The organism is Mesorhizobium sp. M0894, from assembly GCF_040319725.1.
Lineage (GTDB): Bacteria > Pseudomonadota > Alphaproteobacteria > Rhizobiales > Rhizobiaceae > Mesorhizobium.
Genome location: NZ_JAMYOG010000005.1, coordinates 111,892 through 227,234, shown reverse-complemented (window position 1 = coordinate 227,234; position 115,343 = coordinate 111,892). Strand labels below are relative to the sequence as shown.

Below are 115,343 nucleotides of genomic sequence, written 5' to 3'. Positions count from 1 at the left end.
CCAGGCCTTCAACAGATCGAGCGCTTCCGCGCCGCGTACCTCGCCGATCGGAATGCGATCGGGCCGAAGTCGCAACGACGACTTCACCAGATCGGAAAGCGAGGCGACACCATCCTTGGTGCGCAGCGCCACAAGATTGGGCGCAGCACACTGCAACTCGCGCGTATCCTCGATCAGCACGACGCGGTCGGCGGATTTGGCCAGCTCCGCCAAAAGCGCGTTGACCAGCGTGGTCTTGCCCGTCGATGTGCCGCCGGCCACCAGCACGTTCTTCCGTGTCTCCACGGCAAGCTGCAGGACGTCAGCCTGGCCTTCGGTCATGATGCCGGCGGCGACATAGTCTTGAAGCGTGAACACCGCGACTGCCGGCTTGCGGATGGCGAATGTTGGTGCCGCGACAACAGGCGGCAACAGACCCTCGAACCGGTCGCCGGTTCCAGGCAGTTCAGCCGAAACGCGCGGCGAGCCCGAATGCACCTCCGCACCGACATGGTGCGCCACCAGCCTGACGATCCGTTCGCCGTCGGCCGCGATCAGGATTTCATTGCTTGCAACGAGTCCTTCGCTGAGACGATCAACCCACAGGCGACCGTCGGGATTCAGCATCACCTCGACAATGGCTGGATCGTCAAGGAAGGCTGCTATGGCCGGGCCGAGAGCGGTGCGGAGCATGCGCGCGCCGCGCGACACCACTCTCTTGCTGGCATGATGGTTGGTCGCCATGCGGGGTCCCCGTTTCTCGCCACGAACTGTTTCGTGCCGCGGTCGGGGATCATTAGAAAAGGCAGGAGCGTCGGCCTTGCAACAAGCAAAGCCGGCGATCGTGCGATGACGTGCAGAGACTTGCGAAATGCGGTGCCGCGACCGCGATAGCTCAGCAACCCGGTGCCCGACTGGCCATCGCCGCTCAAAAAGAACAGGCGGCTATATCTACGAGAAGGCATATCTGCTGCTGGCATCGACCAACAAGGATCGCTTTCGCCGATCGAGACCCACCGACCAGTGTCATCGACCGCCCGACACTTCAAGGGGTGATGTCTTCCATCAGCAGCGCCACCATCTCGTCGGCGTCCCTGCCGCGAAGTTCGGCGCCGCCGCGAGCAGCCGGTTGGCGCGACGAGCCACGTCCACACAGAGGTCGGCCCCCGGCGCGGCGCGGCTGTAGGCGAGGCTAGCAGGTATGTTGAAGAGCCTAGAGAACTATGGTAGAAATTGTCAGAAAGGTAGATTTTTGGAGTTTCTCGTGTCCCTGAACATCAAAAATCCGGCCACCGTTGCTCTCGCCGATGAACTCGCACGCCGCCAGGGTATCACTAAGACAGCAGCCATTCACCAGGCCCTTAGCGAGCGCTTGCATCGCTTGGGCTTTGGAGAGACCGCTCAGGAGCGTCTGGTGGCAGAATTGCGCGCCATCCGAGAAAGAGTGGCACGATTGCCTGAACTGGATAATCGCAGCGACGAGGAGATCATCGGGTATGACGAGCATGGAATTCCTAACTGATGGTGATCGATACCTCAGCTGTTGTAGCGATCCTTCGGAGCGAGCCTGAGGCAGCAAGGCTGGAACGAGCGCTGGTCTCCGACCCAATCCGTCTGGTCCCGGCAACCTGCGTGCTCGAGGCACGCATGGTGCTGGTCAGCAGGCGCGGCGAACACGCGTTGGCCGAGATCGATCTTTGGCTGCGCAAAATCGAGGCCGACATCATTCCTGTCGACTCCGAATTGGTTGATCTGGCGACCCAGGGTTGGCTGACCTACGGCAAGGGCCACCACCCGGCGGCACTGAATTTTGCCGATTGCCTCTCCTATGCTTTGGCAAAGCGTGCAGACGAACCGCTGCTTTTCATCGGCAAAGACTTCTCCCAAACGGATATCGAACCGGCATGAGCACGAGACTCTAAGATCATCGGCTGTCTCCAGCTTGAACCCTGTAATAGCGCCCAATCAGTTTCGATTCTGTCGGCTGGGCCTGCATCAAGGGGCGTCATGCCAATTGGTCCCAAAGCAGAGCAAGCTGGCGTCTTTCGTCCCTTCGATCTGGCGCTGCTGGGCCGCGTCTTCGATCGGTTGGAAGTTGAGGGCCAATCCAGCCGGCCAACATGTAGCTCAGACATTCACGGCCGCGACGCTGGTCGCGCGAATAAATGATGGGCTTCGTCGAAAACGGCCCTTGGTAGGACCCGAAGCTCGCTTGCTTTGTAGGGGAGATGCTCGAGATATTGCGTCGTCAGCCAGGCAACCACTTGCGCTTGGGCCAGGTCGCGACGGCGCTTGATTGGCTCGCGATCAGCTCGTTTTGAGACCCAGAATTTGTGAGCGGCAAAAATACGCGGATCGGGAACCACGAGCCGCAACGGTCCGCCTTTTTCATCGATGGCGATTGCTTCGAAAGCAGGGGCATTTTCCAACCATGCCAGGCCGGCGATCTCGGCGGGCACCAATTCGTCGTCGGCCTTCCCGACAGTTTCCCGGCTCGGCTTCCACGCCGGGTTTGCAAGCGGTTTGATCAGATCCACGAGGTATCCGTCGCGGTTCACCGCGCGGAACGTGGCGGATGAACGCTCGAAAGACCGATCGACCTTGCGCAAAAGGTTGATGAGCGCTCCATGTTCGACGTTGGCGCCAGACATGATCCGGAGGGACTGGCGCGAGTCCATGAGGAGATCGATATCTTGGGTCGATGTGATTCCGGGATCCACGAACACTCCGGCCGCCGCCTCATAGGCGTAGATCGCATTCGTGCCGGCAATACGAATGCCTTCCCCGAGAAGACCGGCGTTATCTATTGCCCTGATAATTCTTGCGGCGATCAGGGGAACACGTCCAAGTCGGAGCGCGCGATTGACAGCAGATTGGCGCTCCATCTGCTCCTGTCGCGCAGAGAGCGTTTCTTGGGCGGACGCGCGAGCTGTTTCCCAATCCGCCTTGACAGCTTCGCTCGCCGGCGAGCGCCGACCCTCTGCCTTTTGGTGTCGTACGCCAGCGGCGTCGTAGTAGCTTCGCATCAAGTGGTCAATGCCGTTCACGGTGTGCCAGACGAGGGATCCCCGAAAGCTCTTCGCCTTCCTTTGGGCCTCCTTGAGCGCAATGAAGCGTTGGTCGGAATTGACTTTTTCCCGACGCTGATCGTTATTTAATTCAACAAAATCAGCCAATTCAACAGTTACCCTGCATTTAGCTCCGAGCTGTTGCAATACACAATAGGCGGCGGAGCGGCCAGTTGCAACAGCTCTCACGTGATTCCATTGCGACTGTTGAAGTAGCTGTATTAATTAAAAAATATGACGACAGAGCAGCTTTTCTACGGCAACGCAGTCGAAGCAAAAGCGCCGCTCGGACACGGCCTTCGCTGGTTCCATTCGATCCGCAGACCGGGCCGGTGCAAACGGTGTGAGAAAGGCTACCAAAGTGGCGGAACAAATCATGATCATTTCTCATTGTGGTGATCATCAAGGGAGATTGATCATGGCCGACCGGCACAACCCAAAAATCGAGACATCGGCAAATGTCGAAAAGGACCCGGAAGATTGGGTCAGCGGAGATGACCCAATGACTCCCGCACAAGCCTCCTATTTGAAAACTCTGGCCGAACAGGCCGACGACCCTGACGCCTATGCTGGCGGCCTCAGCAAGGCGGAAGCTTCTAAACGCATTGATGTACTCCGGGAGAAGTTGGGCCTGTAGCGTCCGCTCGTGGGCTTTCGTATCCAGCGAAGGACAGCTCGAGCGGGTCGAATTTGGACAGTTTTGCTGCAGGTTGTGACCCGTGCTATTTAATTTTTCTGATTCAGCGCATTGCCGCTCGACTCGCGATCGAGACGACAGACGGCGGATGGGAGCGGCTTTTAGGGTGCAGCAGCCCGGCATCCGCCCTAAGCTCACCAAGACCTCGCGCCCGCTGGTCCAATCCTGCTGTCGAAACAGATCAGGACGTCCCGATGATGGCGATGGTCTGCAGAGACACAAAAAGGACAAGGGCGATTGCAGCGCCCCAGAAGAGAACTTTTTCGGTGCCGCGTTGCTCTTCCTCGCGAGATATGTCTTTCGCCATTGCATGCATCCTTTGCGAAGGTCAACGACTTAGCAACGTGCCGCGCGAAGACTGAGTTCCTGCAACTATCTTGCCCCTTCGGCACTGAGAGAAAGCTCTCGGAATCAAGCCTCGTGTTGTCCAACCGTCGGTTGGTGGACGCATTGCAGCTGATGCATCTAAAGTCCCTGTGATCCACGCGCACAGGGCATGCCGACCCCGAGCCCCCGCCCGGTGCAACAGCGCTTGATCGCCCCCGCCGCACCAACCTGTGCGGCGGGCTTTTTTACTCACGCGATGGAACACCGGCGCGCAGGGAAAGTTCTGCCCACGCAGCAACTCTTTCCCTCATATTTTTGCTGCCAGATCGGATATCACCGATCGGCCCGCGTCGTTCTTATCCTCCGGCGACGCGGGCTCGCCGTCCTCGCTATCGGTTGAGTAGCCACAGAACAAACGAAAGCACGATGCTGATCAGAATCCCGGTGCCGATCGGAACATAAAACGTGAAGTTCTCACGTTGGATCACGATGTCACCGGGCAATCTGCCCAGACCGATCCGAGACACCCAAGGCCACAATAGGCCTATGGCAACTATGATCAAACCAACGACGATCAGAGTTCTGGACATGGCGGCATCCGACCGGGACTATGGTGGCTGCCCTTGGCTGGGCTCATTCTCATTGCTGTTTTGCTGTCGTTGCGCCTCAATTTCTCTTGGTTCTTCCTGTCTATCTTCGCTGTCTCGTAGTCAGCATCGCCGACTGCGCGAAGCAATTCGTTCTGGTCAGGGCCTACGGTGTCCCAAATGCTCAGAGTCGTCGATGCCTTATCACCAATCCGTCCGAATGCCGTTCTCCTCGTTGATCGCCGCCGAGGATACCTGGTATCGTTGCGGGCACCCAAAGGAACTTCTCGTCCGGCGTCTTTAATTCATGGAGGCAAACAATTCGTATGCAGTCATTGGGCAGTTGACGACGCCCTTTACGTTGAAGGTTGCGACGGTGGTCATTCTCACCTCAAGCCGATCCGCTCCATCGCACCCGCGGATTGCCGTGACAATGCCCCCTTTCCCCGCCCGGCCTGAAGTGCTTAGCTGTCGTCCTTATAAGACTTGGCGGCTTCATCGATCTTACGCCAATCGTTTCCGTGGCGCCGCACAAGCTCTCGCGCTTGGGCTGGCGACACACTTTGCGTTTCGACGATGTGGTTCACTTCCGTCTCCTCGCCTTTCAGGGGACGCGAACGAGGGCTAGTTGGCCGTCTGGCCGTTGGGTTTTCTGCATCTCGTCTGGGCATGAGTGGACCTCTCCTGGAGCAGAATAACGATCCGGCGCGGCGAAGGTTTCGCCACGCCGGGCGCGTTGAGCAGTTTCACCGATCGCCTCATTGGCTTCCCCTTGCGGCTCTGACCGTACGTTCTGGTGTTCTTGGACCCAAATGAGCTGCACCGCGTTGTTTGAGAGCAGTGCTGTGCTTTGCAATCTGATGAAAAAATCCGACGCCCCTGGTGCACCGCAGCCAGCTCCTGGTGCCGAAGCGCGCTTTCCGTACGATCGCGCGGCGGTTGAGCGGTTTCGACAGGCATTCCCGCGCGCCAGGTGGAGTGACGAGCGCAGAAGCTGGTTCGTGCCGGGAAAGACTGCCGCGCGGCGCGTCCAGCGCTGGATGGCGCAAGAGGCGGATCTACGAGTAGCATATGATGACAGCAAGGGACGGGATGCCTTCGCCTTCGATCCCCTGTCGAGCCGGTATCTGGAAATCGTGGACGACCTGCGCATCCGCACGCCATATTCGCGGACGGTCCTCGAGGAACTGCGAGCCGTTCCATGGGCGAGCTGGGACGACGAACTGCGGGCCTGGAGGGTGCCTTTCCGCTCATACGAGGAGTTGAGGCGCCATTGGCCAAGCATCGAAAGGGCCGCAGGCCGCGCAGAACCGGACGAGAGGAAACGGCGACGGGAAGCGTCCAAAGACTCCGAGGAAGATAAAGCCGCTAGATTGCGGTATGCCGAACGCAGGCGACGTCGCTATCCATTGCCTGCTGACGATTTACCCCGGCTTGGCCTTACCGTGGCGACGGAGCAATACGGCATCGTCGTCTTCACCGACATTTCGGGTGAACTCGTAGACGCCTCGGAATTAGCAGCGTTCTATCCGCATTTGATCGAGGCGGACGTCGACCATGTCTGGGGCAGATGGCGTCCGGCGACGTTGGCTGAATTGATTAGAACATGGCCCGCTCGGCGTGCTGCCGAGTTAGCGGAACGGCAACGAGGCTGGTGGCAGCCAACGCTGCCCGAGCTCAGGATCGCTCGCCAAAAAGCTCGAAGCCTGGCGCGAAGAAGGGCAAAGCTTGTGTCATCGTTCTAGCCTTTCAGGCCCGGCGCTTCCAGCGTCTGTCCGGTTGCCATTGTGATTGAAATGTCCCCCGATCGGAGCCTCCCATGTGCAACGATAGCGAACAACATATGGCCTGGCTGAATATTACCGGATGATAGCGCCGCTGGCCTTGAATATCCCGAGCCTGAAAACGAATTTGACTTGCGCTTAGGCGCACGACACCCGCATTGACTATTCGGCTCCAATAACCAGCGTGGCAGGTAAAGCCGTCAAGCGGCTTCTATGACGTTTGGAAGCCGGACCTAACGGTGGGCCTGTGTTCAACTTCCGCTCCGAGGGAGCCGTCACTTTGGGAACAGCACGCGATACCTGTTTCCGGCGTCGGCGTTCCTCCGCTCCACGCACCCTTTATGGCCATCGCCGGACCGAGAGGAAGTCCGTCGCTCCGCTAACACGTGGTTGGGCAAGCGCGCCAAGGTCATCGCTGAAATGTTAAACCATTTCTGCAGAATTTGACGCACACAAAGGCCGATCCGAGGCCAACTGGGAGTGCATACCCCAGCTTGGAATTGTGCGGAACCGTACGAAGCCGATTGCAAGCAACCAACCTGGTTGGCCGGGCATTAATTTAGCAAAGGGTGAATTAGGAAAGCATCGGGAGGAACACCATGCTGCACGTTAACATGCCTGGTGAATTTGAGGTCGGCGATGAGGTTGCGCTAGCAGGTATCGTCATCGCGATTCTCCCCAGCGGGCGCGCCAGGGTGAGCATTCCTTCGTATGACCATCCTTATACGATTGATCCGCCACCGAAAGTCCGGGCCGGCGACCGAGTGGTTCTTGTTGGGGACGTCACCCGCATCGATTGCGGAGGGAACAAACTCACTGTGCGCATTGACTGCGGCGGGGTGATTACTGTCGATAAGTCGGCGATCACTAGGCTGAGAAAGCCCCGCCGGGCTCCAACGGGTTAACGCTCCGGCGAGACAACAGCCGGTGTCGGCGCGGGGAAGATGCAAGCGCCTTTGAACAGCCCAAGGGTGCCGCGCTGTCCAGTCGGATATGGAGCGGAGAACGGATAAATGGGAGCTCGACGCTAGGGCAGGCGCCCAGCGTAGCGCGTTCCTGGCGCTTTCGGATTACCGGTGAAGCAAGTCAGATCTTCGCATTCGCGATCGTCGCTCTCGGCAACAGGCGGCGCGCCCGTCCAGGACGCGTGGCACGTGTGCGCTGTGGAAGGAGACGACCAGCACATCCCGTGTGAAGGCAACGCGGCATCCCGCTCGACGGGAACTTTTCTCTGCAGCGAGCGCTTGGTCGCCGGTCAGACGCGATGGGCGCCGGCTCGTATCCATTATGGAGATCACATGTTCGTCCCGCCACCGATGCCCGCAAAAAGTCTGCTTCGGTGCGTCGCGACGGAACTGGACGACATGGTTGCGGTGGAGTAAGCGCCCTCCCCTGGGTTAACAACCGGTCGGTGACAGCCACGGCCACATCGACAACAACCGCAACGGCAATCAAGTCGTCGCTGAAAGCCTGCAAGGTGTCTGTCACGACACAGCGTGCCGGCAAAGCTACGCCCTCGCGACAGGGATTCGTTGTAAGCTGACCCGACGGCAACGCCGGCGACTACGAGTCGAGGTCGTAGGGCTGATGGCCCAGCTCGTTGTGATGAAGCGCCTCTGCCATACACCTGATGTCGAATGCCTGGCCGCACGCCGGGCAGACGACGAAATACTCCTCCTCCCGAAGTGGCAATGCGTCGTGGTCTTGGGGGATGACGATGTCATTGTATTCGTCGGGCATTGGGTCCTCCGGAAACCCGCCCGCTATGCTGGAACGCCTGCCAGCAGGATTTGTTTCAAAGTTATTGCGCCAAGGAAAGACCTGATGTCCGGTTCGGCAGCGATACCGTGCCACCGGGCAGTTTCAAAGTGATTATCAATCTTTGGTACGGCGCGGGCAAGAACCTGTTCCTCGGGGCGGCGAGGCTCGAATTCAACCAAGCATGCGCGGTCGAAAGAACTCCAATCCGGCAAGGCACACTGCTAGCCGAGATCGACTGTGGAGACGAATGCCGAGGTCCGCCGCTCCGATGAAAGGTGATCTGATGGGTATCAGCTGCGCAAAATAGCTCCGCAATCGGGCACCGGGGTTGGGCTTTTGAAGCGCCTGTCTTGCCGGCAGCTCATCCAGTTGCCGGCGGCGCTGGCGGAACATCGTCGGCTATCTCCTGCCTGAGCCTTGGTCCTTTGCTGAGCCGGCGACCGAGCGCATCGACGAAATTGTCGTAGCGCTGCAAGCCCTTGGCACGCGCCTCCGCTTGCGCCGATTCCGGCAAGGCTGGAGTCGAGTTGAGCCAAAACCGGACGAACAATGCTAGCGTCTCAATAGCAATTCCGACGTCACGCTCGACCCGCTGCACGCGTCGATCGATCTGGTCGAGGCGGCGAGTGATCGCCGCTTGCTTTCGTTCTTCGGCGTCCGGCGACAGGAACGACGCGAGCGCAGCCTCGGCGACCAGTGACAGCGAGACCTCGCGCCGCCCAGCGTAATCTGCCAGTGCCCTCATTACGTCAGGGTCGAGATAGGCAGACAGACGTCTTTTCTTGGCGTTCTTCATGCGCTCAAAGCTCAATGCCATCATTGGGGTCAAGGGCGGCCTGACGAGCTGCGCGTCTCATGGCTTGATCGACACTGCGGCGACGAACGGCGTCATCATCGGGCTCGTCCCTGTCGAGGTCGAACTCATCGTCGCAGCGTGGCGTTCGTTCCGGCGCGATGTCTTCGTGTTCGGGAAGCTCGGGCTGGCGGCGAATGCCGCCATTGGCCGGATCCTCGTCCTGCTGATCCCTGGCAAGCCTCAGCTTGCGAGATTTGCCTTCCGGCTCAGCAAGAAGTGTCGTGTCGGTCCAGTCCTCAGAGCGAGCGTTCTGCATTGTCCCTCCGGTCCTTGGCGGCGGCAAGACACGCTCGGCAAGACGCGGGTCGGCAAAGTAGCGTGCCTTCGTCGCACGGATTGGGAACTGGCCCGAGATCATAATGATCGCCTCGGTCGGGGGCAGCTGCATGATCTCGCCCGGCGTCATCAGTGCACGCGCCGTTTCCTGCCGCGAGACCATCAGATGCCCGAGCCAGGGCGACAATCTGTGCCCCGCATAGTTTTTCATGGCGCGCAACTCGGTCGCGGTCCCCAGAGAGTCTGAGACGCGCTTGGCCGTCCTCTCGTCATTCGTGGCGAAGCTCACCCGCACATGACAATTGTCGAGGATGGAATTGTTCGGTCCGTAGGCCTTCTCGATCTGATTGAGCGATTGTGCAATCAGGAACGACTTGATGCCATACCCGGCCATGAAGGCCAGCGCGCTTTCGAAGAAATCGAGCCTGCCGAGCGCGGGAAACTCGTCCAGCAGCATCAAAAGACGCTGCCGGTGATCCTTCGCGTGAAGATTTTCGGCGAGCCTGCGGCCGATCTGGTTAAGCACGAGTCGCATCAGCGGCTTTGTGCGACTGATGTCCGATGGCGGCACGACCAGATAGAGCGTCGTCGGCCGTGCCTCCTCGACAAGGTCTGCGATCCGCCAGTCACAGTATGACGTCACCTTGGCCACAACTGGATCGCGGTAGAGGCCCAGAAAACTCATGGCCGTCGAGAGCACGCCGGAACGCTCGTTCTCGGACTTGTTAAGCAGTTCCCGAGCAGCCGACGCCACGACGGGATGCGGGCCTGCATCACCCAAATGCCGCGTCAGCATCATGGCGCGCAGCGTTGCCTCGATTGGCCGCTCTGGATCAGAAAGGAAGTTCGCCACGCCTGCGAGGGTCTTGTCTTTCTCCGCATAGAGCACGTGCAGTATTGCGCCGACCAGCAACGCATGGCTGGTCTTCTCCCAGTGGTTGCGGCGTTCCAATGTGCCTTCTGGGTCGACCAGGACATCCGCCACGTTCTGCACATCTCGAACTTCCCACTCGCCCCGTCGCACCTCCAGCAGAGGATTGTAGGCTGCGGATCCAGCATTGGTCGGGTCGAACAGAAGCACCTGGCCGAAACGGGCCCGCCATCCGGCCGTCAGTTCCCAGTTTTCGCCTTTGATGTCGTGGACGATTGCCGAACCCGGCCAGGTCAGTAGTGACGGCACGACCAGGCCGACGCCTTTGCCGCTTCGGGTCGGTGCGAAACATAGCACGTGTTCCGGACCGTCGTGGCGTAGATAGTGTCGGCCCAACATACCCAGGATCACCCCATCCTGACCGATCATCCCAGCGGCCTTGATTTCGTCTCGCGTCGCCCAGCGCGCCGAGCCGTAAGTCGTGGTATCCTTTCCCTCGCGCGCCCGCCACAGCGACGTCCCGATCGCTGCGACGATAGCCATGAGGCTTCCGCTCGCCGCAATCGCCGCGCCCTCCAGGAAGACGTTCGGCGCGTAGGCGTCGTAGAAAAACCACCACCAGAAAAAGGCTGGCGGCGGATAAACGGGGTGTCCAGCCAATTCGAACCACGGCGGACCGAGTTGGCTTTGAAAGTCGAGCCGCCCTGCCGTCCACTGTGTTGCTCCCCATGTTGTCGCGACGACGATCAGAAAGGCGGTGAGTATCTGGCCCCATAAAACCTTGCTTGCCGGCATCGGTCGTTTCCCAAATGGATGATCGGAACAACCGAAAAGCTCGAATTCCTAAATCCGCAAGAAAAAAGGGGCGGTCGAAGCAGCATGGCGTACCCGCACGTGGAAAGACTTGCCCGATGCGATCTCGAATGTTGAACGAGCATAGGGGGGCTGCTTTCTTCTGGAGCCGTTGAGCCGCTACTTGCCCAATGATAGTTAGTTGTCTCGGCTCAGATGGCATTTGACGAGATGGACGGGTTCTTGGAGAACCACGGATTGCGCATGACCAAATGAACAAGAGTCCTCAGCGGCGCGCCGAGCCGGAGAACACTCTAGTCCCGGCAAGTGGTGGTCAGCCGTTCTGCTGAGCTCGAATCTTACCGCCTCCCTGATCGGTAGCGCGATAGATCCAGAGCCGACTCGATGAGCAGACCCATCAAGTCTGTTCAATTTTGTTAATCAATTCATTCACATCAACTATTGCCATGGACTTTCGTTGGAACTGTTGCAAGCCGCGCCGGCCTCACGGATCGCGGAATCTATTGGGCCGCACCTAAGTTCCAGATGTCCCGATGCAGGCGCCATGTCCCGTCGCCCCCTTTTTTCCAAACGACAATGTACTTGCCCGCAACGGTGGAAGGGGCACCGCCTTTGCTCGGCACACTGAGCGTAAATGCGCCAACTTCGTAGGCGAGATTCCCGCTCCCTTCCACTTCCAGCGCCTTCAGGGTGAGATTCTTCATCCCGGCCTTGATTGCGCCCTGCCAGAATTCTTCCACGCCCTTGCGGTCATCGACGCGTTTGCCGTCGGGTGGCAGCAGAGCGGCATCGTCGGTATACATTTGACCTACCGCTGCTGCGTTTCCGCTGTTGAAGGCGTCCATGAATTTTACCAACGCCGCTTCGATGTCCTCACGAGCCGAGTGGGCGGCCGCAGACAATGCAGACGAAAGAAGCAGCACAGCAGCAAATGCAAATGACTGAACCAGTCTCATTTCGTCCTCCCTTGCGTACCCGACATGCCCACCCGATGAATAGCGCCGACCCGAGGGCGCCGCGGCGTTCGATGGCTAGGCGCGGATTATATTAGACTTATCTGATATGACGGCGCAAGCGCAGCTGCGACCCTCTGAACGACCAGCGTAGCAGCTGCCGGAGAGCTTCAAAGCGGCGGCTACCGCCTCACTGCCCTCCTCGTCTCGACGAAAGAGTTCGTTCGAATGATGCTTTTCCGTGGCTTTGCTCGCAAGTTTTCGTCAGCCAGCGCAGGGCCTCCTCTTACGCTCGCTGGTCGTCAAGGCCCAGCGGCCACTAGCTGACAGTCCCCCCGCAGCCAAGCCGCTGGGCCCTCGACGTGGGGAACGAGCATTGGAGACGATGTCGCGCTTTCCGTTACAGCCCGAAGGCGGGTGACAGATGACCGTGTCAGCCTCTCCACCCGAGCTACGATTTCACGCATTCGATCAGGCACAGCTCTCTCGGGCTAGCGCGCCAAGCATGAGTTAGCTCCCGAATGAGCAGGTGCCACCCAGTTCAACTTCGGCCCTTGCGCGCGCAAAGTATTGGGCGAGATCGATCGGCAGTCCGGTCGGCAAATTGGGGCAGCGATGGCGAGAATGAATGCCAGGAACTTCCCTTCGGTGCCGCTTCGTCGATCTGTTTGCCGAGAAGACGCGCGCGCTGCGTGCCGTCCCCCATACCGCAGAGAACTCACTTCAGGTCACACACACACACACGACGCCACCGAGATCCTGCATCAGTTTTCTACTCCGACGCCGCCACGTCACCAAGATCAGTCGCGAGCGTGATCGCGGCTATCAAATCGGGATCGCGCGCCGGAGCGCTCTATGAGTGAGCCCCGAACGGCGCGGTTCTCCTCGAGCAATCCGGCTCGACGTAAGGCGGGCCATCCGTGCCGGCCTCGTGACTAAGAGACGGGCGAATGGCGGTTCCTGGACTCACCTTTTTGTCATGAAGTCGCTTCCTTGAGCCGGTGGCGGAGTTCTTGCTTGATGACTCCAGCACCGTTTAGAATCGGTTTTCGGAAAATTTGTCTTGTGGCATCAATTTTCATGGAATAGGATCATTTTTCACAGGTGTTGGCCCAGCTGAACCAAAATTCGATGAAAGGATTCGCTTTTCATGCCTCCGGTGCAAGAGCACCAATTTTCAGGTCCTGTTACCGTTTTTCAGGAAATCCGCCTTCCTGAAACGGCGACCCCGGCCGGGTACAGCGCCCTGGTCGGAGCCTACAGGCTCGCCGTGCCCTTGCCCCGTAGGTTGTTCGCCACGGGCGAGCATCATCGCATTACCGAACGGGATGGCTGGCGGATCATGACCCCCCGCCACGCCCCAAATCCTACCCTCGAAGGCCACCTGACCTTTGCGCTCAAGTACGAGGGACTGGACCTTGCCGTCCTCAAGCGGCTGTTCCAAGTGACCGGTCCCGCGCCGATCGAGGCGCTGGTCCGTGAAAGCCCGACCGGCAGTTATGCCCGCCGCATCTGGTTTTTATATGAATGGCTGAGGGGCGCCCGTATCGATCTGCCGGACGCGGCGGCCGGACGATACATTCCGGTTGTCGATCCCGAGCTGCAGTGGCCCGGACCCGACAAGACCGCTTCGCGCTACCGCGTAAGGGACAATCTCCCCGGCACGCGTGAGTTCTGCCCTCTGGTGTTCCGCACCAAGATTCTCGAAAAATTCATCGGCCTTGAACTACCGCGGCGCGCGGAGGCAATCGTAGCGGACGTGCCGCGCGACCTTCTTGCTCGGACCGCCGCCTTTCTTTTGCTCAAAGACTCGCGATCAAGCTATGCGATCGAGGGCGAGCGCCCGCCGCAAGATCGCATCCAGCGCTGGGGCCGCGCCATCGGCGAAGCCGGCCGCTGGCCGATCGATCGCGATGAGCTGCTGCGTCTGCAAAGAATTGTACTTGGCGACGCCCGTTTCGCAAGACTTGGCTTCCGAAAAGAAGGAGGTTTCGTCGGTGAGCATGACCGAGACAACGGCACGCCCTTGCCCGATCACATCAGCGCTCGGCCCGAGGACCTGCCGCGGCTAATCGATGGAATGGCGGCGTTCGATCAGGGCCCCGCGCAAAACCTTGATGCAGTCGTAGCCGCCGCAATCCTCGCCTTCGGCTTTGTCTACATTCACCCGTTCGAGGACGGAAACGGCCGCATTCACCGCTACCTAATCCACCACGTCCTTGCCATGCGCGGCTTCAATCCGCCGGGAGTGGTCTTTCCCGTCTCGGCCGCGATCCTGGACCAGATCAACGAGTACAGGGGCGTGCTCGAGAGCTATTCGCAGCGCCTTCTGCCATTGGTGGAATGGGAACCGACGCCGCAATTCAACGTCCGGGTGCTGAATGACACCGGTGATTTCTACCGGTTCTTCGATGCAACCCCGCACGCCGAATTCCTCTATGCCTGCGTTCAGCGGACGATCGAACGGGACCTTCCCGAGGAAACCGCATTTCTGCAGCGCTACGATCAGTTCCGGCAGCAGGTGGACGCCTTTATTGACATGCCCGAGCGGTTGACCGATCTGCTCTTCCGTTTTCTTCACCAGAATGATGGACATCTATCGAACCGCGCGCGCGAAAAGGAATTCGCCACGCTGACCAGTGACGAGGCAGGAAGAATCGAGGCGATCTACGCGCAAACCTTTGGTGCCCATTGAAGGTGTGATCATCAGGATCGATTTTTAGTCCGACGGTTTGTAATTCCCTTGTCCCTGCCTTCATCTCCGAGGCTTGACTTGTCGCCGAGACATGCACGATTTTTTCCGCACGGTCTGACCGGCCGCCGATCAGCCGCGGCCAGAACGCGCTTGACAAACCGGAGCCGTCCCGTCCAACCTCACGCATTCACCAGGGGAGTCCCGGCAAGGGGCTGAGATACTGCTGGCATTCGCGGCGCAGTGACCCGTTGAACCTGATCCAGTTCATACTGGCGTAGGGACGGTGCAAGCGCTTGCGGGAGTTTACGCCCGAGGTCCTGTTTCGGCAGGTCGACAGAAGCGTCTTTTCATCCTCCCGGCACAGAACTGGGTCTCCAATGCAACGAGCAAAGGAGCCTCAAGATGAATGCCCTCACCCCCGCCGTCTCGACGGGACCGCTGCCCGCCTCACGAAAAATCCACAAGCCCGGTGCCATCCACCCGCAGATCAGGGTGCCGATGCGCGAAATCTCCGTCCATCCGACGGCCGGCGAACCGCCCGTCACCGTCTACGATCCGTCCGGCCCCTATACAGACCCGACTGTCGAAACCAGCATCGAAAATGGCCTTGCACGGCTTCGCCACGAATGGATTACGGCGCGCGGCGATGTCGAGGCCTATGACGGCCGCCATGTCCGGCCGGAGGACAACGGATTCGCGACGGGCGAACGCCTGACGCCGGAATTTCCCATTCGCCATCAACCGCTCAGAGCCAAAGCAGGCAAGGCGGTGACGCAGCTTGCCTATGCGCGCGCCGGCATCATCACACCCGAAATGGAGTTCGTCGCCATCCGCGAGAACCTTGGTCGCGAGATGTCGCGCGGCAAGCTGCAGCGCGACGGCGAGGCTTTCGGCGCGACACTGCCCGATTTCGTCACGCCGGATTTCGTGCGTGATGAGGTGGCGCGCGGACGCGCAATCATTCCCGCCAACATCAACCATCCCGAGAGCGAGCCGATGATCATCGGTCGCAATTTCCTGGTCAAGATCAACGCCAACATCGGCAACTCCGCCGTCACATCGTCGATGGCTGAAGAGGTCGAAAAAATGGTGTGGGCGATCCGCTGGGGCGCAGACACGGTGATGGACCTGTCGACCGGCCGCAACATCCACAACATCCGCGACTGGATCGTCCGCAACGCGCCGGTTCCGATCGGCACGGTGCCGCTCTATCAGGCGCTCGAAAAGGTCGGCGGCATCGCCGAGGACCTGACCTGGGAGGTCTACCGCGACATGCTGATCGAACAGGCCGAACAGGGCGTCGACTATTTCACCATCCATGCGGGCGTGCGGCTGCACTACATCCCGCTGACCGTTGACCGGGTCACTGGCATCGTCTCGCGCGGTGGCTCGATCATGGCCAAATGGTGCCTGCATCATCACCGGGAAAGCTTCCTCTACGAACATTTCGCCGAGATCTGCGACATTTGCCGCGCCTATGACGTGTCCTTTTCGCTGGGCGACGGCCTTCGTCCTGGCTCGATCGCCGACGCCAATGACGCAGCACAATTCGCCGAGCTGGAGACGCTCGGCGAGCTGACACAGATCGCCTGGGCGAAGGATTGCCAGGTAATGATCGAAGGCCCCGGCCACGTGCCGATGCACAAGGTCAAGGAGAACATGGACAAGCAGCTCGCCGTCTGCGGCGAGGCGCCGTTCTATACGCTTGGGCCGCTGACGACCGACATCGCGCCGGGCTACGACCACATCACCTCCGGCATCGGCGCGGCGATGATCGGTTGGTTCGGCACCGCCATGCTCTGCTACGTCACGCCCAAGGAGCATCTCGGCCTTCCCGATCGCAACGACGTCAAGATCGGCGTGATCACCTACAAGATAGCCGCCCATGCCGCCGACCTGGCAAAAGGTCATCCGGCGGCGAAAGTCAGGGATGATGCCCTTTCCCGCGCGCGCTTCGAATTCCGCTGGGAGGACCAGTTCAACCTGTCGCTCGATCCCGAAACCGCGCGGTCCTTCCACGATCAGACCTTGCCCAAGGAGGCGCACAAGCTGGCGCATTTCTGCTCGATGTGCGGGCCGAAATTCTGCTCGATGCGAATTTCCCACGACATCCGCACCGAAGCGCAGAAGGAGGGCATGGCGGCGATGGCGGCGAAATACCGCGAGGGCGGCGATCTCTACCTGCCGGCGGACGAGACCGGCGCACCGCTCATACCTCAGCCACGTGAGCCATCATGAAGGTGCTGGTCAAAGGGGCCGGCGTTGCCGGCCTCACCGCCGCCTTCGAGCTCGCCGCACGCGGCGCGGCGGTTTCCGTTGCCGAGACAAGGCCTGGCCTTGGGGGCAATGCGTCGTGGTTCGCCGGCGGCATGTTGGCGCCATGGTGCGAGCGCGAAAGCGCCGAGCAGCCGGTGCTGGATCTCGGGCGCGGTGCCGCCGACTGGTGGGATGCCGCAACCCCCGGCCAGGTGACGCGGGCCGGAACGCTGGTCGTGGCCGCGCCGCGCGATGCGGGCGAGATCGACCGCTTCGCCAGCCGCACCTCGGGCCATCGGCGTGTCGATGAAGACGAAATTGCGCTCCTGGAGCCCGACCTCGCCGGCCGCTTCCGGCGCGGATTGCTCTTCTCCGACGAGGCGCATCTCGACCCGCGTCAGGCGATGGCAGCGCTTCATGACAAGCTCGCAGCCATGGGTGTCGAGTTTCACTTCGGCACCGAGGTCTGGCATGTTTTTGGTTTCGATCATCAGATCGACTGCACGGGAATGGCAGCCATCGATGACCGGCTACGTGGCGTTCGCGGCGAAATGCTGATCCTGCGCACGCCCGACATCTCGCTGTCGCGCCCGGTCCGGCTGCTTCATCCGCGCTTTCCGCTCTATGTGGTGCCGCGCACCGGCCAGTGTTTCATGGTCGGTGCGACCATGATCGAGAGCGGGTCCGCCGAGCCGGCCACGGTGCGTTCGATGATGGAGCTTCTGGGTGCCGCCTATGCCCTCCATCCGGCATTCGGCGAGGCCGGGATCGTTGAAACCGGTGTCGGCGTCCGTCCTGCTTTTCCCGACAATCTGCCGCGTGTCGAGGCACATGGAAGCACCGTCGCAGTCAACGGGCTTTATCGCCATGGCTTTCTTCTCGCCCCTGCCATGGCGCGCCAGGCGGCCGACCTGGTCTTCCATCAAGACGGAACGAAGGAGCTTGCTCATGAAACTGACGGTCAACGGCAAAGTGCATGAGGTTGCAGCCACCACGCTGGCCGAGCTGCTTGCGGCGCTCGACTATGAAGGCGATTGGCTGGCAACGGCCGTCAACAGCGAACTCGTGCACAAAGCCAACCGGGCGGAATTCCGGTTGAGCGACGGCGACCGGATCGAAATCCTCTCACCGATGCAGGGAGGCTAGGCCATGTTCGATCTTCTCGGAACGTCGCTTGCCTCCCGCCTGCTTCTCGGCACCGCTCAATATCCATCGCCGGCCATCCTTGCCGAGGCCGTCAAGGCGTCGGGCGCTTCGGCGGTAACCGTCTCGTTACGCCGTGAGATGGCAGGCGGCAGGGCCGGCGAACAATTCTGGTCGTTGATCCGCTCGCTCGGCGTCAGAATCCTGCCCAACACTGCCGGCTGCCACTCCGTCAAGGAAGCGGTCACGACCGCGAAGATGGCGCGCGAAGTTTTCGGCACCAACTGGATCAAGCTCGAAGTGATCGGCAACCACGACACGCTGCAGCCGGACGTGTTCGGGCTGGTCGAGGCCGCCCGCATCCTGTGCGAGGACGGTTTTGATGTATTCCCCTATACCACCGACGATCTTGTCGTCGCCGAGCGACTGCTGGAGGCGGGCTGCCAGGTTCTGATGCCGTGGTGTGCACCGATCGGTTCCGCCCTCGGGCCGATCAACATTCCGGCGCTGCGCTCGATGCGCGCACATTTCCCAGGCGTTCCGCTGATCGTGGATGCGGGGCTCGGACGGCCGTCGCACGCGGCAACCGTCATGGAGCTCGGCTTTGACGCCGTACTCCTGAACACCGCAGTCGCGAAGGCGGCCGATCCGGTCGGCATGGCGCGTGCGTTCGGCAAGGCGGTCGAGGCCGGTCGTGAAGCTTTCAACTCGGGAATGCTCGAACCGCAGGACGTCGCCGTGCCGTCGACGCCGACAATTGGCAGGGCAGTTTTTTCATGAAGCTCGACCCCTTCTACCTGATCGTCGACAGCGCCGCCTGGATCGAACGGCTGGTGCCGCTTGGCGTCAAGCTGGTTCAGTTGCGCATCAAGGATAGGGACGAGGCCACGTTGCGGACGGAAATCCGCCGCGCGAAGGGCGTCTGCGCGGTCCATGGTTGCCAACTGATCGTCAACGACCATTGGCGGCTCGCCATTGAGGAAGGCTGCGACTTCGTCCATCTCGGCCAAGAGGATTTGGCTGCGGCCGACCTGCTGGCGATTAAGTACCCCGGATTGAAGCTTGGGCTCAGCACGCACGATCATCTCGAACTGGAAACGGCCATCGCTGCCGAGCCCGACTATATCGCGCTCGGCCCCATCTATCCCACCGTCCTGAAGCAGATGAAATGGGCGCCGCAAGGGCTCGAGCGGATCAGCGAGTGGAAGCATCGGGTGGCGCCGATCCCATTGGTCTCCATCGGCGGCCTCAACCCCGACCGGCTCGACGGTGTCTTCGAGGCTGGTGCGGACAGCGCCGCGGTGGTCACCGACATCACCTTGAATGCCGATCCCGAAGCGCGCACGCGAGAATGGATCGAAAAGACAAAGCCATGGCGCTGAGGCGAGAACCGCATGTGCTCGTGGTCGGCGGATCAGACTCCAGCGGTGGGGCTGGAATTGCACGCGATATCGAGACGATCTCTTCCATTGGCGTGCGCACCTGCCTCGCTGTCACCGCGCTCACAGTGCAAACGCACGACGCCGTACTGGAAATCCTTCATTCGCCACCAAGCCTGGTGGCTGATCAGATGCGCGCCGCGCTGCAGGCCAACGAAGTGGCGGCAATCAAGATCGGCATGCTCGGAACAGCCGAGACCATCGCTGCGGTTGCCGCCGTACTGCGCGAAAATCGACAGGTGCCGGCAGTACTCGATCCAGTGCTGGCCTCCACCTCAGGCCGGGCGCTCTTACAGGCAGCCGCTATCGCTGTCATGAAGCGCGATCTGATGCCGCTTTGCTGCCTTGTCACGCCCAACCTTCCCGAACTGGCGCACCTTATTGGCTCCGAACTGGCAGTGGATGAGGACGATGCGCTCCGACAAGGACAAAGACTGTTGGCCGCCGGCCCTCAGGCCCTGCTGATCAAGGGTGGGCATGCCTCGGGACTCCGATCGACCGATATTTTATTACGCTCCGATCATGAACCCATCCACGTCGATACACCGCGCCTTGCCACATCAATGCGCGGAACAGGTTGCATACTGGCCAGCGCGATTGCGGCGCATCTGGCGAAGGCGAAGCCGCTTGAAGACTGCGTGCGCGAAAGCAAGCGGGTTGTCTTCGCCACGTTTCAGAGGAATGGAGCAGAATGAACCCGGCTATGCGGTACAAGCAGCTTTAGCCGCTAGTATGCTGGATCCTGAGCGTCTTGCTCGCTGGCGCAAACTCTTAGACGAAAATCGCAACAACACGGCGGTTCGAACCGGACCTCGTGGAAGCAATTCGGCCGCGGTCGCAGCGATCATTCATGAAGGAGGAGAGCTGGTCCTCTTGTTTCGAGGGGATCGGCAGCTCGTAGTTCGCAGTTTCGTTCAGTCCGGGGAGTCGGAGTGGATTCGAACGGCGTGACCGCCCAACCCAAATTAGAGAAAGTGGTGCGGGTGGCAGCGTGAACCTGCGACCCCATCGTCCCGAACGATGTGCGCTACCAGCAAAGCCGCAGCTTTTTGGGCCCGATCGTCACGCTTGCTTCGCAATGATCGCGTTTCCTTTCGAGCTTTGGGTGGGAAACATAGGCCCCCCCCTGCCGAGTTCATGTTTCATTGTCATCTGTCCTGAGACCGATTTCGTCGCCTCGGCGGCGACCTGCTTCTTGGCGATCTTCTCGGCGGCGTCTGCCTGGAAGTCGGGATGATGGTGGCCATAAGTATCGATCAGGACATCCACGGTGATGCCCAGAAAGCCCGCCGCCTGCCACATGTCGGCGCCGGCCCGCATCAGCCAGGTCGCAGCGGTGTGGCGAAGCGTGTGCGAAGTGACGTCGGGACCGAGGCCGGCTGCCTCGCGAGCTCTCCTGAAGCTCTTCTTTACCGACACCACCGGCTTTCCATTCCATTCCACGACAAAATCTTGCGATATTTTTCGGCCGATATTTGCGCTTTTGCCGCGCGCCTTGGTTCTGATATCGAGATCCGTGCACGCCCAGCGGCGGAGGTGAGCCAATAGCCGGTCCGGCAGGCGCACGGGCGGCTGGCGTTTTTTGGTCTTCTTTGCGCCATCGGCACGGCGGTAAAAGATGCCGCGGTCAAGGTCCACATAACCACGCCCTTTGGTTGGACGGACGGCGGCGCCGCAGACTGCGGCAGAGCGTGTTCCTGTATAAAGCGCGACAAGCATGAAGCGGGCGAGGTGTCGTCCGGTACGCCGGCCGCTCTCCTGGCCCTTCCATTTCTGCTTCATACGCCAAGCTGCCCAGATGAGAGCGGCCGCTTCACTGCGCGTCAACCAGCGCTCGCGTGCACCAGCCTTGTCGGGCAGGACAATCGTCGGTGCGGCAGTCGTGTAACCTTCCCTGCGATAGTAGTTGATGGCTGCACGAAAATCCTCGAGTTGGCGGCGCGCAACGGCTTCTGTGGGACAGGACGCGGCGTAGTCGCGGCAGAGTTTGCCGTTAATAGCGGCGAGGGTCTTTTCACCGAAGAAATCGAGGATGTTGTCCAGCCGAGCCGCCGTCTCTTCCGGCGCGGCATGCTTCGGTGCAACCTCTCTCAGGTAGACGCTGACGACATCGGCTATCAAGACATCTTCGGCACCGCGCGCTCGGTGGTACTTGCTGGCGATGTAGACCGCGAGCGCCTTTTCAGCTTCAGGTCCTGGATGGCCCTTTTCGCCGCTGCCAGCGCTGATGAACGTTGTTCGATCGCGGATAAACCATCCAGCTTTGTTTCGGAGTGTTCCGTCCTTTTTCCAGCTTTCGCCGCGCCAGACGAGGCGTGGCCCTTTCGACGCCCGCGGCATAGCTCCCTCATTCTGGTGATCGCCAGCAAGGTGACGTACTCCTTTCCTGCGATTAGCTCGGTTTCAAGTCGGCCGGCGTCACGTTCCTTGCGTAGGCCTGCTGCGCACATCGAGCCATCGGGAAAGGCAATTCGTGCTGCAATCGCGACGCGCAGGGGCGTGGTCTCGTCGAATTGGTCGGGGATTTTCAAAACGGAGCCCTCAGCCAATCTCTATGGTCCGATAGTTTCGCTCGGAAACAGACGGATCGCGGTTCGCATTGAGCACACTTTTCTGTCTCGCCATTCCGGATGCCCTGCCGCACGATCTTTTCTCTGAATATACGGCTGCGAAAAGCGCCGACTGGAGCGCCTGCGGCAAAGATGCTCCTTTGACCTGCTAATCGGAACGGTTGCGCTGACGCGCACTCCACGAGCCTTTCGGCTGGCTCCCCACTTCCGTGGCCGGTGGAACCGCTCCTGACTGGCTTCGGCTGTCTGTGCGGCTTCCGTTTTCATGGACTCACTGCCGGGTCGCTTGGGCCTACTCCCGTGCGCCCGGCTTAGTGGGTTCTGCTGATCGCCTCACGCTGCGGTTTCGAATGGTGTCTTCCACCTCGGAGTTGGTCGGCAACCGAAATCTTCATTTGAGTTCATAAAGTTGGAGGGCCGCGCTTGGCGCACTGACGGGTTGAAGGCTGGGAGAGAGGCTCCCGGCGCCCGGCGCGGAGACTCGCAATGACCAAGCATCGGCACCAAGCTGCCCCGACGCGGGCCAGCGTATATGAGGACATCACCAGCAAGATCATCGGCGAGCTGGAGGCCGGTCGGCTGCCCTGGGTTCAGCCATGGGGAATGGCAGCTGCGAAGGCGCCGCTCGCCATGCCGAAGAACGCCGCCACCGACCGGCAATACTCTGGAATCAATGTCCTGATCCTCTGGGGTTCGGTGATCGAGCAGGGCTTTTCAGGACAGAGCTGGCTGACCTTCCGCCAGGCGCTCGCGCTTGGCGGTAGCGTCCGCAAGGGTGAGCATGGAACGACAGTCGTCTACGCCCATCGGTTCGTGCCCGACGACGAGAAAAAGCGTACCCGCGAAACCGGCGAGCAAGCCCGATCGATCCCATTCCTCAAACGCTTCACGGTGTTCAACGCCGCGCAGTGCGACGGGCTGCCCGACGATGTTGCGATGGCCACGCACCCGCCCCTACCCGGCCTGATCGAGCCGAAGGTCGAGAGGCTGATCAAGCAGACGGGGATCGATTTCCGGGTTGGTGGCAGCCGCGCCTTCTACGCTCCGGCCCACGATTATGTGCGGGTCCCGCCACCCCAAGCCTACTTCGAGCCGATCAATTGGCACCGGACCGCCCTGCATGAACTCGGGCACGCCACCGGTCATGCCTCACGCCTCAACCGGGATTTGTCTGGTTCCTTCGGCACCAAGAAGTATGCCTTCGAAGAGCTGGTTGCCGAGATATGTGCGGCTTTCTGTTGCGCCTCGCTGGGCATCACGCCGACCGTGCGTCACGCCGACTATATCGGCTCGTGGCTGGAGGTGCTGCGCGAGGATAACCGTGCGATCGTTCGCGCCGCCTCTCTGGCAAGCAGGGCTGCGGATTATCTCTTGGGTTTTTTGCCGGACAAAGTGGCCGCTGACGACGATCGGCGGGAGGCAGCGTAATGGCCGCCCGCTTCCAGTTCGGCGTCTTCCTGCGGATGCGTTCATGACCGAAGTCTGCCTCGATGCCGGACCCCGCTGCGGCGAAGTCGTTGCAGAGCGCCAGGACCGACCTGCTGCTCCGCGACAAGTGTCGCGTGGCTGCCGAGCACATCAGAGGGCGAGGAGTGACGGAATTCTCATGACGGGTTTGGAGGTCGAGAGAGAGGCTCTCGGCCGCCCGTCGCGGAGTACATCCCGATGGCTACTGCCGTTCAGAAGATCACCCTGTCGTCCTCGCGCGACATTCCGTTCAACAAGCTGGTGCTCTCCCAGTCCAATGTCCGGCGCGTCAAGGTCGGCATCTCGATCGAGGATCTTGCGGCCTCGATCGCCCGCCGCGGCTTGATCCAGAGCCTCAGCGTCTTGCCTGTCGTCGACAGCGACGGTAACGAGACTGGCATGTTTGAGGTGCCTGCCGGAGGCCGGCGCTTCCGCGCGCTTGAGCTGCTGGTGAAGCAAAAGCGCCTCGCCAAGACCGCCCTCGTGCCCTGTGTCGTGCGCGCCCGTCACAGCGCGATCGTTGCCGAGGAGGTGTCGCTCGCCGAGAACATTGAGCGAGCGCCGCTGCACCCGCTCGATCAGTTTCGCGCCTTCCAGGACATGCGCCAAAAAGGCATGAGCGAGGAGGAGATTGCCGCAGCCTTCTTCGTGCCGGTCAACGTTGTTAAGCAACGGCTTAGGCTGGCTTCTGTCTCCCCAGTGCTGCTCGATGTGTATGCCGATGACGGGATGACGCTGGAGCAACTCATGGCTTTCACGGTCTCTGAAGACCGCGCTCGCCAGGAGCAGATCTGGGAGGCAATCAGGGATGCCTGGTCGAAAGAGCCCTATCAAATCCGGCGCATGCTGACCGAAACGACGGTGCGCGCCTCCGACAAGCGCGCCGTCTTCGTGGGGACCGACGCCTATGAGGCCGCGGGTGGTATCGTCATGCACGACCTGTTCCAGTCGGATGACGGCGGCTGGCTGCAGGATGCAGCGCTGCTGGACCGCCTGGTCACAGAGAAGCTCAAGGCGGTTGCCCAGGAAGTTGCAGCCGAGGGTTGGAAGTGGGTCGAGGTCGCCATCAGCTTCCCCTACGACGCAACGCGTGGGCTGTATCATCTGCAGAGTGATCCGCTCGATCTCTCTGCCGAGGAGCAGGCTACCATCGATGCCCTCAACGCCGAGCATGCCAAGCTTGAAACCGAATATGAGGGTGCTGACGAGCTGCCCGAAGACGTCGATCAGCGACTCGGTGAAATCGAGACCGCGCTCGCCAATTTCGACAAGCGCCCAAGGCAATTCGATCCGGCCGACATCGCCGTCGCCGGCGCGTTCGTCAGCATCGACACTGACGGCTCACTCTCGGTCGACCGCGGCTTTCTCCGGCCTGAGGACGTGCCGCTGATGTCATTTGACGGCGCGAATGAATCGAAAAGGGACGGCAGGTCCGGAGCTGCCGACAGCTCGTCGGTGCACCGTGCCGTTGTCACCATTGGCGGCCAGGCTGTCGAGTGCGAGGAAGACGAGGACGATGCGGTCAAGCCCCTGCCGGACCGACTGATGACAGAGTTGACCGCACACCGGACACTGGCGTTGCGCGATGCGGTTGCCGGCAACCCTCACGTCGCCATGACAGCGCTCTTGCACAAGCTGGTCACTGACACGTTCCAGCACCGCACCACGAACGGGTGCCTGGAGGCCTCGATCCGTCACGTCTTCTTCCCTCTGCAGGCAGGTGACCTGAAGGACAGCCCCTCGGCGAAATCGGTGGCCGAACGCCATGAGGGCTGGAAATCGGACCTGCCGACCGAGGACGATGCACTTTGGGACTGGATCGCCTCACTTGATGAGACCAGCCGCGCGGCGTTGCTCGCCCATTGCGTCAGCTACGGCGTGAACGCGCTCCACGAGAAAGGCGACCGCTATGGCGGCGCTGTCTCGGCACACGGCGTTCGGCAGCGGATCGCGCAAGCTGATCGACTGGCACGCGCGGTCGGTCTCGATATGGTTGACGCCGGCTGGACACCGACAGTCGAAAACTATCTCGGCCGCATCACCAAGTCCCGCATTCTCGAGGCGGTGCGAGAGGCGAAGGGCGAACAGGCCGCGCAGCTAATCGAGCATCTGAAAAAGGGAGATATGGCGAAGGAAGCCGAGCGCTTGCTGACCGATAGTGGCTGGCTGCCCGAGCCGCTGCGCCTGGTCGACCTCGACGGCAGCGCTGGCGCTGATAACGGCGCCGGCACCGACGGCTATGGGGAAGAGCTGCCCGAATTCCTCTCAGACGACGATGCGCAGATTGAAGACAGCGAACCGCACATGGCCGCTGAATAGATCGCCTCGCGCGGAGCGGGTTCGGCCCGCTCCGCGCCCTTTCCTACCGCTGCCGGACGCTCACTTTCTCAGACACGGGCAAAGCTAATTGGCCGCTTCAGCCGCGTCCTTCTCGCTCGGCGGCTGCTGCCCCGCCGTCCCCACTGCGTGCCAAGATATCGCCCCGGGCTGCCAACCGCGTTGCCGCTGTCGTCGTTGGGCTGACGGCGGGTAGCGGCGCAGCGCCTGGATCGAAGAAGGATCGTTATCGGCAGGACCGCAGTCCAGAGGGGAGAGGCCGGCCAGGGCGGATTTGAGCCGGATTGGTCGAGAGAGAGGGCCGCCCGGTTCATTCCCGTTCCGCTCTCCTCGAGGTTTTCTCCATGTTTGATGTTTCTTCGAAGACTGCCGCTCCGGCAGTGCCGCTTCCGCTTGTCTCATCCCCGGCTGTCGAACCAGCTGCCGCCATCCACAGCGCGGCGCAGTTTCTTCTGCCCCATCTCGAACGCGGTCAGCGCGTCGACGTCTCGAGCCTTCGCTCGGCCATGGAAGCTGCCTTCGGTGCCTCCGATGCGTCCGGCGCATGGGACTGGAAATCAGCCTATGACGCTTGCGAAGTCGCGACGGTGCTGTTCCTGCGCAAATACGGAAAGTCGCTTTTCCGCAAAGCCGGTTCTGCGGCCGCCGCACTTCCGATGCTGGGCAAGATCGCCGGCCTGTTCCCAACTCACACGCGCCGCTCCGAAGAGACCGAAGCGCTTCAGCAGTTCAGCACCCCCATTCCGCTCGGTCTGGCGGCCGTTACTGCCGCGGCAATCACCCCTGCCGACCGCGTGCTTGAGCCCTCCGCCGGCACCGGGTTACTTGCTATTCTGGCCGAGATCAGTGGCAGCACGTTGCTGCTCGACGAACTGGCCGAGGCCCGCGCCGGGCTTCTCTCATTGCTCTTTCCGGCCATCCCCGTCACTCGCTTCAACGCAGCGCAGATCGATGATTATCTCGATCCCGGCATTGCACCAAGCGTCGTGCTGATGAACCCGCCGTTCTCGGTGCTTGCTAACGTCAGCGGCCGCGTGTCCGACGCTGCCTATCGTCACGTCGCCTCTGCGCTGGCCCGGCTCACCGAGGGCGGGCGGCTTGTCGCAATCACTGGCGCAAATTTTTCCCCAGAGCTGCCCATCTGGCGCGAGTCCTTCGTCAGGCTCCAGGAGCGCGGTCGCGTCGTGTTCACCGCCGCGATCGACGGCGCCGTCTACGCCAGGCATGGCACCACCGTCGAGACCCGGCTGACCGTCATCGACAAACTGCCGGCCGACAAACGAGGCACCCTTCCAGCATCGGCCGGCATGGCGCCCGATGTCGCCACACTGATCGCCTGGATTGACAAGCATGTTCCCGCGCGACTGCCGGTCAGCGCTTCGGCTTTCGTGCCCGCCGTCAAGGCGACGGGGCCCACCGCGCGCGGCGTGCGCGGCTATCTCGCCAGATCCGCCGATCCCACTCCGGTGCGCAGCCTTGCCGAGCCGGAAGGCACCGCGCTTGCTTACGAGACATTGGACTGGACGCCTGCCGAAAGTAGGCGCATCACCGATGGCATCTATGAGGAGTACGGGTTGCAGGCGATCCGCATTCCGGGCGCCCATCCGCATCCGACCAAGCTGGTCCAATCGGCGGCAATGGCATCCGTTGCCCCGCCGAAGCCGAGCTACCGGCCGATTCTTCCTGCCAAGGTTGTCAGCGACGGCCTCTTGTCCGACGCGCAGCTAGAAACAGTCATCTATGCCGGCGAGGCCCATTCGGAGTTCCTCACCGGTTCCTGGACGGTGGACGACACCTTCGACCTTGTCTCTGCCGCGCGCGACGATGCCGCGCACGCCGTGCGATTCCGCCGGGGCTTCATGCTCGGCGACGGGACGGGCGCCGGCAAGGGCCGCCAGTCAGCAGGCATCATCCTGGACAGTTGGATGCAGGGCCGCCGCAAGGCGATGTGGATCTCCAAATCCGACAAGCTGATCGAAGACGCCCAGCGCGACTGGTCTGCTCTCGGCATGGAGCGCCTGCTGGTCACGCCGCTGTTGCGGTTCCCGCGGGGCAAGGCCATCCGCCTCGATCAAGGGGTCCTATTCACCACCTACGCCACGCTGCGCTCCGACGAACGCGGTGAGAAGATCTCGCGCGTGCGGCAGATCGTCGAATGGTTGGGCACCGACTTCGACGGAGTGATCATTTTCGACGAGAGCCACGCTATGCAGAACGCGGCAGGCGGGAAGGGAGAACGCGGCGACGTCGCCGCCTCACAGCAGGGACGCGCCGGGCTCCGCCTCCAAAACGCCCTGCCGAACGCCCGCGTCGTCTATGTCTCGGCGACGGGAGCAACCACCGTCCACAACCTCGCCTACGCGCAGCGTTTGGGCCTGTGGGGTGGCGACGATTTGCCCTTTGCGACCAAGGCCGAATTTGTCGAGACGATCGAGGCTGGCGGCGTTGCCGCCATGGAAGTGCTGGCCCGAGACCTCCGCGCAATCGGTCTCTATACGGCCCGATCGCTCTCGTACGATGGTGTCGAATACGAGCTGGTCGAGCACCAGCTTACCTCCGAGCAGACCCGCATCTACGACGCCTATGCCGGAGCGTTTAGCGTCATTCATAACAATCTCGACGCCGCGATGCGGGCCGCCAACGTCACAGGCGAGACCGGGACACTGAACCGTCAGGCAAAGTCGGCTGCACGTTCGGCTTTCGAGAGCACGAAACAGCGCTTTTTCGGCCATTTGCTCACCGGCATGAAGACGCCGACCCTGATACGCTCGATCGAGCGCGATCTCCATCAAGGCCATGCCGCCGTCATCCAGATCGTCTCGACCGGCGAGGCGCTGATGGAACGGCGCCTCGCGGAAATTCCAACCGAGGAATGGAACGACGTTCGCGTCGACATCACGCCGCGCGAATATGTCCTCTCGTATCTGCAGCATTCCTTCCCCGTGCAACTCTACGAGCCGTTCACCGACAGCGAAGGCAATTTGTCGTCACGTCCGGTCTATCGTGACGGCCAGCCCGTCGAGAGCCGCGAAGCGGTCGCCCGCCGCGATCACCTCATCGAGCAACTCGCTTCACTCGCCCCCGTCCCGGGGGCACTCGATCAGATCGTACAGCGCTTCGGCACCGACCTCGTAGCGGAAGTGACAGGCCGGTCGCGCCGCATCGTGCGCAAGACCAGCACTCGAGGCATCGATCGCCTTGTCGTCGAAAACCGCGCCGGATCGGCCAATCTCGCCGAGGCACAGGCATTCATGGATGACTGCAAGCGCATATTGGTGTTTTCCGACGCCGGTGGCACTGGCCGCAGCTATCACGCTGATCTCACTGCGAAGAACCGCCGCCTTCGAGTTCACTATCTGCTCGAGCCGGGCTGGAGGGCCGATGCCGCCATCCAGGGCTTGGGGCGCACCAACCGCACGAACCAGGCGCAGCCGCCGCTGTTCCGGCCGGTTGCGACCGATGTGAAGGCTGAGAAGCGCTTTCTCTCGACGATAGCCCGGCGCCTCGACACATTGGGCGCCATTACGCGCGGCCAGCGCCAGACCGGCGGCCAGGGCCTATTTCGCCCTGAGGACAATCTGGAGTCGCACTATGCCCGCGACGCGCTGCGGCAGCTTTACCTGCTGCTGGTTCGCGGCAAGGTGGACGGCTGCTCACTCCAGATGTTCGAGGAAGCGACCGGCCTAACACTGACGGATTCCACCGGCATCAAGGACGAGCTGCCGCCGATCACGACCTTCCTCAATCGGCTGCTGGCGCTTACCATCCCGCTTCAAACCGCCCTGTTTACGGCCTTCGAGCAATTGCTGAATGCGAAAATCGAGGGCGCCATCGCCTCCGGTGCCTACGACATCGGCTTGGAAACACTGCGTGCGGAGAGCTTCGTCGTCACCGAGCGACGCGTCATCCATGTCCATGCCGCCACCGGTGCGGAAACGCGACTGCTGACCATCGCCCAGCGCAAGCGCAACCGACCCGTTTCACTTGCCGATGCCCTTGCTCAGCTTCACGATCCCCGCGCGAAGCTCCTGGTCAACAACCGATCCGGCCGCGCCGCCGTACAGGTGCCAGCGCCAGCGCTGATGCTCGACAACGGCGAGATCGAATGGCGAGTCCGGCTGATCCGGCCGATGGAGCACCATCAGGCCTCATTGAAGATGATGGCGGAGAGCCACTGGGTTGAGGCTGAGCAGGCTGCATTCGCTGACGCCTGGAGTGCCGAGACGGCTGACGTGCCCGAATTCACGGACAGCACTATCCATGTCGTTGCCGGCATGCTGCTGCCGATCTGGAAGCGTCTGCCCAGGGAATTCTCACGTGTGTACCGGCTCCAGACTGACGATGGCGAGCGCATCATCGGTCGTCAGGTCCCGCCAGCATGGATCGCGGGCGCACTGGCAACAAGCTCGCCTTCGATCACAGCCAGTGATGCTTTCGTTGCGCTTCTGGGCGGTCGAACGATCCTCGACCTCGTCGATGGTCTGCAGCTTCGGCGCAGCCGCCTCATGGGCGTCAGCCGAATCGAGCTGACGGGCTTCAACGACACAATGCGTGACCGTCTTTCGGCTTACGGCCTCTTCCGAGAGATCATCTCCTGGAAGCTGCGCATGTTCGTGCCCGCCGACGCATCTGGACCCGCAATTCTGGGCAAGTTGCTGAAGGGTTATCCAGTCCAGCGCATCGACACGCGGGAGGATGCGTGATGGCCCGCCACGATGCGTCAGAACTGGCGCACCGCCTCGGCCGGCACGCTGAGGCGGTTTGTCGCTACTATCTTTCGAACGGGCATCGCGAGGGCCGCTACTGGCTTGTCGGCGATGTGCAAAACACGCCGGGCCGCTCAATGTTCGTGCGGCTCGTCGGGTCAGCGAACGGAAAAGGAGCCGCCGGCAAGTGGGCCGATGCGGCGACTGGCGAGCATGGCGACCTTCTAGACGTCATTCGCGAAAGCCGCGGCTTCAGCAACTTCAAGGACGTTGCGAATGAAGCAATGACGTTTCTCGGCTTGCCGCATCCCGAACCAGAGCAGATTTCTCCCCGGCCGAAATCGGTAGACACGCCATCCGGATCATCGGAAGCAGCGCGTCGGCTGTTTGCGATGTCGCAGCCGATTGCGGGTACGGTCGTAGAGGCGTATCTGCGCAACCGCAGCATTGCCGCTTTGCACGGGACCGAAAGCCTGCGTTTTCACCCGCGCTGCTACTACCGGCCCCACGAACATGCGCCGACTGAGACCTGGCCGGCGATGATCGCTTCCGTCACCGATCTCGACGGCCATTTGACTGGCGCACATCGCACCTGGCTTGATCCTTCCGGCAGGGGCAAGGCACCGGTCGGTACGCCGAAGCGCGCGATGGGCGATCTTCTCGGTCACGCGGTTCGCTTTGGCCTGCCGGGCGACGTCATGGCGGGCGGCGAAGGCATCGAGACCGTCTTGTCGCTTCGGTGCATCCTGCCCGATATGGCTATGGCAGCGGCACTCTCGGCAGCCCATCTCGCTGCCATGCTGTTCCCCCTCACGCTGAGACGGCTCTACATCGTGCGCGATGCCGATCCAGCCGGCGACAGCGCGCGTGACACCTTGATCAAAAGAGCGAATGCTGCCGGGATTGAGGCGATCGTGCTCTCGCCGGCACTTGGAGACTTCAACGAAGATCTCTGTACGCTTGGCGTGGATGATCTTCGAGCACGCGCGCGTGTCCAGCTCGCCCCGCAGGACATCGCCCGTTTCATGGCAGTGGCGGGATAATTCGAAACGAACAACCTGTCCGCTGTCGCTTGCATCGCTCGAATGCCCCCCGAAGTCGGAGAGAACCGCGCCTGCGGGCCTTCGAGAGGGCGATCGGCCAGCAAACGACCCGGACCCGCAATGTCTTCGGCCGACTATTTTCCGGCGCGCTCCCAAGGGAGCGCTTTCCATCGCGAAGCAAAATAGCCGGCCTTCCCCCTCCTCCGCTGACACTCCGGCCCTTCGCTTCGCTGCGGGTGCAGGTCCGTCCCGTCCGCCGGCTTCCGTCGCCATGAAGGCCGCGAGGTCGCGGTCCAACCGGCGGAGCATCTAATGAGCGAGCATGACGACTACGAACCACAGCACTCGTCTTCACCCATCGACCAAGTCCTCACCGAACTCCAGCTCTATGGCTACCGACCCTTCGCAGATGAGCCTGATCCTCGACCGCTTCCAGAGGGGCACTGCGTCGCCGGCGCGATCGCTGACATCTTCGACGCCCTCATCGTGGCACTGCAAGACAGTCGCCTCGAGCCCGATCTCGACGATCTTCTGTGGTCGACCGTCAACATCTTTCACCGCGCCGCAGATCGAATCGAGCGCGAACTCGACCACAACGAGCAGGCGCAACGCCGCAGCCAGCGTGAGCAAGACGGCAGCGAAGTGAAATCCGTCGAGCTGGAACACCTGACAGCCGAAGGGCAGACGCTGATCGAACGCCAATGCGCCTTCGAACTGATGCGTGATCAGGCCGCGGAGCACTACGAGCGCCACACCGGATCAAGTTGGCGACCGCGCAGCGGATCGATGGTCAACCACCGCAACCTGACCTCTGCGCTGATCGACAGCCGCGACTTTCTCAGCGCCAAGAAACGCGCCTCGCAGGAAGTCCTTCTGCCACCTGGCCCGAAAATCGCCTTCACCGCTGGGCTCGACTTCAATGACCACCAGCTGATCTGGGCCAAGCTCGACCAGGTCCACGCCCGGCATCCAGACATGGTCTTGATGCACGGGAAATCGCCGAAGGGTGGCGAAAAGATCGCCTCCTGTTGGGCAGACCATCGCAAGGTACCCCAAATCGGCTTTGCCCCTGATTGGACAAAGCATGCCAAAGCCGCCCCGTTCAAGCGCAATGACGCAATGCTGGAGTTGCTGCCGATAGGCGTCATCGTCTTTCCCGGGACCGGAATTCAGGACAATCTTGCTGACAAGGCAAAAAAGCTCGGCATCCCAGTCCTCGACTTCCGCCCCAAGGGAGGCGGCGCGTAAGCGCTGCCCGCCCCTACCCTTTTTTCGATTGTACGATACGGCCGCGATGGGGCAGCGCGGCGCCGCCCGTCTTATGCGATACTCAAGTCCGCGCCCTAGCAAAGGCGCGCGACGCCGTCACGCTTGCCGTCAACGTTTCAGCTGCGTCGCAGCTGGCATCACAGCTGCGAATAACGACGCCTGTTCAACCGAACAGGGGCTGGATCTGGGCGAACTCACCGAACAACCGGCGTGGGCAGGATGCTTGTTTCTGACCGGCCGTCGCATTGTTAGCGTTGTCGCTGACACGGCATGGCGCGACGCACAGCTCGAATCCACCACGGCGTGCCGTCTCGTTCCAAAGATCGCGGATATCCGGCGATGCACGTCAGCCGTGACTTGAACCGTGTCTTAAGCGCGGTGCTGACAACAGCTTGCGACTCGCGATGCCTGTACAGAGGAGCATCGACGCCGCTGATCGTCGTAGCCGGGATTTCGCCAGCGACGGTATCGCCAGGTTCTCCGTTGATGTCTCTATCTGGTGGGCCGCTCCAAACGGCCTCTTTAATGGGCTGATCTGGCCGAAGATCGGCTGCGCCTCGATCGCCTAAGCCGCAATGGCGCCGATCGACTTTCTTCCCCTGCCGGCTACGCCGTCATTCCTCGCCAAACAACAAAGTCGCCTGGCTGCCATCCTCCGCTGGCGCTGCGGTCGCAAGCGATGCGGCGTCGATCGCCCCCGGCCCGCCGATCGCCATCGAGGCCGCAACGGTGCGGGCTCGAAACAGAGTTCAAGGAGAAAACTCATGGCGATAATCGGAACCTTCAAGAGGGCCGGCAACAACGAGTTCACCGGCGAAATCGTGACCCTCTCGCTCCAGACCAAGAACGTCCGGGTCGTGCCCGAGACCAACCGCTCTGGCGACAGCGCCCCCAGCCACCGTGTCTTCGTCGGGCAGGTCGAGATCGGCGCCGCATGGTCCAAGCGCTCCAATGACGGCCGCGACTATCTCGGCATGAAGCTGGACGATCCGAGCTTCACTGCTCCGATCTACGCCAACCTCTTCAACGATGAGGAAGGCGAAGGCTTCAGCCTCATCTGGTCCCGCCCCAACGGGCGCCGCAACGCCGAGTAAGGGCCCGACCAAGGCTCCGCCCGGACGAACAGGGCGGGGCCGATCTCCTTTCATCCGACAAGTTGAGCGCAGTCGCTGCGCAACGAGCTCCGTCGGACTGTGGGGCGACTACCGGTCGTGTTCGCGACTGGCGACTTCATTCTTGCATGTTGCCTCGCCGATCATCGAAAATTCGCGGTGCTTCCCGCGTCAACTCACGGTGCCGATTTTCTGATCAACTCGCAAGGCTCCACATTCAGCGCAGTGGCGATCCTCCCAAGAACACTGATGCTGGCCGAGACCCGAGCGCGCTCGATCGATCCCACGTAACGCATGCTCAGTCCAGAGCGGGCGGCCAGTTCCTCCTGCGTCACGTTCTGGTCATGGCGCAGACGACGCATGTTGGCCGCCATGATCTCCTTGAGATTCATGACGGATTAGGGACCAGAAAGGGAACTATCGTTCTAGGAATGATCGTTCCTATTCGCTATGATTGGTGCTCGATCTAAAGGACGGCTCCTTCGAGATCGCGATCGAAATATGAACGGTCAAATACCATGCTTAAACCGCTGCTCGATCCTGATGTCGCCGACATTGCGCCGGATGCCCCGGTCCTGACCGGCTATGACGAGGAGCGTCTGCTCACCTACATTCGCCTGCTTGATGCGGCAGCGGAAGATGCCGATTGGCAGGAGGTGGCCAGGATCGTCTTGCATATAGACCCGGAGCAGGAGCCGGAACGAGCGTTCCGGTCCTGGGAGACCCATCTTGCTCGCGCGCGATGGATGACGACCAGCGGCTACCGATATCTTCTCGCTGGCGGCGCTCCGCACTGACGCGACCGGCGCTCCACCTTGCTGAATCGGCATAATGGTTTGCCGATTCTCCAACTATCCAACTTCCTTATCCCCCTGAATGTTGACGCCGACGCCTCACATCCGGGTACGCGGAGAGGACAGGAGCAGTGCAAGGCGATTGGACCGATCCGGCGGCGTATGCACATATGTGCAGCTACCAGGCTACGGAGTTCGCTGCCGAGTATCTGATCCGGAATGACGAATTCGTGGCAGAGTGCAGCCAGCTTGCATCGCAATCCGCTGGTTCTGGAGAAGCTGCCGGTCAGCCCGATCTCGCCGCCCGTTGGGGCGCGCGATTTCAAAACTGCCGCTGCCGGACTTCCGAAAGCTGACAATATCATCTGGACGGAACAGGCCTCGCCGCGCGTGCTCCGGGTCATGCGGGTACCTGCATCCCACCAGACAGTTCAACCTTCCAGCCTTGGCGGAGCCAGCGTTTGGCCGCAGGACGAAGGCCTTCACATTATTTGGTCTACCTTAATTGGGAAAAGTCATCTCGTCGCTGACGACCGCGCCGGTGAATTCAACGCTATCCTTCTGCCGCTCGACGCTGCATTCGAGACGCGGCTCGATGCAGCGCGCCGGTTCTGGCGCGCACTGAACGGCCGGGCAGCCAGTCCATCTTACGGCGCGCTGCCGCAACAGACCAAGACCAGGCATATCCTCAATTTACGCGCACATGATGGTCAACGCACGGGTGCAACCTATCGTCAGTTCGCGGAGGTGCTGTTTTCGCAAGAGCCGATTGTGCCGCGAGATTGGCGTGATCATCATCTCCGCCACAAGGTCCGAGCTATCTTACGCCGTGCAGCTTTTTTTGTCGCCGGCGGCTATCGCGATCTTCTCTTCTACCCCCACAACCGCAGCGAAAGGTCCGGCCGCCGAAGTCCTTCTTCGGGGTAGCAAAAACGCACCCCCCCATCTTTGCCCTCCCTCGCCTTTCCTCATTTCGATCATGGTCCACTTCGCGCGTCCCGGCAGGCCAGGACGACAGCAGAACCGAATGGAGATCGAGCGATGTCGAAGGGTCCCGCGGACGCGCCCCAAAAGTATTTGCGCACGAAGGAGGCAGCACCCATCGTCGGGCTCTGCGCCCGCACACTCGAAAAGCACCGGACCTACGGCACCGGCCCAAAATACCGAAAGGTCGGCGGGCGCGTTCTCTACGACATCAACGACCTGCACGCCTGGATAGACCTGGGCGCACGCACCTCCACCAGCGATGCCAACGCGACCTATGTTCCGCCGGCAAAACCCCATGCAGCCCGCGCGCCCGCCTATGTCGGCAGGCGCGACCGCAGCTCCTGATCTGTGGCGCACCGAAATGCCGTATCGCGAGACCGTTCAGCAGCAATTTGCGCTGCCTCATGTCCCCTCATCCGGCTTCCCTCCACCCGGCACGCGGGACGTTGTGGCCTGGCAGCTCGTCTCGATGGTGAAATCCGGCCGCCTGACACCGATCCACTCTCATGCGGGCGAAGAATCGACCTGCGTTGAGGCGGCAAGTGTGCACGGCATGGCAACGATTTGGAACGCTGCCATCCTGGTCTGGGCTGCGTCGCAAACCATCCACGCGCAAGCCAGGAGATTGCAACCGCGCCGCCTGGTAGCGGCGAAACAGCAGCAAACCCTGATCTTCATGTCGCTGCGTAAACGGCGGCATGTCCACAGCCGGATAGCCGCACGCGAGCAGCCGAGTCCATACACGGCCAAGCGTCGTAAAACTTGCCTGCTGCGCCCCGGGATCGAGTCATGAGCAAGCGCACAAAGATCATCGCCACGATGGTTGGCGGCGTAGTGCTCGCCGCGGCGCCGGCATGGATTAGCCATCCGCCGCTGTCCATCTGGAACGCATCGGCGAGCATCCCCGTCGGGCTCTACCGCGTCCAGCCGGCCGACAAAATCGGTATTGCCAATATCGCCGTCATCATGCCGCCCGAGCCATTGGCGGCCTTCATGGCAAGACGCGGGTATCTGCCGAAAAATGTGCCGCTCCTGAAGCGTATTTTGGCACTGGGGGGCGCAACCGTCTGTCGCCAAGGCACAACGATCATCGTCAACGGCAAGACGTATGGACATGCGCGCGAGCGTGACAGTCGCGGTCGACCCCTGCCCATCTGGCAGGGCTGCCGCGACATTGCCGAGGCGGACGTCTTCCTTATGAACCCGGGTGCAGCCGACAGTTTTGACAGCCGCTATTTCGGCCCGCTCCCGCTCTCATCAATCGTTGGCCGCGCGCTTCCCGTCTGGACCACGGAGCCCACCACTCCGGTGCTGGAATTCACCAACGATCCCCTTGCTAGCGAGCCGTGACGGCTCGGTTCGACGTGCACTAACACCCATGAAAGGAGCACTGCAATGACTCAGATCGGAACATTCACGCGCAACGATGACGGCTTCTTCGGCAATCTCTCCACGCTAACGATCGAGGCGAAGATTGCCATTCTGCCTGCCGAGAAATCCAAAACCGAAAACGCGCCCGACCATCTGATCTATTGCGAAGGGACGGCGGTCGGTGCGGCTTGGGACCGCGCCGGAGACAAGGCTGGGGATTACCTCTCCGTCTCAATTGACGACCCGTCCTTTACGCAGCCGATCCGCGCCAAGCTGTTCCGGTCCGATGCAGAGAACAGCGTCTGGAGCATGCACTGGAACCGATCATCGAAGCGCGACGGGCGAGGCTGAACAAATGCTTCTGGAGCCCTTCGACGAATCTTTCTCGCCAATCCTTTTGATCCATTGGGCGCCGGTTAAACCCTTCGACCCGACCGCCCGCGAGGCAGCCCACAGAGGGCCGGACACTTGCTTGTGGCTCCGGACGCAGATTTCATCACAGTTTTGGCAAAGCCGGTTCGATCGGCGAGCCCCTGCCCTTAACGGAAGCGAACACCGTCGCAGGCTGGCGGCGCATCGGTTCTGCGGTCTGCGGGATGCAGCCCACAGAGGCATGACGACGTTTGCCGCATGTGTCATGCTCGGCTTCGTGGCGCCCGAAACTGTTGCAGCGGCTTCCTCTGCTGGTGAACGGCCGGCGCACTCCGAGTCGACGATCTTGTCGGCAGGCCCGTGGTCGCGGCATATCCGGGAAGCGTCAAAACGCTTCGCCATTCCAGAGCGGTTGCTGCGCGGCGTCATGCATGTTGAGAGCGTCGGCGATGTTCGTGCGCTTTCAAGCAAGGGCGCAATGGGCTTGATGCAGATCATGCCGGCGACCTGGGAAGAACTGCGCATCAAATACCGTCTCGGTGACGATCCCTATCAACCGCGTGACAACATTCTTGCAGGTGCAGCATATCTTCGCGAAATGCTCGACAGCTTCGGGCGCAGCGGCTTTCTTGCCGCTTACAATGCCGGTCCTGGTCGGTACAGGGAACATCTCTCAACCGGCCGGCCGCTGCCACGCGAGACGGTCGACTACGTCAGGAAACTCGCGCCGCTGCTCGATGGTGCAGTTCTCAGTCCGCGGCGCGCGCGGCAAAGAAGGGGCAGAGCCAGCTCACTCCGTGCAACGATCTTTGCGCATCCCCATGACATTCGGAACGCCGCTGCATCGGATGGCAATGGTTATGCCGAGACGATCTTTGCGGCGATTCATTCGTCCGCGATGCGGTCGCCAATGGGCCATCCTGTTGCGGACCTGACTGCGATCGAGCCACGGCCGGGTGAAACCGATTTCCAATCGAACCACGCTGTTTCCGGCCTATTCGCTCAGCCCTCTTTAGTCATATCGCGATGATCGCCACGTTCCTCCTCAATTCCATTCCGGCCTGTTCCGTCGCGGAAATTGCGGCGGAAGGGTTGTCCGCAGATGAGGACAGAGAGAGTGGCAGGATAAAGGGCCGCGAGGTGCGGCTCGGATCGGCCGATTGTTTTCCTTACAATTTTCGACTCATTTCGCGATGTGCTGCCACAATCAGCGATGTGCGCTATTCCCATTTTTTCAGTCTTTCAATGGAAACCGCACCTCGTGGCCGCCTAGCATGACGCGTGACGATAGCTTTCGCGTCCGCCCGGGTCGTATCCGCTCCCGCGCCGGCCAGCGCGCACGACCCTTCATCTTCCAGGCTCTTGCGGCCACACAGCGCGCCGGCGGTCACCTTACACGCGAGGGTCGGATCACCTCCCCGCGAGCTTCAACGTTTGGCCGCGGCAGATCAGCGAGCATCCGCGCCAGTCGCCTCATCTCTGACCGCTCACGCGGCGCCGTCGTCAAGACCCGTGTGGTGCGGCAGTTCAGAGGGTCTGCGCCACTCGCCACCCATCTCAAATATCTTCGCCGCGAAGGTGTTACACGGGATGGTGAGAAGGCGAGGATGTTCGGCCCTGACACCAAAGAGGCAGATCATGACGCCTTCTGCGATCGCTGCAAGGACGATCGGCATCACTTCCGTTTCATCGTTTCACCGGACGACGCAATGGAGCTCGGCGAGCTCAAGAACTTCACTCGTGACCTGATGGTCGACATCGAGCGCGACCTCGGCACGAGGCTTGACTGGGTAGCCGTCGATCACTGGAACACCAAACATCCGCACGTTCACATCCTCGTTCGCGGCGTTGCCGACGATGGCGAGAGTCTTGTCATCTCGCGCGACTACATCCGCCAGGGCATGCGCGATCGGGCGAGCGACATTCTCACCCAGACGCTTGGGCTCCGCACCGACCTCGACATCCGCCAGGCCATCGAGCACCAAGTCGACACTGAGCGCTGGACGCAGCTCGATCGCCAGCTTGCTCGTGACGCCGACCGTCATGGTATCATTGATCTCGCGCCACACCCTGATCGCCATCCCGACCAGTTCCTGGGGCTCAAAGTCGGCCGGCTGCGGCAACTGGAACGCCTGGGTCTCGCGAACGAGATCCGTCCCGGCCAATGGATGGTGGTCGAAGAGGCCGAGGCCACTTTGCGCGCCCTCGGTGAACGCGGCGACATCATCAAGCGCATGCACCGCAGTCTCACCGTGCATGGGCTAGAAAAGGGGACAGCCGACTACGTGCTGGCCGCCGAAAAAATTGATGCGCCCGTGATCGGCCGACTGCTCGAACGCGGCCTTGATGACGAACGGCGCGGCGCGGCCTATGCCATCGTCGATGGCATCGATGGACGCACGCACCACATTCGCTTCCATGATCCTGATGCGGCGGGAGATTCCGACCCGGGCTCGGTCGTGGAGTTGTGTCGCGATGCGAGTGCAAATGGCGGTGGCCGGGTCACGCTCGCCGTCCGCTCCGACCTCTCAATCGAACAGCAGGTCCATGCTTCCGGCGCGACTTGGCTCGATCGCCAACTCGTTGCACGCGAGCCCGCCGAATTCGGTGACGGCGGCTTTGGCAAGGACGTAGGACAGGCACTGCAAGATCGGGTAGATCACCTTGTCAGCCGCGATCTGGCCAGGCGCGAGGGACAGCGCGTCATTCTTGCCCGCAATCTGATCGATACACTACACGATCATGAGGTGGAATCGCTTGGTGCCCGCATCGCCGCCGAGACGGGCCTGTCATTCACGAAGGCTCCCAACGGCAATCATGTGGCTGGGATTTACCGGCGGCGTTTTTTGCTGGCTTCAGGCCGGCTCGCGATGATCGATAATGGACTCGAATTCAAGCTGGTGCCCTGGTCGCCGTCGCTCGAAAAGCGATTGGGTAATCAAGTTACCGGGGTCGTGTGCTCAGATACGGGGGGCGTGGATTGGAGCCTGGGAAAGAAGCGCGGCATCGGCTTATGATGGTTACACGCGTATGCTCTATCCTGATGCTGGGAAGCCGGCACGGTCCGTCGCACATCCTCTGTTTGTACCTGCACGGTGAAGCGCCAAATGGGCTCGTAAAAAACAGGGACGTTGCGAATCCTCAATCAGTCCGCGGTCAGCACGACCTTGACACTCTGAGTGCGGTCGGCGGCAAGTCGGAACGCATCGGGGGCGGAGGAAAGCGTGCGCTCCGCCGTCACCAGCTTCAGGACGTCCACCTCCCGCGACACAATGAGGTCGACTGCGCGACCGAACTCGCTGCCGAAGCGGAAGGTGCCTTTGAGGTCGATCTCCTTGGCCATCACCGCATTGGCGGGCAGCGGGATCTGGCCACCGGGAAGATTGCCGACCTGGACCACCGTGCCGCCGCGCCGGACGCTGGCGATTGCCGCGGCAAGGCCTGCGGCAGTGCCTGAAATCTCGAACGCCACGTCAAGCGAACCGCCGGCGGCGAGCGCCTGGAGCTCGCCGTCGCCGCTGGCAATGTCGATCGTCCTGTCGGCACCCAACCTGCCGGCGAAGGCGAGCGGCGCGGCGGCGATGTCGGCGACGGTCAGTTCAGCGCAGCCGGCAAGCCTGGCCGCGAGCATGGTCAAGAGACCGATGGGGCCGGCACCGAACAGGATGACGTTGCGGCCCCTGATGTCGCCCGCCCGCGCGACGGCGTGCAGGCTGACCGCCAACGGCTCGGCAAGCGCCGCCGCCTGGTAGGCCACATCAGATGGAACCTTGAAACATTGCGCGGGCTTGGCGTCGAACAGACTGGCGAAACCGCCCTGCATATGCGGCGTCTTCGATGCCGAGCCCATGAAATAGATGTTCTCGCAGAGATTGGCGCGGCCTTCCAGGCATCGCGCGCAATGCCCGCACCAGCGCGACGGATTGACCGCGACGTGGTCGCCGACGCCCAGGCCGGGTGCCGCGCCATTGATCTCGACGATTTCGCCTGAGATTTCGTGGCCGAGGACAAGCGGCGAGGTCACCACGAAATCGCCGGTACGGGCATGGCGGAAATAATGCAGGTCGGAGCCGCAGATGCCCCCGGCCTCGAAGCGCACCCGCACCATGCCTGGCGCCAGCGGTTCGAGCGGACGCTCCACGACGCGCAGGTCCTGCGGGCCGAACAGCGTCGCGGCAACCACCTGGCCGCTCACCGGATCAAGCCCATCTCGGTCGGCAGCCAGAGCGTGATGGCGGGTATGAAGGTGATCAGAAGCAGCGCCACGATAAGCGGCACCAGCCACGGCAGGATCGCCATGGTGGTGCGCTCGACAGAAAGCTTGGCGACACGTGACAGCACGAACAGCACCATGCCGAGCGGCGGGTGCAAAAGCCCGATCATCAGGTTGAGCGTCATGATCAGCCCGAAATGCACCGGGTTGATGCCGTAGACGGCGGCAACCGGCAGCAGGATCGGCACCAGAATCGTGATCGCGGCGATCGTATCGAGGAAGCAGCCGACCACCAGCATCAGGATGTTGACCAGGATCAGGAACACCCACTTGTTTTCGGTGAGCGCGAAAATGAAGTTCGAAAACAGCTGCGCTGCCTGGCTGACGGTGAGCAGCCAGGCGAAGATCGATGCGGCGGTGACGATGAAGAGCACCGAGGCGGTCGTTTCGATCGTGTCGAAGCTGGCCTTGGCAAGCAAACGCAGCGTCATCGTGCGGTAGCGCACCAGCCCGAGGAAAAGCGACCAGATGACAGCCGCCATCGCGGCTTCGGTTGGCGTGAACCAGCCCATCGTCATGCCGCCGATCAGGATGACCGGCGTCATCAGCGCCATGACCGCGGAGAAGTCGAAATACCAGTCCGCCGCGACCAGCACCAGCAGCGCGATGCCGACCGCGATATTGATCGACAGGCCAAGCTGCACAAGCACGTAACAGCCAATCGGAAAGGCAGCCACCACCAGCACCTCGCCTGCTGCTTCGGCGAGCCGCCGAAGCTCGAAAGGTGTGTCGGAACCCCAGCCGCGACTGTAGGCAAAGATGGCAACCGTAATCATCATCAGCACGGTCATGACCACGCCGGGCAGGATGCCGGCCATGAACAGCGCACCGATCGAGACATTGGCCATCATGCCGTAGATGACGAAGGGCAGCGAGGGCGGAAAGATCGGCCCGAGCGTGGCGGAAGCGGCGGTGACGCCGACCGCGGCGTCGATAGGATAGCCGTGGTCCTTCATCGCCTTGATCTCGATCGTGCCAATGCCGGCGGCGTCGGCGAGCGCGGTGCCCGACATGCCGGAAAAGATCACCGATCCGATGATGTTGACCTGCGCCAGGCCGCCCTTCATCCAGCCGACCAGGGCAAGGGCAAAGGAATAGATGCGCCCGGTGACGCCGGCGATGTTCATGAGGTTGCCGGCCAGGATGAAGAAGGGAACGGCGAGCAGTGGAAAGCTCTCGACCCCGGCGATCATGCGCTGGGCCGCAATGATATCGGGCGCCACGCCGTAGATGACGAGGTAAAGGATCGAGGCGGCCGCCATCGAAACGGCGACCGGCACGCCGATGAGCATCAGGACAAGAAAGCCCCCTACCAGAAGCAGCATCGCTCAGACCCCCGCCGTCTCGAACGCCCCGGGACGCTCGAGCACCGAATAGCCGCGCCTGTAATTGCCGATGAAGACCTGGATCGAGCGCAGAAGCATCAGCACGAAGCCAGCCAAGACGGCGTAGAAGAACCAGCGCCGCGGCAGGTTGACTGTGACCATGCGCTCATGCGCCACGATCGTGACGTAGCGCCACATCAGCCATGTTCCGTAGGCGAAGAATGCAATGCGGATAATATCGACGGCGAGCGCCAGCCAGCGGCCAACGCGCTCCGGCAGATAGTGGTAAAGCACATCGACATGGATATGGCGCGAAAGGCGCACGCACATGGCGGCGCCGAGAAAAACGACGACGACGAGCGCGTTGATGGCGATCTCCTCGGTCCAGGCAAGGCTGTTGTTCAGCGCATAGCGGGTGAAGAACTGCAGGAAGACACAGACGACCATGCCCCAGAACACGGCAAGCGTGATCCAGTCCTCGATACCGTGGTCCGACAGGTCGACGTGTACCGGCACCTCCTCGAAGGCGTGGGCGATCTCTTCGACGGTGATCTCGGTGTGGTGTTCCTCGGCCATTGGCGCGGGCTCCCGAAGCTGGTGGTCGTCAAGGATTGGAAAGGCCGTCCGGCACAATTTCAAGCCGGACGGATGGGCAGGTTAAAGCGGCGAATCCGATTGCCGCCCTATCCTCTTGATTGAGCATCCGATTTCCCGATGCCCTATTTGATGGCGCGGATCGCTTCCCAATCGGCCTTGTTGTAGCCGAATTCCTCGAAGGTGACCTTCTCCAGCACATTCTTCTCGAAGTCGGCACGGTCGACATCGGTTACGCTGATGCCGCGGTCCTTGAATACCTGCACCAGTTCCTTTTCGCGGGCGACGATCTTCGCCGTGGCGCGGGCGGCAGCCTCCTGCATCACCTCGGTGAAGATCTTCTTGTCCTCGTCGGAAAGCGAGGCCCAGCGCGACGCCGATATGATGGTGTTGAGATGATCGACGATATGGCCGGTGAGCACGATGTTCTTCTGCACCTCGTAAAATTTCTTCGCCTCGATGGTGGTCAGCGGGTTCTCCTGGGCCTCGACCGTGCCGTTCTGCAGGGCGAGATAGACCTCGGCGAAGGCAATCGGCGCGGTGTTGGCGCCGCAGGCACGCGGCATGGCTAGATAGGCGGGCACGTCGGGGACGCGCATCTTCAAGCCCTGCATGTCGGAGCACTTGGCGATCGGCCGGTTCGAGGTGGTCTGCCGCGTTCCATAATAGGTGGTGGCGGCGATGTGATTGCCGGTCTTGTCCTCGTAGCCCTTGGTCAGGGCCTTGTAGACGTCGCTCTTGGTGTATTTCAGCAGATGGTCGGCATCGCGGAAAGTGTATGGGAAATAGGTGACGCCGATCGGTGGATATTCGCGCGCTGCGAAGCTCGATCCGGAAATGATGATATCGACGGTGCCGAGCATCAGGCCCTGGTTGATGTCTGCTTCCTTGCCAAGCTGCGAGGCCGGATAGACGTCGATGGCGTAGCGGCCCTGGGTGCGCTTCTTGATCTCGTCGGCCGCCCACACGGATTCGGTGTGGAAGGGCTCCGTCGTCTCGTAGACATGTGCCCATTTCAGGACCGTTTCCGCCGAGGCCGACGCCATGGGTATGGCAATTGCGGCGATCGCACCGAGCAGAACTGCGTATTTTCTCAGCATCTAATTCCTCCCTGGTTGGATTTGACGGCCGGATCTCCCCCCGGCCAACTGCTATTCCGCAACCTCCTTGGCTGCGGCTCTCTCATCGAAATTGCGTGAGAATCTGATTTGCGACTGGCGCAGATGCTGCTGCATGGCGGCCTTGGCCCGCTCGGGGTCGCGCGCGGCAATCGCATCGCGCACGGCACGATGCTCCTTTGCCGCTATCTGCCAGGAATCGTTGGTCTCGAAATAGATCGACAGGCGTTCGAAGTACGGGTTCATGCGCTGGTCGAAGAGCTCGCCGATGAAGCGCACCAGCACCGCGTTCTCGAGAATGCCGGCGACTGCAGTATGGAATTCCCGGTCGAGCGTAATGGTCATCTTGTTGGGGTGACGCATGGCCTCCATCCGGCGCAGCACGTCGTCGAGCCGTTCGATATCTGCAGGCCGGACGTGGAGAGCAGCTTCGGCGGCGATCGCGCCTTCGACGAATTCGCGCGCGCGCAACAGCTCGAACGGGCCTTCCTCGATTTCGGGTTCGGAGGCGGGGGCGCTCGGCGGATCGGTGACGTAGATGCCCGAGCCGACGCGGATGCGTATGCGGCCTTCGACCTCCAGCGCTATCAGCGCTTCACGGACCGTCGGGCGGGAAATTCCGAGCTGGTCGGCCAGATCCCGCTCGGTCGGCAGACGGTCGCCGACGGAAAACTCGCCGGCATCGATCAGTTGCCTGAGCTGATCGGCGACCTGTCGGTATAGCCGGCGTGGTTCAACGGCCTGGATCGGCATGCGTGTTTAGTTCCCTCCCCGGCTCGCCCCTGGTACATTGGTCTGACCCATTGACCGCAAGCTTAGACAGACCATGCAGAGAGTCAAGCTCGACAGAACCGCGGCCCGCGCACCGGAAGGCGGCGGCATTCGGCAGGCATTCCATGCGTCAGCGCCGTCCTCCGCGAATGACCAGGACGTTCCCGGCGGCGACGAGGACGAGCCCGATGATCGCGTAAGCGGTCCAGGCATAGCCTTCCAGCGCCGTGGAGATCAAAAGCGCAAAGACGGGAAATATGACGGTCGCATAGCCGGCGCGGGCGCCGCCAATGCGTCCGAGCAGCGTCAGGTAGGCGGCGAAAGCCATGACCGTCGATATGACGGCGAGGAAGACCAGCGAGCCGATATAAGAGGCGGTCGTCGCGAACACGAACGGCTCACCGAGCAGGAAGGCCAGGAACGCCGACCACAGAGTGCCGTAGAGCATGCCCCAGGCGCTGGTTGAAACGAGCGGCAGGCCGCGGCGCTGGTTTGCGACGGAGACGAGATTACCGGCGCAGAAGCTCAGCGTGCCACAGAGGCACAGCAGAAGGCCCACCAACGTCCTGCCTGAAAGCCCGTTCGCGGCAATTTCGGGAAAGAACATCAGCGCTATGCCGGCGAAGCCAATAACGCCGCCGGCGAGAATGCGCGGCGCCGGGCGCTCGCCGATGACCAAGGCACCGAGCAGCATGTTGATGACCGAGGCGAGCGAGAAGACGACCGAGAGCAATCCGCTGACGAGATAGCCGGCGCCGTAATAGAAAAACAGGAAGTTCGATGAGAAGATGAGGATGCCGAGCACAGCAAAGCGCAGATGATCGGTGATCGGAAAGCGGAGCCGCCCGCCGGAAAAACCGGCCCAGGCAAACATCAGCAGCGTGGCGATGGCGAAGCGCCAGACCAGATTGACCTCGTTCGATACGCCGCTGCCGACCTGAAGTTCGATCGCGAACCACGATGCGCTCCAGGCGATGACCGTCAGCGCGTAAAGCCCGTAGTCGACGGGTTCGAAGGGGCGGTCGCGCGTCGTCGTGCGCTTTTCCGCGGTAGCCGGCTCCGGGGCGCCGTTTGGTTCTCTTGTTACCGACATGCTGGCCAAGACTCTTCCGCTCATAAGGCGCTTATAGACCAACCGTCCGCCTTCGCCGCTTCTGACCCCAGACGACGAGACCGAGCAACAGCAGTGCCGGGATGGCGAACCAATAGCGCGACGGCCGTTCCGCAGGGACTAGCACCTGATTGATTTCGTCGCCCGGCTGCAGGCCGAATTTGGCCGCCTGGCTGCCCAGTCGCACCACGCCGACCGTCACGTTATCGCCAAGCGCACTGACGTCCAAGCCCGCGGCCTTCAGGCGTTCGGCCGATGAATTTCCAGGCCCGAGTTGTAGTCGCACCAGCTTCGATATCTCATCGCCGTTGAGGTTCAGTGTCGTCAGGCGCAAGCGAACTGCGCCCCCCTCGGCTGTCTCGTCGACGATACGGCCGAGTTCGGAGGCAGGCACTGCCCGATAGGGTTCGCTCACCTGATCGAGCAAGAGTCCCGGCCTGAACAAGATGAAACAGGCCAGCAGCAACGCAATCGTCTCGTACCAGCGGTTGCGCACGAGCATCCAATTCTGCGTCGCTGCTACAAACGAGACCATGGCCAGCGTCGACGTCACCACCATCGCGACGAAGTCGAACGGACCTTCGAGATCGATCATCAGCAGTCCGGTGTTGAAGATGAAGATGAACGGCAGCAGGCCGGTACGGATCTCGTATTTGAAACCCTGAATCCCGGTCTTCACCGGATCGGCGCCGGAAATTGCCGCAGCAGCATAAGCCGCCAGCCCCACTGGCGGCGTCACGTCTGCCATCAGCCCGAAATAGAAAACGAACATATGGACGGCGACCAGCGGCACGGCAAGATCGTTCTGCGCCGCCAAATCGACGATGACCGGCGCCATCAAGGTGGCGACGACGACATAGCTTGCAGTGGTCGGCATGCCCATGCCGAGAATGATGCAGATCACCGCGGTGAACAAGAGCATGACGATGAAGCTGCCGCCCGAGATGAATTCGACCAGCTCGGTCATCACCAGCCCGATGCCCGTGAGCAGAACCGTGCCGACGATGATGCCGGCCGTCGCAGTGGCAATGCCGACCGTCGTCATGTTCCGTGCAGCGGCGGACAGGCCACCGACCAGATCGTCGAAACCGCGAAGCCAATGCCGTGCCAGCGCACGGTCCTTGCGGAAAAAGGCGGTGAGCGGCCGTTGCGTCACGATCAGCGCCATCAGGGCGACAGCGCCCCAGAATGCCGACAGGCCGGGCGACAGCTCCTCCACCATCAGGCACCAGATCAGCAGGATCACCGGCAGCAGAAAATGCAGGCCGGTGCGCGCCGTCTCGCCGAAATGCGGAATCCTTACGATCTCGCCCTCCAGATCCTCCAGCGGCAGGTCGGGATAGCGCGCACGGTAGGCGACAAGGCCGATGTAGACGGCGATCAGCGCGGCAGTGATCATCCAGGTCGCGGCCGCGCCGAAAACGATCTTCGTCCAGCCAATGCCGTAATAGACAAGCCCTGCGAGGACGATGAAGCCGCATATGCCCATCAGCCCACGCAGCGCACCCTGAAATGCGGAGTGCGTGCTGCGTGACGGCAGGCCCTTCATCCCCGTCTTCATCGCCTCGATATCGACGATGTAGAACAACGAGCCGTAGGTCAGCAGCGCTGGATAGAAGGCATGCTTGACCACCTCGGCATAGGAGATGCCGACATATTCCGCGATCAGGAACGCGGCGGCGCCCATCACCGGAGGCATCAGCTGACCATTGACGCCGGCCGCGCATTCGATGGCGCCCGCCTTCACCGCAGAATATCCGACCCGGCGCATCAGCGGGATGGTGAAGGTTCCGGTGGTCACGACATTGGCGATCGACGACCCAGAAATCATGCCGGTCAGGCCGGAAGCCACGACACCGGCCTTGGCCGGACCGCCGCGGTATTTGCCGAGCAGCGAGAAGGCAAGCTGGATGAAAAAGCCGCCGGCGCCGGCGCGCTCCAGCAATGTTCCGAACAGAACGAACATGAAGACGACATTGGTGGACACACCGAGGGCAACACCGAAGACCCCCTCCGACGTCAGCCACATCTGCGAGGCTGCGCGCGATAACGTCGCGCCCTTGTGGCCGAGCAGGCCAGGTAGGTGAGGCCCGGCGAAGATATAGATCAGCATGATCGCCGCGATGACGGTGATAGCAGGCCCGACGGCGCGACGCGCGGCCTCGAGCAGGATGAGGACGCCGGCGATCGAGACGACCAGGTCAGCCGTAGTCGGAAGACCCGGCCGATGGGCGATATCGCTGTAAAAAACCAACAGATAGAGGGCGGACGCCGCCCCGGCGATGCCTAGCACCCAGTCGGGCGGCGGCACCCGGCTGCGCGACGAGGTCTTGAAGGCCGGAAACGTCAGCATCGCCAGAAACAGGGCGAAGGCCAGATGAATGGAGCGGGCGATGCCGTCGCTGACAACTCCAAAATTGAGCATGAACGGAAGGGGCGAGGCATACCAGAGCTGGAACAGCGACCATGCCAGCGATACGCCGAGGATCAGCTTCGCGGTGCGGCCGGTCGGCTTGCGCCCACCGGTGTCGGCCTCGGCGACGATCTCGCTGAGCTTGTCAATGTCGATAACGGGTTGGTCAGGCGCTGCCGCCCGCTGGCTTTGATCTGTCATCGTTCCCCACAATTATTTGCGATGCGAGGTGCCCGTTGCGCCTCGCATCGGAGGCCTCAGAGCCAGCCCTTTTCCTTGTAGTAGCGCTCCGCGCCCGGATGTACCGGCGCCGACAGACCGGTCTTGATCATCTCCTTGGGATCGAGATTGGCGAAGGCCGGATGCAGTTTCTTGAAGTCGTCGAAATTTTCGAATACCGACTTCACCAGTTCGTAGACCACCTCATCGGGCGTGCTGGCGTTCGCCACGACAGTGGCGCGGACGCCGAATGTCTTCACGTCGTCCGGATTGTTGGCGTACATGCCGCCCTTGATGGTGGCGACTGAAAAGTAGGGATGGGCTGCTAACAGCGCGTCCACTGCCGGACCGGTCAGTGGGATGAGTTTGGCGCCACAGGCCGTGGTCGGATCCTGGATCGCGGCGGAAGGATGACCGACGCCATAGAAGAAACCATCGATCTTGTTGTCGCACAGCGCGCTGCCCTGCTCGTCCGCCTTCAGCTCAGCGGCAAGCGAGAAATCGCCGAGCGTCCAGCCAATCTGCTTGAGCAATTCCTCCATCGACGAGCGGGTGCCTGATCCGGGATTGCCGACGTTGAAGCGTTTGCCTTTGAAGTCCTCGAATTTGGTGACGCGGGCGTCCGGCCGCGCCAGCACGGTAAACGGCTCGGGATGGACGGAGAACACGGCCCGCAGATCCTTGAACGGCTTGCCGTCGAAATTTCCAGTCCCCTCATAGGCCTGGTACTGGACGTCCGATTGGGTCAAGCCGAAATCGAGGTCGCCGGTCTGGATGGAGTTGACGTTGAAGACGGAACCGCCGGTCGACTCGGTCGAGCATCGGATGCCGGTTTTCTGCCGGTCCTTGTTCATCAGTCGGCAAATGGCGCCGCCCACAGCGTAGTAGACGCCGGTGACCCCGCCGGTGCCGACCGTGACGAAGCGCTGCTCGGCTCCGACGGATGGCAGCGCCAGCAGCATGCAGGCCGCCGCGCCGATCAGGGTTTTCATCGAACTATACATGGTTGCTACCTCTCTGGTGGTTGTCCCGGCCCGTCGCCGATGACGCGTTGGAATTGGGTTGAGACGATCCGCGTCGTGCGGGTCAGGCCGCTGAAGCGATCGCAGCGTCGATCGCCTCACCGAGCCGTTCGACTATCCGATCGATATCCTGTTTGGAGATGATGAAAGGCGGCGCCACAAGCACATGAACGCCGCGCACACCGTCAATCGTCCCGGCCATCGGGTAAATCATCAGGCCGCGGGCCATTGCTTCGCGCTTGATGCGGGCGTTGAGTTCAAGCCTCTGGTCGAACGGCTCCTTGGTGGCGCGATCAACCACCAGCTCGATTCCCCTAAACAGACCCCGCCCGCGAATGTTGCCGACGTGATGGTGGTTATCGAAGCGTTGGTGCAGGCGTTCGTCCAGCTGCGCGCCCATTGCGCTGACGTTGTCGAGCAGACGGTCACGTCGGATGACCTCCTGCACGGCAAGGCCGGCCGCGGCCGCCATTGGATGCCCCATATAGGTATGCCCATGCTGGAAGAAGCCCGAGCCTTGGGCAAAGGCGTCGAAGATATGCCTGCCAAGCAGCACCGCGCCAATCGGCTGGTAGCCGCCGCCGAGCCCCTTGGCGACGGTCAGCAGGTCGGGAGTGATGCCGTCCTGTTCGCACGCATGCAGCGTGCCGGTACGGCCCATGCCGCACATCACTTCGTCGAGGATGAGCAGCACGCCGTAGCGGTCGCAGATCGCGCGAATGTGCTTGAAATAATTGGCAACCGGCGGCACGGCGCCGAGTGTGGCACCCACCACCGGCTCGGCGACAAAGGCGATGACCTCGTCCGGGCCGAGTTCGAGGATCTTGTCTTCGAGCTGCTGGGCGGCGCGCGCCGCATAGGCTTCGTCGCTTTCGCCATGCTTTTGATAGCGATAGGCGTAACAGGGGTCGATGTGATGGGTCTCGATCAGCAACGGCCTGAATTGGGCGCGCCGCCATTCATTGCCGCCGGTGGCGAGAGCACCGAGCGTATTGCCGTGATAACTCTGCCGGCGTGCGATGAGATGGCGCCGTTGCGGTTCGCCTTTCTCGACAAAATATTGCCTGGCCATCTTGAGCGCGGCCTCGACCGCCTCCGAGCCGCCGCTGACCAGATAGACATGGTCCAACCCTTCCGGCGCGTCCTCCACCAGCCGATCTGCCAAGCGCTCCGCCACCTCGGTGGTGAAGAAGCTGGTGTGAGCGTAGGCGATGCGGTCAAGCTGGGTGTGCAGTGCAGCGATCACGTCGGGATGACCGTGGCCGAGACAGGACACGGCGGCGCCGCCCGACGCGTCGATATAGGACTTGCCCTCGGCATCGAACAGTTCGATGCCTTGGCCGCGAATGGCGATCGGCAGCGTCGAGTGGATGGTTCGATGAAGAATGTGTGTCATCGACGGTCCCTCATGGGCATTTTCTTCGGCGGACGTTGGTTCAGATGGGTCTTGAGGGCGGCGCCCTGCTCATCGAAACGTCGCAGCGACTCAACAGCGCCCTCGCCTGCCTGCCCTGCGACAAGAGCACCGAGGACCTCCGCAACGATGAAAGCTGGCGTCATGGTGTGGAAAAAGGACGGGCTGCCCGTCGGCACGATGACCAGGTGATCGGCAAGCAGCGCCAAGGGCGCTACCCCGCTGTCGGTGATCGCAATGACCGGTACGCCGCGGCCGGCAGCATACTCGACAAGCTCGATGGTGAAGCGCGTGTAGGGCAGGACGCTGGCGGCGACAAGCACGTCGTCCTTGGTCGCGTGGGCCAGAGCGTCGCCGTCGGTTCCGCCGATGCAGTGCAGCAGCACCGACTTCTCGCCGATCAGCGACAGGATGTAATGCAGATGCCAGGCCACTGCGTGGCTCGAGCGCAGGCCGAGGCAATAGACGCGCCTTGCCGCACTCAGCGCCCTGGCCGTGCCGACCAGACGGTCGATCGACCTGCTTTCGGCGAGATGGGCAAGCTGGCTGGAAATTGAATCCAGAATATCGGCCGCCAGCGCGTGGTCGCCCTTGAGCTTTTGGCTGGCCACCTGGAGGCCCGCCTTGCCGGCAAAACCGATTTCGCCGTCCCGGATCGCGGCGGCGTAGATATCGCGTACGGTCTCGTAGCCATCAAGGCCGAGATGCTGGGCCAGCCGCGTCATCGTGGCCGGCTGCACTCCCGCGTGCCGGGCCTGCTCCCGCATGGACAACAACGCGACATCATACGGCTTATCAAGGACATAGCGCGCGGCGGACCGAAGCTGCGCCGACATGCCGTCGAAGGCACTGACGATCTGTCCAGCAAGCTCTCCCTGATCCATGGATATTGCTAGCTCGCCAGACCAGCGATTGCAACGTCTGTTTCAGTGTGGTCAAAGATTGATTCATATGAATCTTGTCACTCACAGAGCGTCTCCATGAAGCCGGCCCATGGTCTCGATCGCGTCGCCATAGCTGTCGCGCCGAACGGGGGACGTCGCAGCAAGGCCGACCATCCGGCGATTCCGCTGACACCAGCCGAACTTGCGCGGACGGCCGCGGAATGCGCCGATGCCGGTGCGGCTATGATCCACGTCCATGTCCGCGACAGAAGCGGCAATCATCTGCTCGACGCCGACGCCTACCGCCAGGCGATCGCCGCCATCCGCGGTGCCGCCGGCGACCGCTTGGTAGTTCAGATCACTTCCGAAGCACTCGGTATCTATTCGCCGGCCCAGCAGATGGCCGTCGTACAAGATGTGAAGCCGCAAGCTGTCTCCCTGGCGCTTCGCGAAATCGTTCCTGATGCCGGATCGGAGCTCGCATTCGCGCGCTTCATGGCCTGGCTGCGCACCGAGGGAGTAGCGCCGCAGATCATCCTCTATTCGCCCGAGGAGGCCGTCAGGCTTTCGGACATGCAGCAGCGCGGACTGATCCCCTGGGCAAGCATACCGGTTCTCTACGTGCTGGGCCGCTACACGCCGGGACAGACGTCCGTTCCTGCCGATCTCCTGCCATTCCTCGCGGCGAACACGCCGCGCTTCGACCATTGGAGCGTCTGCGCCTTCGGCCGCAACGAAGCGGCGTGCGTGATCGCCGCCGCGTTGCTTGGCGGCCATATCCGGGTCGGCTTCGAAAACAATCTCTTCCTTCCGGACGGCAGAATAGCTTCGTCCAACGCCGAACCGGTAGCGACGGTCGCACGCATACTCGCCGACTGCGGCGTCAAGATCGCCTCGGCCGCCGAGTTGGCGGCTCAATGGAACGCGCCGTTTCGTTCCATATGACAAACCAAAGCCTATTTTCGGCGGCAAGCTCGCGTAAGGCATAGAGAGGCGGCTGCAATGTCATCGCCACGGAAGAACGACGTGTCCCCGCCTACGGCGCGGCGATTGCAACAACAGTGCCGGTCGTTGTAACCATTCCGGCCGCTTGATTTTGGAGGAGACGCAGCATGGACCGATTCACCGGCGGGTGCCTGTGTGGCAACGTCCGAATTGTCGCGTCGGGGCGCCCATACCGGGTCGGCCTTTGCCACTGTCTCGACTGCCGCAAGCATCATGGCGCCCTTTTTCACGCTTCCGCGATATTTCCTGAGGATGCGGTGACGATCGACGGCGAAACACGCGACTATGCCGGGCGGTTTTTCTGTCCGCGCTGCGGCTCGTCGATTTTCGGACGCACCGCCGACGAAATCGAAGTGAACCTGGGATCCCTGGATGCGCCTGACCAACTGATGCCGACCTACGAAAGCTGGATCGTCCGTCGCGAGTCCTGGTTGCCGCTGTTTCCGCTCACCAGACGATACGAGCGCGATCGTGACGCCACGGGTCGCTTTGAGGAATAGGTCGCACGAACGGTGCGACGGCGCCGGCGCGTCACTCCGGAAGGCCGGCCTTGCGGAAGCCGTCAACGAAATGCTCAAGCGTCGCAGCGTCGCGGAATGGCTCCGTCGTCGCCCAGTGCCGGGTTGTGAAATGCGGGTTGCCGACGAGGAACAGTTCGACCTCTGCACGCGCCTCGTCGAGCCGGCCGAGTTGGGCAAGGCTTGCCGCCAGGAAACGGCGTGAGCTTGTACGATAAGTCTCGTCCCTGCGCAGTGTCTCGACAGCAGCCTCGTATTCGCGGGCCGCGTATTGCGCCTGCCCGAGCGTCAGATAATACCAACTTGCCGGAAACGGGTTCAGCCGGAAGGCCTTGCGGATGTGCTCAAGGCCCTCCTCGACCTGCCCCGCCAAGATCGCGATGTCGGACAGTGCCGCCCAGGCATCGGCCTCGTTCGGGTCGAGCTCGATGGCCTTGGCGAATTCCGCATCCGCCTCGGCGAAGCTGCGCTCATAGGCAAGCAGGTAAGCCAAGACCCAGCGGCAGCCGGCATCGTTGGGATCGATCGCCACGGCTTTGCGCGCCAGCTCCAAAGCAACGCTACGGGACGTTTCGGTTGGTCCGCCGGAATGCACCCATCCCATCCAGTGGTTCATGGCAAGCCAGCGATAGGCCTCGGCGTATTCCGGATCGAGCGAAACCGCGCGGGTGAGCATCAGATGCGCTTCCCGCGCCGTCTGCGGCGAATCATCCATCAGCTTGCGCGCCCGCACGCAGAGATCGTAGGCCTCGAGATTTTTGGGCCGATTGCGCGGCGGTAGTGCGCGTAGCCGGCCGAGCAGCGCCTCGACGATCTTGCCGGTGACCTCGTCCTGAACGGCAAAAATATCTTCCAGGCTGCGATCGAAGCGTTCCGCCCATAGATGATCGCCGCTCGTCGCGTCGACCAGTTGTGCATTGATGCGCACCTGCCCGGCGGCGCGTCTTGCGCTTCCCTCCAGCAGGTAGCGCACGCCAAGCTCCTCAGCGATCCCGCGCACGTCCATCGCCTTTCCTTTGTAGGCGAAGGCCGAGTTGCGTGCGATAACGAACAGGCCGGAGATCCTCGACAGGTCCGTGATCAGGTCTTCGGTCAGCCCATCGGCGAAGGATTCCTGCTCGGGATCGCTGCTGACATTAACGAAAGGCAGAACGGCTATCGATGGTTTGCCGGGTAGCGGCAAAGGTCTTCGCTTGGCGCCGCCGAGCTGTTCGACGGCGCCCGTGAAGCGGTAGCCGATGCGCGGAACCGTGACGATCCATTCACCGCCGTCGGCGGCCGGACCAAGCAGCTTCCGCAGCAGCGCTATCTGGACGGTAAGGTTGCCCTCCTCGACGGCGGTGCCCGGCCACGCCGCGTCCATCAACTCAGCCTTGCTCAGGATTTCGCCGGACCGTCCGACGAGCGCCGCAAGCAGCTTTAGCCCGCGGTAGCCAACGGCAACGGGGACACCGTTCCGGAGGAGCGTTCCCGCGCCCGGATCAAGCGCGAACGGTCCAAAGGCAAAGCGCGATCCCTGCATACGGCGCATCTATAGCCCGTTTGGAAGTTTTGAGAACTATTTGGGAGAGCTTAATTACGGCGCTGTTCGTATCCTGCAGGATTCCTCCTCTTTCAGGTCGAGGGTCCTCCCAAATCGTATTGGACCTCAAACCATATGGAGGTTTGCCATGAACGATATTCCCACCTTTGCCTCGGGCCAGCATAAGGCAGCTCGGCTGGCGGAAGTGTCGCGTCGGCACTACAGCCTGGCGACGCTGCAAGGCATTGTCGCGACCTGGCGCGAGCAGACACGCTTTCGCTGGGAACTGAAGCAAAAGTTGAAGGACAATCCGCATTTGATCGACGATATCGGCCTGACGAAAAGGCAGGCCGAGGAAGAGATCGCCAAGCTGCCCTTCTGGCAACGATAAGGCGAGTTGCAAAGACACCGGATCACCAACGAGCAGTGGCAGGTGAAGACGAAGCCGCCGCCTCGAAACGATGATCACAGGCTAGTGGTCGCGGCGACAATCAACCCGCCCAAGACGGCAACATTGATGGTGAAGCCGGTACGAAGCACTTCGCGTTCATCGCCGCTGTAGCGCCAGAAGTTGAGCGCCATCAAAGACGCCGCAATGGTGAACACGGCCAAGGCCGCGGCGGGAAAGGGTCCACCAAGGCCCGTTGCGAGGCAAAAGCCGCCGCCGATCTCAAGCACCGATCCGGCCGCGAGAAGAGGCTTGGGAGCAGGAAAGCCCCGTTCGGCCAGGGACGCTGCAATCGCCCGGAATCTGAGGAAATGCTCGGCGCCTGCCCAGATAAAGACGCCGCCGAGCAAAACCAGTCCGAGGTGGTGGAGGACCGCGATCATTCCTTGCTGCCGTCTTCGGTGTAAACCGCAAGCTCGTAACCATCCGGGTCAGCGAAATGGAAGCGCCGGCCGCCGGGGAAGCCATAGATCGGCCTGACGATCTTGCCTCCCGCTTGCTCGACACGCTTGACCGTTGCCGGCAGATCATCGGCATAGAGAATGACGAGCGGGCCTCCTCCCGATCTCGCTGGGCCAGCGGCGAAGCCACCTGACAAGCGCCCGTCGTTGAACTCGCAATATTGCGGGCCGTAGTCAGTGAAGGTCCAGCCGAAGGCCTTTCCGTAGAAGTCGCGTGACCGCTGAATGTCTTTCACGTTGAATTCGACGTAGTCGATCCGTTGGTCGTTGTTGTTGCTCATGACGCATACCTCTCGTGTGATGTACGACACCGAAAGATAAGCACGCATCTCGCTTGCCGGATTGAACAAAACGGCCATCGACGTATGAGCAGCAAACGGCGCCGCCGATGGCGATGCACGTGACATCACCCCTCATCTGCCCTCTTCGTTCCGGCCGGAAGAAAACAACCGATTCTTGCAACCGTTCTCGATTGGCAGACGTTGTCGGTCGTGCAGATTGTTGTCTCGAGCGACGGCCGGGCGCAGCCGCTGCGCCGTAGGTTCACCGCCGCTAATCCGAAGGGGAGCGAGATGAGCGATCCCGTCCCAGCGCAGGCAACGGGCACATTTCAGCAACGTCCAGTGTCGGCGCGGCTTCGCGCGACCTTCGCTTCGGTGTGGGTGCATCGAATGGACCCGGCGGGCTCACCGCCAATCGTCGTCATGCCCGACGCAACGATCGATCTGCAATGGATCGGAGGCAGCTTCCGAATTGCCGGACCTGACAAGGAGCCGCAGACCGAGGTTCTAGCGGCGGACGAGGTCGTGATCGGCTTGCGCTTCCATCCTGCCGCGGCGGCGGCATGGCTCGGCGTGCCGCAAATCGAGCTGGTCGGTCAGCGGTTGTCGCTCGACGATTTGTGGGGAGCGCGAGCTCGGCGCCTCGCCAGCCGCGTGCGCGCCAGCGACAATCTCGAAGATCTGGCCTGCTCGCTCCAACAGGTCGTCGTCGAGGAGATGGCCTCCCACGCCCCAGACGTTCCCATGCAGGCGGCATATCGCTTGATCGAGCGCGCTCCGCCACCCGACGCGCCTCTCGTCCCTTGGTTGATGCGCGCCCTCGAGATGAGCGAAAGGACGTTGCGCCGGCGCTTCGACGAGAGCTTCGGCTATGGCCCCAAGACGCTTGAACGTATCCTCCGCTACCAGCGCTTTCTGCGGCTTTCGAACCAATCGAACAGCACTACGGCCATCCTGGCAGCCGAGGCGGGCTATTCCGACCAGGCGCATCTTGTTCGCGAGAGCCGACGCCTGACAGGAAGCACCCCGCGACAGATTCATCACCTGCTGCACGGCGAGTGAAACCTCGGCGCGTTCTTCGACTTGGCGGCACGCTTTTGGCCGTTTTGTTCAAGTCTTCACTGTCGCCCGACTTTATCCTGGTGTCTCCGACAACCAGAGGAGACTGCCATGAAACCGCGCATTTCGGTTTTGACGATCGCTGTCGCCAACCTCGAGAGTTGCCTCGTGTTCTACCGCGACGGCCTCGGCTTGCCGACGGAAGGGATCATCGGCCGCGAATTCGAGCATGGCGCCGTCGCGTTCTTCACGCTGTCCGGCGGGTTGAAGCTCGCGATCTGGGCTCAGGACGACCTCGCCTACGACACCGGCCTGCCCAAAGCGCCGATCAGTTCGACCTCGTTCACAATCGGCCACAACGTTGTGCGCCGCGAGGAAGTCGATCAAGTGATGGATGAGGCCGCCCGTGCCGGAGCCGAGATCATCAGGCCTGCCCGGGACACGTTCTTTGGCGGGTATGCCGGATACTTCCGCGACCCGAACGGACACCTGTGGGAGGTCGTCTGGAACCCCGCCAACATACCGAGTGAGGATCCTCTTTAGGGCGGCGCGGACCTGCAGTATCGAACGGCGTTAGTCATCCCCAGTGCTGGCAAATTCTGTCGGCATCGGGGCGGGCGGCCATGCTTTCCCTGGCAAACGAAGCCAGCTCGACGGCAGTCCACCAGTCTTAAGGGGCTGATTGTGTAGCTTTATCCAGATTCGCCTCGCCTGCATGGCGCATCATGCGACGGAAGCTCATTGAGATATGCGCCCGCCTTATGTGCCCTATGGACTCCCAGTCGCCGATCTCGGCGGCGGCAAGGACCTCTTCCATTTCGCGGCGGAACGCGGTGAATTCCTCGACAAGGCCCAATTGCGGCATCAGCTTCAGGACGACGCGCGCAACCTGAAAATACAGGCGCTCGCTGATCTCGCGCAGTGGCTGGTTGCCGGTCATCGCCGTGAGCTCGTAAAAGAAGTCCATGTTGAGGCGCAGGAAAGCCCGCTGGTCGGGATTGAGTATATCGGCATCGCAGCGCGCGATGAGCGCCCGTATCCGGTCGAGGTCGTCCGCCGTGCGCGGGATCGGTGAAAGCTTGCCGACGAGGAGCGCCAGCTCCAGGCGCAAATGATAGACCTGCTGCAATTCCTCGATATCGACGTCGGTGACGATCGTGCCGACGCCGTGGACGGATTGAACCAGACCCTCGGATTCAAGGCGCGCCAGGACACGCCGGACCGGCGTGCGGCTGATCTCGAATTCCTGGGCAAGTTCTTCCTCGGACAGACGGCTTCCCGGCGCATAGACGAGCAGACAGATGCGGTCGCGCAATATCCGGTAGATGCGCTCGAACCGCTCTCGCGCGGAGAGCGGGCGCGGCGGCGCGGCGGTCACCGTCGTGGGCGGCTTGGCCTTTGTCTCGATCGTCACCCAGCCTCCAGGACAGCGTGCAGGAATTGCCTTGTCCGCTCGTTCTTGGGAGCACCAAACAGTTCGCTTGGCGGCCCCTGCTCGCAGATCTTGCCTTGATAGAAGAAGCAAACGCGGTCGGAAAACTCCTTGGCGAAGCCCATCTGGTGGGTGACCATCAGCATGGTTAGATCATGCTCGCGGCCGATCTGCCTTATCACCTGCAGCACTTCGCCGACAAGCTCCGGGTCGAGCGCAGACGTCACCTCGTCGAACAGCATGATCTTGGGCCGCATGGCAAGCGCCCTGGCGATGGCGACACGCTGCTGCTGGCCGCCGGAAAGCTGTGACGGATAGTGGTCCTTCTTCTGGGCCAGACCGACCAGCTCCAGCAGCTCCGCCGCTCTTGCCTCGGCGTCCGCCCGCTTCATGCCGAGCACCGTTATCGGCGCCTCGATGCAGTTCTGCATCGCCGTCATATGCGGAAACAGGTTGAACGACTGGAACACCATGCCGATCTTGGCGCGGATTTTACGGATATGGGCGAGATCGGCGGGAACAAGCTTGCCGTTCCTCTCCATATGGGTCAGCGGCTCGCCTTCGACCCAGATGACACCGTCATTGATCGTTTCCAGCGTCATCAGCATGCGCAACACCGTCGTCTTGCCCGAACCCGACGGACCGATGACGGAGACTTTTTCGCCGCGCGCTATTTCGAGATTGAGCCCGTCGAGAACGGTTAACGTGCCGTAGCGTTTCGATACATTGTCGAAGCGGACCATCGGTTGTTCCGTCATCGCGTGGTCCTCCGGTTGAGCAGCCCTTCGAGGGAGCGGATGAGCGCCGCCGAAACCAGGCTCATGGCAAGGAAAAACAGGCCGACCAGCGTGATCGGCTCGGTGTAGCGGAACGTTTCGGAGCCGATGATCTTGGCAGTCTGCATCAGTTCCATCACGGCGATTGCGGAAAGCAACGGCGTCTCCTTGAACAAGGCCACCAGATAATTGCCGAGCGCCGGAACGATCGGCGGGATCGCCTGCGGGATGATGATGTCGCGAAACGTCGTCCAGGACGAGAGATTGAGCGCGATCGAGGCTTCCCACTGGCCGCGATGGATGTTGTCGAAACCGGCGCGATAAACCTCGGAGCAATAGGCGGCGTAGTGGATACCGATGGCCAGCACCCCGGCGGTGAAGGCGTCGAGCACGACACCGAATTTCGGAAAGACGAAATAGAGAAAGAATATCTGGATGAGCAGCGGGGTCGAGCGGATCAGCTCGACCAGCACCGAAATCGTCCAGCTGGTCCATGGCACGGCGATGCGGACGACCGCCAGCACCAGGCCGAGCGAGGCCGCAAGCGCAAAACCGATCAGCGTCGCCTCGATGGAAATGATGGCGGCGCGGGCGAGCACCGGCAGGATTTCCAGGGCAAATCCCCAATCCCAGATCATGCCGCCTTCCCCCGCGCCAGTCCGAGCGACGCCCGCCTTTCGAGAAGCCGCATGCCGATGGTCACAACCAGCGACATTGCCAGGTACATCAAAAGGACGAGGGTGAAGATCGGAATGGTCTTGAACGTGTTCTGGTTCATTTGCTGCGCCTTGAAGGCGAGGTCCGAAAGCGTGATCAGCGAAACCAGCGCTGTCGATTTCAGAAGCTCGATGAACAGATTGCCCCAGGGCGGGATCATCGCGACAAAGGCCTGCGGCAGGATGATCCGGCGCAACATCTGTGGGCGGCTCATGTTCAATGCCGTACACGCTTCCCACTGCCCGCGGGCGACGGACTGGATCGCGCCGCGCACGCACTCCGATCCGTAGGCGCCGACATTCAGGCCGAGTGCGAGCACTGCCACCACGAACGCGTTGATCGTGACGCCGAATTGCGGGAGGACGAAAAACAGCCAGAACAATTGCACCAGCGCCGACGTTCCGCGAAAGATCTCGACATAAACCGTGGCCAGCCATCTGAGCGGCGTTGGACCGTACATCCTTGCAAGTGCTGCAAGCACGCCCATGATAATTGCGAGCAGGCTGCCGAGGACGGCGATCTCGACTGTCAGGACCGCGCCTTGCAGCAGCCCCGGCATGAACACTCGGTAGCTTTCCTGTGTTGCCAAGGCGCCGATCACGACGAGCGCGATGACCAGCATGGCAACGAGCGTACGGATACCCATGCGATTCCCCCGGGGAAAAAGGGCGGCGCTTTCGCGCCGCCAGCAGTTGGGAACCTATTTGCCAGCACAGAGCTCTGCGGTCGTCTTGTTGGGGAGATAGTCCTTGCCGAAGCCGAGTGGCTCGACCAGCGCGATATGCTCCGGCGAACCGAGGAACTTCTTCAGCTCGGCGTTGAACGCCTCCTGCAGGTCGGTGTCTTCCTTGCGGAAGCCGAAGCCGCCATGACCTTTCACCGACTTGCCGGCGACCTCGCCGAAGGGCTTGGTCGATTCGACGCCGTCGGCTTTCTTGGCCATGTCCGCGATCGAAAGAGCGGTCAGTGCGGCAGCGTCGGCGCGGCCCGACTGGACGGCGGCGACCAGGCTGGACTGGTCGGGCAAGGAGACGATCTGCCCACCGGCAACGCCCGCTTCCTTGGCGAAGCCGCCTTCGACGGCGCCGGCCATCACGGCAAGCTTGAGATCCGGATTGTCCTTGATGCTGGAAAAATCCTTGATGCCTTTCGGATTGCCTTTTGCCACCAGCATAGCCTCGCCGATGCCGTAGGACGGCTCGGAGTAGTTGATCTCAGCGCAGCGCTTCGGAGTGATGAACATGCCGGCGGCGATGATGTCGAAGCGGCCGGCCTTGAGACCCGGAATGAGCGAGCCGAATTCGGTCAAAACACCGTCGACCTGCGGTATGCCCATCTTGGCGAGCACCGCCTTGGCGACTTCCGGCGCTTCGCCGGTCAGCTTGCCGTCTGGCGTGGCGTAACCGAACGGCGCCTCGTTGGCGAAACCGACGCGGATGTAGCCGTCCTTCTTGGCCCGTTCGAGGGTGGTTTCCGCGTGAGCGGACAGCGACGTCAATGACGTCGCGGCGAGCGCGATGCAGGCAGCCGCTTTCACGACCATGCGGCGCGATATCGATGATTTGAGCATGCTTTTCTCCCATTGAACAACTGTGGATGGTTCCCAGGGCGCGGCCTTCTTCGAGGTCGACGCCTGCTTGATCAGACGTATACAACTGCACTAGACATTTCGCAAGCAGAGATATAGAAACCATGTAAATTCGGCGCTAATTCGTAGTTATCCAACAAACTTGACGTCGAGTTGTGCACAATTTCGCCTGGTTTGCCCATTTACACGAGGGCAACAGCGTACCCAGAAGGCAGGACTTCGGTGGCGACCGCGAACGAGTTCGGGACATTCACGCAAGCGGAGTATGGGCAGCGCCTGGCCGACGTGAAGACACGCATGCAAAAAGCCGGCTTCGATCTCGTCGTCTGTCAGGATCCAGCCAACATGTGCTGGCTGACCGGCTATGACGGATGGTCGTTCTACGTTCCGCAGTGCGTGCTCGTCCATCTGGAGGAGGACCGGCCGATCTGGTTCGGCAGGGCGCAGGATGCCAAGAGCGCACGCCTAACCACCGGCCTGCCCGAGACAAACATCGTGCCGTTCTCGGAACGGCTGGTGCAGCAGCCGGTCGAACACCCTTATGACGAACTCGCGCAACTGATCCGGTCGCGCGGCTGGGGAAAGGCCCGCATCGGCGTCGAGATGGACGCGCATTATTACACTGCGCGCTGCCACGCCCACCTTGTCGAGGGGCTGCCCGACGCGCACTTCGCCAACAACCACGATCTCGTCAATTGGGCGCGGCTGGTGAAATCCGAAGCCGAGCTGGTGCTGATCCGCGAGGCGGGTGCGATCTGCACGCATGCAATGAACCGCGCCATCGAGAAAATGCGACCCGGTGTGCCTCAGAACCATGTCATTGCGGAAATCTATCACGCACAGATCATGGGCGTGCCCGGAGCTGGCGGCGACTATGCCGCGATCTGTCCGCTGATGCCCGTTGGCGAAGGCACCAGCACGCCGCATCTGACGTGGTCCGACGCGCCGCTGCCGGACAGCGGCCTCGCCATTCTGGAGATCGCCGGCGTGCGCCGCCGCTATCATGCAGCCCTGACCCGGACGGTACATTTCGGCAAGCCGCGGCAAGCCATCCTCGACATGGCCAAGGCGATCGTCGAGGGCGTCGACGCTGGCCTCGAGAAGGCGCGCCCCGGCAACACCGCCGAAGAGGTGGAAGCCGTCTGGCAGGCAGTCCTGCGGAGGAACGGACTGAAGAAGGAAAGCCGCGTCGGCTATCCGGTCGGGCTCGCATACCCGCCCGATTGGGGTGAACGCACCGCAAGCCTTCGTCCCGGCGACACCACCGAGATGCAGCCTGGGATGTGCTTCCATTTCATGGCCGGCGTTTGGCTCGACGATTTCGGCATCGCCATCTCGGAATCGTTCGTCGTCACGGAACGCGGCGGCGAACGCCTCTGCGATGTGGCGCGCGAACTCATCGTTATCGATTGACATGGCGGCCGGGAAGCCGGCTGCCGAAAAGACCATGCCTGCCACCAAGCCGGCAACAAGCACGAGGACGCCCGATGGACCGTAATCCCTTTTCCGAAGCCGAAATCGCCGGCCGCCTTGCCAAGGTCCGTACTACACTGGCCGAGCGTGAGCTCGACGCGGCGGTCTTCGCCTCGCCGGAGAACGTCTTCTATCTCACCGGGCTCGATCACTGGGGGTATTTTGCCCCTCACCTGCTGATCGTCCCGCTCCAGGGAAAACCTGTCCTGGTCACCCGCTCGATGGAAAAGGTGACCATCGAGAAGCGGGTGAAGGCAGCGGAATTCCGTGGCCACTCCGACAGCGAAACGGCGGCCGACCTTGCCGCGCGGGTGCTTGCGGAGCTCGGCCTGTCCAGCAAGCGGATCGGCCTCGAATACTGGACGGCCGGCCTTAGCCATGGACTTGCCGTAGCACTCCAGATGCAAGCGGATGCCAAGTGGAGCGACGTCTCCGGTCTGATCGACAAGATGCGGCGGGTGAAGAGCGCCGAGGAACAGGTGCTGATGCGGCGCGCCGCAAAGGTGACGGACGCCGCCGCCGGTGCCGCGATCGCCGCGATCTCGGATGGCGCTTCCGAACAGGAGGTCGCCGCCCAATGTGTTGCGGCAATGATCCGCGCCGGCGGTCATGCGCCGGGCTTCGGACCGTTCATCCGCCCGGCCGCGCGCCTGGGTGAAGAGCACACGACCTGGGGCGACGGGATCTACCGCAGGGGCGAGCCGGTCTTCGTCGAACTGTCCGGCTGCATCTCACGCTACCACGCGCCGCTCGGCCGGCTCATTCGCATCGGCCACATAAGCGACGAAGACGCCACAATGGCGGCGGTGACCGCCAAGGCGTTCAACGCTGTCGTCGAGGCGCTGCGGCCGGGCGCCAAGGCGCGCGATGTCTACGCCGCCTGGCAGGCCGTCGCCGACGAGGCCGGTCTTTCCCACTATCGCCGCCATCACTGCGGTTACCTGGTTGGCGCTGGCCAGCCGCCATCATGGACCGGCGGCAATTCGGTGACCGGCTTGAGGCACGATTCCGACCTTGAGATCGAGACCGGGATGAGCTTCCACATCCTGTCGTGGCTGATGGGAACCGGTCGCGGCGATGACTTCGTCTCCAACACGGTGCTTTTGACCGACGCGGGTGCTGAAGTGCTCACCCGCACGCCGGCCGGCCCGATCGTTCGATAGGCCCGCACGTATGGCGCGCTACTCGGCACTCTCGATTTTCCGCAACGCGCTGTCTGGCCAGAAGAATTGGCAGCGCGCCTGGCGGGCGGCGGAGCCAAAACCGTCCTATGACGTGATCGTCATCGGCGGCGGTGGACACGGCCTCGCCACCGCCTTCTACCTTGCCGATAACCACGGTATCCGCAACGTCGCGGTGCTCGAAAAGGGCTATGTCGGCGGCGGCAATGTCGGCCGCAACACCACCGTCATCCGCTCCAACTACCTGCTCGACGGCAACACCCAGTTCTACGAATTCTCGATGAAGCTCTGGGAGACCATGTCGCGGGTGCTGAATTTCAACGTCATGTTCTCCCAGCGCGGCCAGCTCGTCACAGCGCATTCGGCCGATCAGCTCGACGGTTTCAGCCACCGCGCCAACGTCATGCGGCTGAACGGCATCGATGCCGATATCCTCGACCGCGAAGAGGTGCGCCGGCTGGTGCCCTATCTCGATTTTTCCGACACTGCCCGCTTCCCGATCCATGGCGCCATCTTCCAGGGCCGGGCGGGCACGGCACGCCACGACGCCGTCGCCTGGGGCTATGCGCGCGCCGCCGATAGCCATGGCGTCGACATCATCCAGAACTGCGAGGTGACAGGCTTCCTCCGCGACGGCGACAGTATCGTCGGCGTCGAAACGACGAAAGGCCGGATCGGCGCCGGCAAGGTCGGCCTCGCTGTTGCCGGGCATACATCCGTGCTCGGTGCCAAGGCCGGCCTTGAACTGCCGATCGAAAGCCACGTCCTGCAAGCCTTTGTCACCGAACCGCTGAAGCCGCTGGTAGATCACGTCGTCGCCTATGGCGCCGACCACTTCTATGTCAGCCAGTCCGACAAGGGCGGGTTGGTCTTCGGCGGCAATCTCGACGGCTACAATTCCTACGCCCAGCGCGGCAATCTCGGCGTCGTGCGCGAGGTGGCGGAGGCGGCGATTGCATTGATGCCGTGTATTTCGCGCGTCCGCCTGCTGCGCCACTGGGGCGGCGTCATGGACATGACCCCCGATGCCAGCCCGATCATCTGCCCGACGCCGATCGACGGCCTCTATCTCAACGGCGGCTGGTGCTATGGCGGCTTCAAGGCAACGCCAGCTTCCGGCTGGTGCTTCGCCCACACGATCGCCACCGGCAAGCCGCATCCCTTGATCGCGGCCTACGGGCTCGATCGTTTCCGCACCGGCCACACGCTCGATGAGGCCGGCGTCGGCCCTTCCGCTTGGCTGCAATAGGAGGCGGAACAAAATGCTGCGCATCGAATGCCCCTGCTGCGGCCCGCGCGACCATGACGAGTTCCGCTACGGCGGCGATGCCTCGGTCACGCGTCCGGCCCATGACGATCCCGATCCGGAGGCCTGGTACCGTTACGTCTATATCAGGACAAACCCGGCCGGCCCGCACCGTGAATACTGGCAGCACGTGACCGGTTGCCGGCAATGGCTGGTGGTCGAACGCGACACCCGCAACCATGCCGTCGCATCAGTCGACTTCGCCAGGAAATCAACTCTCAGGAAATCACCGGCATGAGTTCGAACCGCAAACGCCTGCCGGTGGGTGGCCGTATCAGTCGCGAGGTGCCGCTCGATTTCACCTTCGACGGCCGCAAGCTGATTGGATATCGCGGCGACACCCTTGCCTCCGCGCTGCTCGCCAACGGCGTCACTCTCGTCGGGCGCAGCTTCAAATATCATCGCCCGCGCGGCATCTTTTCCGCCGGGCCGGAGGAACCGAATGCGCTGGTTACGCTCGGGATCGCAGGCAGGCGCGAGCCGAACCTGCCGGCGACGACACTGGAACTCGCCAACAGCATGGACGTGGAAAGCCAGAATCGCTGGCCATCGCTGGCCTTCGACGTACAAAGCGTCAACGGGCTGTTGGCGCCGTTTCTGTCCGCCGGCTTCTACTACAAGACCTTCATGGGCCCGACGCGCCGCGCCTGGATGTTCTACGAGCACTTTATCCGCAAGGCGGCCGGTCTGGGCAGAGCCGGCACCGGCCCGGATCCCGACCGCTACGAGGTTCGTCATGCTTTCGCCGATGTCGCAATTGTCGGCGGCGGCCCGGCGGGATTGTCAGCAGCGCGGGCAGCCGCCGCGGCCGGGGCGCGGGTCGCGCTGATCGAGCAGGATTTCCTGCTTGGCGGCCAGCTTCTGGCGGAACCGTCCGACAGCGCAGCGGCCGCATGGTTGAGGCAGGCCGAGGCCGAGTTGAAGGGCTTCGAAACCGTCGTGCTGATGAAGCGGACAACCGCTTTCGGCAGCTATGACGGCAATGTCATCGGGCTGGTCGAACAGCGCGATCCAACCGGTCCGAAGCCGAACGGCGAGGCGCGGCAAACGGTCACCATGCTGCGCGCCCGCTCGATCGTTTTCGCCACTGGCGCCATCGAGCGACCGATGGTGTTCTCGAACAATGACCGGCCCGGCGTCCTGCTTGCCTCAGCCGCCCGGACCTATCTCAACCGTTTCGCTGTCCTGCCGGGCAAGAAAATCATTGTCGCCACCACCAATGACGGTGCCTGGCGCACCGCCTTCGACTATGCCGCAGCCGGCGCGGAGGTGACGGTTGCGGATCTGCGCGCAGTCCCGCCCGCAGCACTTGCCGCGGAAGCCGCACGGCTCGGCGTAATGATACGGGCCGGGACGCGGATCGTCGACCTGCACGGCGGCCATGCCGTCAGGCACGTAACGCTCAACGGGCCGGAGGGCCAGTCCTCGGCCGCCTGCGACCTGGTCTGCGTGTCCGGCGGCTGGTCGCCAACCGTGCATCTCACCTCGCACCTCGGTGTCAAACCTGTCTATCGCGACGATATCGGCGGCTTCGTGCCGGGCGCGTTTCCGGCCGGCCGGCTAGGTGCCGGCGCGATGATTGGGGCCTATGCAACTGCCGATGCCATCGAGGACGGTCATCGCGCCGGCATCGACGCGGCAGCCTCCGGCGGCAAGTCGGCGCCGGTTCCCGCTCCGGCCAAACTCGATCTCGGCGACACCGCCACGACGCTACTTCGCGAAGCGCCTTCCGTCGGACATGGAAAAGCCTTCGTCGATTTTCAGATGGATGTGACGACGAGGGATATCGAACTCGCCCATCGCGAGGGCTATGAATCGGTCGAGCATCTGAAGCGCTACACCACGCTCGGCATGGGTACCGATCAAGGCAAGACCAGCAATTTTCCGGCGCTTGCCGCGATGGCGGCGCTGCGCAACGCAACGATTCCCGAGACCGGCGTCACGACCTTCCGCCCGCCCTATACGCCGGTTGCCATCGGGGCGCTTGCCGGGCGCGCCATCGGCCATCATTTCAAGCCGATCCGCCGCACGCCAATGCACGACTGGCACATGGCCAACGGCGCCGAGATGCTCGAGGTGGGGCTCTGGATGCGGCCCTATTTCTACCGGCAGTCCGGACATGACGTGAATGAAGCCTATGTCGCCGAAATGCGGAATGTACGTCAGGCCGCGGGGCTGATGGACATCTCCACGCTCGGCAAGATCGACGTCCAAGGCCCGGATGCGGCAATCTTCCTCGACCGCGTCTACGCCAACGGCTTTGCCAAGCTGGCGGTCGGCCGCGCCCGCTACGGCGTCATGCTGCGCGACGACGGCATCGTCTTCGACGACGGCACCACGACGCGGCTGGCGGAAAACCGGTTCTTCATGACCACTTCGACCGCCAAGGCCGCCGATGTGCTGTCGCGTCTCGAATTCCTGCTCGACACGGCCTGGCCGGATTTGCGCGTGGCCGTCACTTCGGTCAGCGACGAATGGGCGGCGATGTCGGTTGCCGGGCCTAACAGCCGCGCGATCCTGAATGCAGCGTTTCCCGCTCTCGACGTTTCCGACGCGGCGCTTTCGCATATGGGACTACTCGAAAGCGGATGGGGGGGCCGTGCGCTCCGCATCCTACGTCTCAGTTATTCCGGCGAGCGCGCTTACGAAGTCTATACCGGCGCCACTGCCGGTGAACAGCTCTGGAGCCGTCTGCTCGAAGCCGGCAGACCATTCGACCTGAAGCCTTACGGCGTCGAGGCGCTAGGTGCGCTGCGCGTCGAAAAGAGCCATGTCGCCGGACCTGAAATCGATGGACGCACGACGCTCGACGATCTCGGCCTCGGCCGCATGGCCGGCAAGCGCAGCGGCTTCGTCGGCGACGTCCTGCGACGGCGCCCTGCCCTCCGGGCGCCCAACCGGCAGCGCCTGGTCGGACTGGAATGCATCGAGGACGGAAAACGCCTGCGCGGCGGCGCCATCCTGTTCCTGCCGGATGAGAAACCCTATGGCCATGGGCGCGGTCGCATCACCTCCGTCACTTTCAGCCCCGAGCGCGGCCATTATGTCGGGCTGGCCCTGCTTGCCGGCGATGTCGCGGCAGAAGGAAGCGAGGTCGTGGCGGTCTATCCGATGAAGGCCGAAACAGTTCGCGCCCGCATTGTCTCGCCAGTATTCCTCGATCCACAGGGAGAACGGCTGCATGGCTAGCTTGACCTCTTCTCGGGATTTCAGCCTATCCGTGGCCGATTGTCCGCTTATCCAGATCGAGGGCTGGGACGGGACACTGAGACAATTCGAAAAGAGCGTCTCGGCGTCGCTCGGCACGAAACTTCCCGCTTCGGTCGGAGAGACCGTTCGCCACAAGGGGCTTCTAATCATCCGCATTGCACCTCGCCGCCTCTGGCTGGTTCTCGACGAAGGCACGCAAGCGCCCGCGCTTTCCGTCGACTCCGATCTCGGCTGTTCTGTTCCCCTCGGCGAAGGTCGTGTTCGTTTGAAAATGGCCGGCCCTGACATCGCAAGGCTTCTGTCCGGCTGCATTACCGTCGACTGGCACGCGCCGGCCGCCGCTCCGGGCCGCGCCGTGCAGACATCCTTCCATCATGTCTCCGTGCTCTTCCTGCGCACCGGCGAGGCCGCGTGCGAACTCATCGTGCCGCGAAGTTTTGCCCGCAGCCTCTCGGATTGGATTGCGGATGGCTAGCCAATGGTGGTTTCTCGGGCAAGGATCGGCTTTAGCGGCCGATCCAAGCCGCTATCACGAAACCGTTTACCCTCTTGCTGGCCAGTCTTGCAGAAGCGTAATCCCAAATTTCGGCGCGGCTGCTTTGAGCCGCTCGATATCGGCAGGCGTCGGCGGCCCGACCACCTCTCCCTTGCCGAGTTCATGGCCACCTTCGGCGAGGAACTGCTCGAACACACTTGGCGTGTCTATCAGGATGTAGCGAACGGGCTGGTTGCCGGGATTCACGAGCTGGTGCGGGATGCCGCGCTTCAAAAACATGCTCTCACCGGGCGAGAGCGTTCGGACCTCGCCGGCCACAATTGCGGCCAACTGCCCTTCGATGACGTAGACTGTCTCGTCGTCATTCGCGTGAACATGGATTGGTGTTTTCGTCTGCCCGTCGCTTCGGTTTTCGAAGAGACTCAACAAGCCTCCCGTCTGTTCGCCGGAGACCAGTCGCTTCATGACGATGCCTGCGAGCACGAATTCCTTTGGGTCAACATCTGTCATTGATCCAATCTGCCAGGTACATTCGGAGTAGGCCCGTACCGTGCCGTCAAGCAGACAAACTGCGCAGCGACATCCGGCAAACGTCGAACGGGCTCACGGGTTCCCGGTCGCCGGAGTTCCCTCTTCCCAAGCTCACTTTGGACGAAAAGCCGGCTAACCGGACATGCTGGCCGACACCGACATACGCCAACTCGAGGGCGCCGCAGAGGTCCGTCTAATTGACGGCGAAGCTGCAACGGGCTGCCAGACTCTCGCCAGGGCCAAGCACCGACAGTCCATTCCATTTGTCGATCGAACCACGATTGTGAGCATCGACCGCATGACTGACCGGTTCAAAACAGAAGAAGTCGCTCTCGTCCGATGGCGAATAGACCAGGTAGAAGTTCAAGGGCGACGAAGCTTCAATCCGCAGGCTGCAACTGTGCTCCGGCCACGATATGGTAGCGACGCCGTCCCAGCCGGCAAACAGATTGTTTATCCATCCGCTCGGCAATACGGCCGGGGCGCCGAAATCCCAATCGGGGCGGGTTTTGACATCCACAAACCGTTCGGGGAGATGGCTGGGCAGTTCGAGACAAACCTGCGAGGCCGGCGCATGAAGCGCGGTCCGTGCCGTTCTCGGGAACCATGGATGGATACCAAGCCCGAACGGCAGCCTGACCGAGGCCCGATTGACGATGCGAAGCTTCAGCTCGAGCCCTTGTCTGGCTAGCGCGTAGCTCACATCGGCGCGATATCGGTATGGGCCGGGTCCTTTGCTGATAAGGGACAGCTTTGCGTTATCTTGCGCTACGCTGTCGACGTCCCACTCGCTCGAAAATCCATTGCCGTGAACGGGAAATGGCTCGCCTGCAACATTGGCAGGCAGTTCGTGGAATTTGGAGTCGAATGTGAATCCGCCGCCCGAGATGCGATTCGACCACGGCAAAAGCAGGTTGCAGGCAAGGTCGAATGGGTTGCTGCTCCCGCCGTTTGGCCAAGGCCTGAAGATCGGCACGCGCCCATGGTCCAGTCTCGCAAGACCTGCCCCAAGCGACGGGACGATTTCAGCGGACAGGTCTCCGCTTCCGATTTTGATCGTTCGGACCATCAGTTTCAGACGGTATCGGCCTTGGCAGCGGCGATCGGCTGTGGATGGCGGCCTTTGCGAGCCACTGCAAGGAGGTCGTTCGACGCGATCCCGATGAGCGCCTTCATCTGATCGTGAGCGTCGTCGGCCCTGCGCATCCGGATTGCCTCCAGCACGTCGCCATGCGCGCTCAGCGTCTGCTGGTAATTAGCGGTGGCCGATGTGGTCAATCGGAAGGAGAAGCTGAGGGCGGCAGCAAGCATATTGCCGAGATTGGCGAACACCGGGTTGCGGCTGGCACGAAGCATGGCGGTATGAAACCTGACGTCGGCATCGAGACACGCAGCAAGGTCGTCCTGCGGAGCAATGCGCATGGCCTCATAGGCGGCTTCGATGACTGCGAGATCGCCTGACGTCGCCATCTTGGCCGCAAGGTGGGCGGCCGCGGGTTCAATGATCAGCCGCGCCTCGATCAATCCGCGGACGAAATCGAGATCGGGCTCGATATCGCGCATCCATTCCAGAACCTGTGCATCCAGCCTGTTCCATTCGCTCGACACGCGCACACGCGTCCCGGCCCGCTTGCGTGCCTCGATCAATCCTTTCGCCGAAAGCGTCAGAAGAGCATCGCGAAGCGCCGTGCGGCTCGCCCCGTAGATAACGCAAAGTTCAGCTTCCGTCGGCAAGACGGAGTGCTGCGCGTAGGAGCCGGCGAGGATTCGCTGTCCGAGATCGCGTGCGATGCGATCCTTGAGCGATGACGTGGCGCCATCTGCGGCAGGAATGTCCTGCTTGCCTTGGCCAGTCGAAGCGATCGCCGTGTCCATCGTCATGTCCTGTTCAAGTGGTACTCGGCAATTACCACAGCAAGTATCAGCAGCGAGCCCTTGGCAAGCAACTGATAGAAGGTTGGCACGGACGTCAGTATCATTCCGTTGTTGAGGACACCAATGATGGCGACGCCCAGTAGTGCGCCGACGATCGTGCCCTTACCGCCCTGCAAGGCGCAGCCACCCAGAACGGCCGCTGTGATGGCCTCGAGTTCCAGGCCTTGGGATCCGGATACGGGCTGCCCCGAGCCGGTACGGGCAGCCAACAGAATCCCGGCCAATCCGGCCGCCACTCCACTCATGATGTAGATGCCGACACGGTAGCGGTTGATGTTGATGCCGGAGAAGCGTGCAACAACGGGATTGCCGCCCAGGGCATAGATGTTGCGGCCAACGATCGAGCGGGCAAGGAAGAGATGGAACACGATCGCGGTCAGCAAAAGAATCCAGATCAGCAGAGGCAGGCCGAGGATTCGTCCGATCCCAATGAAGCGGAAAGTGTCGCTGAAAATCGCGATCGATTGCCCATCGGATATGATGAACGCGATGCCGCGGAAGATCGCCATCGTACCGAGAGTCGCGATGACAGCGTTGACCCGCCCGTAGGTGATGATGATGCCGTTCACGAGGCCGGCAAGACCACCCAGGACCAGGCCGGCAAGAATGCCCGCTGCCGGCGATCCGGTCGCCTGAATGGCCATTGCCGTCGATACTGTGGTCAGACCGACGATTGCGCCGACGGCAATATCAAGCCCGCCGGCGACGATGACCACGGTCTGGCTCATCGCCAGGACGCCCAGGATGGTAATGCCCAGACCGATGTTCAGCAGGTTTCGGCTCGAGAAGAACACGTCGCCTCTCAGAGTGCCGAAAATGAGCACGAGAATGGCGAGAGCAACCAGGAGGCTTATGTTGTGAATGCCGATGCGCTCTGCCATGCGCAAGGAAGGGCGTCTTTTGCCGGTTTGTGTTGTTGCTGTCCTGAGCTCAAGGCTGTTCACTGAATTTGTCCTCCGAGCGATGCTACAGATTGCGGCATGGCGTGCTTCAGGATCGTGGCCTCATCGATGTCTGGGCGGGAAAGTTCGGCCGTGATCCGGCCTCCAGCCATGACAAGCACCCTGTCGGCGAGCCCGATCAGTTCGGGCATTTCCGAGGAAATCAGGATTATGCCGATACCGCTTGCGGCGAGTTCATCGATCAGGCGATAGATTTCCGCCTTGGCGCCGATGTCGATGCCGCGGGTCGGCTCGTCGAGGATGAGAAGCATCGGCTGCCGGGCAAGCCAGCGCGCGAGAACGACCTTCTGTTGATTGCCACCCGACAATTTCGAAACCTGTTCGTCGAGGTTGGGCGCCTTGATCGACATCTTTGCTGCAAGCGGTGAGACGATCTCCAGTGCCTTGCGCCGGTTGAAGAAGCCGAAGGTCGACGTCTTGTCGGGCACGCAAAGCGAGGCGTTGTCAAGAATGCTTCGGAACAGCAGCAGGGCCTCGTGCTTGCGGTCTTCGGGGGCGAAGCCGATGCCTGCCACGATCGCTGCATGCGGACTGTTGGGGCCAACGGGCACGCCGCTCATCGTTATGGTTCCGTCGAGGCGCCGATCATAGCCGACAATCGCCTTTGCCAGCTCGGATCGACCCGCACCCATAAGGCCGGCAATGCCGAGCACCTCGCCGCGGCGGACCTTGAGGCTCACATCGGTGACGTGGTCGGTGGTCAAGCCCGCCACCTCCAGCAACGGTAGCCCCGATTGCCACGTCTCGCGCGTAAACAGATCGGCGATGTCACGGCCGACCATGAGTTTGGCTATGGTCTGCTCGCTGGCACCGTCCGCGCGGGAATCGTCGACCAGCCGGCCGTCCCGCAAAACGACAATGCGATCCGCAAGGTCGATGACCTCGTTCAGCCTATGAGAGATGTAGACGATCGAAGTGCCCTCTTCGCGCAGCCGCCGAATTACTGAAAACAGACGGCGCGCTTCGTCGTCGGTCAGCGACGAGGTCGGCTCATCGAATGCGATCAGCTGGCCGCCAGCACGTATGGCGCGCATGATTTCGATCATCTGGCGCTGTGCCGGGCCGAGCGTGCTGCAGAGTTGACGCGCCCGCATATCCTGCTGCATGCCGAAGGTCGCAAGCACCTTGTCGGTCTGCTCCTCGAGCCTATGCCAGTCGAGCAGGACGCCTGCCAGCCGTGGCAGTTCGCCGACGAAAATGTTCTCGGCCACGGTCAGGTTCGGAACGATCTCCGGCTCCTGATGGATGACGCGTATTCCGGCTCTGTGGCTGTCGCGCGGTTCGCTGAAAACGATCGGCGTGGAGCCATACAGCACGGTGCCGGTGTCCGGTGCGAACACGCCCTCGAGAATTCGCATCATTGTCGATTTGCCGGCGCCATTCTCGCCAACCAGAGCGAGCACCTCTCCTGGCCGAAAGGCAATCGAGACATTGTCGAGCGCCTGCACGACGCCGAAGCGCTTCGATATCCTGTCGAGCGAGAAGAAATCCGATTGCATCAAAGCTCACTCCCGAGGATCGATCCCGTGTGCCTGCCGACGAACTGCCGGCCCAAAGAGCGTCATGCGCCCTGCGGCATGACGCATATCTGGTTCAGTGGCAGAGCTTGGCTTTGTAGTCCGACGCAAAATTTTCGGCGGTGATGTATTCCGGGTCCGTGAAGGACTGAACGGGAAGCTTCGTTCCGTCCTTGATGGAGGCCAAGAGAATCTTCACCGCCAGCGCGCCATGATTTTCCGAATTGAGCCACATCGTACCACGGAACGCCGAGGGCTTTCCGGATCCGAAAGCGTCACAAGCGCGGCTCCCGTCGATGCCGATCCCCATGCCCTGGTCTGCGGTATAGCCGGCGTTTTCCAGGGCTCGCGCACCACCCAGCACGCCATCATCGTTGCATGAATAGAATATCCAGTTCGTGACGCTGGGATTGGCCGTCAATGTGGTGGTCATCACGTCGATGGCGTTGACCATCGTATTGTCGTAGGGGACGCGAACGATATTGCCCGGCTTGAAATCGGACACCGCCTTCAGGAATGCTTCTTCCGCGCCCTTGTTGCGCTGCATGCAGGTATCCGCTTTGCGGTCCTCGATCGACGCGATGCGCACCTCTTTACCCGCCCAGCCGTCGGCCTTGTAGAGCTTGGCAAGCTCTTCGCCCACCCGCGCACCGATGTTGTAGGCATTCATGCCGACATAGGGGACCTGAGTGCCGTCCTCGTAGTAGATGTCGTCGTCGACCGCCACCAAGGGAATTTTTGCGGCCTTTGCTTTCTCGGCGATGACCGGTCCCAGCGCCTTGTCGGGGACGACAATGGCGATGCCTTTTACGCCATCGCCGACCATCGTATCGAAGGTCGTGATCGTCAAATTGGCGTCGAACTGAACGTCCTGCGACACGAACGCAGCCCCTGCCGCCTCGGCCGCTTTCTTGGCGCCGCCGACTTCGGCGACAAACCATGGATGGTCTCCCATCTTGTTGATGTAGCCGATCTTGATGTCGTCTGCGCTTGCTGCGCCACTCATCAGTCCGGCAGCCAGTACCGCAAATGTCGCCAAAGCCTTTGTTGTGGTTTTCATGAAGATCCTCCCTGAGAGCTCGATGGTCGTTGCTAGTCGTGGTAGAGAACCGAGCGCCCACCATCGATGGTGATCGTCTCGGCATTTATGAACGGCGCTTCGTCCGAAGCGAGGAAAACCGCCGTCATTGCAACCTCGTCCGGCCGGCCAATGCGCTTGGGCGGATGAAGGTCGTAGGCTCGCCGCTTCTCCTCGGCGGGGTTCGGGAATGTGTTCCAGTAGGCTTCCGCGATCGGCGTCTCGATATAGCCGGGGGCGATCGCGTTCACCCGGATACCGCGCGCGGCATATTCGATGGCCAGCGAACGGGTCAGGCCCAAAAGTGCATGCTTGGCGACCGGATACGGGAATGTACGGGGAATGATCTGGAACGCGTGACAGCTCGCTATGTTGACGATAGACCCCGAGCCCTTCGCCAGCATCGTCGGCAAGACTGCCTTGGCGCAGAACCATGCGGCCTGGAGGTCTAGCTTGAGACAGCGGTCCCATTCCTCATCCGGCATCGCCAGTGGTTCGTAGAAGACGTTGGCACCGGCATTGTTGACGAGAACGTCGACGCCGCCATAGCTCGTGATCGTGCGGGCGACCATGTCCGCGACCGCGGATGCGTCCGTGACATCCGTCTCGACGAACGATACGTCGGCGCCTCCGACACGCAGTTCGTCGGCGATCGCTTTGCCGCTTGCCGCATTCAGTTCGGCAATGACGGTCTTTGCCCCATGCATCGCAAAAGCCCGGGCGGTGGCGGCACCGATGCCTTGGCCGGCGCCTGTGACGATTGCGATCTTTCCTTGCAGCCGGCCTGCCATTGCATTCACCAGTCGACCACGGTGCCGTCCGGCATGACGGCGTTGCGGGCATGCAGCACTTCCTGCTTGAAGGGGTGGCGCGCGATAACGTCCTCCTTGACGGTGACGCCAAGGCCCGGCAGTTCGGGCAGATCCCAGCGGCCTGGCTTGCGCCGAATTGGCCAGGTAACGACATCGTCGTACCAGGCGACGGCACCGGACATCTCCTCCTGAATGACAACGTTTGGGGTCGATATGCCGAAATGAAGAGCAGCCACACCGGCGATCGGACCGAGCGGGTTGTGCGGCGCAAGGCCGATGCCTGCGGTTTCCGCCATGGCCGCGATCTTCTTTGTCTCGAGCAGACCGCCAGTGTGGCAAATATCCGGCTGGGCAATGTTGAAGGCGCGGGCTGCGATCGAGTGCGTGAATTCGCGGCGCCCGATCAGCCGTTCGCCGGACGCGATCGGCACGGCCGATCGCGCCGTGATATGCGCCAGTCCGGCAACATCTTCGGGCGGCACGGGCTCTTCCGCGAACATGATGCGGGCCGGCTCGATTGCCTTGAGGTAATCCATCGCCGCGTTAACCGATGCAGGGCGTCCGTGGAAATCAACCATGATGTCGATATCCGGGCCTACCGCCTCGCGAAGTGAGCCAACCATGTTGGCAACAGAATCGACTGCCTTCGCAGGAGACACGTAGTGGGTGTAGGGAATGCAGACGACCTTGACCGCATCGTAGCCTGCTTGCGTCACGATGCGTCCGCGTTCCACGATGGCATCCGCGGATCCGGTCTCATAGACCGCCTTCATGTCCCCGAGGCCGAGATGCGTATAGGTGCGCAGATAGTCGCGGACCCGACCGCCCAAAAGGCGCCAGACGGGGACGCCCAACGACTTGCCCAATATGTCCCAGAGCGCGATCTCGATGCCGCTGACGGCGGACATTCCCTCGACGCCAAGACGCCAAAAGCCGTGCCGCGTAAGTATCTGGTAGCACTGCTCCACATTGCGCGGATCTTGCCCGATGAGCAGGGCCTCAAGGTCCTGAAGCGCCCCAACGACGGCTCGGGTCTTCCATTCCAGCGTTGCCTCACCCCAGCCAAACAGCCCGGGCTCGTCGGTTTCGACGCGAACGAAGACCCAGTTGCGCATTTCCGCATTGCAGACGCGCGCCTTGATGGCCGTGATTTTCATTGGTCCTCCCAGACCTGCCGTCTTTTTTCGAGGCAATATGTATGATTTATTACGGATAATATGAACGAGTCAAGCGCAACATCGATGTGGACCAGCGCCTCGCCTCGACGTTCAGCGCAAATGCGCAACCATCATGTCCTCGCCACCCATCCAGCGCAGGCATCAGCAGCTCACTCAGCTTGCCTGATCAGTATTCGCTGACGTCGATGACAGCCTGGGCAAAGGCTTGCGGGGCTTCTTGAGGCAAGTTGTGGCCGATACCGCCGATGATGATCCGGTGCGTGTATCTGCCCGAGAATTTCTTGGCGTAGGAACTGCTGTCGGGATGGGGTGCACCATTGGCATCACCCTCAAGGGTAATGGTCGGCACTGTGATCACGGGAGCTTCGGCCAGCCGGTTTTCCAGAACGTCATATTCCGGCTCGCCATGTGCCAGGCCGAGCCTCCAGCGGTAATTGTGAATGACGATGCTGACGTGATCCGGGTTGTCCAGGGCTGCGGCGCTGCGCTGGAAGGTGTCATCGTCGAAATTCCACTGCGGCGAAGCGAGTTTCCAGATGAGTTTGGCGAAATCGCGCGTGTATTTCTCGTAGCCGGCGCGGCCGCGATCCGTGGCGAAGTAATACTGATACCACCATTGAAGCTCCACCTCCGGTGGCAGCGGCACCACGCCGACCTGCTGATTTCCGATTAGATAGCCGCTCACCGAGACGATCGCCTTGCAACGCTCCGGCCAGAGCGCGGCAACGACATTGGCCGTTCGGGCGCCCCAGTCGCAGCCGGCGATCGTGGCCTTTTCGATCCCCAGCGCATCCATCAGCGCGATCGCATCCGCGGCGAGCGCCGACTGCTGGCCATTGCGCATCGTCTCGTCCGACAAAAATCGCGTAGTGCCGTAGCCGCGCAGGTAGGGCACAATCACGCGGTACCCCTTTGCGGCAAGCAGGCGAGCGACGTCGGTGTAAGTGTGAATGTCATAAGGCCAGCCATGAAGCAGGATCACTGGGGCACCTTCGGCGGGCCCTAGCTCCGCATATCCGACGCTCAGCTTTCCGGCATTGACCTGGCTGAGCGAGCCGAATGATTTCTGCCTGGGTTGCATCGCGGATGCCTTCGCCTCGACCGTCCAAGTGGCTGCCGGTGCGTTCAAGCCGAGTTCGGTGGCGGCGAACGTCATTGCCGTTGCACCAACAATGCGTCGGCGGCGATGATCGACCGTCTCGGGAGCTTTATTCGCATTCATGATGAAGCCTCTATGATGACCAACAAGCGGGAGCGACCAGAACCCGCCGCCGTATCGGCCGACAGGAAATATTGCGCCTATTCCGACGGTGACTGCGACGAATCCAGGATTGTAACCGCTCGGCCAGGAGGCAGTGCGGCGAATTCTGACCGGATGCCGGTAAGGTCCAGCGTTTCCTCGATTTCCCTCCTGAGAAATTCGAGACGTAGGCCGTCCCCGCGCTTGGAAGCGGCTGGATGTAGCATCCGCAGAAACGGCAGCATGAGAATGACTCCTGATCTTTGTTGGGGTGAGAGGATATATTGCGTCTGATCTTATGCTCGGAGCCACCCTCGGCTTTTAGACGAGGCCCTCACGATCCATTGCGATGCGCACGGCCGGTCGCGCAGCCATTCGGGCGCGAAGCGCTTGCAAAGGCGCGGGAACAGGGACGTGGAAGCGGGCCGCCCAAAGCAGCATCACGAAAAGATAAAAATCCGCCACGCTGGGTTTGTCGCCGAACAGATAGTCGGTCTCGAGCCCGTCAGCGACGAACTCGAGTTGGCTCGTAATCGCCGCGCTCGCCTTGGCCTTTTCGGCATCGCTGCTTTGGTGCCACATCGGCTTGAAGCTTCGGTGTATTTCAGTTGAGACGTAGGCCAGCGCTTCGAGAACGCGGGTACGGCCCAACGGCCCCGCCACTCCCAGTGCCGGGTATTGTGACGCAATCCAGTCGAGGACTGCGATATTTTCCGTCAGCGCTTCGCCGCTATCCAGCACGAGGGCTGGAACATAGCCCTTGCGCGTGACGGTGGTGAAATCATCCCCGGAGCTCGTTCGTTTGGTTTTGAGGTTCACGCTTTCGCGCTCGAAGGAAACACCGGCCTCTTCCAATGCGATGTGATCCGCCAGGCTACAGGCGAGAGGGCTGTAGTAGAGTTTCACCGTTTTCCCTTTCTGACCCCGATTGAGTTCCGCAATTGGTCGTCGCCGGGCGAAAACCTGCCCAGCGCCACGCGAGACAACTGCTCCAAAAACTCGCACTTGGCGGGGACGACGACTACGACACCGACAGCTAGGCATGCCTGTGCCGAGGTATGATCGGGCTGAAGTTCGGGATCGCCGTGCGCAATGCCGGACGGTATCTCAGCTCAGTGGCCAACGGTTACCTGGAGGAATTCAGAACCTTCCATGACGGCGTCATCGCCAGCCCGGCCAGTCCTTCGCTCAGGAAATCATAAACGAAAGTATTGGACGCACGCGCCGTTGGCACGATGGCTCACACCCGGCCACGGCCGGCATATTCCGCGCGGCATGAGCAGACTGGAAGGCGAAAGCTGTGGCCTGCTTTTGCTCGATTGCCACCAACGCGATGACGCAGCTTCCAACATAGGAGTCGCCATCATGGCCGACCTTTCCGAAACCTCCACAGCCGAGCACACATTGCACGTCGAAGCGCCCGACGCGATCGAGGTCGACGTCTCCTCGCTGAGGCCAGGAACGTCGCTGATCGTCGACTGGCACGGCAATCCGGTGGTCGTGCGCAACCGCACTGAGCAAGAGATGAAGGACGGCCAGTCAGTCAGTCTCGCCGAGCTCAAGGATCCAATCGCCCGCAACGCCAACCTGCCGGTCGACGCGCCGGCAACCGACGCTAACCGAACTATGCCGGGCAAGGAAGCCTGGGTGGTGATGGTCCAGGTCTGCACCCATCTCGGCTGCATCCCGCATGGTCAGGAAGGCGACTTCGATGGCTGGTTCTGTCCGTGCCACGGTTCACAATACGACACCGCCGGCCGCATCCGCAAAGGTCCGGCACCCGAGAACATGGCGGTACCGGTGTTCCAGTTCGTTTCCGACACCAAGATCCGCATTGGTTGAGGCAGGGGGCATTTCGATGAGCGGCGACAAACACTCGACCTATACGCCCAAAACCAGAATCGCACGTTGGTTCGATGCCCGCCTGCCGCTGCCGCGGCTGGTGCACGACAGCTTCATCGTCTATCCGGTGCCGCGCAACCTGAACTATGCCTATACGTTCGGCGGCATTCTCACGATCATGCTGGTTTCACAGATCCTGACCGGCATCGTGCTGGCCATGCATTACGCTCCTGATACGGGACTGGCCTTCAATTCAGTCGAGGAGATCATGCGCGACGTGAATTCGGGCTGGTTGCTGCGCTATCTCCATTCCAACGGCGCGTCGTTCTTCTTCATTGCCGTCTACATCCACATCTGCCGCGGGCTCTACTATGGTTCCTACAAGGCGCCGCGTGAGCTGCTGTGGGTGCTCGGTTGCACCAATCTCCTGCTGATGATGGCGACGGCCTTCATGGGCTACGTGCTGCCTTGGGGACAGATGTCGTTCTGGGGCGCTACTGTCATCACCAACTTCTTCACGGCCGTCCCACTGATCGGCGACTGGCTCCAGCAGCTTTTGCTCGGCGGGTTCGCGGTCGACAATCCGACGCTGAACCGCTTCTTTGCGCTGCATTACCTGCTGCCATTTGTGCTTGCGGGCGTGGTGACCTTGCATATCTGGGCGCTTCACGTCGTCGGCCAGAACAATCCGACCGGCATCGAGGTCAAATCGAAAACCGATGTCGTGGACTTCACGCCCTATGCCACCGTCAAAGATGCCTTCGGCATCCTCGTGTTCCTGTTCTTCTTCGCCTATTTCGTCTTCTACCTGCCGAACTATCTCGGCCATCCCGACAACAACACGATCGCCAATCCGCTGAAGACGCCGGCCCACATCGTGCCGGAATGGTATTTCTTGCCGTTTTACGCGATCCTGCGGGCCATCACCTTCAATATCGGGCCGATCGATTCCAAGCTCGGCGGCGTGCTCGCGATGTTCGGCTCGATCGCGGTGCTGTTCCTGGTGCCGTGGCTCGACACCTCGAAGGTGCGCTCGGCGGTCTACCGCCCCTGGTACAGGGTGCTCTTCTGGCTGTTCGTTGCCAATGCCCTCTTTCTCGGCTGGCTCGGCTCCCGACCGGCGGAAGGCGCCTACGTCGTCATGTCCCAACTGGCGACGCTTTACTATTTTGCGTTCTTCGTCATCGCCATGCCGGTGCTCGGGCTGATCGAAAAGCCGCGACGGCTGCCGAATTCGATCACCGAAGCAGTTCTCGAAAAAGACAAGGCCAGCGGCCGAGGCCCGATCGCCGGGCCGGAGGCCAAACATTGAACTGTGAATGGCGGTGATCGTTCATGAACTGGTGGAACTCTCCTCTGGTCTACATCGTGTTGCTCGGCCTCGCCGGGATCGTCGTTTGGACCCTCATCCCCAGACGCTTCGCCAATGCGAAGCTGGTCGTCCAACTCAGCTTTTTCCTCGCGATGTCGGCCATGGTTCTCGACCTGCGCGTCGTGCCATACGAGGCCGCAGGGGACAACGAGACAACCGGAGGAGCGATCCTCATGGGCTCGGTCAAGCTGCTCTGGTGGGTTCACCTTGCCTGGGCGCTAATCGGATTTGTCCGTATCTATCTCGTTTTTGAGCGAAAGCCGCGCGAGGCACGTCTCCTGCAGGACGTCGTGGTCGGTATCGTCTATGCTGGAATGTTCCTGTCGATCCTGGCGTTCGTCTTTGCGGTGCCGGTCGGAACGCTCATTGCCACGTCCGGCGTGTTTGCCGTCATCCTGGGACTGGCGCTCCAGAATACGCTCGGTGACGTATTTTCGGGGATCGCGCTTAACCTCGGCCGCCCTTACGTACTTGGAAACTGGATCATTCTGAGCGACGGAACCGAAGGCCGCGTTGTCGAGACCAACTGGCGGTCGACCCAACTCCTGACCCCGACCCACAATGTCGTCGCGCTTCCGAACAGCCTTCTCGCCAAGATCGGGGTAACAAATCTAAGCGGTCCGGACGAGAGCCATGGACTTGCCGTAACCGTCAAGATGGCGCCAACGAAGACGCCGGCGATCATCGTAGACCTCATGCGCACCGTCTTGCTGAGCTGCAATTCAATCCTCCAGGACCCTTCGCCTTTGGTCACAATCAGAAGCCTGGATGCGGCAGCTATCGAGATCGAGTTGTTTTTTCGCGTCGCAAATCTTGACCAGCGAAGTGCCGCTCGGAACGAAATCTTCGATCTCATTTATCGCCATTCAAAGTCGACCGGCATGCTGCTGGCGGAGCCACTTTCGGCTTCGATTGCCATGACCAACCGGCTGAGCGACGAGAAGGCAGCCTCCCAAAGCTTCACCCCGATCGAACTCATCAGGTCCATACCGGTATTCTCGGCGCTAACGGATACCGAGCAGGAGTCGCTCGCCGCAGCGGCCTCGGTTCGCACCTACCATAAGGGCGAGATCATCGCACGACGGGGAGAGATGCTGCCGTCGCTCATGATCGTACGGACGGGAGTTATCGTCCGGCAAATTGGCGAGGACGATGCTCACCTGCAGGAGATCGGCCGGCTTGCACCCGGCGATTTCTTCGGCGAGACCGGCTTGCTCGCCGGCATTGGCGAGATGTCGAGTTTGCGGGCAATGACCCCCGTCGAGGTTTACGAGATAGACCAGGAAAGCTTTGCGCCGCTGCTGCACGAAAGGCCCGAAATGGCTGAAGATCTTGCGGCGATCCTGTCGAAGAGGGTGTCGGCTCTTAATGAAAGCGGCATCGCCGGACAGAACCACGCGAGCTCCAAATTCGCGCTCCTCAAAGCCATTCAGACAGTCTTTCGCGCCGCTCCGTTCAAGCGCGTTCGAGCACCTGGCTGACAAGGCATGCAGAAGGACAGAGATCCATGACCATCCGCCAAAGCGATATCACAGGCATCGATACAATCATCCAGCCGGCTATCCGTGATTTTGCCGACGGACTGAAGATAAGGCGCGTATTGCCCTCCTCGAATCGCCTGATGATCGGGCCCTTCATCCTGTTCGACCATTTCGGCCCCGCTATATTCGACGCAGGTCACGGTTTCGATATGGGACCGCATCCGCATATCGGCGTTGCGGCCGTGACCTACCTGATCGACGGCGAGATCGTCCACCGCGACAATTTCGGTAAAGTGCAGACCATCCGTCCTGGCGAGGTCAACTGGATGACGGCCGGGTCGGGCATCGTCCATTCCGAGCGCACGCCACCGGAAGTCCGGGCGTCGGGAAGCAATCTCTTCGGCGCTCAGGCTTGGATCGCCCTCCCCTCCCGCTATGAAGAAATTGCCGCCGACGTCGCACATTTTGGCGCTCCCGAAATACCCAGGATCTGTGCCGACGGCGTCGAGCTTACGTTGATCGCCGGCGCGTCTGACGGGTTGGTCTCGCCGGTAAGGACGTTCTCCGACATGGTCTATGCCGAAATTGTGCTCACGAGCGGTGCGCGATACCAGGTGAAACCCGAACACCGTGAGCGTGCAATCTACATCGTCGCCGGTGAGGTTGGAATTGTCGGCCAGTTCGGGACGTTTCATGAGGCCGAATTGATAGCTCTGGCGCCCGGCGCTGAGATTGTGCTCCAGGCGCCTGCCTTCCATGCGGCGAGGCTGATGCTGATAGGAGGCGAGCCCTTTTCCGAGCCACGTCATATCTATTGGAACTTCGTCTCCTCTTCAGCCGAACGGATCGAGCAGGCAAAGGCGGATTGGCGCGAACGCCGCTTCTCCGGCGTGCCGGGAGACCACGAGTTCATGCCTCTGCCAGATCGCAGCGTGTGAGGGATAAGGCAGCGGATGGTGACCTCAGCGCCGCGACAGCTTTACGCCGGTGGCGTAGGCAGACCACTACGATATCAAGTAGAGATCGTTCATCGTTTCCTCGTCGAGCAAACCGTCGAACCAGACGTCGAAGATTGTCTCGAGCAGGAACTCGTCGTTGCTTGCTTCGGAAAACAGCGTGAGGGACGCGTGCAACTTCTTCGCATCAACCTCACCGAAGACAGCGCGAGCGCTTAGGCCGGAGAGCCGCTGCAGTGTGCCAACACATTCCCGATAACGGCCTCCTAGGATCGGAAATGAGAGATAAGCGCTGGCTTCGTCGAGCGATGTGATTGAATATGGCTCAGGCGCAGTACCGCTTCGCCTGGTGGCCAACCTTGGGAAGATGAACTCCATATAGGGAGTGCACATCATTCCTTGACGGAGAATAGCCAGCGCGTCGTCGTAGACCGGATCCTGTGCGCTGACGAACCTCTGCAAATCATACTCGTCGTGCATTAGGATAGATCCCTGGGAAACCCTCAACATTCGTGCCCTGACTAGCCGTCGACGACATCTGCATAGTCCGGGTGCTTGGCGAAAAAGCGGCTCATGAAGGGACATTTCAAGATCGCTTTACGGCCGGTTTTGCGGAGCAGCTCGAAGGTGCCCTGCGCCAATCGCGACGCGATCCCTTGTCCGGAAAATTCCGACGGGACTTCGGTGTGTATCAGCGCGACCTTCCCGCCCTCGAGCCGATAGTAGGCCGCCGCAAACATATCGCCGGCGATCGGCAGCTCGAAACGGTCCTGTTCGACGTTTTCAACGACTTGTGCATCCATCTTTATCTCTCGATTGTATGTCACGTTTGTCACCGGAGGGAGATTGGCCGGCCGCTATCGCACCGCAGGCAACCGCAGAGTGACGGTCGTGCCTGCCCCAAGTGTGCTCTGAATATCGATGCTTCCGCCTGACTGCTCGGCAAAGCGCTTCACCATCGGCAAACCGACGCCGCCGAGGCCTTCGCTTTTGGTGGTGAAGAACGGATCGAAGGCGCAGACCATCGTCTCGCTGGTCATCCCGATACCGCTGTCCGCGACACGGATATCTACCTGACCGGCGGTAGAGCTTTCAGAGGCCAAGCCGGCATCGATCGAGATGAAGCCGCCGTCAGGCATTGCATCGCGCGCGTTGAACAGAAGATTCAGAACCGCATTTTGCAATCCAAGGCGATCGCATCTCACCAAAGGCAGGTCCGATCCAACCCGAAGCTCAAGACCGAAATTGGCATCCAAGGCGCTCCGCACGAGGGTTTCGATCTCAGCCAGGCAAGCACCTACGTTTGTGTATTCGATTTCCGCGGGGCTCTCTCGGGCCAGGCTGATGGTTTGCCGGACAAGGCCACCAGCCCGTTCCAAAGCCGTTTTGGCGCCGGCAACTACAGGCCCAAGCGCCGGAGCCGCTTGGATGCTCGGATCGCGGGCCAGGTGGTTCAACGCCGACGAGGCGACCTGAATGAGATTGCCCAGGTCATGGACGATGCCGGCCGTCGACATTTGCACGGACATACCACTTCCAGGACCATCGGATGGGCTGTCGAAGACATCTTCTTTTATGTCCGGACGAAACATTTCATTACCCCGTTGGCTCAGCCGACACCTATTTGCTTCAATACACTATAATTTATGGTATTTATTATCCATTATGTCTAAGAAGACTCCGATACATACTTCTGTATATCCAAACGCGAGACCATGATCTATTGATAGCCGATCCCGCTGATGTAGTTGGCAAGCAGCCGTTCCTGCAGTTCCTCTTGTTTGAAGAGCGCCTTCATCGCATCACGGATATCGAGGACGCCTAGCGGTTTCGAGTCAGCCCCGAGCACCGGCACATTCTGCAGGCCTTGCGCGGCCATGGTCTGCCAGACTGAATGAAGATCATCATCGGGACCACAAGACACGATGGACCGGCTCATCAATGCCGCAATCGGCGCTTCTGTTGGCCCTGAATTCGCTAGATGGCGGACAAGGTCGGACTTGCTCAGCACGCCTGCCGCCTCCCCACTGCCGTGGCACACCACGACCAGGCCTATTGCGGGCCTGGAAAGTGAGAGTGCTGCACTGCGGAGTGGAGCGTCGACGTCGATCACCATGAGACGGGCCGATATTACTGGATGCAGACTGTCAATGCGCATGACGCCCTCCTGAGAGCGCCTCGCGGCCGCGGCCGGGAGGCTGGGATCGGTTCCAGGGTTTGGTCGCCGAGGTCGGCGCCTTTGCCTGGCCGGTCAGAATGGCGCGAAAACAAGCGCCATTCTGACCCATTCCAAAGATTAGCTTAGCGCTGCTTTGCTCAGGCCAAACTTCGCATCCCCCGAGCCCGGGACCGGTTTGAAGCCGATGTTCAGACGGTTCCAAGAATTGACCGCCATGACGACGAAGGTCAGATCGGAGATTTCCTTCTCGGAAAGCTGCGACCTGACCCGATCGTAGACCTCGTCCGGGACACCCTGCTCGGGCAGCTTGGTCAAGACTTCCGTCCATGCCAAGGCTGCACGCTCGCGAGGAACGAACAGGGTCGAATCCCGCCAGGCTGCCAGGTGGTAAAGGCGCAGTTCGCGCTCGCCATGAATCTTCGCCTGTTTGACGTGCATATCAAGGCAGAAGGTGCACCCGTTCAGTTGCGCGGCTCGGACGGCAACAAGGTCGCGGATCGGTTCTTCGATCGACCCCTCTCGCGTCGCACCAAGAAATTCAATAAATTTCTTCAGAAGTTCCGGCGACTGCTCCGCATAACTCGCGCGTTGGGCGACGGCTTTTCCTTTCGGAGCGACCGGTGACGCTGCAATATTCATTACTTATCTCCTTGAGGTGTTTGCAATCCATTGCAGCGTAAGGATGACCGGTGAGCCAAACTGTTGCTATCGTGCCGATGATATGTATTGCCATTCGATCGGTTTGGGGCGCCTAAACCGAAGTATAGGAAGCGGTGGAAATTGGCACCCTGAACGCTGCCCTCGGCAATTCGCTTTGCCGCAGGCATGCGACAGGTGCGCGGCGTTTGGGTCACTTGAAGGGCGAGGCTGAACCGACCGGTGTCGATAGAACCTGGATCGAAACTGCGCTCACTCTTCGAAGGGAGCGTTCATCACAAGATCAACTGCCGAAGTCGCCTTGTAGCCGGAAACAAAGCGCTCGCCGAAGTCCCGGGCAAAGTTGTCGTAGGTGGTTTCCGGCCTGACCTCGGCGATATGGCAAAAGCATCGGGCCATCCGTCGCTTCATTTGGAGGCGTGGAAACTCACCGATGATCTTTGCAATCTCGGCTGACGAAACGAGGCTGTATTGCAAGCCGACGACATCGAGGCAGATGCCGGCTGTGCAAAGCGCCACCTCAGCCTCCTTGTAGAGGCCGATCGACGGCGTCGAGTTGAGGGCGATGCTGTCCCAGATCAATTGGGCGCGCCGCTCGTCGAAGCCGCCTTCCCGAACGAAGGTGCGGGCGAGATCGGCGCCTTCCACTTCGAAACGGCGCGGCCCGGCGAAGTCCTCATTGAGCGTGACGTCATGCAACAGAGTTGCAACGGCAACAACCTCCGCGTCGTGCTGGATATTCTGAATCTGTCCGATCCGGGCCGCGAAAAGCCAGGATCGGACCACGTGGTTGAACAAGTAAGGTTCACATCGCTCGCGAGCATGTTCGATCGCTCGGCCGACAAGCGGTGTATCGGGGACCGAAATCCCCGCAAGTGTGCGGCTGGCGATCGAATTCATGTCACTGACCGTCCCTTCGCATATGCCCCGATGGTCCGGAGGGCCACGATTTCATTTCGCGTTCGTCGTCAGTTCCGTCTCGCTGGTGTCGACGACGAAAATAGCAAGCAGACGAGCGCCTTCCGTCTTGCTGGCGTTTTCGCTGACGGCATGACGGTCGCCCGGGAATTCCGAGAAACTCTCGCCGGCGCTATAAGTCTTCACCGGCCCATCGTTGACCTGGCTTCGGATCGCTCCCTCCAGGACCGTGGCATAGATGAACGCGGATTTGGGATGGGTATGGGCCGGCGACGTACCCCCCGGCGCGTACTCGACGAGCACGGCTTTCATGCTCTTGCCGGGCACGTTTGGAAGGGCCTGGTCGTAGACAAGCTTCACACTGGCGGCGTCATTGGCCATTGCTGCGGTGACGGAAGCGGCGGTGAGCGCGGCGCAGAGAAGTGTTTTGATCATGTCTGGTCTCCTTGTTGTGCGAATGGTGGACTATCCGATGATTACTTATTTCGGTGGTGTGTATCGGCTGAGCCAATCATCGAAACGCACGGCGCCGATGCGCGCGTTCTCGCCGGGCACCAGCGTTCGATCGTCGATTGCCACCTGGCCGTAGTAGAGCGCGCCGGGATCCGGGACGACTTTGCGCGGGTCGTTGGTGGCCTTCAGGAAGCGCTCGACAAGTTCGCTCATGCGAACGCGCTCCGGGCCGGCAATTTCGATCATGCCGTTCAACGGCGCGGCAAGCGCGACGTCCGCCATCGCATCGGCAACATTATCAGCCGCCATGGGTTGGAAGTAGGCCGGTGACATATGAATGGTATCTCCGACAGCGCCCGTGTTTGCGATGGCGGCGGTGAATTCGAAGAACTGCGTGGCGTGAACGATCGTGTAGGGAATTCCGGACTCCCTGATCAGCTTTTCCTGAAGCAACTTGCCGCGGAAATAGCCCATGCCCTGCAGCCGGTCGGTACCGACGACCGACAGCGCCACGTGATGACGGACACCGGCAGCCGTTTCGGCGGCAAAAAGATTACGCCCGGATGCCTCGAAGAACTCCAGGGCAGCCTTTTCCTCGAACGACGGCGAGTTCGCGAGGTCGACGACGACCTGCGCACCGGAAAGCGCGGCGGCCAGACCCTCTCCCGTAACGGTGTTGACGCCCGAATTCGGCGACGCCGCAAGCACGTCGTGTCCTTTGTTTCGCAGTCTCTCCACGGTCTTTGAACCGATCAGCCCGGTTCCGCCTATGACGACGATCTTCATGTCTAGTCTCCTGGTGTTGCGTGTCTATTTTCGTTGCTCGATCGGATGCTGGGCGTTTCCGGCCTGCTACTGACTGACCGATGCAGCAGCATCCTCGATGAGTGACGTGACCTCGTCGGGATGCGAGACCATGAGCGCGTGGGACGCGCCCTCGATGACGACGGTCTTTACCGCGTGCGCACGCTTGGCCATGAAACTCATGACGGCTGCCGGGATGTTCCGGTCATCTGAGCCGTAGATCATGTAGGACGGCAGCGTCTTCCATGAGGCGACGCCCGAGGCTTCAGCCAGAGCTGCCTGCGCAACAGGGCGTTGAGTGGCAGCCATCAGCAAGGTCTGCTCTTCCGGAACGTCGGCGGCGAACTGGGCGCGGAACTTGGCCGGCTGGATGAAGAGGTCTTGTCCGCCGTCCGGCAACGCGACTGGAGCAAGCGCGCTACCCAAGGTGCTGCCGGGAAACATGCTGGACAATGTAAGGCTCGATTCGCCGGTATCCGGCGCGAATCCCGCCACGTAGACCAAGGCCTTCACATTGGGATTGCCATTGGCGGCCTCGGTGATGACAGGCCCGCCGTAGGAATGCCCCACCAGCACGACCGGCCCGGAAACCGACCGGACGATGGCTGAGACTGCTTTCGCATCGCTGGCAACGCTGCGGAGCGGATTGGCTGCGGCTATCGCTACATAACCGTCTTTGCTGAGTTTCGTGATGACTGCGTCCCAACTCGACGATTCCGCGAAGGCGCCGTGCACCAGTACGATCGTCGGCTTGGGCTGAGAATTCGCGGCCTGCGCCATCCCGCCGCCCGACGCGGCAAGCGCCGCAGTGAGCGCCAGGACTCGAGTTATGTTTCGCATTTGCTTTCTCCCGTGTGGCCTGTGGTGACCAATGCTCAGGAGAATGCGCCGATGCGGCCCGCCAACCTATTGTGCGGAAGGGTCTGTCATACAATGCCAAGGTGCAGGGTAGGTCACCAGGGAGATCAGGTGCCTTGCAGCATGATTGAGGTATCTATGCCGAGTGTGCACTGTCGGCAGCCGTCTGAGCAGACACTGAGGGCGCGCGCGGCCGGAGAGTGTTTGCAAGACGCCGCTGCCGCCGTGGCGAGAACCTGGCGCGGTCGATCCGTTGAGCGCTGGTGAGCCGGCCGGATCGAACACGGCGGCAAAGCCTCCTCTCGTCAACGACATAGTTCCTGGCCTTCGGCCCGCATCGCCCAATGCCTTGGTATGGGTCAAACCGCCGGACCGTCTGATCGTGTCGCTGGGTCACGACATTTATATTTGTATGGGTGAATACCATCCAAGCTATTAATGGAGTTACTGAAATGAAAATGACAGTCCTTGCTGCCGTCGCGCTTGTTATTACAGCAGGAAGCGCCATTGCCGGAAGCGACCACTATGGATCAAACGGAGCCCAGCAGCCTGCGACTGCGTCTGACAACATGTATACATCCTCGATCAGAAAAATGAACAGCGATACCGGGGTGCCGAAAACCGTACGCAAGCCGACTGTTCCCAACGATGAATATGGCCAGGGCATCTGGGGTCACTGATCCCGACCTACAGAAAATTGAAGGACCGGGGCGAGACCTCGGTCCTTCAGCCCTATCGGCGAGCCGACTTCTCTCTTGCGCGTCGATCCCTGCAATGCGACTTGCCGCTTACAATTTGCACCACGTCGGCGAAACGTCTCGCCTCCGACCTATTTGGAGGGATTCGTGCGGCAGCTTCCCGGAAAATCGTCGTGAGGAAGACCGATTGCTCAGGCATTATTCGGCCGTCTATTGGCGCGACGACTTCGCAGTCGTGGCTCAGAGCACTGCCATCCCGCCGTCGACCCGCAGATTGATGCCCGTGACGAAACTGCTCGCGTCCGAGGCAAGGAACAGGGCGGCTTTTGCCAGCTCTTCCGGCTGCCCCATCCGGCCCAAGGGTATTGCCTCAGCCATCGCCTTTTCAAACAGCCCGCGCTGCTCAAACGGTATGCCTAGCTTATCGAGAATAGCCGTATCCACCGGACCTGGGCTAAGCACGTTGACCCGGATACCGCGAGACTTCAGTTCGATCGCCCAAGCGCGCGCAAAGGCATTTATGGCCGCCTTGGAGCCCGCGTAAACAGCATGACCGTCCAGAACCTTCTCGCTGGCCAGCGAGCCTGTGAGGATGATTGCGCCGCCGTTCCGCATGATCGGAATCAGCTTCTGGACGCCGAAGAAGACGCCTCGCGTGTTGACGGCAAATTGCGCATCATATTCTGCCTCGGAGACGTCGGCCGAGTGGGTGATGGTGTTTACGCCGGCGTTCGCCATATAGATGTCGAGCGCCCCGAACCTCTGGAGGATCTGCTGCGCCACCTCATCATGGTGCGCCACGTCGGCCACATTTCCCTGAATGCCCAGCGCGCCTGCCCCGATCTGCGCGACCGCTTCCTCGACCGCCTGCCGCCGGCGGCCGGTAATGACGACTTGCGCGCCCTCGGCGGCAAAGATTTTTGCAGCCGATAGTCCGATCCCGCTGTTTCCGCCGGTGACCACCGCGATCTTGCCTGAGAGTGCGCCCATGTCGTTCCTGCCTTCGAAAAATTGTGCCGGTGCTGCTGCGATAGTCGCAACCGCTGGCCAAGAAAATTTCACGCCGAATTGAGACCGCCAAAATGAGCGGCAATCGCAAACGGCTACCGATTGATAAACTCGCGGCGCTTAGCCAGTTTGACGTCTTGGAGAGCGCAGTGGCCTTCAAGGCAGAACAAGCGCGCGGCGGCGACCCCCGACAGCGCGACGTAGTGTCGAACACCGGCGATCGCCTCCGCGCTGCACAGGCGCGGTTGCCCGAATGGCAGCCGTGTCGCAGCACATGTTTCGCGCCTTTGCCAGCGCTCCAGCTCGATGGCGCAGTGGTTCGGTTCCACAATCCGGGACATGAGCCGGCAGAACCAGCATTCAGGCCACCGCTCGGCTATGCGAGCGCACAAGGTTTGACCTGGCGCGCCACCCGAAATGCGGTTCAGGGCGCGCGAAATATTGCCAAAGGTGGTCATCGGCGGCTCCAAGGAATTGCGGAAAACATGCGGTCGTGACTGAGGCTTGCTATCCTTTGATGAAGGCGAGCAGGTCAGCATTGACCTGATCCTGGTGCGTGGCCGTAATCCCGTGGGGTGCGCCGGGGTAATAGATATCCTTTGCGCCTTTGATCAGTCGGGCCGACTTGACTGCCGAGTCCTTGACGGGGACGATCTGGTCGTCCTTGCCATGCAGGACCAAGGTTGGCACATCGAACTTCTTGAGATCCTCGGTGAAGTCGGTCTCGGAGAACGCCTTGACGCTTTCGTACGCGTTCACGAGACCCGCCTGCATGCTCCAGAGCCAGAACTGATCCAGAATCCCCTGGGAAACCTTGGCGCCTGGCCTGTTCGCGCCGTAAAACAACGGTGCGAGGTCCCGGTAGTACTGCGAACGATCCTTGACGAGGCCAGCCCTTATGCCGTCGAATACCTCGATCGGCAGGCCTTCCGGATTGGCCGGCGTCTTCACCATGATCGGCGGAACAGCGGCGATAAGAACAGCCTTGGCCACCCGCTTCGTCCCGTGCCGTCCGATATAGCGAGCAACCTCGCCTCCTCCGGTGGAATGTCCGACCAGCGTGGCGTCCCGGAGATCCAGCGCCTCGATCACGGCTGCAAGATCGTCCGCATAGCCATTCATGTCGTTGCCGGACGTGGCCTGGCTCGATCGCCCATGGCCGCGCCGGTCATGCGCAACCACGCGGAAGCCGTTATGGGCAAGAAAGAGCATCTGGCTGTCCCAGGCGTCGGAATTCAGCGGCCATCCGTGCGAAAATGTGACGACAGGACCCTTACCCCAGTCCTTGTAGTAGATTTCGGTGCCGTCCTTGGTCGTGATGGTGCTCATCGTCTTGGTTCCTTTGGTTGAGGGGGAAGAGGGAAGGTTTTGTTTTCGGCTCGCGGCCGAAGCAGCGCGGGGCAGTCCGGCGGCAACGGTGGCGATCAGGCCGGCCAACAAGACATCGCGGCGAGATCCGCCGACGGAGAAAAGTCCGTCGTTGTTCATCATGTCCATCCATGTGCTTTGAACATCCTGCTCACCATCACGACCGTCGAATCGGCCCGTGCGGTCGCGGTCGGGGAGGAACGAGCGAGGAGCGGTAGAAACGCGACGGTCGTGATGGCTTGCGAGGAACAGGATGCACCGATCCGGGCCGCGAACCTATTCTACGGAAGCATCTGTCATACGATGCCAAGGTGCAGGGCAGGCACGCCGAGGATTGGGGACGGGCCGAGGCAAGCTCTTATAGACATACGTCAATTTAGGCTTGGGTAGCGGCGCGGGACCGACGCGGCATGGCCGGCGTCAGTTGCTGTGCATGAAATGTTGCGAGTTTGTCGGTCAGACCGGCGCCGCAAAAGAGCGCCGCTCAGAGGTAGCGATGTTGGCGCGGGCCTGGCCGCAAAACACCCAATAGGACCACCGATGTACATCAGGACCACCCGCAGCAGCAGGAGCGTGCCGACGGGCAGGAAGGCCTTCGCGCGCTGAAGAAGCAAATTTCCCACAGCCTGAAATGGCCGGGCGCGCTGGGCAATCCTATTGGATGGGGCATGGATCGGCTTGTGCCAATTCTAGACCTCGCGCATCGGCGCGGGCAGCGTTTCCCACGCCCGGATCAGTTCACCGATGGAAGCGGCTTCCATCTTGCGCATGACATTGCCGCGGTGAAGCTTGACGGTCACTTCACTGATGCCGAGGTCGAAGGCGACCTGCTTGTTGAGGCGCCCGCGCGCCACTTCACGCAGGACCTCGCGCTCGCGCGGCGTCAGCGTCTCGACGCGCTCGATGTTGCGCTTGACGATCACGGCATCCGCCCGCCGTTTGGCGTCCACCGCAATGCCCGCGATCACGGCGTCAAGCAGCGTCTGATCCCGCACCGGTTTCGTCAGAAAGTCCACGGCGCCGGCCTTCATCGCCTGGACAGTCATCGGGATGTCGCCATGCCCGGTCAGGAAGATGATTGGTTTGGGGTTGCCGTTTTTCGCAAGATGGTGCTGCAGATCGAGACCGCTCGTCCCTGGCATGCGCACGTCGAGGATCAAACAGCCGGGGCTCTCCAACACGTCGGCGTCAAGCAATTCACGGGTCGAGGTAAAGCACACCGGCAGAAAACCCGCCGACAGGATCAATTCAGACAGCGCCTCCCGAACAGAGGCATCATCATCGACAATAATGACCAGCGGCTGCTCGGCTTCAGCCCTCCGCTGCTGTGATGACGGCGTCGATCTCCGTAAGGGCAATTGGTCAACTCTCATGTTTAGCCTCCGTTTCTGGGTTGCGTAAGGCGTCGCCGATCGCCGCAAGCAGTGCCTGGCCATCGAACGGCTTGCGGAAAAGCCTGCCAATGCCCTTGGCGCGGTGCTGATCCACTATCTCGTGGCGGCCGGTGATCAGGAACACGGGCAGATCCGGACGCGCCTTCTTGACCAAGTCGCGAAGTTCAAAGCCGTCCATGCCGGGCATCCCGATGTCGGTGATAAGCATGTCCAATCCAGACAGGCCGCTGACCAGCAACGACCTCGCCGACGAGAAGCTGCGGGCCACATAGCCGGCGGACTCCAAGAGGTCCTCCAGCGACTCGAGCAGTCTTGGGTCATCGTCGACGATCGCCACGACAGGCCTCCGCTTGCTCACCCTCAGCTCCCCCCTGCCCGGCGCGAGTGCGTGATCGGTATTCCCAATCGCTCGGCGATGCGCACGAGGTCGGCGAGCGACGCCGCGACCATCTTCTGCATGACGTTCCTTCTATGAATTTCCAGCGTAACTTCGCTGATCCCCAGCTCAGCGGCCGCCTGCTTGTTGAGCAGGCCGCTGACCACCAGCGGCAGCACCTCACGTTCGCGCGGCGTCAGTTCGAGATAACGTTGCTTCAACACGCCCAGCTCGGCGCGCTCCGATCGCTGTGCCCGATCCTGGGCAATCGCTGCATGGATTGCGGCCATGAGGTCTGCATCGCTGAAGGGCTTAGTCAGGAAATCCACGGCGCCGTGCTTGATCGCACGCACGGAGGACGGGATATCGCCATGTCCTGTCAGGAAAACGATCGGCGGATGATCGCCCTCGGCAATCTGCCGCTGCAGATCGAGGCCGTTGATATCCGGCAACTCGATATCGAGGATGAGGCAGGCAGGGACGTCCGGCTTGTCAGCGCGGATATAATCGCCCGCCGATCCGAACGCTACGGCACGCATGCCGTGCGCAGCCAGCAGCTCACTGAGCGCCTCCCGGATGCGTTCATCGTCATCTACGATGAAGACAATTTGGCCGTCCGTCGTCATGACGCCGCTTTCGCTTCAATCGGCAACGTGAAGATAAACGTCGCTCCACGTGGTTCGTTCTTCTCGACCCATAAACGCCCGCTGTGCGACTCGATGATCGAACGGCAGATCGCCAGTCCCATGCCCATCCCTTGCTCTTTCGTGGTAAAGAACGGTTCGAATATCCGGTCGGGAAACTCGACGCCCCGGCCGTGATCGCTGACTTCGGTCTGGACAACATCCCCGATATGGCGCACGCGGATTTTGATAACTCCGTCGTCCGCACCAGAGTCCATCGCCTCCATGCCGTTGCGGATGAGATTGACCAGAACCTGCTGGATTTGGACGCGATCGAACGCGACTAGCGGAATGTCGCTTCCGATATCAACGCTGATGCGAACGCCCCGCCGCATCGCTTCCTCGGTCACGAGGTCGCGTGCCTCTGCGATGACACTGCTGAGCGTCGCATTGGTTCTCGTCTCGGTGGATTGCTTGAACAGCGCGCGAATGCGGCCGACGACGTCCGCCGCCGAGTTGGCGTCCCGGATAATGCGCTCGGCCGTAATCTTCGCGCGTTCGACGTTCGGCGGTGCTGCGGACAGCCAACGGTGGCATGCATGGGAGTTGGCGACGATCGCAGCCAGCGGCTGATTCACCTCGTGGGCGATCGAAGCCGAAAGCTCGGCGAGACTTGCAGCCTGAGCCGCTTGCGCGAGTTTGTCGGACGCTTGTCGCAGCGCTTCCTGGGCGCGCACCTCTTCGTCGATGTCGAGGGAAACCCCGTACCATTGCACAACCGCCCCGTCCTCATCACGCCGCGGCTCCACCCTGCACTCCGCCCAGCGATAGCCATCTGTTTCGCGCCAGCGAAACCGCATCGCGGAACCGCCGCCTGTTTCGAAACAATTCAGCAACGTGCTCAGCACCTCGGGAGCATCTTCGGGATGAACCAGTTCTTGCAGCAATTCCTCGATGCGCGGCTCTCCGAGTGCTTCGAAATCAGCGATCACGGAGCGGAAATGGTCCTGGTACCGCTTGTTGAAGTAGACCGGCCCGCCGGTCGGCACCGCGCTCCAGATGCGGACCGGCACAGCGTCGATCATCTGCTGAAGCTGCAATTCGCTCCGCCGCAGGGCCTCTTCAGCTTGCATTTGATCGTCTATGTCGTGACAGAGGCCGTACCACTGGACGATGCGGCCAGTGTGATCGCGCATCGGCTCCGCCCGGCTCGACATCCAATGATAGACGCCATCGGCGCGGCGCAAGCGATACCTCATGGAGAAGCGCTCGCCGGTGGCGAGGCAGTGACTGAGCGTATCGCCGAATGCTGCTGCGTCGTCCGGATGGACGCCGGCCTTTATCATCGCCGCCAGCCGGCTGATGCCCGGTTTGTCCAAATCCGTTACGTCCAGGCCGAGAAAGTCGACCATGCGCTTGTTGAAAAAGGTCGGATCGCCATCGGGCCTCAGGCGCCAAACGTGGCTCGGAACCATGTCGACAAGCTGCGAGAGCTCCCGCTCCCGGTCGCCCAATGCCTCAAGGCTTTCACGCAAAGTGAGCACCGCCGCCTGATGCTGCCGGGATATGGCGGCCACGACGAGCGCCGAAAATGCCGAGATGGCCAGAAAAAGCTGCAGCATGATCTGGTTGTGCTTCTGGGACTCGGGATCGCCGGCAAATTGGCTGGCGCCGGATATCGTGAATACCGCCGTGATCAGAGCGAGAACGGTCAATGCTACGGCGGCGCCTCTGAACTCAAAGCGCACTGCGGCCCAAAGAAGAGGCGGCATGATGATGTAGGCGAAGGGCAGATAGCCGCTCAAGGAAAGGGCGGCGATACCAAGAAAGATCAGCCCCAGGACGCAAGCTTCCATCCACCGCGCTGCTGAGAGCTGCGCCTTGCCGCGCCAGTTCTGGAACACGACCAGCGCCAGTGGCGCTACGATCAGGACTCCCGTCGCGTCTCCGATCCACCACAGCGGCCAAGCCGTCGCAAAGGTTTGCGATTGTATGCCAAACCACGCAAGCGCCGCACTTCCCACCGTCGCGCTTGCGACTGGCGCAATTCCAGCGGCCAGTACGACGAATGCGAGAACGTCGCGCAAGGTTTCCAGCCGAACTGGGCGCTTGCAGGTCTGGTTCACGAGCCATGCGCCGGCCACCGCTTCAAGAGCGTTGCCGGCAAAGATCAGGAAGGCCGCGGGCAGCGGAGTGTGGAACCACAAGAAGTTGCTGAACAGTTCGGCCAGACAGGCCCCCAGCACCCACCACGGCCAGCTATACCTGGAGGCGAAGACAAGCGTAGCGATGAACAGTCCGCTCGGAGGCCAAATGGAAATCCCTGTTCCAGGTATGATTGCGAGCGACTGGGCGAAGCCGCAGCCCAGGACATAGACCGTAATAAAAAGCCCCAGATGCAAGAATTGGGGACGGTGCGACCAGACGCGCGATAACCTGCCTCTTTCAAGATCGCTGATCATGTTGCCGCGAATCAGGCCTGGTTCACTCGTCGCCAAAGATCGGCCACTTCCTTGCAATCCCGGTCCGGATCGGTCGAAGTCATGCTTTAACGCGCCCGTTGCGTTGGAATCGGTCTCGCCAAGTGAGTTGGGCGCTGTCGTCATCGGGTGCCCCTGACGGACAAACAAACTCTGGAGATTGTCGGCGCTTCGTATAGCACTTGCTCTTGGTAGCTGGATCTGGGCTGACGGACTCACACCGTCACCCTAATCCCGCCACGCCCCAACCGCACCTCATGGAAATCCATGCATTGCGCGGGGGCAGCGACGCCCTTCACCGAAAGGAGAATAAACCAAGCGTTTGCTGAGCGCCGCCGGATACGTTCAGCATCGTCCAAGATGAGGACGATTGTCGTCGTCCGGCATCATTGCACAGCTTTCGCTTCAACCGGGAGAGTGAAGATGAATGTCGCTCCATGCGGCACACTGTTCTCCGCCCATAGGCGTCCGCCGTGAGACTCGACGATCGAACGGGAGATCGCCAGCCCCATGCCCATCCCATTCCCTTTCGTCGTAAAGAACGGCTCGAATATCTTGTTAGGACGTTCGATACCCGGGCCGCGGTCGCTGACCTCGGTCTGGATCGTGTCCTCTATCCGGCGCACACGCAGCCCGAGAACCCTGTCCGTGGTGGAGTCCATCGCCTCCATGCCGTTGCGAATGAGGTTGACCAGGACCTGCTGGATCTGGACGCGATCGAAGGCGACGAGCGGAAGATTGCTTTCGACATCGATGTCCATGCGAACGCGACGCCGTATGGCTTCCTCGGCCATGAGGTCACGCGCTTCGGCAATAACGCTGGGGATCGGCGTGCTGGTTCTCATTTCAAGCGAAGGTCTGAACAAGGCACGGATGCGGCTGACGACATCCGCCGCCGAGTTGGCATCGCGGATGATGCGCTCGGCCGTGATTTTCGCGCGCTCGACGTTCGGGGGCACGGCGGACAGCCAACGGTGGCATGCGTTGGAGTTGGCGACGATGGCGGCCAACGGCTGGTTCACCTCATGAGCGATGGATGCGGAGAGTTCGGCAAGGCTCGCCGCCTGGCTCGCACGCGCAAGTCTCTCTTGTGCCAGTCGAAGCTCCTCTTGTGTTCGCACCTCATTTTCGATGTCGAGGCAGATAACGTTCCACTGCACGATGGCACCTTCAGCGTTGCGCATCGGCGCGGCGCGCGTCTCGACCCAGCGATATTCACCATCGAAGCGCCGCAGACGGTGCCGTCGCGCATACGGCTCGCCGGTGGACAAACAATGGGCATATCTCTCTTTGACACCTGTCAGGTCGTCGGGATGAACACCGGCGTCGAGTGTGCCAGCCAGCCGGGACTTTCCCGCTTCGTCCAATTCCTCAAGATTGTATCCGAGGAATTCGCGGAGCTGCTGGCTGCGATATATCGGTTCTCCATCCGGAGCGGCGCAATCGATCATTGCCGGCAGCGTTTCAACGAGCTGCCAGAGCGCACGTTCTCTCTCGCGCAGCGCCTCTTCGACGCGCAGCTGGTCGTCGATGTCGTGCGTAAGGCCGTACCATTGGACGATGCGTCCACCTTGGTCCCGCAGCGGCTCCGCGCGGCCCTCCATCCAGCGATAAACGCCGTCGGCACGCCGCAGGCGATACTTCATGAAGAAGCGCTCGCCGGTGGCGAAGCAGCTGTTGAGTGCTTCCCTCAGGCTGGCGGCATCGTCGGGATGGACGACGTTGGCAATGAAGGCCGCCAGCCGGCTCGTGTCCGGCTTTTCCGCGTCCGCTATGTCCAGGCCGAGAAAATCTATCAGGCGCCTGTTGAAAAAGGTCGGCTCGCCGTTCGAAGACAGCCGCCAGAGGTAGCTCGGAACCATGTTGACGAGCTGCGAGAGCTCTCGTTCGCGGTCGTGCAATGCGGCCTGCGTGGTCACCAGATCATGGATGTCGACGCTCACGCCGTACCACTGGAGGATGCTGCCATCTTCGTCGCGCAGCGGCTCGGCGCGAGTCTCGGTCCAGCGATAGCCGCCGTCGGCCCTCCGTTGGCGATATCTCTGAACGTAAGGCACGCCCGTTGCGAATGAATGGCGGATCGCCTGCCGTGCGGTGTCGATATCGTCTGGATGGATCACGCTCAGGGACGGCGAGCCGTCCGGGGCGGTGATGTCACCGAGCGTGGCCCCGGTTACGTCGGTGAACCGCTTGTTGACGTAGGATGGCCTTCCCTCCCGTGTCGTACTCCAGATCAAAGCGGGCACGGTGTCGATAAGCTGCTGAAGGCGCCGCTCACTTTTGCGCAACGCCGCCTGCGCGCGCACCTCATCGTCGATGTCGAGAGAAACCCCGTACCATTGCACGACCGTTCCGTTGTCATCGCGCCGCGGCTCCACCCTGCACTCAGCCCAGCGATAGGTGCCGTCTTTTTCGCGCCAGCGAAACCGCATCGCGGAGCCGCCGCCAGTTTCGAAACAATTCGATAACGTGCGCTGCACCTCGGGAGCATCTTCGGAATGAATAACCTCGTGCAGCAGCGTTTCGATGCCCGGCTCGCCGAGAGCATCAAAGTTCGCGATAACGGAGCGGAAATGGTCCTGGTATCGCTTGTTGAAGTAGACCGGCCCGCCGGTCGGCATCACGCTCCAGATGCGGACCGGCACGGCGTCGATCATGTGCTGCAATTGTCGCTCGCTTCGCCGCAACGCCTCTTCGGCGTGCATCTGATCGTCTATGTCGTGACAGAGGCCGTACCACTGGACGATGCGGCCGGCGTCATCGCGCATCGGCTCCGCCCGGCTCGACATCCAGCGATAGACGCCATCGGCACGGCGCAGGCGATAGCGCATGGCGAAGCTCGCACCGGTAGCGAAGCAACCACGGAGTGCATCGCCGAATGCTGCTGCATCGTCCGGATGGACGCCGGCCTGTATCATCGCCGCCAGCCGGCTCATGCCCGGTCTGTCCATATCCGTTACGTCCAGGCCGAGAAAATCGACCATGCGCTTATTGAAGAAAATCGGCTCGCCGTCCGGATCGAGCCGCCAGATGTGACTCGGTACCATGTCCACGAGCTGCGAGAGCTCCCGCTCGCGGTCGCGCAATGCTGACTCCGCCCGCTTCTGGTCCTCAATGTCTATTGTCGTGCCGTACCATTGAATGATGCGGCCCTGACTATCGCGAAAAGGTCGTCCTGAGCTTCGAAACCAGCGATAGACGCCATCGGCGCGCCGCAGACGATGCTCGGTGTCATAGTGATCGCCGGTTTCGAGGCAATGCCGCCATCTGGCGGCGACACGATCATAATCGTCGGGATGGACGGCTCGACGCCAGCCGAACTCATCGTCGTCTTCGGAGGTGTTGAGATCCTCATGCGTGTTGCCGAGGAACGCCACGGTGTTTGGGCTCACAAAGGTGAATCGTCCGGCGGCATCGGCTGCCCACGCGTGGCCGGGCATACTCTCGATGATTTGCAGCGCGAGCGTTGCTTCGGGGTCGATTTCGCCAAGTGAGTCGGACGCTGCTGTCATTGGCTTCTCCTGTCGGACAAAGAAAGCCTGGGGACGGTCAGCGCTTTATATAGCACTTGTTTTCAATATCTGGACAGGCGAACTCACCGCCTAAATCTAGTCCCGCGATGCCCCGGCTGCATCTCATGGAAATCCATGCATTGCGCGGAGATATCGCCGCTGCGGCGGCCCGGCCGCTACGGCGCGCCTAACGATCGCCTCGGGCAAGAAGCGACGCGGATCGACGCGTCAACACCCACCACTGGGAAATACGAGCCGGACAGGTAAGACGCTCGGCTGCCTCTTCGTCGGCTGCAGAGTGAAACCGGAAAAACCTCTGCATTCGTCATCCCTGTCTCGTCCGGTTAACACGGCTCATGAGATAATCTGGAAGCCTCGCCCGACCAAAACATCTGTTCCAAAGTATAGGGCCTGGACGCGGTTTTAGTTCTGCGGAGCGGCTTGGCGGGCGAGCAATTGTTTGGCGACAATGAGACAGGGCGCAGCGACCGCGAACAGCAGGACGAGCGCGAAGAAAGCTTCGTCGAACGAGATAGTGGCGACCTGCTTCTCAAGCGCGCGCTGCAGCAGCGGCAGCGCGGCCTTGGTCGCCGCGGGGCTGTCGATACTATTCGCCAGAACGTTCGCAGTGGCTCTCAAGCGCTGGTCCACGGCTGGATCGCCATTGACGAGGTGGGACGTCAGTATCGTCCGGTTGTGGACATTCTGGTGATCAATATACGTTTGCAAGAGGGCTGTGCCGGTCAGACCGCCCGCCTGCTTGCCGAAGTTGAACAGCCCGATGCCGAACGGCAGCGCATCAGGGGCAAGGCCCTGCAGTGTAATCAGCGTCAGTGCCACGAACAGAAGGCCGAGGCCGAATCCCCGCAGCAGCAGAGCAAGGGTCAGGTCCGGTGATCCGCTACCGCTCGTCGAAGCGGACAGCAGCCACATGGCGCCTGCGAAGAGCAGAATGCCAAACGGAGCAAGCGTGATCGGGCGCATCCCGGTCTTTTGGATGAGGAAGCCGGACAACAAAAGTCCAAGCGCGAGCATGGCTCCGCTTGGCAGCAGAAGCACTCCCGCGCCCGTGGCGGTAAAATCGAGCACGTTGAGGGCAAAAGCCGGAATGAGATAGGCGCTGCCCGAAAGGGCAGAGCCGGCGACGATGCTGACGAGAAGGCCAAAGCGAAAGTCCGGATTGCCAAGGGGCGAGATGGCCAGCAGTGAGCCTTCTGAACGAAGGCGGGTCTTCCAGACGGCCAGGAGGCCGGCAGCCGTCACACCGGTTGCGGCAAGGAAGGTGATGTCGGTGTCGTCGAACCAGTTGAACCTGCTGCCTTGCAGCAGGACGTAGGTCAAAAGCGCGGCGCTGATGCCGAGCAACGATATCCCGACGGCAGGAAACCTGGTTTTCCGCCAAAAGGTCCGATCGCCGTCCGCCGCCAACAGGACAAGGGAGACGATGCCGAGCGGAATGATGCTCAGGAATATCCACTCCCAAGTCAGATGGTCGACAAGCCAGCCCTGCAGGGCCGGCGTGACGGTTGTCGGAGCCATGACGGCGCCTACGGCAAAAACCGCCTGAACGACCGGCTGATGCCGATGAGGGAAGCGAAAGAACAGCAGCGTCTGGCCGGCGACGAGAATTGTGCCGCCAGCCAGCCCCTGGACAATGCGGCAGATGCAAATCCAGGTGAGGTCCACCGACAACGTCAAGGCCGCGGATGCCAGCAGAAGGGCGACAACCCCCGCGCGCAGGCAGACGGTCGGCCTGGCTGCCGTTACAAGAAGCGGAGCGACAAGGAACGCCGTCAGCTTCGCCGCGATGAAAACCACGTCGACCATCGCCAGCTCGTCCGACGTTGCGTAGGTGTCGCCAAGCATGTCGATCCGGCCGATGGACAGTGCGGTGGATGCGACCGCGTCCATGAAGGCGGCCAGCACGACGCCGGTTGCTATCAAGGAAGCGCGCAGGGTACCGGGATGGCGCTGCACAGCCGCCGTTTCGGCGAGGTGCATCATTGCGCTGAGCGCCCGTTCGCGGTCCCGCCTGTCTGCATTTCCTGCGCTACTGCCGGAGCATCCCTGGTGCCGACGGTGATGACAACACGAGCCGAGAGTCCCGGAACCAGGCGGCCGGGCAACGGATTGCGCGTCATCCTGATCTTGACCGGCACGCGTTGGACGACGCGGATGAAGTTGCCGGTGGCATTGTCCGGCGGCAGCAGGCTGAAGGCTGCGCCGCTGCCAGGAGCGAAGCTGTCGACAAGGCCGTCGATTTGCAGATCTGGATATTCATCAACCATGACGCGGACCCGTTGGCCGATCTCAACCTGCTTCAGCTGCGTTTCCTTGAAGTTTGCGACGATCCAGACATCGTTAACCGGAACGATGTCCAGGGCTGCCGTCCCTGGGGTGACATAGCGGCCGACCCGGATCTGGCGATTGCCGACGATGCCGTCGACCGGGGCCCTCACGACGGTGTTGGCCAGGTCTAGCATTGCCAGGTCGAGCGCTGCCTGTGCCTGCGACAGGGCTGCCTGCGCGCCGGACAATTGTGCATCCAGGACGCCGAGCTTCAACTTCTGAGCCAACAGATTGGCCTCTGCGCCGTCCAGCGATGCCCTTGCCTTGTCATGGCCGGCCTGCGCATCCTGCAGCTTCTGATCGCTTGCGGTTCCGTTCTTCTGCAGCGTGACGTAGCGGCTTAAGTTGGCGCGGGCGAATTGCAGGTCGGCTGCGGCAGATTGCTTCTGCGCCTCGGCCTGCGCGATCAATGCGTCCTGCAGTTCACGGGTCGCCTTGATGTTGGCGATTTCCGCCTGCCGGGCGGCGACGTTGGCTTTCGCCTGCTCCGCCTTGGCCTTGTAGTCGCTGTCGTCGATGCGAAACAGGACAGCACCTTTTGACACATTGGCATTGTCGTCTATGTCGACTTCGACGACGTAACCGGCGAGCTTCGGAGCGATGCTGGTAATGTCTCCGCGGAGATAGGCGTTATCGGTCGTTTCCTCGAACCGGCCCCTTGTAAACCACTGCCAGCTCCAAATAGCTGCCATTGGCAGCACCATAAGGGCAACGAGGGCGATCGCGATCTTGCGGGGTTGGCTCATGATTGCCTCGACCCCAAGTCGACGCGCTCACTATCGAAGGAGATCTCCGCCTGCCGAAGAGCGAGCCGTTCGGCAAGGCTGCAAACCCACGGTGCGCAATAGAGTCTCACGAGAACGTCTCCGTCGAGCTGCGGCTCTGCAACAAGGCAGAACTGAAGAACGATCGCGGATTTCACGGCCTCGCCGCTATCATGCGGACGAACATCCCATTTGCCCTGATCGGTAGTTCGTACTGAACCTCAGCACAGGTCGTATTGTCAGTCGGCCGGATTCAGGCGCGCGAACGTGGCGGCGCGGATCTCCGTATTGCCGAAGACCGTCCACGAGAAAATCCACTTTGAAGTAAATTCCGGACATCCCGTGGCAGCAATGATCGCAGAGAGCGCCCTCTTGAAGAGTTTGGTTGTCTTAACGTTCACCTATTTTGTGTTTTGACAAGCGCGCAACACGCGTTCGCTGTGCAGCAGTTGCGACAGTTCATGAAACAACCCGCTATCTTGCCTCCGGCTAACGCGGTGCGACACGCAGCCCGGCGGCATCGAAGAGATGCATGCGCTCCGGCGGCAGAGCGAGGTGGATCGGCGGCCCTTGCGATTCAACGCCCTGCTGCTTGAGAACGGCGATAAGTTTGCTGTCGCCGGCAATGGTGGCGTGGACAACGGTTTCCGGTCCCAGCGCCTCGGCCAGCGTTATCCGCGCTTCCACCGATCCCTTGCTGCCATCCGAAAGTTGGATGTCGTGTGGTCGGATGCCAAGCGTCGCGTCGTCTCCCGGTTTCAGCGCGACCCCGTCGGCGGCGACCGAGGCCGACAGCCCGCCCGGACCTTCGACACGCACCTCGGCGCCGCTTGCCGAACGCACCTTCACCGGCAGCAGGTTCATCCGCGGCGCGCCGATGAAGCCGGCGACGAACAGGTTGGCCGGCGCGTTGTAGAGATCGAGCGGCCGGCCGACCTGTTCGATCCGCCCCGAGCGCATGACCACGATGCGGTCCGCCAGCGTCATCGCCTCGATCTGGTCATGGGTGACGTAGATCATCGTGGTTGCCAGCCGCCGGTGCAGGCCCGCCAGTTCAGCGCGCATGGTGATGCGCAGTTCGGCATCGAGGTTGGACAGCGGTTCGTCGAGTAGAAAGGCGGTCGGATTGCGCACCACCGCACGGCCGATCGCCACGCGCTGCTTCTGGCCGCCCGACAATTGACCGGGCCGGCGGTCTAGATAGGAAGCAATTTCCAGTATGCGCGTCGCTTCCGTGATCCGCGCGTCGATCTCGGCTTTCGGCATACGGATGTTTTCGAGCCCGAAGGCGAGGTTCTGGCGCACGCTCATGTGCGGGTAGAGCGCGTAAGACTGGAACACCATCGCCAGACCGCGCTGCGCGGCCGAAACGTTGGTGACGTCGACCCCGTCGATCTCAATCTTGCCGTCGGTCGGCCGATCGAGCCCGGCAATCAGCCGCAGCAGCGTGGACTTGCCGCAACCCGACGGGCCGACGAGGACTAGCATCTCGCCGTCCCCGACGTCGAGGTTGATGCCGTGCAAGATCTTCATCTTGCCGTAAGCGCGATCGATGTTGGTCAGCGTTATCCGTCCCATGACATCCTCACTTCAGTCCGGTGCCGGCAATGCCGGAAGTGATGTAACGCTGCAGGAAGACGAAGACGAGGACGACGGGGATCATCGTCACCACGGTCATCGCCAGGATGTAGTGCCACTGCACGTTTAGCTGGCCGGCATAGGTGTTGAGGCCGACCTGGAGTGTGTAGAGTTCCTTGCGCGACAGCACCACCAGCGGCCACAGAAAGTCGTTCCAGCGCCAGACGACCGAGAAGATCGCCAGCACGGCGAGCGCCGGTGCTGCAAGCGGCAATACGATGCGCCAGTAGATCTGCCATTCGGAAGCGTTGTCCATGCGCGCCGCATCGAGCAGCTCGTCCGGGATGGTCAGCATATATTGGCGCAGCAGGAAGACGCCGGTCGGCGTCGCCACGGTCGGCAAGATCACGCCCCACAGCGAATCGAGCAGTCCGACGGCGCCCACCACCGAATAGAGCGGCACCAGGATGACCGACAGCGGCACCATCAGCGTACCGACGATCACAAGCATCGTCAGATCGCGGCCGCGGAACTTGTATTTCGACAAGGCGAAGGCGGCCATCGAATTGGTGAGCAGCGTGATCAGCGTCGCCATTGCCGTCACAAAGACCGAATTGCGCAGATAGCGCAGGAAGTCGAAATGGACGAAGGGCTCGGTGTAGTTCTCCGTTGCGAAGCCGATTTCGCGCACCGGCTGCCGGTCGGCGATGTTGACCTTGACGATATCGTTCGGCGCCTGCGGGTCCACCATTTGCGCCATGATGCCGATGCGCCGCACCTCGGCCAGCACCTTGGTCGAACCATCCGGAAGCTTCACCCTGTAGAGGGCCAGCGGCTTATCGTAGCCTTCGACCCTCGCCTGTTGGCTGACATAAGGCATTATGGTCGGCGGGAACTCGGCGAGCTGTGCCGGTGTCTTGAATGACGAACCCACCAGCCAAACGGCCGGACCGAACATGATGACAACGCCGCCGAGCAGCCACAGCCAGCTCACGATATCCGTCCAGTGCCAGCCGCGACCGCCGCGCCGGCGGGTCAGGAATGTCATGACGCTGCTCATTCGCGGGCTCCTTTCCGCTCACCCCGGCGTCCGACCTGCAGCTGAACTAAGGTGAGCACGACCAGCACCAACCCCATCAAGATCGAAGCCGCCGAAGCCAGCCCCGGATTGCGCAGCAGGGAGGCGAAGCCGATCTCATAGATGTACTGCGTGATATAGAGGGTCGAGGTTCCCGGCCCTCCACCCGTCAGCACATAGACTTCGTCGAAGATCTGCACGGCGCGGATCAGCGTCAGCACGATGACGACAAGCAGGTTAGGCATCAGCAGCGGCAGCGTGATGCGCCAGAACACCCGCGCCGGCTTCGTGCCGTCCATCTCGGCCGCTTCGTAAAGGTCGCGCGGGATCGCCTGCAATCCGGCAAGCAGGATAAGCGTATAAAAGCCCATATGGGCCCAGACCGAAACGCTGACGGCGGCGGTGAAAGCCCAGAAGCGGTCGGTCAGCCAGTTGTGCGGCTCGCCGCCCAGATCATGGACGATCAGGTTCAGCAAGCCCTGGCGTTGCAGGATCCAGCGCCAGATCAGACCGGTGACGACGGGCGACAGCAGCACCGGAAAGAAGAACACCGCGCGCCAGAAGCTGCGCCCGACGATCTCACGGTTGAGGATCAGCGCTGTCGCCATCGACACGACCGTCATCAGCGCCACCTGCACGACGACGAACAGGCCGGTATTGTGCACGGCCTTCCAGAAGAGATCCTCGTGGCAAGTGGCAGTGTCCAGGTAGTTGCCGCAATCGAGCAGGCGCTGGTATTGCTCGAGCCCGACATAGGTTCGGTCCTGCAGGAAGTAGGCCGTTCCTGACGTGGCCGAATAGAAGAAGTTGATGATCATCGGCACCAGGACGAAAATGCCGAAGATCGCCATGTTTGGGGCCAGGAAGAACGCGGCCATGCCGCCGGTGCCCGTCGCGCGCTGCCAGAACTTCAGCGGCACGTTGACGATCGATGCCAGCCACACGACCGGCGCCGCGAGGGCGGCGCCAATCCATGCCTTCAGTGTCGCGGCGGCGGTCACTTCGCCTCGGCAACCTTGTCGGCGATATCCTGGTCGATCCTGCCCCAGGCATCGTCGAGGCTGAGCTCGCCGGCCATCACCTGGCTGACGCGCGTCACCAGCGCGGCGAAGTAAGCATTGGCCCACTTCCACGGCGGCAGCGCATCGGCCGCCGGCAGGGTTTCACCCGCCGCCTTGACGAATTTGTCGAGCGCCGGACCGACATTCTTGTCGGCCGAGACCCATTTCAGCCCGCCCTTGTCTACGACGCCCTTGTGCGCGGGCAGAAACAGCGTGCGCTCGCTGAACTCTTCCACCACGTCTTCACGGGCCAGATAATCCATGACCTTGGCGACATCCTTGGGATTCTTCGTGTATTTGATGGCGACCAGCGCCGCGCCGCCTTTCACGCCCGAACAGCCTGTAGTACCGCAGGGCGAGCCGGTTGCCACCCAGTCGAAACTGTCGCCGATCTTGGTCGACAGATTGGCGACCTGCCAGCTGCCCGAATAGTAGAACGGGATCTGGGCGTTGATGAAGTCGTCGGCGGCCGCGCGGTAGGTCGAGCCTGCCGCCGACACCCAGGTATCCTTCAGCATCAGGCCCTTGGCGGTCCAGTCGACGAGCTTGCCGACGAACGCCTTGGTGCCGTCGTCCACTTTGGCCGGCATGCCATTGGGGCCGATATAGTTCGCTCCGAAGGAGACATTCGGACCCGAAATGCGGTGGCCGGAACGGTCGATGGCGAAGGCAGCCGGAAGCTGTTGGCTCTTCGCCACCTCGGCGGCGGCGTTGATCCAGTCGTCCCAGGTCGCCTTGTCGCCGGGCAGCGGCACGCCGGCCTGTTCGAACAACGTCTTGTTGGCGAAGCCGCCGGTGAGCGTGAGCTGGGTCATGAAACCCGGGATGGCGTTGGAGCCGTCGGGGCGCATCCAGTCCAGCGTGTCAGCGAAATTGTCCTCCCAATATTTCGGATCGGCCACCAGTGGCCTGAGATCGAGCCAGTGCTGGGCAAGCTCCTTGATGTTCGTGACGCGGGCGATGTCCGGGCCCTGGCCGGCTTCGAGCTGGATGGGCAGCTGCTCCTGGATCACCTTGTAGGCGACGTTGTCGAGCGTGACGTGGATGTCGGGATTGTCCTTCATGAAGCGGTTCAGAATGTCCTGAATGACATCGCCTTCGACACCGTCCGAATACCACATGATGCGCACGTCGCCGGCAAACGCGCTGGTCGATGCGAGCAGACTGACCGATAGCGCGGCCAGCAAAGTGCGGGACTTATTCATGCTTTCGTCTCCTCCTTTAGCGGGGCGGCGCCCCGATAGTTCAAGCCGCTACGCCCTCTCCTCTTGAGCGTCGCAGCCGATTCCTCCCTACTCTCTGTGCTTCATGCGCATCGCCTCACCGCGCACGGTCCAGTTGGCCGGATCGAGTGTACGTCCCTCGGCCACGATCCTTGCGTCGGCGAGGAAATGCACCGTGCCGTACTCCGGATCCTCGACGATCAACTCGCCGTCGGGACCCGACCGCACCGACAGGCCGGCAAAGGCGCCCGCCCAGGCGTCGAGCGCCGGCAGATTGGCATCCCTGTCACCGAGGCGAACGATCCATGTCGTCCTGCGTCCCGCCGCCCGCAACTCGTTGCCGGCCGTCGGGCCGGCCTCTACCTGCGTGAGCGGAACATCCGTCTTCAGCATGACGAAGGCGCCGCCGGATTGCGCGAACGCCCGATCGCCACCCACTCGCACGGCATCGAAGGCACGTGCGGGGAACCAGGCGTGCGTGAAGTCGGGCTGTTCATCCGAGCAGGAGAAGCTGACGATGGCGAGGTCGCGGTATTGGTGAAGCCGGGGCAACGTGCCTGAGCCACCCCAATATGATGGTCTGCCATATCCCGACTGCAGCACTTCGCCGGGGTGGTTGATCCAGATCTGCGCATCCGGATTCTTGCCCAGCCGGGCGTGAATGACGGTCTCCTGATAACCCCATTGATTCCAGCGATAGCCAGCGGCGCTGCCCATCGCATGGCCGCGCGTCTTGTAGTGGTAGAGCCGCGCGAAGCGGTCTTGTCCCTGCGCGAAAGTCCATTCCCACGCCGTATCGTCGGTGAGGGAAGCAATTGCTGCCAACCCGTCCGGAACGCTCAAATCGTGATCCCGCAGGCACAATGCCAGCTGCGGCAGCGCGTGAAAGCGCATGCCGTAATTGCCCTTGCCCCAAAGCATGCGGCAGATGCCGGACAATTCCAGGGAACGCGCGGCGCGCAGCGTGTGCTCGTAGGAGCGGCCCTGCGCCCCGGTGAGGATGCCGCGATGCGCCGAGCGGGCGACGATTTCAAGCAGGCGTATGACTGCGTTGCCGGCACGTTCGGCGATGTCCTTGTCCGGGGCCAGCGCGCAGAGCGCGCACAGGCCCTTGAGGTCGATCGGAAAATAGGGCGCCGAGTTGAACTCGGCCATCTCCCATGCCTCGAAATGATCGAGCCAGGCGCGTACCCGCGCGGCTCCCACCGCGGACTGTTCGCGGCCAAGGCGGCCCGACCGCACGAACCGCACATCAGGCAACAGGCTCCCAGCAATATAGGCGGCGGTGTGGAAGAGCAGCGCGTGGTTCTCGGAGAAGTACCACTGCACATCATTGCCGGGCTCGTCCATCCAGTAGCGATAGCCGAGGATGGCGTTGTCGATGCGCGCGCGCAGGCTCACTTCCAGCCGATCGCCATAGGCCTTGCGGCACCACAGCAGCGGCACCAGGATGAAGTCGGCGCAATCGTGACAATCCTCGATCGCCGGCAGCGTGCCGGAGATCATGGCGTCGGTCTCGGCGCCCTGCTGCCCGATCGCCAGGCGCGCCAGCGCGCGCACCGTATCGGCCTCGGCGTGATCGGCGACCTCGCGCAAAGCCTCATCTATACGCGCGGTAAGCGTTTCCGGCGCATCGCCCTGACGGTGCGCGTGGCATATCTCGACGCCGAAGACACGCGATACGGCATGGTCTGCGACCCTCAGCGACACCTTGAAATGGCGAAAGTCGGCCGGCAGCTGCTCGGTATCGGCGATCGGCAGCCGCGTCTGGCCCGTTGGCAGATCGAAGGCGAAGCGCACCGGCGTCTCGATCGACATGAAATCGCCTTCGATCTCGATCTCGACTTGCGCGTCGCGCGGCAGGGCCACGCCGGTGACGAGCGCCACCTCGCCGCCGTCATAGGCGGGACGCTCGAAATGCATGTCGTCGAGGGCTGCTTCCATCGCATCGGCAACGCCGCTCTCGACTTCGATCGGCAGTGCGACCGAAGCAGCCGGACCGGATAGATAATCGAGCTGGAAATAGTAGCGGGCGTCGCGCTCGGCGAGATCGTCGAACCATAATGCGAATGTCGTTGCGGCCGACCCTCAGCACGATCTTGAAGTGCTCGGCACTTTCCAGATTGCGGCCGTAGGGCGCCATCCAGCCGGCTTCCTCGCCATTGGCAAAGAGTATGGCGCCGCCGCATGTACGCAGCCGTACCATCACCTCGCCACTCGAGGCCGCCTCGATGGTGGTCTCGGCCCAGGTCCCAAGCACCGTCGGCCGGAACCAGAAGCCCGACAGGTCGATGCGTGGCGAGGCGAAGGGCAACCAGATGCGCTCAGCGCCGAATTCGGCGCTGACCTGTGGTCGCTTGCCGCGTCGTTCCGCTGCGAACTGCGTGCGGCACGGATATTCATGGGGAATGAAATTCTTGTGCTTGGTAAGGAAGAAGAAGGGATCCATCTCGCCTTGCATGGGCTGGTCGGCCACGTCGTAGCGTTGCTCGGCGATAGACCCGAGCCGCCAATAGACGATTGGCTGCCCCGCCACGAGCGGCCGGCGCAGCGTAAAGTCCGTCCGAACGCTTTGCGCGGCCTCGCTCATCGCAAATCCTTCACGGGTACTGGATCGACATCGGTGTAGGCCTGGTTCTCGCCGGTCATGCCCCAGACGAAAGCATAGGGGCCGGTGCCGGCACCCATATGGATAGACCAGGCGGGCGACAGGACAACGTCACCGTCCGCAACCATCAGGTGGCGCGTCTTGTCAGGCCGGCCCATCAGATGGACCACACGGTCGGCCTCGGCGAGGTCGAAGTAGCAATAAGCTTCCATGCGCCGCTCATGCAGATGCGGCGGCATGGTATTCCACACACTGCCCGGCGCGAGGTCGGTGATCCCCATCAGCAAGAGGCAGGACGGGGCCACTTCGGGATGGATGTACATGCGCAGCGTGCGCCTGTTCGCGCGAGCCTCCTCGCCGAGCACAAGCGGCTTGGCTTCGCTGTTGACGATGAGACGGTGCGCAATAGCGGCGCCGGCCGGCACCGAGTTCATATAGAAGCGTGCCGGCCTCTCCGGATCGTCGCTCTCCAGCGTCACCTCGCGCGCTCCGCGTCCGATATAGACGATGTCGCGGTTAGCCACGGGAAAGCGCCTGCCGTCCACCGCGACGGCGCCATTGCCGCCGAGATTGGCGATGCCCATCTCGCGCGCGTCAAAGAAGAGCGGCGTGCCGACTTCGGCCCCGTTGCCGAATGTCAGCGGGTTGGCCAGCGGCACCGCGCCACCGACGATCATGCGGTCGACATGGGTGTAGACGAATTCGATCGCGCCGGGCCGGAACAAGCCGTCGACCAGGAACTCGGCCCTCAGCCGGTCCGTGTCCATGCCGGCAATATCGCCCGGCGACACGCCATAGAGCGTCCGCATCATGCCGCCTCCACCTTCGACTGCAGATGCCGGGTCCCTTCGGTCAAGCACAGAATGGCCAGCGCCTGTCCGTAGCCCGTCGGATGGATGGGTATATCGCGATAGAACTGCAGGTCGGCGCCCATGCGTGTGCCATAAGACACGTTCGCCACCACACCTTTGTCATCGATGTTGGCCACCACGGCTTCCAAGGCGCGGAGGCCGGCGGCACGGCACTCTGTCGAGCCGATTCCGAGCCGCGCGGCCTTCATCAACCCGTAGCCGAAGCCGGCCGTGGCGGAAATCTCCTCGTAAGACGTCGGGTCGTCGAGCAGAGTGTGCCATGCGCCCGAACCTGCCTGCACCTCGAGCAGGGCGTTGATCTGCGTCTCCAGCACGCCGAGCAGATAGGCCCGGACCGAGGGTGCAATTTCGGCGAACTCCACCAGTTCGAGGATACCGACGGTAATCCAGGCATTGCCTCTCGCCCAACGCGCACGGGCGAAATTGTGCCGTCCCGCGAACGTCCAGCCGTGAAACCACAGCCCTGATGCCGGATCGGCGAGATAACGCGCGTGGACCAGGAATTGCCTTTCTGCTTCCTCGACGAAGCGACGCTGACCGGCAGCCTGGCCGTAGGATGCGAGGAACAGCGCCACCATGAACAGCGTGTCGTCCCACAATTCGTCGTCGTTGACCCGGTCCGAAACATCATGCTGGAAACCGCCTTCGGGCGTCCGTGGCAAGGCGGTGACTACCTGCTCGGCCCATTCGCGCAGGACCGGCTCGAAGCGCGGCTGGCGCCGGCGCCGCCACAATTCGCTTAGCGCCAGCAGAGGCGCCGTGGTGTTGACGTTCATCGCAGGGAGACCGGCAGCGATGCGTCGGTCGTACCAGGCCTCGATCGTCTGCAGCAGCCGATCGTCGCCGGTCTGCGCCCACAGCCGAACCAGCCCGTAGAGCCCGACGCCCTGCGGCCATTCCCAGCTGTCGAAGCTGACATAGTCGCCCGGCGTGCCGTCGAGATTCGGCTCATGGAACCGCCCGTCATGACGCAAGCCGGTCATGCCGGCCACGAGGCTGGCAAGCACGGAATTCAGGCGTTCGGCCGACAGCGGCATCACTCCTCCCGTTTCTCCCGCTTCATCGGAACTGTTTCACAGCCATTTTTCTTGCGCAATCTGAAAATTTTTTGCATTAATCGGGTGACTTGGCGGAGATGACGGAGCGGATGAATATCCAGGGCAAGCGCGGGCGCCCCAGCCGCCGCATTCGACTTGAGGAGATCGCGGCGCGTTGCGGCGTGTCGGTCAGCACCGCCTCCCGTGCGCTGAGCGGTGTCGGCGGCGTGAGGGACGAGCTTCGCACCAGGATCATCGAAACGGCGAAGTCGATGAACTATGCCATTCCCGCCTCGGTTGCCGGCCGCAAGGTCATCCTGGCCGCAAGCAGCGTGGCAATGGTGGACAGTGCCCGCAATCAGTTCACCTACCATGTCCTTGATGGGCTCAA

The 115,343-nt window shown here is 61.7% G+C and carries 106 protein-coding genes, 4 pseudogenes and 1 riboswitch (2 of these 111 only partly in view); of the genes and pseudogenes, 45 read left to right on the top strand and 65 right to left on the bottom strand.

Going from position 1 to position 115,343, the window contains the following annotated elements:
* Positions 1-723, bottom strand: the 5' portion of a protein-coding gene (gene trbB / locus NKH91_RS12510; RefSeq protein ID WP_352589139.1) for a P-type conjugative transfer ATPase TrbB. 294 nt of this gene lie to the left of the window's left edge; the window shows 723 of its 1,017 coding nt (coding positions 1-723); the start codon lies at positions 721-723; the stop codon falls past the left edge of the window.
* Positions 724-1,243: 520 nt separating this feature from the next.
* On the opposite strand from trbB, the gene NKH91_RS12505 reads away from it, so the two are divergent.
* A complete protein-coding gene (locus NKH91_RS12505) occupies positions 1,244-1,501 on the top strand; it encodes a type II toxin-antitoxin system VapB family antitoxin (RefSeq protein ID WP_352814174.1) in 258 nt (85 codons plus the stop codon).
* Positions 1,501-1,887 (top strand): type II toxin-antitoxin system VapC family toxin, encoded by a 387-nt coding sequence (locus tag NKH91_RS12500; protein WP_352589137.1) that lies wholly within the window; start codon positions 1,501-1,503, stop codon positions 1,885-1,887. Before NKH91_RS12505 ends, NKH91_RS12500 begins: the two co-directional genes overlap by 1 nt.
* Positions 1,888-2,114: 227 nt before the next feature.
* Here NKH91_RS12500 and NKH91_RS12495 read toward each other — a convergent pair whose 3' ends face one another.
* Entirely contained in the window at positions 2,115-3,155 is a 1,041-nt protein-coding gene (locus tag NKH91_RS12495; protein ID WP_352589134.1) for a GSU2403 family nucleotidyltransferase fold protein, read from the bottom strand.
* Between the two features lie 268 nt (positions 3,156-3,423).
* On the opposite strand from NKH91_RS12495, the gene NKH91_RS12490 reads away from it, so the two are divergent.
* Positions 3,424-3,684 carry a DUF3072 domain-containing protein gene (locus NKH91_RS12490; protein ID WP_352884942.1) on the top strand — a complete coding sequence of 87 codons (261 nt, stop codon included), beginning with the start codon at positions 3,424-3,426 and terminating at the stop codon, positions 3,682-3,684.
* Between the two features lie 241 nt (positions 3,685-3,925).
* Here the strand turns inward: NKH91_RS12490 and NKH91_RS12485 are convergent, their stop codons facing one another.
* Both NKH91_RS12485 and NKH91_RS12480 read right to left on the bottom strand, forming a co-directional pair.
* Complete coding sequence (locus NKH91_RS12485; RefSeq protein WP_352589128.1) at positions 3,926-4,051, bottom strand: hypothetical protein; 126 nt, start codon at positions 4,049-4,051, stop codon at positions 3,926-3,928.
* Positions 4,052-4,460: 409 nt separating this feature from the next.
* Positions 4,461-4,661, bottom strand: coding sequence for a DUF2905 domain-containing protein (locus NKH91_RS12480; RefSeq protein WP_352589125.1), 201 nt, complete (start codon positions 4,659-4,661; stop codon positions 4,461-4,463).
* An 857-nt stretch (positions 4,662-5,518) separates the two neighbouring features.
* Between NKH91_RS12480 and NKH91_RS12475 the strand changes: the two genes are divergently transcribed.
* Together NKH91_RS12475 and NKH91_RS12470 are read left to right on the top strand one after the other, a co-directional pair.
* On the top strand, positions 5,519-6,403 hold the full coding sequence (locus NKH91_RS12475) for a hypothetical protein (RefSeq protein ID WP_352884966.1): 885 nt from the start codon (positions 5,519-5,521) through the stop codon (positions 6,401-6,403).
* A 638-nt stretch (positions 6,404-7,041) separates the two neighbouring features.
* Entirely contained in the window at positions 7,042-7,347 is a 306-nt protein-coding gene (locus NKH91_RS12470; protein WP_352589122.1) for a hypothetical protein, read from the top strand.
* Between the two features lie 658 nt (positions 7,348-8,005).
* On the opposite strand, the gene NKH91_RS12465 is transcribed toward NKH91_RS12470, so the two are convergent.
* The 4 genes from NKH91_RS12465 to NKH91_RS12450 all read right to left on the bottom strand — a co-directional run bounded on the left by NKH91_RS12465 (position 8,006) and on the right by NKH91_RS12450 (position 11,975).
* A complete protein-coding gene (locus NKH91_RS12465; protein WP_352479403.1) occupies positions 8,006-8,182 on the bottom strand; it encodes a hypothetical protein in 177 nt (58 codons plus the stop codon).
* A 382-nt stretch (positions 8,183-8,564) separates the two neighbouring features.
* On the bottom strand, positions 8,565-8,999 hold the full coding sequence (locus NKH91_RS12460) for a CopG family transcriptional regulator (RefSeq protein ID WP_352494341.1): 435 nt from the start codon (positions 8,997-8,999) through the stop codon (positions 8,565-8,567).
* Between the two features lie 4 nt (positions 9,000-9,003).
* Positions 9,004-11,001 (bottom strand): conjugal transfer protein TraG, encoded by a 1,998-nt coding sequence (locus tag NKH91_RS12455; protein ID WP_352589119.1) that lies wholly within the window; start codon positions 10,999-11,001, stop codon positions 9,004-9,006.
* A gap of 518 nt (positions 11,002-11,519) precedes the next feature.
* Positions 11,520-11,975, bottom strand: coding sequence for a YybH family protein (locus tag NKH91_RS12450; RefSeq protein WP_051409569.1), 456 nt, complete (start codon positions 11,973-11,975; stop codon positions 11,520-11,522).
* A gap of 1,147 nt (positions 11,976-13,122) precedes the next feature.
* On the opposite strand from NKH91_RS12450, the gene NKH91_RS12445 reads away from it, so the two are divergent.
* From NKH91_RS12445 to NKH91_RS12410, 8 genes and pseudogenes are all read left to right on the top strand, one after another.
* A complete protein-coding gene (locus NKH91_RS12445; protein ID WP_023717068.1) occupies positions 13,123-14,667 on the top strand; it encodes a Fic family protein in 1,545 nt (514 codons plus the stop codon).
* Between the two features lie 182 nt (positions 14,668-14,849).
* Positions 14,850-14,966: riboswitch (TPP riboswitch) on the top strand.
* A 103-nt stretch (positions 14,967-15,069) separates the two neighbouring features.
* The gene (gene thiC, locus NKH91_RS12440; protein WP_352950973.1) at positions 15,070-16,905 is read left to right on the top strand and encodes a phosphomethylpyrimidine synthase ThiC; all 1,836 of its coding nucleotides are present in this window, start codon (positions 15,070-15,072) and stop codon (positions 16,903-16,905) included.
* The gene (gene thiO, locus NKH91_RS12435; RefSeq protein ID WP_023717066.1) at positions 16,902-17,903 is read left to right on the top strand and encodes a glycine oxidase ThiO; all 1,002 of its coding nucleotides are present in this window, start codon (positions 16,902-16,904) and stop codon (positions 17,901-17,903) included. The genes thiC and thiO overlap by 4 nt, the downstream gene beginning before the upstream one ends.
* Positions 17,872-18,069, top strand: coding sequence for a sulfur carrier protein ThiS (gene thiS, locus NKH91_RS12430; protein WP_023717065.1), 198 nt, complete (start codon positions 17,872-17,874; stop codon positions 18,067-18,069). The genes thiO and thiS overlap by 32 nt, the downstream gene beginning before the upstream one ends.
* Positions 18,070-18,072: 3 nt before the next feature.
* Positions 18,073-18,846: a thiazole synthase gene (locus NKH91_RS12425; protein ID WP_352494344.1), complete on the top strand. Its 774-nt coding sequence runs from the start codon at positions 18,073-18,075 to the stop codon at positions 18,844-18,846.
* Complete coding sequence (locus NKH91_RS12420) at positions 18,843-19,448, top strand: thiamine phosphate synthase (protein ID WP_352884941.1); 606 nt, start codon at positions 18,843-18,845, stop codon at positions 19,446-19,448. Before NKH91_RS12425 ends, NKH91_RS12420 begins: the two co-directional genes overlap by 4 nt.
* A complete protein-coding gene (locus NKH91_RS12415; protein ID WP_023717062.1) occupies positions 19,439-20,200 on the top strand; it encodes a hydroxymethylpyrimidine/phosphomethylpyrimidine kinase in 762 nt (253 codons plus the stop codon). The genes NKH91_RS12420 and NKH91_RS12415 overlap by 10 nt, the downstream gene beginning before the upstream one ends.
* A pseudogene (locus NKH91_RS12410) lies at positions 20,196-20,339 on the top strand (ribosome small subunit-dependent GTPase A); the annotation flags it as partial. The gene NKH91_RS12415 and the pseudogene NKH91_RS12410, both read left to right, overlap by 5 nt.
* A 228-nt stretch (positions 20,340-20,567) precedes the next feature.
* Here NKH91_RS12410 and NKH91_RS12405 read toward each other — a convergent pair.
* Positions 20,568-21,845: a tyrosine-type recombinase/integrase gene (locus tag NKH91_RS12405; RefSeq protein ID WP_352515843.1), complete on the bottom strand. Its 1,278-nt coding sequence runs from the start codon at positions 21,843-21,845 to the stop codon at positions 20,568-20,570.
* A 716-nt stretch (positions 21,846-22,561) separates the two neighbouring features.
* On the opposite strand from NKH91_RS12405, the gene NKH91_RS12400 reads away from it, so the two are divergent.
* From NKH91_RS12400 to NKH91_RS12375, 6 genes are all read left to right on the top strand, one after another.
* Positions 22,562-23,503 carry an ArdC family protein gene (locus tag NKH91_RS12400; RefSeq protein ID WP_023717060.1) on the top strand — a complete coding sequence of 314 codons (942 nt, stop codon included), beginning with the start codon at positions 22,562-22,564 and terminating at the stop codon, positions 23,501-23,503.
* Positions 23,504-23,740: 237 nt separating this feature from the next.
* A complete protein-coding gene (locus NKH91_RS12395) occupies positions 23,741-25,861 on the top strand; it encodes a ParB/RepB/Spo0J family partition protein (protein ID WP_023717058.1) in 2,121 nt (706 codons plus the stop codon).
* A 362-nt stretch (positions 25,862-26,223) separates the two neighbouring features.
* Complete coding sequence (locus NKH91_RS12390; protein ID WP_352884940.1) at positions 26,224-30,582, top strand: strawberry notch-like NTP hydrolase domain-containing protein; 4,359 nt, start codon at positions 26,224-26,226, stop codon at positions 30,580-30,582.
* Positions 30,582-31,628 carry a DUF7146 domain-containing protein gene (locus tag NKH91_RS12385; RefSeq protein WP_023717056.1) on the top strand — a complete coding sequence of 349 codons (1,047 nt, stop codon included), beginning with the start codon at positions 30,582-30,584 and terminating at the stop codon, positions 31,626-31,628. Before NKH91_RS12390 ends, NKH91_RS12385 begins: the two co-directional genes overlap by 1 nt.
* A gap of 312 nt (positions 31,629-31,940) precedes the next feature.
* The gene (locus tag NKH91_RS12380; RefSeq protein ID WP_023717055.1) at positions 31,941-32,876 is read left to right on the top strand and encodes a DUF2493 domain-containing protein; all 936 of its coding nucleotides are present in this window, start codon (positions 31,941-31,943) and stop codon (positions 32,874-32,876) included.
* 785 nt (positions 32,877-33,661) lie between these two features.
* Complete coding sequence (locus NKH91_RS12375) at positions 33,662-33,991, top strand: DUF736 domain-containing protein (RefSeq protein WP_023717052.1); 330 nt, start codon at positions 33,662-33,664, stop codon at positions 33,989-33,991.
* A 194-nt stretch (positions 33,992-34,185) separates the two neighbouring features.
* Here the strand turns inward: NKH91_RS12375 and NKH91_RS12370 are convergent, their stop codons facing one another.
* Complete coding sequence (locus NKH91_RS12370; RefSeq protein WP_023717051.1) at positions 34,186-34,401, bottom strand: helix-turn-helix domain-containing protein; 216 nt, start codon at positions 34,399-34,401, stop codon at positions 34,186-34,188.
* A 126-nt stretch (positions 34,402-34,527) separates the two neighbouring features.
* Here NKH91_RS12370 and NKH91_RS12365 point away from each other — a divergent pair, with 126 nt between their 5' ends.
* The 9 genes from NKH91_RS12365 (at position 34,528) to NKH91_RS12325 (ending at position 40,550) form a co-directional block, all read left to right on the top strand.
* Complete coding sequence (locus NKH91_RS12365) at positions 34,528-34,806, top strand: DNA -binding domain-containing protein (RefSeq protein ID WP_023717050.1); 279 nt, start codon at positions 34,528-34,530, stop codon at positions 34,804-34,806.
* 167 nt (positions 34,807-34,973) lie between these two features.
* Positions 34,974-35,159, top strand: a complete 186-nt coding sequence (locus tag NKH91_RS12360) for a transcriptional regulator domain-containing protein (protein ID WP_352884964.1) — start codon at positions 34,974-34,976, stop codon at positions 35,157-35,159.
* Positions 35,160-35,205: 46 nt separating this feature from the next.
* Positions 35,206-35,730 (top strand): DUF2285 domain-containing protein, encoded by a 525-nt coding sequence (locus tag NKH91_RS12355; protein ID WP_352884963.1) that lies wholly within the window; start codon positions 35,206-35,208, stop codon positions 35,728-35,730.
* A gap of 114 nt (positions 35,731-35,844) precedes the next feature.
* Entirely contained in the window at positions 35,845-36,135 is a 291-nt protein-coding gene (locus NKH91_RS12350) for a helix-turn-helix transcriptional regulator (protein WP_023717048.1), read from the top strand.
* Between the two features lie 16 nt (positions 36,136-36,151).
* Positions 36,152-36,583 (top strand): replication initiator protein A, encoded by a 432-nt coding sequence (locus NKH91_RS12345; RefSeq protein WP_352884938.1) that lies wholly within the window; start codon positions 36,152-36,154, stop codon positions 36,581-36,583.
* Positions 36,580-37,140: a S26 family signal peptidase gene (locus NKH91_RS12340; RefSeq protein WP_023717046.1), complete on the top strand. Its 561-nt coding sequence runs from the start codon at positions 36,580-36,582 to the stop codon at positions 37,138-37,140. The genes NKH91_RS12345 and NKH91_RS12340 overlap by 4 nt, the downstream gene beginning before the upstream one ends.
* Before the next feature lie 45 nt (positions 37,141-37,185).
* Positions 37,186-37,512 (top strand): DUF736 domain-containing protein, encoded by a 327-nt coding sequence (locus tag NKH91_RS12335; protein ID WP_023717045.1) that lies wholly within the window; start codon positions 37,186-37,188, stop codon positions 37,510-37,512.
* Positions 37,513-37,798: 286 nt separating this feature from the next.
* Entirely contained in the window at positions 37,799-38,563 is a 765-nt protein-coding gene (locus tag NKH91_RS12330) for a lytic transglycosylase domain-containing protein (RefSeq protein WP_352494350.1), read from the top strand.
* Between the two features lie 244 nt (positions 38,564-38,807).
* Complete coding sequence (locus tag NKH91_RS12325; RefSeq protein ID WP_023717043.1) at positions 38,808-40,550, top strand: relaxase/mobilization nuclease domain-containing protein; 1,743 nt, start codon at positions 38,808-38,810, stop codon at positions 40,548-40,550.
* A gap of 128 nt (positions 40,551-40,678) precedes the next feature.
* On the opposite strand, the gene NKH91_RS12320 is transcribed toward NKH91_RS12325, so the two are convergent.
* From NKH91_RS12320 to NKH91_RS12275, 10 genes are all read right to left on the bottom strand, one after another.
* Complete coding sequence (locus tag NKH91_RS12320) at positions 40,679-41,728, bottom strand: L-idonate 5-dehydrogenase (protein ID WP_352483861.1); 1,050 nt, start codon at positions 41,726-41,728, stop codon at positions 40,679-40,681.
* A complete protein-coding gene (locus NKH91_RS12315) occupies positions 41,725-43,131 on the bottom strand; it encodes a TRAP transporter large permease (RefSeq protein WP_352483860.1) in 1,407 nt (468 codons plus the stop codon). The genes NKH91_RS12320 and NKH91_RS12315 overlap by 4 nt, the downstream gene beginning before the upstream one ends.
* A 3-nt stretch (positions 43,132-43,134) precedes the next feature.
* A complete protein-coding gene (locus NKH91_RS12310; RefSeq protein WP_023717040.1) occupies positions 43,135-43,707 on the bottom strand; it encodes a TRAP transporter small permease in 573 nt (190 codons plus the stop codon).
* Between the two features lie 143 nt (positions 43,708-43,850).
* Positions 43,851-44,825: a sialic acid TRAP transporter substrate-binding protein SiaP gene (locus NKH91_RS12305; protein WP_023717039.1), complete on the bottom strand. Its 975-nt coding sequence runs from the start codon at positions 44,823-44,825 to the stop codon at positions 43,851-43,853.
* 51 nt (positions 44,826-44,876) lie between these two features.
* Positions 44,877-45,596 (bottom strand): FadR/GntR family transcriptional regulator, encoded by a 720-nt coding sequence (locus NKH91_RS12300; RefSeq protein WP_031193403.1) that lies wholly within the window; start codon positions 45,594-45,596, stop codon positions 44,877-44,879.
* A 148-nt stretch (positions 45,597-45,744) separates the two neighbouring features.
* Positions 45,745-46,707, bottom strand: coding sequence for a DMT family transporter (locus NKH91_RS12295; protein WP_023717038.1), 963 nt, complete (start codon positions 46,705-46,707; stop codon positions 45,745-45,747).
* A 31-nt stretch (positions 46,708-46,738) separates the two neighbouring features.
* Complete coding sequence (locus tag NKH91_RS12290) at positions 46,739-49,339, bottom strand: TRAP transporter permease (protein ID WP_023717037.1); 2,601 nt, start codon at positions 49,337-49,339, stop codon at positions 46,739-46,741.
* Between the two features lie 56 nt (positions 49,340-49,395).
* On the bottom strand, positions 49,396-50,349 hold the full coding sequence (locus NKH91_RS12285; RefSeq protein ID WP_051409598.1) for a TAXI family TRAP transporter solute-binding subunit: 954 nt from the start codon (positions 50,347-50,349) through the stop codon (positions 49,396-49,398).
* Between the two features lie 94 nt (positions 50,350-50,443).
* Complete coding sequence (locus tag NKH91_RS12280) at positions 50,444-51,775, bottom strand: aspartate aminotransferase family protein (RefSeq protein ID WP_352589094.1); 1,332 nt, start codon at positions 51,773-51,775, stop codon at positions 50,444-50,446.
* Positions 51,772-52,677 (bottom strand): MurR/RpiR family transcriptional regulator, encoded by a 906-nt coding sequence (locus NKH91_RS12275; RefSeq protein WP_352846173.1) that lies wholly within the window; start codon positions 52,675-52,677, stop codon positions 51,772-51,774. Before NKH91_RS12275 ends, NKH91_RS12280 begins: the two co-directional genes overlap by 4 nt.
* A 96-nt stretch (positions 52,678-52,773) precedes the next feature.
* On the opposite strand from NKH91_RS12275, the gene NKH91_RS12270 reads away from it, so the two are divergent.
* On the top strand, positions 52,774-53,622 hold the full coding sequence (locus tag NKH91_RS12270) for a beta-keto acid cleavage family enzyme (protein WP_023717033.1): 849 nt from the start codon (positions 52,774-52,776) through the stop codon (positions 53,620-53,622).
* A gap of 167 nt (positions 53,623-53,789) precedes the next feature.
* Complete coding sequence (locus NKH91_RS12265; RefSeq protein WP_352547634.1) at positions 53,790-54,182, top strand: GFA family protein; 393 nt, start codon at positions 53,790-53,792, stop codon at positions 54,180-54,182.
* Between the two features lie 31 nt (positions 54,183-54,213).
* Here NKH91_RS12265 and NKH91_RS12260 read toward each other — a convergent pair whose 3' ends face one another.
* Positions 54,214-55,722: a winged helix-turn-helix domain-containing tetratricopeptide repeat protein gene (locus NKH91_RS12260; RefSeq protein WP_352846344.1), complete on the bottom strand. Its 1,509-nt coding sequence runs from the start codon at positions 55,720-55,722 to the stop codon at positions 54,214-54,216.
* Between the two features lie 148 nt (positions 55,723-55,870).
* Between NKH91_RS12260 and NKH91_RS12255 the strand changes: the two genes are divergently transcribed.
* A complete protein-coding gene (locus NKH91_RS12255; RefSeq protein WP_352846169.1) occupies positions 55,871-56,113 on the top strand; it encodes a DUF1127 domain-containing protein in 243 nt (80 codons plus the stop codon).
* Between the two features lie 74 nt (positions 56,114-56,187).
* Here NKH91_RS12255 and NKH91_RS12250 read toward each other — a convergent pair whose 3' ends face one another.
* A complete protein-coding gene (locus tag NKH91_RS12250) occupies positions 56,188-56,520 on the bottom strand; it encodes a DoxX family protein (protein ID WP_352884934.1) in 333 nt (110 codons plus the stop codon).
* Positions 56,521-56,549: 29 nt separating this feature from the next.
* Positions 56,550-56,912, bottom strand: coding sequence for a VOC family protein (locus NKH91_RS12245; protein ID WP_352547628.1), 363 nt, complete (start codon positions 56,910-56,912; stop codon positions 56,550-56,552).
* A 210-nt stretch (positions 56,913-57,122) separates the two neighbouring features.
* Between NKH91_RS12245 and NKH91_RS12240 the strand changes: the two genes are divergently transcribed.
* Together NKH91_RS12240 and NKH91_RS12235 are read left to right on the top strand one after the other, a co-directional pair.
* Positions 57,123-57,974, top strand: a complete 852-nt coding sequence (locus tag NKH91_RS12240) for an AraC family transcriptional regulator (RefSeq protein ID WP_352884961.1) — start codon at positions 57,123-57,125, stop codon at positions 57,972-57,974.
* A gap of 108 nt (positions 57,975-58,082) precedes the next feature.
* Positions 58,083-58,514: a VOC family protein gene (locus tag NKH91_RS12235; protein WP_023717026.1), complete on the top strand. Its 432-nt coding sequence runs from the start codon at positions 58,083-58,085 to the stop codon at positions 58,512-58,514.
* Positions 58,515-58,641: 127 nt separating this feature from the next.
* Here NKH91_RS12235 and NKH91_RS12230 read toward each other — a convergent pair whose 3' ends face one another.
* The 5 genes from NKH91_RS12230 to ehuB are packed head-to-tail and all read right to left on the bottom strand — an operon-like array spanning position 58,642 to position 62,466.
* On the bottom strand, positions 58,642-59,385 hold the full coding sequence (locus NKH91_RS12230; RefSeq protein ID WP_023717025.1) for a GntR family transcriptional regulator: 744 nt from the start codon (positions 59,383-59,385) through the stop codon (positions 58,642-58,644).
* Positions 59,382-60,161 (bottom strand): ectoine/hydroxyectoine ABC transporter ATP-binding protein EhuA, encoded by a 780-nt coding sequence (gene ehuA / locus NKH91_RS12225; protein ID WP_023717024.1) that lies wholly within the window; start codon positions 60,159-60,161, stop codon positions 59,382-59,384. Before ehuA ends, NKH91_RS12230 begins: the two co-directional genes overlap by 4 nt.
* The gene (gene ehuD / locus NKH91_RS12220) at positions 60,158-60,817 is read right to left on the bottom strand and encodes an ectoine/hydroxyectoine ABC transporter permease subunit EhuD (RefSeq protein WP_352547624.1); all 660 of its coding nucleotides are present in this window, start codon (positions 60,815-60,817) and stop codon (positions 60,158-60,160) included. The genes ehuA and ehuD overlap by 4 nt, the downstream gene beginning before the upstream one ends.
* On the bottom strand, positions 60,814-61,542 hold the full coding sequence (gene ehuC / locus NKH91_RS12215; protein WP_352483851.1) for an ectoine/hydroxyectoine ABC transporter permease subunit EhuC: 729 nt from the start codon (positions 61,540-61,542) through the stop codon (positions 60,814-60,816). The genes ehuD and ehuC overlap by 4 nt, the downstream gene beginning before the upstream one ends.
* A gap of 54 nt (positions 61,543-61,596) precedes the next feature.
* On the bottom strand, positions 61,597-62,466 hold the full coding sequence (ehuB, locus tag NKH91_RS12210) for an ectoine/hydroxyectoine ABC transporter substrate-binding protein EhuB (protein ID WP_023717021.1): 870 nt from the start codon (positions 62,464-62,466) through the stop codon (positions 61,597-61,599).
* Between the two features lie 240 nt (positions 62,467-62,706).
* Here ehuB and NKH91_RS12205 point away from each other — a divergent pair, with 240 nt between their 5' ends.
* The 6 genes from NKH91_RS12205 to NKH91_RS12180 all read left to right on the top strand — a co-directional run bounded on the left by NKH91_RS12205 (position 62,707) and on the right by NKH91_RS12180 (position 70,129).
* Entirely contained in the window at positions 62,707-63,897 is a 1,191-nt protein-coding gene (locus NKH91_RS12205) for a M24 family metallopeptidase (RefSeq protein WP_352483850.1), read from the top strand.
* A 74-nt stretch (positions 63,898-63,971) separates the two neighbouring features.
* On the top strand, positions 63,972-65,120 hold the full coding sequence (locus NKH91_RS12200) for a M24 family metallopeptidase (RefSeq protein WP_023717019.1): 1,149 nt from the start codon (positions 63,972-63,974) through the stop codon (positions 65,118-65,120).
* Between the two features lie 10 nt (positions 65,121-65,130).
* Complete coding sequence (locus NKH91_RS12195) at positions 65,131-66,387, top strand: sarcosine oxidase subunit beta family protein (RefSeq protein ID WP_023717018.1); 1,257 nt, start codon at positions 65,131-65,133, stop codon at positions 66,385-66,387.
* Positions 66,388-66,400: 13 nt separating this feature from the next.
* Positions 66,401-66,682: a sarcosine oxidase subunit delta gene (locus NKH91_RS12190; protein WP_023717017.1), complete on the top strand. Its 282-nt coding sequence runs from the start codon at positions 66,401-66,403 to the stop codon at positions 66,680-66,682.
* Complete coding sequence (locus NKH91_RS12185) at positions 66,679-69,633, top strand: sarcosine oxidase subunit alpha family protein (RefSeq protein ID WP_023717016.1); 2,955 nt, start codon at positions 66,679-66,681, stop codon at positions 69,631-69,633. The genes NKH91_RS12190 and NKH91_RS12185 overlap by 4 nt, the downstream gene beginning before the upstream one ends.
* A complete protein-coding gene (locus tag NKH91_RS12180) occupies positions 69,626-70,129 on the top strand; it encodes a sarcosine oxidase subunit gamma family protein (RefSeq protein WP_352884932.1) in 504 nt (167 codons plus the stop codon). The genes NKH91_RS12185 and NKH91_RS12180 overlap by 8 nt, the downstream gene beginning before the upstream one ends.
* Positions 70,130-70,195: 66 nt before the next feature.
* Here NKH91_RS12180 and NKH91_RS12175 read toward each other — a convergent pair whose 3' ends face one another.
* From NKH91_RS12175 to NKH91_RS12130, 10 genes are all read right to left on the bottom strand, one after another.
* A complete protein-coding gene (locus NKH91_RS12175; RefSeq protein WP_352589071.1) occupies positions 70,196-70,660 on the bottom strand; it encodes a cupin domain-containing protein in 465 nt (154 codons plus the stop codon).
* Between the two features lie 214 nt (positions 70,661-70,874).
* A complete protein-coding gene (locus tag NKH91_RS12170) occupies positions 70,875-71,750 on the bottom strand; it encodes an aldose 1-epimerase (RefSeq protein WP_023717013.1) in 876 nt (291 codons plus the stop codon).
* Between the two features lie 5 nt (positions 71,751-71,755).
* Entirely contained in the window at positions 71,756-72,556 is an 801-nt protein-coding gene (locus tag NKH91_RS12165; protein WP_352884931.1) for a FadR/GntR family transcriptional regulator, read from the bottom strand.
* Positions 72,557-72,558: 2 nt separating this feature from the next.
* Positions 72,559-73,560, bottom strand: a complete 1,002-nt coding sequence (locus tag NKH91_RS12160; protein ID WP_023717011.1) for an ABC transporter permease — start codon at positions 73,558-73,560, stop codon at positions 72,559-72,561.
* Entirely contained in the window at positions 73,557-75,077 is a 1,521-nt protein-coding gene (locus tag NKH91_RS12155; protein WP_352483848.1) for a sugar ABC transporter ATP-binding protein, read from the bottom strand. Before NKH91_RS12155 ends, NKH91_RS12160 begins: the two co-directional genes overlap by 4 nt.
* 94 nt (positions 75,078-75,171) lie before the next feature.
* Positions 75,172-76,155, bottom strand: coding sequence for a substrate-binding domain-containing protein (locus tag NKH91_RS12150; RefSeq protein ID WP_023717009.1), 984 nt, complete (start codon positions 76,153-76,155; stop codon positions 75,172-75,174).
* A gap of 32 nt (positions 76,156-76,187) precedes the next feature.
* Positions 76,188-76,964 (bottom strand): SDR family oxidoreductase, encoded by a 777-nt coding sequence (locus NKH91_RS12145; RefSeq protein ID WP_352589065.1) that lies wholly within the window; start codon positions 76,962-76,964, stop codon positions 76,188-76,190.
* A gap of 5 nt (positions 76,965-76,969) precedes the next feature.
* Complete coding sequence (dgoD, locus tag NKH91_RS12140) at positions 76,970-78,142, bottom strand: galactonate dehydratase (RefSeq protein ID WP_023717007.1); 1,173 nt, start codon at positions 78,140-78,142, stop codon at positions 76,970-76,972.
* A 187-nt stretch (positions 78,143-78,329) separates the two neighbouring features.
* The gene (locus NKH91_RS12135) at positions 78,330-79,385 is read right to left on the bottom strand and encodes an alpha/beta fold hydrolase (protein ID WP_352483847.1); all 1,056 of its coding nucleotides are present in this window, start codon (positions 79,383-79,385) and stop codon (positions 78,330-78,332) included.
* Positions 79,386-79,724: 339 nt separating this feature from the next.
* Entirely contained in the window at positions 79,725-80,309 is a 585-nt protein-coding gene (locus NKH91_RS12130) for a glutathione binding-like protein (RefSeq protein ID WP_023717005.1), read from the bottom strand.
* Positions 80,310-80,768: 459 nt separating this feature from the next.
* Here NKH91_RS12130 and petA point away from each other — a divergent pair, with 459 nt between their 5' ends.
* From petA to NKH91_RS12110, 4 genes are read left to right on the top strand one after another with little or no spacing between them, the layout of a single operon-like run.
* Complete coding sequence (gene petA, locus NKH91_RS12125) at positions 80,769-81,245, top strand: ubiquinol-cytochrome c reductase iron-sulfur subunit (RefSeq protein WP_031193388.1); 477 nt, start codon at positions 80,769-80,771, stop codon at positions 81,243-81,245.
* Positions 81,246-81,261: 16 nt separating this feature from the next.
* Positions 81,262-82,557 (top strand): cytochrome b, encoded by a 1,296-nt coding sequence (locus tag NKH91_RS12120; protein WP_352483846.1) that lies wholly within the window; start codon positions 81,262-81,264, stop codon positions 82,555-82,557.
* A gap of 23 nt (positions 82,558-82,580) precedes the next feature.
* Positions 82,581-84,098 carry a mechanosensitive ion channel family protein gene (locus NKH91_RS12115; RefSeq protein ID WP_023717001.1) on the top strand — a complete coding sequence of 506 codons (1,518 nt, stop codon included), beginning with the start codon at positions 82,581-82,583 and terminating at the stop codon, positions 84,096-84,098.
* Between the two features lie 26 nt (positions 84,099-84,124).
* On the top strand, positions 84,125-85,036 hold the full coding sequence (locus NKH91_RS12110) for a pirin family protein (RefSeq protein WP_023717000.1): 912 nt from the start codon (positions 84,125-84,127) through the stop codon (positions 85,034-85,036).
* A gap of 66 nt (positions 85,037-85,102) precedes the next feature.
* On the opposite strand, the gene NKH91_RS12105 is transcribed toward NKH91_RS12110, so the two are convergent.
* The 9 genes from NKH91_RS12105 to NKH91_RS12065 form a co-directional block, all read right to left on the bottom strand.
* Positions 85,103-85,534, bottom strand: coding sequence for a DUF1810 domain-containing protein (locus NKH91_RS12105; RefSeq protein ID WP_023716999.1), 432 nt, complete (start codon positions 85,532-85,534; stop codon positions 85,103-85,105).
* 41 nt (positions 85,535-85,575) lie between these two features.
* Entirely contained in the window at positions 85,576-85,857 is a 282-nt protein-coding gene (locus NKH91_RS12100; RefSeq protein ID WP_352483845.1) for a GNAT family N-acetyltransferase, read from the bottom strand.
* 54 nt (positions 85,858-85,911) lie between these two features.
* A complete protein-coding gene (locus NKH91_RS12095) occupies positions 85,912-86,646 on the bottom strand; it encodes a sensor histidine kinase (RefSeq protein WP_023716997.1) in 735 nt (244 codons plus the stop codon).
* A gap of 128 nt (positions 86,647-86,774) precedes the next feature.
* Positions 86,775-87,212 carry a CBS domain-containing protein gene (locus NKH91_RS12090; protein ID WP_352483844.1) on the bottom strand — a complete coding sequence of 146 codons (438 nt, stop codon included), beginning with the start codon at positions 87,210-87,212 and terminating at the stop codon, positions 86,775-86,777.
* Between the two features lie 138 nt (positions 87,213-87,350).
* Positions 87,351-87,872: a carboxymuconolactone decarboxylase family protein gene (locus NKH91_RS12085; protein ID WP_352483843.1), complete on the bottom strand. Its 522-nt coding sequence runs from the start codon at positions 87,870-87,872 to the stop codon at positions 87,351-87,353.
* A 270-nt stretch (positions 87,873-88,142) separates the two neighbouring features.
* A complete protein-coding gene (locus tag NKH91_RS12080) occupies positions 88,143-88,589 on the bottom strand; it encodes a hypothetical protein (protein ID WP_352483842.1) in 447 nt (148 codons plus the stop codon).
* 252 nt (positions 88,590-88,841) lie between these two features.
* Positions 88,842-89,243 carry a cupin domain-containing protein gene (locus NKH91_RS12075; RefSeq protein WP_352483841.1) on the bottom strand — a complete coding sequence of 134 codons (402 nt, stop codon included), beginning with the start codon at positions 89,241-89,243 and terminating at the stop codon, positions 88,842-88,844.
* A 45-nt stretch (positions 89,244-89,288) separates the two neighbouring features.
* Positions 89,289-90,047 (bottom strand): SDR family oxidoreductase, encoded by a 759-nt coding sequence (locus tag NKH91_RS12070; RefSeq protein WP_352483840.1) that lies wholly within the window; start codon positions 90,045-90,047, stop codon positions 89,289-89,291.
* A 66-nt stretch (positions 90,048-90,113) separates the two neighbouring features.
* On the bottom strand, positions 90,114-90,905 hold the full coding sequence (locus NKH91_RS12065) for an alpha/beta fold hydrolase (RefSeq protein ID WP_023716991.1): 792 nt from the start codon (positions 90,903-90,905) through the stop codon (positions 90,114-90,116).
* Positions 90,906-91,375: 470 nt separating this feature from the next.
* Here NKH91_RS12065 and NKH91_RS12060 point away from each other — a divergent pair, with 470 nt between their 5' ends.
* On the top strand, positions 91,376-91,603 hold the full coding sequence (locus tag NKH91_RS12060) for a DUF680 domain-containing protein (protein WP_352483839.1): 228 nt from the start codon (positions 91,376-91,378) through the stop codon (positions 91,601-91,603).
* 258 nt (positions 91,604-91,861) lie between these two features.
* Here the strand turns inward: NKH91_RS12060 and NKH91_RS12055 are convergent, their stop codons facing one another.
* The 18 genes and pseudogenes from NKH91_RS12055 to bglB all read right to left on the bottom strand — a co-directional run bounded on the left by NKH91_RS12055 (position 91,862) and on the right by bglB (position 114,952).
* Positions 91,862-92,611 (bottom strand): glucose 1-dehydrogenase, encoded by a 750-nt coding sequence (locus NKH91_RS12055; protein WP_352589056.1) that lies wholly within the window; start codon positions 92,609-92,611, stop codon positions 91,862-91,864.
* 113 nt (positions 92,612-92,724) lie between these two features.
* Entirely contained in the window at positions 92,725-93,087 is a 363-nt protein-coding gene (locus NKH91_RS12050) for a hypothetical protein (protein ID WP_352483837.1), read from the bottom strand.
* 49 nt (positions 93,088-93,136) lie between these two features.
* Entirely contained in the window at positions 93,137-94,117 is a 981-nt protein-coding gene (locus NKH91_RS12045) for an alpha/beta fold hydrolase (protein WP_502896349.1), read from the bottom strand.
* Between the two features lie 569 nt (positions 94,118-94,686).
* On the bottom strand, positions 94,687-95,370 hold the full coding sequence (locus NKH91_RS12040; protein ID WP_352483882.1) for a response regulator transcription factor: 684 nt from the start codon (positions 95,368-95,370) through the stop codon (positions 94,687-94,689).
* A complete protein-coding gene (locus tag NKH91_RS12035; RefSeq protein ID WP_352483835.1) occupies positions 95,360-95,749 on the bottom strand; it encodes a response regulator in 390 nt (129 codons plus the stop codon). The genes NKH91_RS12040 and NKH91_RS12035 overlap by 11 nt, the downstream gene beginning before the upstream one ends.
* A gap of 2 nt (positions 95,750-95,751) precedes the next feature.
* Positions 95,752-96,393 carry a response regulator transcription factor gene (locus NKH91_RS12030; RefSeq protein ID WP_023716982.1) on the bottom strand — a complete coding sequence of 214 codons (642 nt, stop codon included), beginning with the start codon at positions 96,391-96,393 and terminating at the stop codon, positions 95,752-95,754.
* Positions 96,390-97,049 (bottom strand): annotated as a pseudogene (locus NKH91_RS32350) (sensor histidine kinase); the annotation flags it as partial. The gene NKH91_RS12030 and the pseudogene NKH91_RS32350, both read right to left, overlap by 4 nt.
* A 30-nt stretch (positions 97,050-97,079) precedes the next feature.
* Positions 97,080-98,852, bottom strand: a pseudogene (locus NKH91_RS12025) (MASE1 domain-containing protein); the annotation flags it as partial.
* 404 nt (positions 98,853-99,256) lie between these two features.
* Positions 99,257-102,382 (bottom strand): PAS domain-containing protein, encoded by a 3,126-nt coding sequence (locus NKH91_RS12020; RefSeq protein WP_352589051.1) that lies wholly within the window; start codon positions 102,380-102,382, stop codon positions 99,257-99,259.
* A 423-nt stretch (positions 102,383-102,805) separates the two neighbouring features.
* A complete protein-coding gene (locus NKH91_RS12015; protein WP_352884929.1) occupies positions 102,806-104,386 on the bottom strand; it encodes an MFS transporter in 1,581 nt (526 codons plus the stop codon).
* The gene (locus tag NKH91_RS12010) at positions 104,383-105,477 is read right to left on the bottom strand and encodes an HlyD family secretion protein (protein WP_352483676.1); all 1,095 of its coding nucleotides are present in this window, start codon (positions 105,475-105,477) and stop codon (positions 104,383-104,385) included. The genes NKH91_RS12015 and NKH91_RS12010 overlap by 4 nt, the downstream gene beginning before the upstream one ends.
* Before the next feature lie 507 nt (positions 105,478-105,984).
* Positions 105,985-107,073 carry an ABC transporter ATP-binding protein gene (locus NKH91_RS12005; RefSeq protein WP_352884927.1) on the bottom strand — a complete coding sequence of 363 codons (1,089 nt, stop codon included), beginning with the start codon at positions 107,071-107,073 and terminating at the stop codon, positions 105,985-105,987.
* Positions 107,074-107,080: 7 nt separating this feature from the next.
* Positions 107,081-108,133: a carbohydrate ABC transporter permease gene (locus tag NKH91_RS12000; protein ID WP_023716976.1), complete on the bottom strand. Its 1,053-nt coding sequence runs from the start codon at positions 108,131-108,133 to the stop codon at positions 107,081-107,083.
* A complete protein-coding gene (locus tag NKH91_RS11995; RefSeq protein ID WP_023716975.1) occupies positions 108,130-109,152 on the bottom strand; it encodes a carbohydrate ABC transporter permease in 1,023 nt (340 codons plus the stop codon). Before NKH91_RS11995 ends, NKH91_RS12000 begins: the two co-directional genes overlap by 4 nt.
* Entirely contained in the window at positions 109,149-110,417 is a 1,269-nt protein-coding gene (locus tag NKH91_RS11990; protein WP_352494366.1) for an ABC transporter substrate-binding protein, read from the bottom strand. The genes NKH91_RS11995 and NKH91_RS11990 overlap by 4 nt, the downstream gene beginning before the upstream one ends.
* An 87-nt stretch (positions 110,418-110,504) precedes the next feature.
* Positions 110,505-113,025: pseudogene (locus NKH91_RS11985) on the bottom strand (hypothetical protein).
* Positions 113,022-113,855 (bottom strand): 5-dehydro-4-deoxy-D-glucuronate isomerase, encoded by an 834-nt coding sequence (gene kduI / locus NKH91_RS11980; protein ID WP_051409560.1) that lies wholly within the window; start codon positions 113,853-113,855, stop codon positions 113,022-113,024. Before kduI ends, NKH91_RS11985 begins: the two are co-directional and overlap by 4 nt.
* On the bottom strand, positions 113,852-114,952 hold the full coding sequence (gene bglB, locus NKH91_RS11975; RefSeq protein ID WP_352494368.1) for a beta-galactosidase BglB: 1,101 nt from the start codon (positions 114,950-114,952) through the stop codon (positions 113,852-113,854). The genes kduI and bglB overlap by 4 nt, the downstream gene beginning before the upstream one ends.
* Before the next feature lie 110 nt (positions 114,953-115,062).
* On the opposite strand from bglB, the gene NKH91_RS11970 reads away from it, so the two are divergent.
* A protein-coding gene (locus NKH91_RS11970; RefSeq protein ID WP_352494369.1) for a LacI family DNA-binding transcriptional regulator crosses the window boundary here: on the top strand, positions 115,063-115,343 show its beginning. 787 nt of this gene lie beyond the right edge of the window; 281 of the gene's 1,068 nt are visible here — the first part of the coding sequence; its start codon is at positions 115,063-115,065; its stop codon lies beyond the right edge, outside the window.

Coding starts and splice junctions, on each gene's coding strand:
- NKH91_RS12170 (WP_023717013.1), bottom strand. CDS start 71,750: ATGGTCCGAACGATCAAAATCGGAAGCGGAGACCTGTCCGCTGAAATC.
- NKH91_RS12030 (WP_023716982.1), bottom strand. CDS start 96,393: ATGACGACGGACGGCCAAATTGTCTTCATCGTAGATGACGATGAACGC.
- NKH91_RS12280 (WP_352589094.1), bottom strand. CDS start 51,775: ATGACACACATTCTTCATCGAACCATCCACTCGACGCTGCCGATCGCC.
- NKH91_RS12310 (WP_023717040.1), bottom strand. CDS start 43,707: ATGGCCGAGGAACACCACACCGAGATCACCGTCGAAGAGATCGCCCAC.
- thiC (WP_352950973.1), top strand. CDS start 15,070: ATGAATGCCCTCACCCCCGCCGTCTCGACGGGACCGCTGCCCGCCTCA.
- NKH91_RS12470 (WP_352589122.1), top strand. CDS start 7,042: ATGCTGCACGTTAACATGCCTGGTGAATTTGAGGTCGGCGATGAGGTT.
- dgoD (WP_023717007.1), bottom strand. CDS start 78,142: ATGAAAATCACGGCCATCAAGGCGCGCGTCTGCAATGCGGAAATGCGC.
- NKH91_RS12345 (WP_352884938.1), top strand. CDS start 36,152: ATGCCGTATCGCGAGACCGTTCAGCAGCAATTTGCGCTGCCTCATGTC.
- bglB (WP_352494368.1), bottom strand. CDS start 114,952: ATGCCGCTGTCGGCCGAACGCCTGAATTCCGTGCTTGCCAGCCTCGTG.
- NKH91_RS12010 (WP_352483676.1), bottom strand. CDS start 105,477: ATGAGCCAACCCCGCAAGATCGCGATCGCCCTCGTTGCCCTTATGGTG.
- NKH91_RS12270 (WP_023717033.1), top strand. CDS start 52,774: ATGAAGCCGGCCCATGGTCTCGATCGCGTCGCCATAGCTGTCGCGCCG.
- NKH91_RS12005 (WP_352884927.1), bottom strand. CDS start 107,073: ATGGGACGGATAACGCTGACCAACATCGATCGCGCTTACGGCAAGATG.
- NKH91_RS12055 (WP_352589056.1), bottom strand. CDS start 92,611: ATGGGCGCACTCTCAGGCAAGATCGCGGTGGTCACCGGCGGAAACAGC.
- NKH91_RS12145 (WP_352589065.1), bottom strand. CDS start 76,964: ATGGCAGGCCGGCTGCAAGGAAAGATCGCAATCGTCACAGGCGCCGGC.
- NKH91_RS12260 (WP_352846344.1), bottom strand. CDS start 55,722: ATGCAGGGATCGCGCTTTGCCTTTGGACCGTTCGCGCTTGATCCGGGC.
- NKH91_RS12245 (WP_352547628.1), bottom strand. CDS start 56,912: ATGAGCAACAACAACGACCAACGGATCGACTACGTCGAATTCAACGTG.
- NKH91_RS12395 (WP_023717058.1), top strand. CDS start 23,741: ATGGCTACTGCCGTTCAGAAGATCACCCTGTCGTCCTCGCGCGACATT.
- NKH91_RS12090 (WP_352483844.1), bottom strand. CDS start 87,212: ATGCGCATTGACAGTCTGCATCCAGTAATATCGGCCCGTCTCATGGTG.
- NKH91_RS12065 (WP_023716991.1), bottom strand. CDS start 90,905: ATGCGAAACATAACTCGAGTCCTGGCGCTCACTGCGGCGCTTGCCGCG.
- NKH91_RS12420 (WP_352884941.1), top strand. CDS start 18,843: ATGAAGCTCGACCCCTTCTACCTGATCGTCGACAGCGCCGCCTGGATC.
- NKH91_RS12075 (WP_352483841.1), bottom strand. CDS start 89,243: ATGATCAAAACACTTCTCTGCGCCGCGCTCACCGCCGCTTCCGTCACC.
- NKH91_RS12325 (WP_023717043.1), top strand. CDS start 38,808: ATGACGCGTGACGATAGCTTTCGCGTCCGCCCGGGTCGTATCCGCTCC.
- NKH91_RS12390 (WP_352884940.1), top strand. CDS start 26,224: ATGTTTGATGTTTCTTCGAAGACTGCCGCTCCGGCAGTGCCGCTTCCG.
- NKH91_RS12105 (WP_023716999.1), bottom strand. CDS start 85,534: ATGCACGACGAGTATGATTTGCAGAGGTTCGTCAGCGCACAGGATCCG.
- NKH91_RS12015 (WP_352884929.1), bottom strand. CDS start 104,386: ATGATGCACCTCGCCGAAACGGCGGCTGTGCAGCGCCATCCCGGTACC.
- NKH91_RS12060 (WP_352483839.1), top strand. CDS start 91,376: ATGAAAATGACAGTCCTTGCTGCCGTCGCGCTTGTTATTACAGCAGGA.
- NKH91_RS12180 (WP_352884932.1), top strand. CDS start 69,626: ATGGCTAGCTTGACCTCTTCTCGGGATTTCAGCCTATCCGTGGCCGAT.
- NKH91_RS12380 (WP_023717055.1), top strand. CDS start 31,941: ATGAGCGAGCATGACGACTACGAACCACAGCACTCGTCTTCACCCATC.
- NKH91_RS12350 (WP_023717048.1), top strand. CDS start 35,845: ATGTCGAAGGGTCCCGCGGACGCGCCCCAAAAGTATTTGCGCACGAAG.
- NKH91_RS12045 (WP_502896349.1), bottom strand. CDS start 94,117: ATGAACAACGACGGACTTTTCTCCGTCGGCGGATCTCGCCGCGATGTC.
- NKH91_RS12300 (WP_031193403.1), bottom strand. CDS start 45,596: ATGCCGATCCAGGCCGTTGAACCACGCCGGCTATACCGACAGGTCGCC.
- thiO (WP_023717066.1), top strand. CDS start 16,902: ATGAAGGTGCTGGTCAAAGGGGCCGGCGTTGCCGGCCTCACCGCCGCC.
- NKH91_RS12340 (WP_023717046.1), top strand. CDS start 36,580: ATGAGCAAGCGCACAAAGATCATCGCCACGATGGTTGGCGGCGTAGTG.
- NKH91_RS12135 (WP_352483847.1), bottom strand. CDS start 79,385: ATGAATGCGAATAAAGCTCCCGAGACGGTCGATCATCGCCGCCGACGC.
- NKH91_RS12265 (WP_352547634.1), top strand. CDS start 53,790: ATGGACCGATTCACCGGCGGGTGCCTGTGTGGCAACGTCCGAATTGTC.
- NKH91_RS12095 (WP_023716997.1), bottom strand. CDS start 86,646: ATGTTTCGTCCGGACATAAAAGAAGATGTCTTCGACAGCCCATCCGAT.
- NKH91_RS12175 (WP_352589071.1), bottom strand. CDS start 70,660: ATGACAGATGTTGACCCAAAGGAATTCGTGCTCGCAGGCATCGTCATG.
- NKH91_RS12200 (WP_023717019.1), top strand. CDS start 63,972: ATGGACCGTAATCCCTTTTCCGAAGCCGAAATCGCCGGCCGCCTTGCC.
- NKH91_RS12100 (WP_352483845.1), bottom strand. CDS start 85,857: ATGGATGCACAAGTCGTTGAAAACGTCGAACAGGACCGTTTCGAGCTG.
- NKH91_RS12020 (WP_352589051.1), bottom strand. CDS start 102,382: ATGACAGCAGCGTCCGACTCACTTGGCGAAATCGACCCCGAAGCAACG.
- NKH91_RS12050 (WP_352483837.1), bottom strand. CDS start 93,087: ATGACCACCTTTGGCAATATTTCGCGCGCCCTGAACCGCATTTCGGGT.
- kduI (WP_051409560.1), bottom strand. CDS start 113,855: ATGATGCGGACGCTCTATGGCGTGTCGCCGGGCGATATTGCCGGCATG.
- NKH91_RS12305 (WP_023717039.1), bottom strand. CDS start 44,825: ATGCTGAGAAAATACGCAGTTCTGCTCGGTGCGATCGCCGCAATTGCC.
- NKH91_RS12150 (WP_023717009.1), bottom strand. CDS start 76,155: ATGAAAACCACAACAAAGGCTTTGGCGACATTTGCGGTACTGGCTGCC.
- NKH91_RS12110 (WP_023717000.1), top strand. CDS start 84,125: ATGACCATCCGCCAAAGCGATATCACAGGCATCGATACAATCATCCAG.
- NKH91_RS12085 (WP_352483843.1), bottom strand. CDS start 87,872: ATGAATATTGCAGCGTCACCGGTCGCTCCGAAAGGAAAAGCCGTCGCC.
- NKH91_RS12000 (WP_023716976.1), bottom strand. CDS start 108,133: ATGAGCAGCGTCATGACATTCCTGACCCGCCGGCGCGGCGGTCGCGGC.
- NKH91_RS12290 (WP_023717037.1), bottom strand. CDS start 49,339: ATGACAGATCAAAGCCAGCGGGCGGCAGCGCCTGACCAACCCGTTATC.
- NKH91_RS12425 (WP_352494344.1), top strand. CDS start 18,073: ATGTTCGATCTTCTCGGAACGTCGCTTGCCTCCCGCCTGCTTCTCGGC.
- thiS (WP_023717065.1), top strand. CDS start 17,872: ATGAAACTGACGGTCAACGGCAAAGTGCATGAGGTTGCAGCCACCACG.
- NKH91_RS12235 (WP_023717026.1), top strand. CDS start 58,083: ATGAAACCGCGCATTTCGGTTTTGACGATCGCTGTCGCCAACCTCGAG.
- NKH91_RS12285 (WP_051409598.1), bottom strand. CDS start 50,349: ATGAAAACCCTGATCGGCGCGGCGGCCTGCATGCTGCTGGCGCTGCCA.
- NKH91_RS12500 (WP_352589137.1), top strand. CDS start 1,501: ATGGTGATCGATACCTCAGCTGTTGTAGCGATCCTTCGGAGCGAGCCT.
- ehuB (WP_023717021.1), bottom strand. CDS start 62,466: ATGCTCAAATCATCGATATCGCGCCGCATGGTCGTGAAAGCGGCTGCC.
- NKH91_RS12465 (WP_352479403.1), bottom strand. CDS start 8,182: ATGCCCGACGAATACAATGACATCGTCATCCCCCAAGACCACGACGCA.
- NKH91_RS12255 (WP_352846169.1), top strand. CDS start 55,871: ATGAACGATATTCCCACCTTTGCCTCGGGCCAGCATAAGGCAGCTCGG.
- NKH91_RS11990 (WP_352494366.1), bottom strand. CDS start 110,417: ATGAATAAGTCCCGCACTTTGCTGGCCGCGCTATCGGTCAGTCTGCTC.
- NKH91_RS12165 (WP_352884931.1), bottom strand. CDS start 72,556: ATGGACACGGCGATCGCTTCGACTGGCCAAGGCAAGCAGGACATTCCT.
- NKH91_RS12450 (WP_051409569.1), bottom strand. CDS start 11,975: ATGAGACTGGTTCAGTCATTTGCATTTGCTGCTGTGCTGCTTCTTTCG.
- NKH91_RS12415 (WP_023717062.1), top strand. CDS start 19,439: ATGGCGCTGAGGCGAGAACCGCATGTGCTCGTGGTCGGCGGATCAGAC.
- ehuD (WP_352547624.1), bottom strand. CDS start 60,817: ATGATCTGGGATTGGGGATTTGCCCTGGAAATCCTGCCGGTGCTCGCC.
- NKH91_RS12480 (WP_352589125.1), bottom strand. CDS start 4,661: ATGTCCAGAACTCTGATCGTCGTTGGTTTGATCATAGTTGCCATAGGC.
- NKH91_RS12375 (WP_023717052.1), top strand. CDS start 33,662: ATGGCGATAATCGGAACCTTCAAGAGGGCCGGCAACAACGAGTTCACC.
- NKH91_RS12120 (WP_352483846.1), top strand. CDS start 81,262: ATGAGCGGCGACAAACACTCGACCTATACGCCCAAAACCAGAATCGCA.
- NKH91_RS12445 (WP_023717068.1), top strand. CDS start 13,123: ATGCCTCCGGTGCAAGAGCACCAATTTTCAGGTCCTGTTACCGTTTTT.
- ehuC (WP_352483851.1), bottom strand. CDS start 61,542: ATGGGTATCCGTACGCTCGTTGCCATGCTGGTCATCGCGCTCGTCGTG.
- NKH91_RS12295 (WP_023717038.1), bottom strand. CDS start 46,707: ATGTCGGTAACAAGAGAACCAAACGGCGCCCCGGAGCCGGCTACCGCG.
- ehuA (WP_023717024.1), bottom strand. CDS start 60,161: ATGACGGAACAACCGATGGTCCGCTTCGACAATGTATCGAAACGCTAC.
- NKH91_RS12405 (WP_352515843.1), bottom strand. CDS start 21,845: ATGCCGCGGGCGTCGAAAGGGCCACGCCTCGTCTGGCGCGGCGAAAGC.
- NKH91_RS12315 (WP_352483860.1), bottom strand. CDS start 43,131: ATGCTGCTTCTGGTAGGGGGCTTTCTTGTCCTGATGCTCATCGGCGTG.
- NKH91_RS12385 (WP_023717056.1), top strand. CDS start 30,582: ATGGCCCGCCACGATGCGTCAGAACTGGCGCACCGCCTCGGCCGGCAC.
- NKH91_RS12070 (WP_352483840.1), bottom strand. CDS start 90,047: ATGAAGATCGTCGTCATAGGCGGAACCGGGCTGATCGGTTCAAAGACC.
- NKH91_RS12185 (WP_023717016.1), top strand. CDS start 66,679: ATGAGTTCGAACCGCAAACGCCTGCCGGTGGGTGGCCGTATCAGTCGC.
- NKH91_RS12335 (WP_023717045.1), top strand. CDS start 37,186: ATGACTCAGATCGGAACATTCACGCGCAACGATGACGGCTTCTTCGGC.
- NKH91_RS12190 (WP_023717017.1), top strand. CDS start 66,401: ATGCTGCGCATCGAATGCCCCTGCTGCGGCCCGCGCGACCATGACGAG.
- NKH91_RS12155 (WP_352483848.1), bottom strand. CDS start 75,077: ATGCAATCGGATTTCTTCTCGCTCGACAGGATATCGAAGCGCTTCGGC.
- NKH91_RS12475 (WP_352884966.1), top strand. CDS start 5,519: ATGAAAAAATCCGACGCCCCTGGTGCACCGCAGCCAGCTCCTGGTGCC.
- NKH91_RS12195 (WP_023717018.1), top strand. CDS start 65,131: ATGGCGCGCTACTCGGCACTCTCGATTTTCCGCAACGCGCTGTCTGGC.
- NKH91_RS12460 (WP_352494341.1), bottom strand. CDS start 8,999: ATGAAGAACGCCAAGAAAAGACGTCTGTCTGCCTATCTCGACCCTGAC.
- NKH91_RS12040 (WP_352483882.1), bottom strand. CDS start 95,370: ATGAGAGTTGACCAATTGCCCTTACGGAGATCGACGCCGTCATCACAG.
- NKH91_RS12365 (WP_023717050.1), top strand. CDS start 34,528: ATGCTTAAACCGCTGCTCGATCCTGATGTCGCCGACATTGCGCCGGAT.
- NKH91_RS12370 (WP_023717051.1), bottom strand. CDS start 34,401: ATGAATCTCAAGGAGATCATGGCGGCCAACATGCGTCGTCTGCGCCAT.
- NKH91_RS12485 (WP_352589128.1), bottom strand. CDS start 4,051: ATGGCGAAAGACATATCTCGCGAGGAAGAGCAACGCGGCACCGAAAAA.
- NKH91_RS12115 (WP_023717001.1), top strand. CDS start 82,581: ATGAACTGGTGGAACTCTCCTCTGGTCTACATCGTGTTGCTCGGCCTC.
- NKH91_RS12330 (WP_352494350.1), top strand. CDS start 37,799: ATGCTCGGCTTCGTGGCGCCCGAAACTGTTGCAGCGGCTTCCTCTGCT.
- NKH91_RS12355 (WP_352884963.1), top strand. CDS start 35,206: ATGCGGGTACCTGCATCCCACCAGACAGTTCAACCTTCCAGCCTTGGC.
- NKH91_RS12275 (WP_352846173.1), bottom strand. CDS start 52,677: ATGGATCAGGGAGAGCTTGCTGGACAGATCGTCAGTGCCTTCGACGGC.
- NKH91_RS12400 (WP_023717060.1), top strand. CDS start 22,562: ATGACCAAGCATCGGCACCAAGCTGCCCCGACGCGGGCCAGCGTATAT.
- NKH91_RS12455 (WP_352589119.1), bottom strand. CDS start 11,001: ATGCCGGCAAGCAAGGTTTTATGGGGCCAGATACTCACCGCCTTTCTG.
- petA (WP_031193388.1), top strand. CDS start 80,769: ATGGCCGACCTTTCCGAAACCTCCACAGCCGAGCACACATTGCACGTC.
- NKH91_RS12490 (WP_352884942.1), top strand. CDS start 3,424: ATGATCATTTCTCATTGTGGTGATCATCAAGGGAGATTGATCATGGCC.
- NKH91_RS12360 (WP_352884964.1), top strand. CDS start 34,974: ATGTGCAGCTACCAGGCTACGGAGTTCGCTGCCGAGTATCTGATCCGG.